This is a genomic window from Geobacillus sp. YF-1 (assembly GCF_052692335.1).
Genome location: NZ_CP199850.1, coordinates 796,919 through 911,639 on the forward strand (window position 1 = coordinate 796,919; position 114,721 = coordinate 911,639).

A 114,721-nucleotide genomic window follows, 5' to 3' on the forward strand; every position below is an offset into this window, starting at 1 on the left:
AAGAACAAAACAGTGGAGGTAAAGAAAGGATGCTAGCAATGCCTGAAATTCATCATATCAAACATTTGCGTGAAAAGAAAGGGTTATCGCTTTCCGAAATTGTCCGCAGGACGGGATTTAACTGGAGAACAGTCAAGAAATATGCGGATGGAGACATTTCGGTCAGACAAAAAATAAAGAGAAAACGGGGAATGATGGAGGAAGAAGGATACGGTCAAATCATTGATGACTGGCTGGAGGAGGACGCCAAACTGCCAAGAAAACAACGGCGGACAAGCAAGAAGATGTACGAACAATTAAAGCAGGAACATGGCTTTAAAGGGTCTTATCGAACGGTTTGCGCCTACGTTCAAAAACGAAGACCTCAGCTTAAGCTGGAGAAGGAACAACGTTACGAGAGGCTGGAACACCCTCCGGGGGAAGCGCAGGTGGATTTCGGCACCATGTCCGTTGTGACGAAGGAGGGAAAAGAGGAAGACCGATCAATTCTGATTTTGAGCTTTCCGTACAGCAACGCCGCGTATGCGTATCCATTGCCGGCGGAAAACAGCGAATGTTTTCTTCACGGGCTCACTCAGCTCTTTCGACAGGCCGGAGGCGTCCCGAGAAAACTGCGCATCGACAATTTGGCGGCGGCGGTGGTTTCGATTCGAAAAGGAGGCGAACGTCAATATACTGAAGCATTTGAGCGATTCCGGCTTCATTATGGGTTTGACGTACAGGCATGCAATCCGTATAGCGGACACGAAAAAGGGAATGTCGAACGGAAAGTTTACTATACTCGGCAACACTGCTTTGTCCCTGCTCCGTTGATCGAGGGGGATGAAGAACTGACGGAGTGGCTGCATCGCAAGATGATCGAAGATCGAGCCCGCCCCCACTATGAAAAAGGGAGAACCATTGAGGAATTATGGCAGGAAGAACAAAAGGAGTTGCTTGTCCTGCCGGAGAGAGATCTCCCGATCTTCTCCTTCCACCACGCCAATGTCAATAAATACGGGGAAGTAACGGTGGATGGGGAGGCGTTTGTGGTTCATGGGATCCCGGTCCCCAACCGTGTCCTTGTCAAAAAGGAATGGGATCGTTTCATGGTTTTGTCCCAAGAAGGGGAGGTGTACCTGGAAGCGCCAAGGCCGTACACGAAAAAGCAACGGGAGCTCCCTTGGAAGGACATTTTGGCGGAATGGGCGCAAAAGCCCCGGGTGGTGGAGTATTCGCGGTTTCGAGTTTACTTACCGGAGGCCATTAGGAAATACTTCATGGAACAACCGAAACAGACGGCATCACGCATTCGAGGGGTGCAGAAGCTGCTGGACCGGTACACCGTCTATGAGATCGCTCAGTGGCTTGACAAGTATCAACGGTGGGATTTGGCGCCCCATGAGATCGGGGTGTTGATGGAGGCGAAGCGTTCGGAGTATCCCGCGAAATGGGAAGAAGCCTATACCCCTTCCGTTTTCGTCGACTATGAAACCGATTTACATGTGTATGATCAACGTCTTTGTCCGTCAAGGGAAGGGGGAAGCCGGGCATGAAGATGGATGTAAAAGAGATTTGTAAAGCCCTGCATTTGGCGTACATCGCGGATCGATTCGAGGAGGTGGCCTACGAGACCAAGGAACAGTTTTTGCGTGATGTGTTGGCGTTGGAGCTGTCGTTCCGTCAGAAAGCAAAACAGGCTCGATTGATCAAGAAGGCGAAGTTCCGGGAGTTGAAATGGCTCAAAGATTACGAATGGTCGGATCAGATTCATTGGCCGACCACGACCTCGAAGGAAGAACTTTGCGACCTTCGCTTTTTGGAGCAAAAACAGAACGTCCTGCTTTTAGGTTCGCCGGGAACAGGAAAAACCCATCTCGCCACCGCATTAGGATTAAAAGCGTGTGAACGGGGCCATGAAGTTCGGTTTTTCCGTGTCGCCGATCTTGTCGCCCAGCTCGAAGAGGCGTTAAAAGACGGCACCCTCGGACGGCTCAAACGGCAAATCGACACATGCGAGCTGTTGATTTTGGACGAACTCGGCTATGTACCTTTCCAAAAGCAGGGGTCGGAACTGCTGTTTCACATCATTGCCGATTGTTATGAACGAAAAAGTGTCATCGTGACATCGAATTTAGAGTTTGGACAGTGGAATCGAGTGTTTGGGGACAACCGCCTGACGGCAGCGCTGGTGGATCGTTTGGTCCATCACGCCCACATTCTCGCGTTTACGGGTGAGAGCTACCGCTTGCGGCATGCGCTTTCTGCCGTTCAGTCGCTCCCTTCTCACTCGGTTGAAAGGTAAATTCATTGAGCCGGCAAGCCTATGTATTTTTTCTTGCAATTCTCTGCACTTTTTGCTTGCAAAAAACAAGCGCTGGACGATCGAATGCTTTTTCCGGCAGGCCAAAGACCAGCTGAAGCTCGATGGGTATCGTGTTCGTCACGTTCGGGCGGTGAAACGGTATTGGGCCGTGGTGCTGTTCGCCTGCGTATACAGCATCGCGGAATCTCAACAAGACATCTCTTCCGGACTGGAGCTTCTTCGGTCTCGGAAAGGACACAGCGTCGTCGAGTTCATCTACGATGCCGCGAAGCAAGAGATTCCCATTGATGTGATCAAAAAACAGCTCCATGTCGCCTAAGGGGTCCCCTGTTTGTCTCTTAGGGCATGGAAATTATTGTAATGAAAGATGCTCATCTACAGTACGGAGAAAACGGCCAGCTGTTGGCGATGAAAAAAGGTGGTGCAACGTACTTCTACCACTATAACGCCCATGGCGATGTCATCGCCCTGACGGATGCACAAGGAAACATCGTTGCCCGTTATCAATATGATGCATGGGGGAATATTCTCTCCCAATCCGGCGCCTTGGCGGAGGAAAACTCATACCGATATGCGGGGTATCAATATAACAACGAAACAGGTCTGTATTATCTGATCGCCTGGTACTATCATCCAACGCATGGCGTGTTCCTATCCCTAGATCCGGATCCGGGGGATGCGGACGATATCTTGACGCACAATGGATACACGTACGCAAATAACAATCTAGTGATGTTGATAGATCCGGATGGGCATTTCTTCTGGTTTGCCGTCAACGCGGGGGTTGCGGCGTATGGTGGATGCCAAGCCTTTAAAAAAGGTGGTTGGAAAGCCGTGGCGATGGTTGCAGGTGCATCGTTGATAGGTAGTGTAGCTTTCAACAGCAGGGGAGTGTTTGCTTCAAAAAAAGCAAAGGCCGCCCCTGAGCGCCGAGAACGGCCTTCCCTTTTATTTGCCGCACCCGCCTGTCAGTCAATGCTGCACAGCTCGGGTGGGCAGCCTTCGCAGGCGATCTCATCGCGCAAGTATTGCAAATGGTGAACAAGAATTTTTCCTTTTTGCACGGAGATGACGCCTTTTTTCCGCAACTCGCCGAGCATGCGGTTGACGACTTCACGGGCGGTGCCGCAAAAGTTGGCAAGCTCTTGGTTTGTAAGAGGCAGGTCGATCAAAATGCCGTCTTCTTTCATCACGCCGTAGCTGTTGCAAAGGCGGATGAGCGTGGAATAGAGCGCCCCTTTTTTGCCATGCAAAATCAAATCGCGGAATTTCGTTTGCGTTTTGCGGAAATGGAGGCTCATCCATTTCATGAACTCGATGGCCAGCTTCGGGTTGTTGGCGAGCTCTTGTTCGAGCGTCTCGCGCTTAATGGCGGAAACGACGCTGTCTTTCAACACTTTCGCCGTCAACATGTAGCGGGCGCCGGGGCAAAAGAGCGTCAGCTCGCCGATCAAATCGCCCTCGCTGCAAATGCGCAGCGTCAGCTCTCGTCCGTCCATGTCCATTTTGCTGATTTGGATTTTCCCCGATTGAATATAGTAAATCTCGTCTGCCTTTTCCCCTTCTTGAAACAAGTACGTTCCCTTCTCAAGGCGAAGATCGCGCCCAAGCGGTGTAAGCCACTTCTGCCATTCACGAGATTCAATCTCGTTCATCCGATCACAACCTTGCGTAGAATGTGTCGCTATATAACAGTGTACAGGAAAAAAGAGGGAAGTCAATATAAGGATAGTGGAAAGATTGAAAACTTGTTGAACATTGGGTGAATGTTTCGTGATCGTCTGTACGCTGGAGTCAATGAGGGACGGATAAAAGAACGGATTCCATCAGTGCAGTCAGAACAGGTTTGGCCGCTCCGTTGGGAGGTGAATGAGACAGAAAAAAATTCCTCAAAAATTATTAAATATACGTTTGATTTTATTTTTATACAGTATTATAATGGGTACTACATGAGGCACATACGGGTGAGGGGGAACGTCATGAAAGTGGCCATTATCGGGGCGACGGGGTACAGCGGAGCGGAGTTGTTCCGCTTGTTGCACGGCCATCCGCACGTTGACCGCTGTGACGTCTACTCGTCGTCGCAAGATGGGATTCATTTGTCGGAAAGCTTCCCGCACGTCGGTTCGGTCGATGGTGCGGTGTTGCATAAACTTGAAATCGAGGCGCTTTCCCGTTACGATGCGGTCTTTTTCGCCACGCCGCCCGGGGTGTCGGGGGAGTGGGCGCCGGCGCTTGTTGACCGTGGAGTGAAAGTGATTGACTTATCGGGCGATTTCCGTTTGCGAGACGGTGCGCTGTACGCACAATGGTACGGGCGTGAGGCGGCGCCGGCTGCGTATTTAGAGCGGGCGGTGTACGGGCTGACCGAGTGGAATCGGGAGGCGGTGCGCGAGGCCGTGCTCCTATCCAACCCGGGCTGCTATCCGACGGCGACGCTGCTTGGTCTGGCTCCGCTTGTCAGAGAAGGATGGGTCAGCGAAGACTCGATTATCGTTGATGCGAAGTCGGGCGTGTCGGGTGCGGGACGGAAAGCAGGGCTCGGGACGCATTTTTCCGAAGTCAACGAAAACGTGAAAATTTATAAAGTGAATGCCCATCAGCACATTCCGGAAATTGAACAAATGCTCGGAACGTGGAACGAGGCGATGGAGCCGATCACGTTCAGCACCCATTTGATCCCGATGACAAGAGGCATTATGGCGACGATGTACGCGAAGGCGAAACAGCCGCTTTCCCTTAGCGATTTACTAGATTTATATAAAACAAGTTACGAAGATTCGCCGTTTGTCCGCATTCGCAAGCCGGGACAGTTTCCGGCAACGAAAGAAGTGTACGGCTCGAACTATTGCGACATCGGCCTCGCCTATGATGAGCGGACGGGACGGGTGACGGTCGTGGCGGTGATCGATAACTTGATGAAAGGGGCGGCCGGGCAGGCGGTGCAAAACTTCAATTTGATGATGGGGTGGGATGAGGCTGTGGGCCTCCCATCCTTGCCGATCTATCCGTGAGGAAGGGGAACGAACGATGACAATGACGAAACAAACGGCGCAAGTGACGGCGCTTGCCGATGGAACGATCGTCACGCCGAAAGGATTTCAAGCGGCTGGAGTGCAAGCCGGGCTGCGTTATTCGAAAAACGATTTAGGAGTCATTATTTGCGACGTGCCAGCTTCGGCCGCCGCGGTGTATACCCAAAGCCATTTTCAGGCCGCGCCGCTGAAAGTGACGCAAGAAAGCCTTGCGGTCGAGCAAACATTGCAGGCGGTCATCGTCAACAGCGCCTGCGCGAACGCCTGCACCGGTGCGCAAGGGCTTCGCGATGCGTATGAAATGCGCGACCTGTGCGCGAAACAATTCGGCCTGGCGCCGCATCGTGTGGCCGTCGCTTCAACGGGCGTGATCGGGGAATATTTGCCGATGGAGAAAATTCGCGCCGGCATCGAAACGCTTGTCCCAGGAGCGACAATGGCGGATGCTGAAGCGTTTCAAACCGCCATTTTAACGACCGATACGGTGATGAAGCATGCGTGCTATCAAACGACAATCGACGGCAAGACGGTTACAGTCGGCGGGGCGGCGAAAGGGTCGGGGATGATTCACCCGAACATGGCGACGATGCTTGCGTTCATTACGACCGATGCCAATATTTCGCCGCCGGTGCTGCAGGCGGCGCTGCGAGCGGCTACGGACGTTTCGTTTAACCAAATTACGGTCGACGGCGATACGTCGACGAACGATATGGTCATCGTCATGGCAAGCGGCTTGGCTGGGAATCACGAGCTGACGCCCGATCATCCGGATTGGGGGAACTTTTACGAAGCGCTGCGAAAAACGTGCGAGGACTTGGCCAAACAAATTGCGAGAGACGGCGAGGGAGCGACAAAGCTCATTGAAGTGCGCGTGCGCGGCGCGAAAACGGATGACGAAGCGAAAAAAATCGCCAAGCAAATCGTCGGCTCCAACTTGGTGAAAACGGCCGTTTACGGCGCAGACGCCAACTGGGGGCGAATCATCGGCGCGATCGGCTATGCGGATGCCGACGTGAACCCCGACAACGTCGATGTCGCCATCGGGCCGATCGTGATGTTGAAAGGGAGCGAGCCGCAGCCGTTTTCCGAAGAGGAAGCGGCCGCCTACCTGAAAAACGACATGATCGTCATTGACGTCGATCTTCATATCGGCGATGGTGTTGGGATCGCTTGGGGCTGCGACTTGACGTACGATTACGTGAAAATTAACGCCAGCTACCGGACATAAGGGGAGAGAGAAATGGGGAACACGGTCGTGATCAAATGCGGCGGCAGCGTGCTTGATGAGCTGTCTCCCGCCTTTTTTGCCAGCGTGAAAACGATGCGCGAACAAGGGATGAATGTCGTCATCGTTCACGGCGGCGGCCCGGAAATCGGGCGAATGTTGAAAAAACTGGCGGTGCCGAGCGAGTTTGTCAACGGCTTGCGGAAAACGACCAAAGACGTGCTTGCCGTTGTAGAAATGGTGCTCTCGGGCCAAGTGAACAAACAGCTCGTCGCCATGCTCACCCAGCGCGGCTTGCCGGCGGTCGGCGTTTCGGGCGTGGACGGGGGGCTGCTCGAAGCGGAACCGATTGACTTGAATCAACTTGGCTATGTCGGCCGGGTGAAAACGGTTCGTTCCCGTCTTTTGCGTACGCTGCTTGAAGCGGGCTACATCCCAGTTATTTCCCCGCTTGGCATCGACCAAAGCGGGCAAACGTACAACATTAACGCCGACACGGCGGCCGGGGCGGTGGCAGCAGCCATCGGCGCGAGCCAGCTCGCCTTTGTGACGAACGTGCCCGGCATTTTGCAAGACGGCGCGCTCGTCGAGGAAGCGACAGCGGAGATGGTCGAGCAGTTGCTCGAAGCCGGCGTCATCACCGGAGGGATGATCCCGAAAGTGAAGGCAGCGCTCTCCGCCTTGTCCGATGCGCTGCCGGAAGTGGTGATCGTCAGCGGCAAAACGCCGTTTTATGAACAAGGAAGATGGCATGGGACAACGATTCGAAAAGAAAACGAAGTGGGGGTCTACTCATCATGAGCGCGCTGTTTCCGACATACAACCGCTGGAAGATTGCTGTGCAATCGGCGGAAGGCACGGTGGTGACCGATGTCAACGGAAAACGATATCTCGATTTCGTTTCCGGCATTGCTGTTTGCAACCTCGGCCATCGTCATCCGCACGTCCAACAGGCGATTGAACAACAGCTCAACCAATATTGGCACGTATCGAATCTGTTTACGATCCCGATTCAGGAAGAAGTCGCTTCCTTGCTTGTCGCTCATAGCGCCGGAGATTGCGTCTTTTTCTGCAACAGCGGGGCCGAGGCAAACGAAGCGGCGTTAAAGCTGGCGCGCAAACATACGGGAAGGCACAAAGTGATTACGTTCCAGCAATCGTTTCACGGCCGGACGTTTGCGACGATGGCGGCGACCGGGCAGGAGAAAGTGCATAGCGGATTCGGACCGCTCCTTCCGGAATTTATCCATTTGCCGTTCAATGATGTGGCTGCGCTGAAAGAAGCCATGAGCGATGAGATCGCGGCGGTGATGCTTGAGATCGTTCAAGGCGAAGGGGGCGTCCGCCCGATCGATCCGGCGTTTTTGCAAGCGGCGGCCGAGCTGTGCCAAACATACGGCGCGCTCCTGATCATTGACGAAGTGCAAACCGGCATCGGCCGGACCGGGAAGCCGTTTGCTTACCAGCATTTTGGCATTGAGCCGGATATCATGACGGTCGCCAAAGGACTTGGCAGCGGCATTCCGGTCGGTGCGATGATCGGCAAGGCGTTTTTAAAGGAGTCGTTCGGTCCTGGGGTGCACGGATCGACGTTTGGCGGCAACCCGATCGCGATGGCCGCCGCCAAGGCGACGCTTGAGGTCGTGTTCGATCCGGCGTTTTTGCAAGAGGTGCAAGAAAAGGGGAGCTACTTGCTCGGACGGTTAAACGAGGCGCTCTCCCCGCTTGACATCGTCACGGACGTGCGCGGGCTCGGACTGCTCGTCGGTGTGGAATGTCAAATGGACGTCGGGCCGCTTTTGCCGCTGGTCCATGAAAACGGCCTGCTTGTTTTGCCGGCCGGACCAAAGGTGATCCGCCTGCTGCCGCCGCTTGTCGTCACGAAAGCGGAAATCGATCGAGCGGTCGACATGTTGGCAGCGGTGTTGAAAAACGCGGAGGCGTCGGCCGTGTTGTCACCTGATGGTTGAAGGGGCTCATTTTTATTCCTGTTCATGCATAAAAATTCCATAACGGTTATAAAAATCAAACGATGAGGTGGCGCCAATGAAAGCGTACTTGCATCTGGCCAGCGGAAAAACGTTCAGCGGCGAGCTCGCCGTTCCGCTGGCGGAAAAGGTGAGCGGGGAGATCGTCTTTTTCACCGGCATGACCGGGTACCAAGAGGTGCTGACCGATCCGTCGTATAAAAATCAAATGATCGTCTTTACGTATCCGCTCATCGGCAATTATGGCATCAATGAAGAAGACTTTGAAAGCAAGCGCCCGCATGTGGAGGCAGTCATCGTCTACGAGGCGAGCCGTGAAGGGTTTCATTACGGGGCGAAATACGGCCTAGCAGAATATTTGCGGCATTGGAACATTCCGCTGCTCACCCATGTCGATACGCGCGCCCTTGTCAAAGAAATCCGCACCGAAGGGACGATGATGGCGGAGTTAAGCTTGTCGTCCGTTCCCTCTGTCTTCCGTGAAGAAGCAGCGTTCCCGGTGCGCGCTGTATCGACGAAACGAATGGAGACGTATGGCCGCGGGGGGCCGCATATTGTGCTCCTCGATTTCGGCTATAAAAAATCGATTTTGCGCTCGCTCGTTGCGCGCGGCTGCCAAGTGACGGTCGTGCCGCACGATACGACGCCGGAAGCGATTGAGGCGCTCAAGCCGGATGGGCTTGTCCTTTCCAACGGCCCTGGCGATCCGAAACAGCTGCGCCATCAGCTTCCCGTTATTCGCCAGCTGATCGATCGGTATCCGACGCTCGCCATCTGCCTTGGCCATCAGCTTGTCGCCCTGGCGTACGGGGCGGATACGGAAAAGCTCCGCTTCGGTCATCGCGGAGCGAATCAGCCGGTGTGGGACGCGGTGAAACAAAACGTCGTCATGACATCGCAAAACCATAGCTATGTTGTCAAAGAGGGCAGTTTGGCGGCCACACCGTTTGCCATTCGCTTCATCAACGTCAACGACGGCTCCATCGAAGGGATGATCCATCGCCATAAGCCGATTTTATCGGTGCAATACCATCCGGAGGCGCATCCGGGGCCGCACGATACCGGCTATATTTTCGATGAGTTTTTGCAAACCGTCGCAAAGGGAGAGAAAGTCTATGCCTAAAGATTCCTCGCTTCAATCGATTCTCCTGATCGGGTCGGGGCCGATCGTCATCGGCCAAGCGGCTGAGTTTGACTATTCCGGCACGCAGGCGTGCATCGCCTTAAAAGAAGAAGGATACCGCGTCATTTTAGTGAACAACAATCCGGCAACGATCATGACCGATGACGTCCACGCCGATGCCGTCTATTTCGAACCGCTCACCGTCGACGCCGTCGAAGCGATCATCGCCAAGGAACGGCCGGATGGGCTGCTGGCCACATTCGGCGGCCAGACTGGGCTCAACTTAGCGTTTCAGCTGCATGAAGCCGGCGTGCTGGAAACATACGGGGTGAGACTGCTCGGAACACCGATTGAAGCCATTCAGCGCGGAGAAGACCGCGAAGCGTTCCGCGCGCTGATGCAGGAGCTTGGCGAACCGGTGCCGGAGAGCGAAATTGTCACAAGCGTCGAAGAAGCGGTCGCGTTTGCCGAAAAAATCGGTTTTCCGATCATTATTCGTCCCGCCTATACGCTCGGTGGGACGGGCGGCGGCATTGCCGACAACATGGAGCAGTTCATTGCGCTCGTGGAAAAAGGCTTGACCGAAAGCCCGATTCGCCAATGTTTAATCGAGCGGAGCGTCGCCGGATTTAAAGAGATTGAATATGAAGTGATGCGCGACCAATCGAATACGTGCATCACGGTTTGCAATATGGAAAACGTTGATCCCGTCGGCATCCATACCGGCGATTCGATCGTCGTCGCGCCGTCGCAGACGCTGACGGATGAGGAATACCAAATGCTTCGTTCTTCAGCGGTGAAAATCATTTCGGCCTTAGGGATCATCGGCGGCTGCAACATTCAATTCGCCCTTGATCCGAACAGCAAGCAATACTACTTAATCGAAGTCAACCCGCGCGTCAGCCGTTCGTCAGCGCTCGCCTCGAAAGCGACCGGCTATCCGATCGCCCGCATCGCCGCCAAGCTGGCTGTCGGCTATACGCTGGCCGAGCTCGTCAATCCGGTGACGAAAACGACGTATGCCAGCTTCGAGCCAGCCTTGGATTATGTCGTCGTCAAGTTTCCGCGCTTGCCGTTTGACAAATTTCCGCACGCCGACCGCAAGCTCGGCACGCAGATGAAGGCGACCGGAGAAGTGATGGCGATCGACCGCAACATGGAGCGAGCGTTCCAAAAAGCGGTACAGTCGCTTGAAGGCAAAAACAACGGGCTGTTTTGGCCGGAACTTGCGGCGAAAACGAATGATGAGCTGAAACAACTGCTTGTTGACAAAGACGACCGCCGCTTTTTCGCTATCTTGGAACTGCTCCGCCGCGGGGTGACGGTCGAAGACATTCACACATGGACGAAAATCGACCGCTTTTTCCTTTGTTCGTTCGAACGGCTTGTCGCCCTTGAGAAGCAAGCCGCGGCAACGACGTTCGACACAATCGATGAAGCGACCTTCCGCTTTTTGAAAGAAAAAGGATGCAGCGACGCCTTTTTGGCCGAAACGTGGGGCGTGACCGAGCTTGACGTGCGCCGCAAGCGGAAAGAGCTTGGCATCGTGCCGTCGTACAAAATGGTTGACACGTGTGCGGCCGAGTTCCATTCGGAAACGGATTACTACTACTCAACGTATTTTGGCGAAGACGAGCGGAAGAAAGCGAGCGGCAAGGAGAAAGTGCTGATCATCGGCGCCGGACCGATTCGCATCGGCCAAGGGATTGAGTTTGATTACAGCTCTGTTCACAGCGTGTTCGCGTTGCAACAAGAAGGGTATGAGACGGTGATGATCAACAACAATCCGGAAACGGTGTCGACCGATTTTGCCGTCGCTGACCGCCTGTACTTTGAGCCATTGACCTTAGAGAGCGTCCTCGATGTCATGGAAGCCGAACAAATCAAGCATATCATTGTTCAATTCGGCGGCCAGACGGCGATCAATTTGGCCAAAGGACTCGAGGAAGCCGGTGTGCCGCTGCTTGGCGTCACCTACGAGATCATTGACCAGCTGGAAGATCGCGACCGTTTTTACCAGTTGCTTGAGGAGCTTGACATTCCGCACGTTCCCGGCTTGATGGCGAACAACGCTGAAGAGCTCGCCGCCAAAGCGGCCGAGATCGGCTATCCGGTGCTGCTCCGCCCGTCGTATGTGATCGGCGGCCGCGGCATGTTCATCGTCCGGAACGAGATCCAGCTTGCCGCGTTGATCGAACAAGGTGAGTTGACGTATCCGATTTTGATCGATGCGTATTTGGACGGGAAAGAGGCGGAGGCAGACATCGTGACAGACGGAACGGACCTGTTGCTGCCGACGATCATCGAACATGTCGAAAAAGCCGGCGTCCACTCCGGCGACAGCTACGCTTGGCTGCCGGCGCAGACGCTCACAGACGAAGAAAAAGCGAAAATCATCGACTATGCGGGCCGGATTGCCAATAAACTCGGCTTCAAAGGAATCATGAACATTCAATATGTCATTGCCGATGGCCATGTGTATGTGCTTGAAGTCAATCCGCGCGCGAGCCGGACGGTGCCGATCGTCAGCAAAACGACCGGCGTGCCGCTGGCACAAATTGCGACAAAATTATTGCTTGGGAAATCGCTTGTCGACATGGTCGATGAAAACATGCGTAAATTGGCGGTCATGCCGTACGTTGTGTTGAAATACCCGGTATTTTCCACGTACAAACTGCCGGGCGTTGACCCGACCGTTGGGCCGGAAATGAAATCGACCGGCGAAGGCATCAGCATCGCCGCGACGAAGGAAGAAGCGGCGTACAAGGCGTTTTACGCCTACTTGCAAAAGAAAGCGAACGCCAATGAAATGTACGTCATCGGCGGCATCGATGAAGCGCTGGCGGCGGAAATCGAAGCGAAACAGCTGGTGATGGTGTCCGAGCTCCCGTTTGCTGAGTGGGTGAAACGCGATGCGGCGCTGGCGGTGATCGACTTGGGCAAAGAGGAAGGCGAGGCGCCGAAACGAATGGCTGCGTTGTCCCGACAATTGCTCGTCTTCACAGAGCCCGAGACGTTGAAGCTCTTCTTGCAGGCGCTCGCTGTCGATCAGCTCGATGTGCAGCCGATCCAAAGCTGGCTGGAAAAGAAAAAACAGGCAGAACAGGCGGTGATTTTATGAATGCAGTCATGTCACTGAAAGGAAGAGATGTGTTAACGCTTCTTGATTTTTCCACAGATGAAATTTTCGATTTGTTGGCGCTCGCCGCCGACTTAAAGGCGAAACAAAAAGCAGGGATTCCGTATACGCCGCTTGTCGGCAAAACGATGGCGATGATTTTTGAAAAGCCGTCAACGCGCACGCGCGTGTCGTTTGAAGTCGGCATGATCCAGCTCGGCGGCCAAGCGCTCTACTTGAACGGCAACGACCTGCAGCTCGGCCGCGGCGAAACGATCGCCGATACGGCGCGAGTCTTATCGCAATACGTCGATGTCATGATGATCCGGACGTTTGCCCACGAAAAGGTCGAAGAATTGGCGGAATACGCGTCGGTTCCGGTCATCAACGGCTTGACCGATGACGACCATCCGTGCCAAGCGCTGGCGGATTTGCTGACGATTTATGAAGTGAAGAAAACGTTCCAAGGCGTCAAGCTCGCCTATGTCGGCGACGGCAACAACGTCGCCAACGCGCTCCTAGCAGCCGCGGCGAAAGTGGGCATGGATGTGGCCATCGCCTGTCCGCCCGGCTATGAACCAAAAGCCGCCTATGTGGAGGCGGCGCGCCAAATAGGGGAAAAAACGGGCGCCGCCGTCACGGTGACCCACGACCCGCTTGAGGCGGTGGCGGGGGCTGATGCGATTTATACCGATGTCTGGACGAGCATGGGCCAAGAGAGCGAAAGCGCCGAGCGGCTTCGCGTGTTTCAGCCGTACCAAGTGAATGAAGAGCTCGTCAAAGCGGCCAAACCCGATTACCTCTTTTTGCACTGCCTGCCGGCCCACCGCGGCGAGGAAGTGACCGCCGGCGTTATAGACGGACCGAACTCGTTCGTCTTTGAGCAGGCCGGCAACCGGCTTCATGCTCAAAAAGCGATTTTAGTGTCGATCCTATAGAAAAAGGAATTCCCGCTTCGGGAGTTCCTTTTTCGCTCTTCCTAAGGAAAAAGGATTTCCGGAGGGGAACCCTTTTTCCTTGTCAAAGGCTTGGCGTTCCGTGTGCGGCGGCCCCATCATTTCCCTTCTTATGAACAGCGGCGAAACCGGGAATGCTAACAAATGCAATCGAAGCAAGGGGGATGAAACCAATGGGTCAACCGCGCCATTTTAAGCCGGGAGACAAAGCGCCGAACAACGGCATTTACATTGAGATTGGCGAAACGGGAGACAATGTAAAACATCCAAAAAAGCTGAAACTGAAAGCCGGTGACACGTTTCCGGAAACGTCGAACCATAACCGGCATTGGACGTATTTGCGCAAGCCGTAAGGCCGATGAAACGAAAAGCCATTCCCAGCGCGGGGTGGCTTTTCGTTTGCTTACCGGGCGGTGGATCCGCTATAATCATTTATAGTCAAAAAAGGTCAAATGGAGGGAACGGCATGGATGCAAGCCGTTTGACGGAAAAACTGCAAGAGGCGTTCGTGGCGGCGCAATCGCTCGCCAAGGAACGGCATCATCAACAGCTCGATGTCGAGCACTTGCTGTTGGCGCTCTTTGACCAAGAAGGCGGCTTGGTGTCGCGGTTGTTGGCGCTTTCGGGCGCTGACAAAGAAAAGGCCGCTGACTGGCTGCGCCACCAGCTTCGGCAAAAACCGGAAGTGCATGGGGCGGCAGAAGGACAGCTGTACATCGCGCCGGCGTTGGCGCGGCTGCTTGAGGAAGCCGAAGCGGAAGCAAAACGGATGCAAGACGAGTACATATCGGTTGAACATGTGCTGCTCGCGTTGCCTCGCGGCGCCGAGCCGGTCGCCCGGCAGCTGGCGCCGTTTGGGGTGACGCGTGAAGCGCTGTTGGCCGCACTGACAAAAGTAAGGGGGAATCAACGCGTGACAAGTCCGAATCCAGAGGCGACGTACGAGGCATTGACCAAATACGGACGCGATTTAGTAGCGGAAGCCAGAGCAGGGAAAATCGACCCGGTCATCGGCCGCGACAGTGAAATTCGCCGTGTCATCCGCATTTTGTCGCGCAAAACGAAAAACAATCCGGTGTTGATCGGCGAGCCGGGCGTCGGGAAAACGGCCATTGTGGAAGGGCTCGCCCAGCGCATCGTGCGCAAAGATGTCCCGGAAGGCTTGAAAGACAAAACGATTTTCGCGCTTGATATGAGCGCGCTCGTTGCTGGAGCGAAGTTTCGCGGTGAATTTGAAGAGCGGCTGAAAGCGGTGCTCAATGAAATCAAAAAAAGCGACGGCCGCATCATTTTGTTCATTGACGAGCTGCATACGATCGTCGGCGCCGGCCGGGCCGAGGGGGCGATGGACGCCGGCAATATGTTAAAGCCGATGCTCGCCCGCGGCGAGCTGCGCTGCATCGGAGCGACGACGCTTGATGAGTACCGGCAATACATCGAAAAAGACCCGGCGCTCGAGCGCCGCTTCCAACAAGTATTGGTCCAAGAGCCAAGCGTCGAAGACACGATTTCGATTTTGCGCGGGTTGAAAGAGCGGTACGAAGTGCACCATGGCGTGAAAATTCACGATCGCGCGCTCGTTGCGGCTGCGGTGTTGTCCGACCGTTACATCTCTGACCGCTTTTTGCCTGACAAAGCGATTGATTTGGTCGATGAAGCGTGCGCGACGATCCGCACGGAAATGGATTCGATGCCGTCCGAACTCGATGAAGTGATGCGCCGCGTCATGCAGCTCGAGATTGAAGAGGCGGCCTTAAGCAAAGAAACGGATGAAGCGAGCCGCGCACGGCTTGCGGCATTGCAAAAAGAACTCGCTGATTTGCGCGAAAAAGCGAACGCCATGAAAGCGCAATGGCAGCAGGAAAAAGAAGCGCTTGACCGCGTCCGCCGCCTGCGCGAGGCGCTCGAGCGGGCCAAACGCGAACTGGAAGAGGCGGAAAACGACTATGATTTAAACAAGGCGGCCGAGCTTCGCCATGGCCGCATTCCGCAGCTGGAAAAGCAACTCAAACAGCTTGAGCAAGAAATCAGTGAGCAAAGTGAAGGGAAATTGCTGCGTGAGGAAGTGACGGAAGAAGAGATTGCCGAAATCGTGTCGCGTTGGACGGGCATTCCGCTCACTCGCCTTGTTGAAGGGGAGCGGGAAAAGCTGCTTCGCCTTCATGAATGGCTGCACAGGCGGGTCATCGGTCAAGAGGAGGCGGTCGGGCTCGTCGCCGATGCCATCTTGCGGGCGCGCGCCGGCTTGAAAGATCCACACCGTCCGATCGGTTCGTTTTTGTTTCTTGGACCGACCGGCGTCGGCAAAACGGAACTGGCCAAAGCGCTCGCCGAAGCGCTGTTTGACAGTGAGGAGCAACTGATTCGTCTGGACATGTCCGAGTATATGGAAAAACACGCTGTCTCCCGCTTGATCGGAGCGCCGCCCGGCTATGTCGGCTATGAGGAAGGCGGCCAGCTGACCGAGGCGGTGCGGCGCAAGCCATATTCCGTTCTGTTGTTTGATGAAATCGAAAAAGCGCATCCGGACGTGTTCAACATCCTGCTGCAGTTGCTCGATGACGGGCGGCTCACCGATTCGCACGGGCGGACGGTCGATTTTAAAAACACGGTCGTCATCATGACATCGAACATCGGCTCGCCGCTGTTGTTGGAAAACAAAGAGGGCGGCATCGATGAGGGCACGCGCAACGAAGTGCTTGGCCAATTGCGCGCCCATTTCCGCCCCGAGTTTTTAAACCGCATCGACGATATCGTCTTGTTCAAGCCGTTGTCGATGAACGAAGTAAAAGGCATCGTCGACAAATTCGCCCGCGAATTGTCGGGCCGTTTGGCCGATCGGCATATCGAGCTCGCGCTGACCGAAGCGGCGAAGCAATACATCGCCGAAGCGGGCTTCGACCCGGTATACGGCGCCCGACCGCTCAAACGGTTTATGCAAAAACAAATCGAAACGCCTCTCGCCAAAGCGTTGATCGCTGGGCAGGTGAAAGAACATAGCGCCGTGACGGTCGATGTCGAAGACGGCACGATCATCATCCGGCCGTCTTCGTGAGCGCGGCTGCGGCTCTGCAAGTAAAAGAGGAACATGTGCCTGCCGGAGAAAAAGAAGCCCCAACGGTGGTGGGGGCTTCTTTTCTTCGTCGGGCGGTGGGCGTATAATGGGGAGCGAAAGGAGGGCTTCCGGGTGGCACGGGAACGGAAGATTTCGCTGACAGAACTGTTTGCCCAAACGAAACAACTTCTTCTCGAACACGGATACGAAGGATTTACGTTCGGCCTGCTCGCTGATCGGCTCGGAGTCGCGCGCAGCGCCATTTACAAATATTTCGAGAACAAAGAGGAATTGATCACCGCCTATATGGTCGACGAAATGGAACAAGTGTTTGAAAAGCTCACCCGCATTCACGATTTTCCAGCGTTTGAAGAGCAATTTCGCTTTTTGCTCGATTTGATTTTATACCACGATGACCTACATGAGATGATTGCCATCGGAAAGAAAATTCCCGAGACTCACCCGAAAGTGAAGGAAAACAAACGCCGTCTCGCGCAATTTCACGAGCGGATGTATGACGAAGTGCAGCCGGTGATTCAGCGAGGAAAACGGGAAGGGAAAATGAAACCGCATCTTCCTGATCGGGTGGTTCTAGGGTATATTTTCCAGTCCGCAGCGGTCCCTCATTTTCCCGGTATTTCGTTGGCGGAATGGGCGGAAAGCATTCGCGAAATCATTATGCACGGTGTGTTGAACGGAAATTGACAACAGTGTCACTTTCCCCTTATCATGAAATTGTGCTGAAAGTGACGAATGTGTCACTTTGCGCAAACTAGGAAAAACGGGGGAATGGATATGAGCAGATGGCTGCGCGCTGTCACGGATTGGGTGGCGACAACAAAAGGCATGTGGTGGACGTTGGCGTTGTGGCTGGCGGCGATCGGGGCATTAGCCGCATTGGCGCCCAACGTGAAGCAATACGAAGCATCCAGCATCGAAACGGTGCCGAAAGAGGCGCAGTCGATGGTGGCGCAGGCGAAAGTCGATCGGTATTTTCAGGCCGATGACGGCATTCCTGCTATTTTCGTGTTTCGCTCAGAAAAGGAACCGGTCTCCAAAGACGCGCTGCAGCGTTTGCTGATGCAAATTCAACAGCAGCATCAAGAGGCGATTGAAAAGCTTGTTCCGGTCGCTTCTCTTCCGCCGCAAGCGGCTGCTAGCTTTTTCGCCAAAGACGGGAAAACCGTTGTCGTTCCTGTGACGTATAAAGGATCGTTGGAATCGAAAGAGATCGAGGCGTTGAACAAAGACATTCGGCAACTGGTCAACAACAAGAGCGCTATGAAACTGTATATTACCGGACCGGCCGGCATTGCGGCCGATACGCTCGCCTTGTTTTCGCGCGCGGATGTCGTCCTCCTCTTGTCAACGGTCGGATTGATTTTAGTGCTGCTGATCGTCATTTACCGCTCGCCGCTCTTGGCGCTGATTCCGCTTGTCGTCGCCGGGATGGTGTACGGGGTGGTCGGGCAGCTGCTCGGGCTGTTAGGGCGAGGGGGGCTCGTCATCTCGAAACAAACGGTGTCGATCATGTCCATTTTACTGTTCGCAGCAATTACCGATTACTCATTGTTTATTTTTTCCCGCTACCGCGAGGAGCTGAAACGGCATGAGAACAAGTGGGAAGCGATGAGGCAGGCGATGCGCGAAACCGGGCTGCCCGTGTTGTTTTCCGGCGGCACCGTGTTGGCGGCGATGCTCGTGTTGTTTTTCGCGAAATTGGGCGATTACCGCAATTTCGCCCCCACGTTCGCCCTGGCGATGGCCGTCATTATGATCGCGTCGGTGACGTTGATTTCAGCCTTGTTCACGTTGTTTGGGCGCAAAGCGTTTTGGCCGAACATCCCGCGCGTCGGTGAGAACAAAGCGAGGGGAAGACGGACGTTTTGGGAAACAGTCGCTCGCTTTGTCGCCGCCAAGCCGCGTCTGACTGTAGCGGTCATTGGAGCGCTGTTAGTGGTGCTCGCTAGCCATTCGCCTTTTTTGCGTTATGAGTATGATTTGATCAAATCGTTCCCGCAAGATATGCCGTCACGCCAAGGATATGAGTTGCTCGAGAAGCATTTTGCCAAAGGGGAGTTGGCGCCGACAACGGTGTTGTATGAAGGAAAAGAGGCGCTGTCCCCGCAACAGCTTGCCCGGCTGCAGGACGAACTCGGAAAGCAGCCGCTTGTCAGTGAGGTGCGCCCGGCCGGCACGGCGGATGACGGGCGGGTCGTCTCGTTTACGCTGACGTTTCGGGAAAACCCGTACGAGGCGAAAACGCTCGATGCGCTAGAACGGATCATCGAGCGGAAAGAAACGATTCTCAACGAAAGCGGGCTTGACGGACGTCTCTATTTCGCCGGAGAGACGGCGGCGAAGGTGGATGAGCGGGCGCTGAACCATCGCGATACCGTTGTCATCGTTTCGCTGGAGACGGTTCTCATTTTCCTTTTGCTGTTCGCGCTGACAAAATCGGTTAAGCGGTCGCTGTATATGATCGGCACGATTCTTGTCTCATTCGCGTCCGCGCTTGGTCTTGGCATTTGGCTCACCGACGGCCTGTTTGACATCAACGCTGTCAGCGACCGCGTGCCCATTTATGCGTTTGTCTTTTTGGTGGCGCTTGGCATTGACTATAACATCATACTCGTGTCGCGCTTTCAAGAAGAGTGGCGAACCCATTCCGTCAAGGGGGCGGTTGAGCGAGCGGTCGCCCACACTGGCGGTGTCATTTCGTCGGCCGGCCTCATTTTGGCGGCGACGTTTGCCGTGCTGATGACGCAGCCGGTTCAGCTATTGTTCGTGTTTGGCTTTCTTGTGGCCATCGGCATTTTGCTGGATACGTTTTTGATTCGCGGCATGTTGCTGCCGGGGCTGATCGTTTGGTTGGAAAAGGAGCGCACGGAACGTCCGCAGCCCGGAAATAGCTGATCATCCGGCGCGTTTCGCTATAGCCATCCGGATGATTCTGGCCATGTTCAATCGAGCGGCTCGCTTCATCGCCAACTCGAGAAAGGAAGGGAGCGGCCGGAGACGGAAACCGGGGCGTTCGAATATGTGGCTATGAAGAAAGCAGGGAAAAACCGGGTTCCTGTTAGATTTTTCGGCTTCGGATGTAAGAAGGCGGATGGGCTGTTAGGGGCCCATTCGCCAACAAGGGGTCGAACGAAAAGGTGGTCTGCCTTCAAGATCGATACGATCGATCGTGCAGCAGAAACAGTCAGCACGTATATAGAGCAACGAAAGAGGGTATCCCGATCCTTTTGGGATACCCTCTCCTTTGCTCTTGTGCGTTTACAAGCCATAAGGTTAATGATGGTGATTTCCGGCTGGTTCATCCGGAATCAGGGCTGCCACCACGATGATCAGAACTGTCACGATCACGCCGAGCAGCGCGCCGGTCGCGAAATCGTAGCTGATGCCTTGCATCGAGCTCATGACGTAGGTGGCCATTTGCACGAGCAAAAACGTCCAAAAAAACGTCCAGAATAGGCGCATTTTTTGCTCCTCCCATCTTTGTCTCATTCCTTGTTCTATCTTATCATAAATGACGCCTATAGGCATATACCCGGACGTTTTTTTTTCGCCGGACATATCGTATACTGTACCATTATGCATTGCCAAAACAAGGGTGAATGGAAACGATGGCAGGACAACAGCGGTTTTTTCAACTTGATGAGCAATGGTGCATCGTTCATATACCGGAGCGCCCAAATGGATTTGCCCTTTTTGTCATCGGCGATGGCGACCATTTTGTGAACGAACGGACGAGTTTTTGGCTGGAACATCCGACGCGGCGGCAATGGCTCGAGGAGTGGCTCGAACGCGGGTACACGGTCTTTTCGTCCCATTTGTACGGAAGGCATTGGGGAAGTCCAAAGGCGGTTCGGCTGGCGCGCCAGCTCGTTTACTCCGTGCTGAAAAGTGAAATTGTCAATTCGCGCATTTATCTCGTCGCGGAAGGAATGGGCGCGCTCATCGCTTCGCAGCTGCTTAGTGTCATGCCAAGGCAAATGCGGGCGGTCGCCATGATCAATCCTTGCCTTGATGTTCGCGCCCAGCTTGATCATGAACGGGACCATCCGCTCATGTACCGGCGGATGGTGAAAGAGATCGCCTTCGCGTATGACATGAAAGAAGAAGAAGTGCCGGAGGCCGTTCCCGCCCTGTTCTTGAGTCCGCACGATGTTCCTGTGATCATTTGGCAACTCTCCGGTGTGAGCCCGTATCCATTTGCCTTGCACGGCCGAAGATATGAGCAATGGATGAAAGCGACCAACCGCCATGTGCGCATCATCGATGAACTGCCGGAAAAGCGGCCCCAACTTGCGGCGCAAATCGCTCGCTTTTTTCATCAGCACAATGAGCTTCCGTGATCAAAGAGCGCACTGGATGGGAAAACACAGACCGGTGCGGAGAACAGCCGGCCAACGTTGGGCCGCTTTTTGAACAGCGACCAATCGGGCTGAAAGGCTGTCCATTTTATAAAGAAGAGAAAGGCCCCGAAAACGGGAGAGGAACGGGAAGGGAAAAAGGGTGACCCGCTGCCAAATAGTGGGCACCTTTTGAATTATTTTTTGAATAGCTCAACAAGCGATGTCATTTTTCTCATCAGCGGTTTCAGTTGCTGCAACGAATCGGTCAGCGCGCCAACTTGATCAAACAGCTTCACCCAGTCAATGTCAGGCAGCGGGAGCGCTTCATTTTCCCCCGTCTCTTCCTGCCGCTCTGCTCGCCGCGGCGGAAAAGGTTGAAACATCAGGCGGGAAAAACGATCGGTCGCCTTGTTGGATGGTTTTGACGCTGGGCTGTCGGCCATGCGTATCTCCTCCTTTTTCGATGATCGTCTTACCGTTATCGTATGGGAAAGCGGGAAAAACGGTTTGGACCATCGTCCTAGGGGGATGGTGATGAAAGCGTGCACACCGCTTCCTAGCATCGTTTCTCAAATAGAAAAGCCTTGCAACACCGCACACTTTTATTCATCGACCAAAGGAAACCACTGTTTTTCACCAGCCTTCTAGGAAGCCGGTGATTTAAGGGGGCAAGCCGCTTATCAAGCCCGTTTCTCAAATAGAAAAGTCCTAGCGCATCAGAATCGTCTTTCAAACATTCCCCCATTGCTCAAGAGAAACAACCGTTTTTCACCAGCCTTCTAGGAGTCTGGTGATTTCATCATGGATAGGGCTTTACCATGTCATTTCTCAATTGGAAAAACCTTGTTGCATCGATCCTGCTTTTCGCCCATTCCCCCATTGAGTAAGGGAGACGGCCGTTTTTCACCGCGCTCCTAGCTGTTGTGTCCAACCGCGCTGTTTTTTGGTTCGTGGTGGCGGGCTGTTTCCGCATGGAGAACGTGCGTCAGAAGGGGACGAACGGGTTCCATCCCTTGGCGGACGGTGTTTTTCCTATTGCATTGCCGCCCTCTTTCCGCTAAAATTAGTACCAAGTAATAATAATTGGTGATGTGGATTGATCGTACATGCTCATTCGTTCGGCAATGGGGGATATTTTGGAAAGAAAAAGGAGATGGATGGTATGGGAGCAGGAATTATCGGTGTCGGCCGTTACGTGCCGGAGCGGGTGTTGACCAACTTTGATCTTGAACAAATGATGGATACATCCGATGAATGGATTCGGACGCGTACAGGGATTGAGGAGCGCCGCATTGCCCCGGATCACATCGATACGTCCGATATGGCGTATTTTGCCGCGGAGCGGGCGCTTCGTAACGCCGGCATTGAGGCGAAGGACATCGATTTGATTATAGTGGCGACCGTTACGCCGGATCGGCCGTTTCCATCTGTTTCTTGCATGATCCAAGAGCGGCTGGGAGCGGTGAAGGCGGCAGCGATGGATTTGAGCGCCGCCTGCGCCGGATTTATGTACGGGATGGTAACGGCCGCTCAATTTATTGACACGGGAGTGTATCGGTATATATTAATAGTGGGAGCAGACAAATTGTCGAAAATTACCGACTGGAGCGACCGCAACACCGCTGTGTTGTTTGGCGACGGGGCTGGAGCAGTTGTCATGGGACCGGTGTCGTCGGGGCGCGGCATGCTGTCGTTTGAATTGGGGGCCGATGGGACAGGAGGAAAATATTTATACAAGGACGAATATATTGTCATGAACGGCCGAGAAGTGTTTAAATTTGCGGTCAGGCAAATGGGGGAATCGAGCGTCCGCGTTCTAGAGAAAGCGGGACTGGCGAAAGAGGATGTCGATTTTCTCATTCCGCATCAAGCGAATATTCGCATTGTTGAAGCGGCTCGACAGCGCTTGGAGCTGCCGGAAGAAAAAATATCGACGACGATACGCCGCTATGGAAACACATCGGCGGCTTCGATTCCGATTTCGCTTGTCGAGGAGCTCGAGGCAGGCCGCATTCATGATGATGACGTCATCGTCATGGTCGGTTTCGGCGGCGGGCTAACGTGGGGCGCGATCGCCTTGCGTTGGGGGCGGTGAGCTCGCAGACATTTTGCGTAGGGACAGTGGAACGGTCGGACGGTTTCCCTTCCTCGAACGTTGAGCTCGCAGACATTTTGCACAAAGGAGAGACGGAGCGATGGAAAAAAAACGAGTCGTCGTGACCGGGCTCGGGGCGGTTACCCCGCTTGGAAACGATGTGGAAACAACGTGGAAAAACATTGTTGCCGGCCAGTCGGGCATTGATATCGTCACTCGCGTGAATCCGGATGACTTTCCGGCCAAAGTGGCAGCGGAAGTGAAAGATTTTGACCCCTCGTTGTTCATCGATCGCCGGGAAGCGCGGAAGATGGACCGCTTTACCCAATTCGCCGTCGCGGCGGCGCTTATGGCGGTGAAAGACGCCCGACTGGAAATCAACGAACAAAACGCCGAGCGAATCGGCGTCTGGATCGGTTCAGGCATCGGCGGCATGGAGACGTTTGAACAGCAGTTTGAAATTTTCCAGCAGCGCGGCTATCGGCGAGTGAGCCCGTTTTTCGTGCCGATGATGATTCCGGACATGGCGGCCGGACAAGTGTCGATCCTCTTGGGCGCAAAAGGGATCAACTCCTGCACGGTCACCGCTTGTGCGACCGGAGCCAACTCGATTGGCGATGCGTTTAAAGTCATTCAGCGCGGTGACGCCGATGTCATGATCGCCGGCGGGACGGAAGCGCCGATTACGAAAATGTCATTCGCCGGCTTTTGCGCGAATACGGCTCTCTCCACCAATCCAGACCCGAAAACAGCGAGCCGTCCGTTTGACAAACATCGCGATGGGTTCGTCATGGGAGAGGGGGCCGGCATCGTCGTTCTTGAGGAATTGGAGCACGCGCTGCGCCGCGGTGCGAAGATTTACGCGGAAATTGTCGGCTACGGCGCGACGGCCGATGCGTACCATATCACCGCGCCGGCGCCGGGCGGCGAGGGCGGCGTGCGGGCGATGCGCCAGGCGCTGCAAGATGCCGGCTTGAAGCCCGAGGACATCGATTACATCAATGCCCACGGCACGAGCACGGAGTACAATGACAAATATGAGACGGCGGCGATCAAGGAAGTGTTCGGCGATCATGCGTATCGGCTGGCGGTCAGCTCGACCAAATCGATGACCGGTCATTTGCTCGGGGCGACGGGCGCCGTGGAGGCGATTTTCTCCGTATTGGCGATCCGCGACGGCGTCATTCCGCCGACAATCAACTATGAAACGCCCGATCCGGAATGCGACCTCGACTATGTGCCGAATGAAGCGCGGAAACAAGAGGTGCGGGCGGTGTTAAGCAATTCGTTTGGATTTGGCGGCCATAACGCGACATTGATTTTTAAAAACTATCGGTAATTGAGAAACGGAGAGCCTGAACGGAGCGGAACTGCCAAGCCTGATGAACGGCGGTCCGCTTCACCGTTAGCGAACGCGAAATCGAACCGTTTTGGCGCCGCTACATCGCCCCCAACCCGGACGTTTCCGCCTCGCATCCGCTTAGCGCCCGGCTTTTGTACGGGCTTGGCTCGTATCCGAACATGGGCGGCTATGCGGTGGGGTACGCCATCGTTCGCCGCTGTCTTGAGCGAGGGCATTTGTTGACGGAGTTAATGGGGATAGAAGCAAGGCAAATCGCTGCCTTAGCTGGCTTTGCCGACGCTGAATAAGCAGGTTGTCCATCGGAGCGGCAAACGAACAGTCATGTTGTCCACAAAGCCGACATATATGTAAAACGAGGAAAGTGGACAAGAAGGAAGGGAAGCCCGATGGTCCGCCTGTTTTTTTATTTGGTCGGCTTCGGTTTTTCCGTCGTCGGCGGCATGATGGCGATCGCCTATTTAAACCTCCTCACTCCTGAGCGCGGCTTTTGCGACTATTGGGTTTACATTGCTAGGCGGCCCGAATGTTATTTGCTGCCGATCGGCCTGCTTTTCATCTGGGGAAGTTTATCGTTTCCAAGCCGCGGCTCGTAGTGGGGAAAAGAGGACGAAATGGAATAAAATTCTGCCCCTCTGCCTATACTGATGGACAAACACGTCTGGAAGTGAGGGGTATCACATGCTTTGCTTGCATGACATCTGGGTGAACTGGTTTGAAGGCGAAGAGAACGGATACAACGTCTGCCATTTTCACGAATGGCGCAAGGACGATCAAATCGAGCTGCTCGACCAAGTGCCGCTGCTAAAAGTGACCCCGGCTCTGTTCCATTATATCGAAAACAGTCTGTCTGATCTTCCCAAACCATTGCTAGATGATGTGTATCAAAAAGCGTATGTGCGCAAAAACCATGAGCGCATTCCGTTAGATTATTGTTTCATTGTGACCGATGGGGCCGGCATTTTGGCGGTGGATACGATCGGCTACCATATTCCGATTCGCAAAAGCCGCCTGATCCCCCGGCAGGAACAACTTGTCTATGAGATGGTGGCCGAGGCCGAAGAACGGGACTATCCGCTGCCCGAATACAACAAAGAATACCATATTTTATCTCCCGCGCCGGAACTGATGTGGGGGTTAACGCGCAAGGAGCGACAGCTGAAGCAGCTGCTGTTTATGGCGCTTGATCAGCTGTATTCGACAAAAAACGGCGCCGAAGTGCGGTATTGGTATACGGAATGGGCGCCGGAAAAATACGCCGATATTCAAAAAATGTCGTTTGAAGAAGCGTGGACGCGGCTGTATGAAGAAACGAAGCACGGTTGGTCCAAGCGCCACGAGCAGCTATGCGAACACTTGATCAAGGGACAGCCGTTTTTCGAAAAGTTGTGGGAAATGGAGCAAGAACCAAAGGTGAATTAAAAACGGGCGAAGGCGCTTAGCGCCCGCCCGTTTTTTGTCCGGCGTTACCGCCGACGCCCAAGCCCCATGGCTTGCTCCATTTTGCGCACCATTTCCGCTGCCACCCGATTGGCTTTTTCCGCCCCTTCGTCCAACACGCGGTCAAGCTTCTCGCTTTCCATCCATTGGTGATATCGCTCTTGAATCGGCCGGAGCGTCTCGATGACCACTTGAGCGAGGTCGGCTTTAAAGACGCCGTACCCTTTTCCTTCGTATTGCCGCTCCAACTCCTCGATCGGCTGGCCCGATAACGTTGAATAAATATGGAGCAAGTTCGAAATGCCCGGCTTTGCCTCTTTATCGTAGCGGATCGTCCCTTCCGAGTCGGTGACGGCGCTTTTGATTTTCTTCTCGATCGTTTTCGCGTCGTCAAGCAGTGTAATGTACGCTTTCGGGTTCGGGTCGGATTTGCTCATTTTTTTCGTCGGCTCGACGAGCGACATAATGCGGGCGCCGACTTTCGGAATGCGCGCCTCGGGAATCGTGAACAGCTCGCCGTACCGTTTGTTGAAGCGCTCGGCTAGATCGCGCGTCAATTCAATATGCTGTTTTTGGTCATCGCCGACCGGGACGATGTCGGTGTTATAAAGCAAAATGTCGGCGGCCATCAGCGGCGGGTACGTGAGCAGCCCGGCGCTGACCGCCTCTTTGCCGGCCGATTTTTCTTTAAATTGCGTCATCCGTTCCAGTTCGCCGACATAAACGAGGCACTGCAGCATCCAAGCCGCTTGAGCGTGCGCCGGCACTTCGGACTGGATGAACAGCGTCGCCTGCGCAGGGTCGATGCCGACTGCCAAATAGAGGGCGGCGAGGCGGCGAATGTTTTGCTGCAATTGGTCGGGGTCTTGCGGAACGGTAATGGCGTGTTGATCAACGATGCAAAAATAGCAGTTGTATTCATGCTGCAGCTCGACAAACTGCCGCAGCGCTCCGATATAATTGCCAAGGGTGATGACGCCGCTTGGCTGAATGCCAGAAAAAATCGTTTTCATCGCTTTTCACTCCCTTAAGACAAAAATAAAAACGGTCCTTTCCCTCCCATGGATAGGGACGGTAGGACCGCGGTGCCACCCTACTTATTGCGCCCATAGCGCAATCGCTTAGCCCATGCCTCACGCATGGCCTCCTGTAACGTGGAGGAACGTCCTCGCCTACTGCGTCGCCGGTTCGGCGGGAAGCTCGAAAGCCCATTCCATATGGCTAGCCGCTTGTTCGCACCGTCCACAAGCTCTCTGAAGGCATCGCCATATGTACTTTTCTTTCTCATCGCTCGATTGGTTTTCGATTTGCTTTATATTATACGGAAACCATTCAGCTGTTGCAACCTTTATTGCACGGCGTATCCGGCGGCGATCATCGCGAGAAACAGAAGGAGTCCGGACAAAAGAAGCGGATAAGTGACCGCAAAACGCCGCGGGCCGGGCGGTTGTGCGAATTCCTGCTCCGCGGCCGCTTCTTCAAGATACCGCTCCGCCTTTGTCCCGGCGCTTTTGCGCCATTTTTGGAATCCATACGCAAATCCGCTGAAAAACCCGCGTTCATAAACAAACAAAAGCCCCCCCAATGACAGCGGCACCAAAGAGAGCAAAAAGGTGGCGTTAATGAAGGCGACAGCCGTCCATGCCCCTTGCCAAGCGACGATGAGCGCACCGGCTGCCATCATGGCGGCGATGAGCCATCCGGTTCGAACCGCGGTCTGTTTCATCATCCTTCCCCTCGCCTTGTCAGTCGTTGCCCTTATTTTATCATATCCGGCGTTCGTTTGGTTCGCGTTCGAAACAAGGTGGTCAGCTTGATTGACAAAATTATATCAAAAAACAGAAAGAAAAATAAAAATGGTCGAATCGGTCTAAATCAAGCGCTCGCGGCAGCCGGAGGAAAGTTATATTGTAAGCGTTTTCCTAATCATTGACAGAAATTTTTTATTTACAAAGGGGACAAAACTAGGTACAATCCATCTTGATAAGGATGCGGCGCTTTGTTTTGGATCATAAGTAATTCGAAAATTTTTATTTAAGAAAATAAAAAAATTCTTTTCAAGTATACTAACACGAGGTATAATAAAGCATGTAAGTACAATCTTCTGAAATCAAATGGTTCAGAAGATTTGTAATACAATACATAACCTTTAAAGGGGGGTTTTTAGTGAAGAAGCGATTTTCATTCTTCCTCGTCCTGCTTCTAGCGCTGTCGACGTTTTTAGCGGCGTGTGGCGGCAAGGACAACAACAATGCCCAAAGTGGTAAGGGCGATGAAAAACCGGCGACAAAGAAGGAGCAAGTGCTGAATTTGCTTGAAAGTCAGGAGATCCCGTCGCTTGATTCGGCGCTCGCTACCGACCAAGTATCGTTTATCGTTTTGAACAACGTCATGGAAGGTTTGTACCGCTTAGGCAAAGACAACAAACCGGTGCCGGGAGTAGCGGAAAGCTATGAAGTGAGCAACGACGGCAAAACGTACACGTTCAAGCTTCGCAAAGACGCGAAGTGGTCGAACGGCGATCCGGTGACGGCGCACGACTTCGAATTCGCTTGGAAGCGCGCGCTCGATCCGAAAACGAAATCGGAATACGCGTACATTATGTACGACATTAAAAACGCGGAAGAAGCCAACACAGGCAGAGTGCCGCTTGACCAAGTCGGCGTCAAAGCTCTTGATAACTACACGCTCAAAGTCGAGCTGAAAAACGCCGTTCCGTATTTCGTCGGCTTGACAGCGTTCGGCACGTTCATGCCGCAAAACGAAAAGTTTGTAAAAGCGCAGGGTAACAAATACGGTCTTGAAGCCAACACGACGCTGTACAACGGCCCGTTCGTGTTGAGCGAGTGGAAGCACGAACAAGGCTGGGTTTACACGAAAAACCCGAACTATTGGGACAAAGACACAGTGAAGCTCGAAAAAGTCAATGTCAAAGTCGTCAAAGACACAGCGACAGCCGTCAACTTGTATGAAACGAAACAAGCGGACCGCGTCGGCCTGACCGCGGAGTTCGTGGACAAGTACAAAAACGACAAAAACTTCCACACGAAATTGGATCCGTCGCTCTACTGGCTGCGCATGAACACGAAAAAAGAACCGTTGAACAACGTCAACGCCCGCAAAGCGATCGCGATGGCCATCGACACGCAAGCGATGGTTGACACGCTGCTGAACAACGGTTCGATCCCGGCGAAGTTCGCCGTCCCGAAAGACTTCGTCACCGGTCCGGATGGCAAAGATTTCCGCGATGTAAACGGCGATTTGGTCAATTACAATCCGGATGAAGCGAAAAAACTGTGGGAGCAAGCGAAAAAAGAGCTGGGCAAAGACAAATTCACGGTCGAGCTGCTGAACTATGACACCGACAGCGCGAAGAAAATCGGCGAGTATGTAAAAGAACAGCTCGAGAAAAACTTGCCGGGCTTGACGATTAACATCAAACAGCAACCGTTTGCGCAAAAGCTGAAGCTCGAAAGCAATATGCAATATGATTTGTCGTTCTCCGGCTGGGGTCCGGACTATCAAGACCCGATGACGTTCCTGCAGCTCTGGACATCGACAAGCCCGCACAATGAAACCGGCTGGTCGAATGCCGAGTATGACAAGTTAATCAAAGACGCGCAAACAACGCTTGCCAACGATCTACAAGCTCGTTGGGATGCTATGCTGAAAGCCGAGAAAATCGTCTTTGAAGGAATGCCGATCGCTCCGCTGTATCAACGCGGCGCTGCGTATGTGCAACGTGAATACGTCAAAGATTTCGTCACGCACACGTTCGGCGCCGACTACAGCTTGAAATGGGCGTATGTCGAGTAATCCATTGTTCTCTTGAAAATGCGGAGGAGAGTATATGCACAAAGCATATACTCTCCTTTTGCCTGCCAAGGCGAAAAATGTCGAAAAACAGCGAAGATTAAAAAAGCGCACAGGTCATGAAAATGATGACAAACGGCGTGGGGCGGTCAAAGAAACGTCTCATGGGCAACGTCCTGCCCTGCCCCAACATCGAAACGATTGATGAAGGTATGGGCGGTTTTCACTGAACGTTCCATGGGCAGTGTGATTTGCCCTCCACTCGGGGATGAAAATCAACGCTTGCCGAGGGGATTTTCACAGAAAAGGCCCATGGGCAACATTTTGCCCTCCACCCGGGGGATGAAAATCCCGCGCCCGTGCGGCATTTTCACAGAAAGATCCATGGGCAGCGAGCTGCCCTAAACCAGGGGTTGAACATCCTTATTACCGTTGTGTGTGGGATTTTCCAAGAAAAGCAGAGGAGGTGCGTCCATGGCGCGATATACGCTTCAACGGTTCGTTTATATGGTCGTTACATTGTTCATTATCGCCACGCTGACGTTCTTTTTGATGAAGCTGCTGCCCGGCTCGCCGCTGCAAAACCAAGAAAAGCTGACGCCGGAGCAAAAGGCGTTGATTTTAAAAGAATACGGATTGGATAAGCCTGTTCCTGTTCAGTACATGCTCTATTTAGGGAATTTGCTCAAAGGCGATCTCGGCGTATCGTTCCAATATGACAACCGTCCGGTGACGGAACTGATCAGCGACCGAATCGGCCCGTCGGCCCAGCTCGGGTTTCAGGCGATCGTTTTTGGGACGATCGTCGGGTTGATTCTCGGAATTGTCGCGGCGATTCGCCACAATCGCTGGGAAGATTATACGGCGACAGTCATTGCCGTATTGGGCGCCTCCATCCCATCGTTTGTGCTTGGGGGATTTTTGCAATACTTTATCGCTGTGAAATGGCAGTTGCTCCCGGTAGCGTTTTGGGAAGGCTTCAAATATACCATTCTTCCGACCTTGGCGCTGTCTGTTGGGGTCATCGCCAGCATCGCCCGCTTTATGCGCACCGAGATGCTTGAGGTGTTGAGCTCTGATTATATTTTGACCGCTCGAGCGAAAGGGATTAGCCAAGCGGGGGTTATTCTCAAACATGCCATTCGCAACTCGCTCATTCCTGTCATTACGATTTTAGGCCCGATGACGGTCAATTTAATGACTGGAACGTTGGTGATTGAGAAATTGTTTGCTGTCCCTGGCCTTGGGGAGCAGTTTGTTCGCTCGATCGAACTGAACGATTATCCTGTCATTATGGGCACGACGTTGTTTTATTCGGCTTTGTTGATTTTGGCTGTCTTTATCGTTGACGTGTTGTATGGGATTGTCGATCCACGCATCCGGTTAGCGGGAGGGAAAAAATAATGGCGAAACAAAACTATGAACAACTTTCATCGGATTGGTTTCAGCCCGCCCCGCCGAACGTCGGTGAGCAGGAGAAGATCAATCGTCCGAGTTTGACGTTTTGGCAGGATGCTTGGCTTCGCCTTCGCGAAAATAAAGCAGCGATCGTCGGGCTTGTGATGATTATCATTCTGACGCTCATGGCGATCATCGCCCCGATGGTGAGCGACCGGACGTACAAGGAGCAAAACTTGCGGCATGCGAAACTTCCGCCGAAAATCCCGGTGCTTGAACATGTTCATTGGCTTCCGTTTGACGGCCGGGATGCAAACGGCGTTGATGTGTATAAACAGCGCGGTGTCAAAGAGTATTATTGGTTTGGCACGGATGACTTAGGGCGCGACTTGTGGGTGAGAACGTGGTACGGCACGCGCATCTCCCTTTATATCGGCTTGCTGGCCGCATTGATCGACTTATTGATCGGGATTGCGTACGGCGGCATTTCCGGCTACTATGGCGGCCGCGTCGACAATGTGATGCAGCGAATTATCGAAATTTTAAACGGTATTCCGTATTTGATCGTGGTCATTTTGTTCATTTTGATTTTTGAACCCGGAATCATTTCCATCACTTTGGCGATGGTTATTACCGGTTGGACGACGATGGCGCGGATCGTGCGCGGGCAAGTGTTGAAATTAAAGAACATGGAATATGTGTTGGCGGCACGGACGCTCGGGGCGCCGACATCGCGGCTTATTTTCAAACATTTGATTCCGAACGTCATCGGCCCGATTATCATCACGACGATGTTCACGATTCCATCAGCCATCTTCACCGAGGCGTTTTTGAGCTTTATCGGCCTTGGCATCCGCCCGCCGGAAGCGTCGCTCGGTTCGCTTGTCAACGATGGGTATAAGTCGATTCAAACGTATCCGCACTTGATGATCATTCCAGCGGTCGTCATCAGCTTGCTCATTTTGAGCTTCAACTTGGTGGCTGACGGAATCCGCGATGCGTTGGACCCGAAAATGCGCAAATAAGGAACGGAAGGGGTGAAACCGATGGAGAAAATTTTGCAGGTAAACGATTTGCATGTTTCTTTCGACATCCACGCCGGCGAAGTGCAAGCCGTCCGCGGGGTCACCTTCGACTTGTATAAAGGGGAAACGTTGGCGATTGTCGGCGAGTCAGGGTCTGGGAAATCAGTGACGTCCAAAGCGCTCATGCGCCTGTTGCCAACGCCGCCGAGCCGAATCAAGCAAGGGGAAATTTTATTTGAAGGGAAAGACTTGACGAAGCTGTCTGAGAAAGACATGCAATCGATTCGCGGTGCGAAAATTTCAATGATTTTCCAAGACCCGATGACATCGCTCAATCCGACGATGACGATCGGAAAGCAAATTATGGAAGCGATTTTAAAACATCAAAAGCTGTCAAAAGACGAAGCGCGCAAACGGGCGATCGAACTGTTGCAGCTGGTCGGCATTAAAAACGCCGAGCTGCGCATGAAGCAATACCCGCACCAATTTTCCGGCGGGATGCGCCAGCGCGTGGTGATCGCCATCGCCTTAGCGTGCAATCCGAAAATTTTGATCGCCGATGAACCGACGACCGCGCTGGATGTGACGATTCAGGCACAAATTTTGGAGCTGATGAAAGACATTCAGAAAAAACTTGGCATGTCGATTATTTTCATCACCCACGATTTAGGGGTCGTCGCCAACATGGCCGATCGCGTTGCGGTCATGTACGCGGGCAAAATCGTGGAAATCGGCACGGTCGACGAAATTTTTTATAATCCGAAACACCCGTACACATGGGGACTGCTCGCCTCGATGCCGAGCCTTGACCATAAAGATACAGAGCTGTATTCGATCCCGGGTTCGCCGCCCGATTTGTTAAATCCGCCCAAAGGCGATGCGTTCGCGCCGCGCAATCCGTACGCGCTCAAAATTGACTATGAGCTCGAGCCGCCGATGTTTCAGGTGTCGGACACTCACTATGCGGCGACATGGCTATTGCATGAGATGGCGCCGAACGTCGAGCCGCCGGCGATCGTGCGCGAGCGGATGAAACGGTTCGCCGAGATCGTCGCTCGGAAAGGAGGAACCCCGCGTGGCTAGACAAAAGCTGTTGGAAGTGAAAAATTTAAAGCAATATTTCCCGGCTGGCCGCGGTGAAGTCGTCAAAGCGGTCGACGGCGTGACATTCGATATTTACAAAGGCGAAACGTTCGGATTGGTCGGCGAGTCAGGCTGCGGCAAGTCGACGACCGGGCGGACGATCATCCGGCTGTATGAGGCGACGGAAGGGGAAGTGCTGTTTAACGGCGTCAATGTGCACGGCAAGAAATCCAAAAAAGAGCTCAAAGAGTTAAACCGGAAAATGCAAATGATTTTCCAAGACCCGTACGCCTCGCTCAATCCGCGGATGACGGTCGCCGATATTATCGCCGAAGGCATTGACATTCATGGGCTGGCGAAAACGAAAGAAGAGCGGATGCGGCGCGTCTATGAGCTGCTGGAGACGGTCGGTTTAAACCGTGAGCACGCGAGCCGCTACCCGCACGAGTTTTCCGGCGGTCAACGCCAGCGGATCGGCATCGCTCGGGCGCTGGCCGTCGAGCCGGAGTTCATCATCGCCGATGAGCCGATTTCCGCGCTTGACGTCTCGATCCAGGCGCAAGTCGTGAACTTATTGAAGCGGCTGCAGCGCGAAAAAGGGTTGACGTATTTGTTTATCGCCCATGACTTGTCGATGGTCAAATACATCAGCGACCGGATCGGGGTCATGTATTTCGGCAAAATGGTCGAACTGGCCGAATCAGAAGAGCTGTACCGCAACCCGATCCATCCGTACACCAAGGCGCTGCTTTCCGCCATTCCGCTTCCGGATCCGGAAACGGAGCGAACGCGCCGGCGGATCGTTTATGATCCGTCTCAGCATGGCTACAAAGACGGTGAAGAGCTCGAATTTCGCGAAATTACACCGGGGCATTTTGTGCTTTGCTCCGAAGAAGAATACAAACGATACCGGGCGATGTACGCCTAAACGGTCGCCCGGCAGGCGAGCGCCAAAAAAAGCGCCGTCTCTGCGCCGCAAGGAAAGCGGTGGGAGACGGCGCATGTGCGCGCGCTACCTCGAGAACGGTTATTTTTTCCCGCCGACAGCGTTCCAGCCTTGCTGAATGTGACGGGAGGCCTCAATGTGTGCTCTTCTTTTGTTTCGACCAAACAAACGCTCTCCCATCGTACGGCTGATGTTTCCCATCAACGCCGTGCCCCCGACGATCAGCGCCGCCACGATGACAAAATCGAGGAAATAGCCGGTCATTCGTTTTTCCTCCCTTTTCCTCTTCTTCTTTCATTGTAGACGATTTTTAGAGCGCTGGAAAGTAGAACGAAAGAAAATTCCATGGTTGATGGAAAAACTATATCTTTCTTTGCGGATTTATTGTATAATATATCATGTTAAAGTCATTTCAATTTGCAAACGATTGGCAACCCTGCTGACGGCCGCATCGGCGGGTGTAGGCCGTACCGCTATGCCATCGAATGCTTCGCATGATGCCTGTCCTCGCGTAAAGGGGACAGATGGAGCAAGGGATTCCTTGTGAAAAGGAGTGATCAAAGTGGTCAAGCTATACACATCACCGAGCTGCACATCGTGCCGGAAGGCGAAGGCGTGGCTCGAGAAGCATGATATTCCATATGTCGAACGCAATATTTTCTCCGAGCCGCTAACGGTTGAGGAGATTAAGGAAATTTTGCGGATGACGGAAACGGGGACGGATGAAATCATTTCGACTCGTTCAAAAGTGTTCCAAAAGTTGAACATTAATTTGGAAACTTTGCCGCTTCAAGATTTATATGAGCTCATTCAAAAAAATCCGGGCATTTTGCGCCGACCGATCATCATTGACGAAAAGCGGCTGCAAGTCGGTTACAATGAAGATGAAATCCGCCGCTTTCTGCCGCGCAAAGTGCGCGCGTATCAGCTGCGCGAAGCACAGCGGCTCGTCAACGGCTGATAAAAAACTTCTACATGGTTCGCCATGTAGAAGTTTTTTATCATAATCTGTTCCGTGAACATGTCGCACTGGCGCCTGCTTCTTCCCCCCCTTGGGGGAAGGGCAGATTGTGGCCCATGCAACTTTCGTGAACATACGCATCGGTGAGCGACGTTTTCGTCCCCCGGGTGAAGGGCGGACCGCTGCCATTGGAACTTTCGTGAACATACGCATCGGCGAGCGATCGTTTTCGTCCTCCTAGGTGAAATCGCTGCCCATGGAACTTTCGTGCCTGTACGCCTTGGCGAACGATGATTTTCATCCTCGGGTGAAGGGCAAGGCATTGCCCGTGGATCGTTTTGTGAAAATCACGCGCCGACAAGCGGCCAGTTTCCTTCCTAGCTGGAGGGCAAGGGATTGCCTAGGGAGCGTTTCGGGTTATGCGGCGCGCGATCGATGGTTGGCCGCAAAGCCAAGCAAAACGGCAAGAACGGCCGCTGAAAGCGGGAATAGGAGTTCCCAGCGCGGGTCATAAAACGGGCGCAGCCGTTCTTCGGCGGCGATCATTTTTCCGGCTGTATACGCGAGCAAAGCGCCGCCGACATAAATAAGAAACGGGAACCTCTCCAAGGCATAAAGGATGAGTTTGCTGCCTACAATGATGATAGGAACCGAGCAGAGAAAGCCGAAGATGACAAGCCCGATATGACCTTGGGCAGCCCCGGCGATGGCGATGACGTTGTCAAGGCCCATGGCCACGTCAGCGGCAACGATGGTTCGAACGGCCTTCCAGAGAGAGGGTTCGGCTTTGATGACAGCCGATGTTTCTTCTTTTTTCCCAATCAGCTTGAGCGCGATCCAAAAGAGAACGATGCCGCCCGCCAGCTGCAGGAACGGCACGGTCAACAGCCAAACAACGGCTGCGGTCAAGACAATGCGAACAGCGATGGCGAGAGCGGTGCCGAGAATAATGGCGGCGTTGCGTTTTCGTTCCGGCAAGTTGCGGCTCGCCAAGGCGATCACAACAGCGTTATCCCCACCGAGAATGACATCAATGCCGATAATGAGCAAAATCGAAACGATATATTCGTCCATCATCGCGTCCCTCATTCCGTCCGTGTTCATCATCATTATAGTAGGACATGGCCGGTTTCATAACCAATTTTTAAAAACGCGTTTTTTTATTTCCCTTCCTCTGTTTTTTATCATAAAATAAAAGTACAAGATATGCAGTTTGGCATAGTCTTTGGGGGTTTGGATCCCTTCCCTTTTTATTTCTCTTGTGTAGAAGGGAGAGTTGAGAAAGATGGAAATGGAACGTATTAACGAGCATACCGTGAAATTTTATATTTCTTACGTTGATATAGAAGAGCGCGGCTTTGACCGTGAGGAAATTTGGTACAATCGCGAACGGAGCGAAGAATTGTTTTGGGAAATGATGGATGAAGTCCATGGGGAAAGCGACTTTTCGCTCGAGGGCCCGCTTTGGATTCAAGTGCAGGCATTGGAAAAAGGGCTGGAAGTGGTGGTGACGAAAGCGCAGCTGTCCAAGGATGGAAGCAAGCTGGAACTGCCGCTTCCGGAAGAAAAATGGCGCGAGTTTACGCTGTCCGCTGATGAGAAAATGGAATCGCTGTTCGGCCATCATTTCCATTTCGGGACCAAGGCGGCTCTGGAAGATGGCGGTGAACAAGATGTCCTGCAATTTATCCTTTCCTTCAACGATTTTGAGGATATCCTTTCGCTGGCGTACCGCGCTGACTTTTCTGGATTGTCGAACCGTTTGTTCCAATTTGAGGGGCGGTACTACTTGTTTGTCGAATTTGGCGACCATTACTCTGAACACGAAGTCGACAATGTGCTCAGCCTTCTGCTGGAATACGGAAGCGACTCGCAGCTGACGATTTACCGCCTTGAAGAGTATGGAACAGAAATCATGGGCGATAATGCGCTCGAAACGTTGAAAACGTATTTTCCTGCTCGATAAGGTTCTTTCGCCGATTTCGCGCCAGAAATCGGCGTTTTCTGCGTCAATGGCCAAAGTCAGCCCGCGGGGCGGGGAAACAAAGAGAAATTAGGCGGCTGCTTATGAAAAGCAGGTGGGGGGGTCTTTTTGAGAAATTCATCTAGAGTCGCCATTCTTGTTGTCGTTGTCGGTGCGCTGCTGACCTTGACACATGGATTTTGGGAAGGAAAGCTGCTCGGTATTTTCAGCGTGCTCATCTCTTGTTCGGTTGTCTTTATTGCGTTTGTCATTTCATTGGAAAATCGCCAGCCGGCGCAAACGATCGCTTGGCTTGCCGTGCTGGGCAGCTTCCCGCTCGTCGGCTTTTTGTTTTACCTTTTGTTTGGGCGTAACTATTGGCAGCAGCGCCGTTTCAAGAGAAAAGCAGACTTTGATGAAGCGGTGCTGCTTCGGTTTCAAGAGCCGTCGCCGTTTGCTGTCGAGCGGCTGCCGATGGCGCCCCATCAGCAGCCGTTGTTGCGCTTGGCCTATCGCATCGGTCAGCACCCGGTTTCGCTCGCATCGCAAACCGCGGTGCTGACCAATGGGGACGAGACGTTTGCCGCCATTTTTGCGGAGCTGGAAAAAGCGGCTCATCATATCCATTTGGAGTATTATATCGTCCGGCATGATGAGATCGGTCAACAATTGCAGCGATTGTTGATTAAAAAGGCTCGCCAAGGGGTGCGAATCCGCTTTTTATACGATGCGGTCGGAAGCTGGAAATTATCTAGCGACTATATCGAGGAGCTGCGCGCCGCCGGTGTCGAGATGATCCCGTTTTCCCCCGTGCGCCTGCCGTTTTTGAGCAATCAAATCAACTTTCGCAACCATCGCAAGATTATCGTCATCGACGGAAGCGTCGGATTTGTCGGCGGGCTGAACATCGGGGATGAATATTTGGGGAAGAACGAATATTTCGGGTTTTGGCGCGATACGCATTTAGTCATCCGCGGGGAGGCTGTCCGAACGCTGCAGTTGATCTTTTGGCAAGATTGGTATTATATGACGGGTGAGCGGCTGTTGACGCCAGACTACTTGTCACCGCCGTTGATCGACGAAGAAGGACAAGGCGGGGTGCAGCTGATTGCCGGCGGTCCCGATCAGAAGTGGGAGGTCATCAAGCAGCTGTATTTTGCCATGATCACTTCCGCCAAGCAGTCGATTTGGGTGGCTTCGCCGTATTTTGTGCCGGATGAAGACATTTTAACGGCGCTGAAAGTGGCGGCGTTGAGCGGCATCGATGTTCGTCTCTTGGCGCCGAAGCGGCCGGATAAAAAGATCGTTTTTTACGCCTCGCGCTCCTATTTTCCTGAGCTGTTGGAAGCGGGGGTGAAAATTTATGAGTATGAAAAAGGATTTTTGCACAGCAAAGTCATTGTCGTTGACGGTGAGCTCGCGTCGATCGGCACCGCGAACATGGATATGCGCAGCTTTCATTTAAATTTTGAAGTGAACGCGTTTTTGTATTATACTGACAGCATTCAAAAGCTCGTCCAAGATTTTCTGGAAGACTTCCGCCATGCGACCGTGCTCGATTATGAACAGTTTCAGCGGCGCCCGTTTCGCGTTCGCCTTGCTGAATCGGTGTCCCGGCTGTTGTCTCCGCTCTTGTAACGCGCTGTAAGGAACACCTGCTCATTCGGGCAGGTTTTTTTGCTGCGCCATGGGCAGGAAAAAGGACGGGGGTTGGCGAATACAAAACGCGTAAACCAGCAACCGCGGAAGGCGTGATGACGCTTTTGGCATATCCGTTCGTTGCGTGGCACGGGAAGCTTGTCATTTTTCGTTCGCAATCGAAGGGAACGAACCGTTGTCTTGACGGGAACGAGTGCTGTCCGTCGTGGTGTGTCGGATTGGCGTTCGCCCCCTGTCTAGAAGGCTGGTGAAAAACGGTTGTTTCTTTTGAGCAATGGGGGATCGTTTGAAAGGTGATCGTGATGCGACGAGGCTTTTCTATTTGAAAAACGGGTTTGATAAACGGCTTGTCCGCTTAAATCACCGGTCTCCTAGATGGCTTGGTGAAAAACGGCTGATTCCCTTCATCAATGGGAGAATGAGCGAAAAGCAGGATCGATGCAACGAGGCTTTTCTAGTTAAAAAATGACAGTGTAAAGCTGTATCCATGATGAAATCACCAGCCACCTAGTTTTGATGGACAAAGGAGTGATGCGGTTGTTCGTTGCTCTTTTAGCGGACGGAACAGTGTTGTCGCTTGTCGGGGCGGAACGGTGGAGCGAGGAGCGGCTGGCTGGTTGGAAGCGCCGCGCGCCGTTTTTTTGCCCTGCCTGCCGCCAGGAAGTCGTGCTGCGGTCCGGCCCCCGTCGCTTGCCGCATTTTGCTCATCGGAAAGGAACGGCTTGTCCGGCTGAGCATGAACCGGAATCGGAGCGGCACTTGATCGGAAAACGCGACTGGTTTGTATGGCTTACCGCCCAAGGCATCGAAGCGAAGCTAGAACCGTATTTGCCTGCGATTCGCCAACGCCCCGATGTGCTGTTCCGCCATCAGTGGCATCTCTATGCCCTCGAGTATCAGTGCTCCACGATCGAGGAATCCGTGTTTTACGAGCGCAATGACGGTTATCGCCGCCTCGGCATTCGCCCGCTCTGGGTGTTGGGCGCTCATCATTTGCGGCGCTTGTCAACGCCGGCGGGAGATGTTGCGCTTTCCCGCTTTCAATGGCTGTTTGCTCATCGCTTTTCCTCTTCCTCTCTTCCTCATATATGGTACTACAGCACCGAAACGAAGCGATTCATCCGTCTCGTCCGTCCCTTGCCGTTGTCTGTTCGCCGCGCGTTGGCCACGATTGACTCTGTTCCGCTTTCCTCGCTCGATTTCACCGCTTTGACCGCCGCTTGCCATCCGCCGCTTCCCCCGCTGTTTTGGGAACAATGGCTCGAAAAGAAAAAACAGTGGCGCCGGACGTTTCCGCTTTACCCGAACCGGGCGACTCGCTTGATTTGTTCCGACTTTTACCAATTGGGGATCGTGCCGGCGCTGTTTCCGGTTGAAGCGGGCTGGCCGCTGCCGCGCGGCTATTTATGGGAGACGGCTCCGTTCATTTGGCAGACGTACGTGCTGCTTCCGTTTCTTCGCGCGCCGGGACAGACGATGACGATGGCCCAGCTCTTGCGCTGGATGGATGAAAAAATCCGCACCGGACGGCTTGTCCCCCGCCGCTTGCCGCTTGTCGGCCGCGACAACTACCGGCAGGCCGTCGCTGAGTATGTGCATTGGCTGCGGCTGCTCGGCTATCTTCAGCGCGAAGCTGGGGAACAGCTTCGCCTCGTCAAGCCGCTCACGTTTCCGGCCACCGTGGAAGACATGCTGCGGCAAGAGGGGAGACTTCTCGAAACGATCCGCGACACGCCGGCACTGGCGGCGTATTGGCGGGCGCTCGAGTTGGCGCCAAGCGGAAAACATGAGCAAAAAACAGGAAAAGAAAAAAGAAATGGAGAATAATAATTCGTGTATCGATCATATTGTGGAGGAGGATGACACGGTGGAGGAAAAGAAGGCCAAAAAGTCGCTGCCATCGCGCAGCGAGATTCCGATTGAAGAGACATGGAGGCTAGAAGACATTTTTCCGACCGATGAGGCGTGGGAGCAGGAGTTCCGTCAAGTGAAAGCCATGATCCCGAAGCTCGGGGAGTACAAAGGGCGGCTTGGCGAATCGCCGGAACTGCTGTATGAGGCGCTGCAATATCAAGACGAGGTGTCGATGCGGCTTGGCAAGCTGTATACATACGCCCATATGCGCTATGATCAAGACACAACCAACTCCTTTTACCAAGGGCTTGACGCTCGGGCGAAAAGTTTATACAGCGAAGCGTCCAGCGCGATGGCGTTCATCGTTCCGGAAATTTTGGCCATCGATGAGGCGACGGTGCGCGCCTTTTTGGAACAGTACGAGCCGCTTCGATTGTATGCTCATGCCTTAGATGAGATTACGCGCCAACGCCCGCACGTTCTCTCGGCTGAGGAGGAGGCGCTGTTGGCGCAGGCGGCCGAGGTGATGCAGTCAGCGTCCAACACGTTCAGCGCGTTGAATAACGCCGATTTGACCTTTCCGGCCATCGTCGATGAAAACGGTGAAGAAGTGGAAGTCACGCACGGGCGTTTCATCCGCTTTTTGGAAAGCGCGGATCGCCGTGTTCGCCGCGATGCGTTTTACGCGGTGTACCAGACGTACGATCAATTCCAACACACCTTTGCCAATACGTTAGCTGGCGCGGTGAAAAAGGATAACTTTTTTGCTCGCGTCCGCCGCTATGAATCCGCCCGGCAGGCCGCGTTGGATGCGAACAACATTCCTGAGAGGGTATATGACAACTTGATCGCTACCATCCACGAGCATTTGCCGCTGCTGCATCGCTACGTGCGGCTGCGCAAACGAGCGCTCGGGCTCGATGAGCTGCACATGTACGACTTATATACGCCGCTAGTCAAAGAGGTAAAAATGGAAGTGACGTATGACGAAGCGAAGCAGTATATGCTGGAAGGGTTGGCGCCGCTCGGGGAGGAATACATCGCCATTGTCAAAGAAGGACTTGAGAATCGCTGGGTTGATGTCCGCGAAAACCGAGGAAAGCGGAGCGGGGCCTATTCCTCGGGAGCGTACGGCACACACCCGTACATTTTGCTCAACTGGCAGGACAACGTCAACAATTTGTTTACGCTCGTTCATGAGTTCGGCCATTCGGTTCACAGCTACTACACACGCCGAACGCAGCCGTATCCGTACGCCCATTATTCGATTTTTGTCGCCGAAGTGGCGTCGACGTGCAACGAAGCGCTGTTGAATGATTATTTATTGAAAACGATCGATGATAACAAAAAGCGGCTGTATTTGCTCAACCATTACCTTGAAGGATTCCGGGGCACCGTCTTTCGGCAGACGATGTTTGCCGAGTTTGAGCATTTGATCCATTTGAAGGAGCAGCAAGGGGAGGCGCTGACGGCAGAGACGCTGACATCGCTGTACTATGACTTGAATCAAAAGTACTTCGGCAGCGACATGGTGGTCGACAAAGAAATCGGTTTGGAATGGGCGCGCATTCCGCATTTTTATTACAACTACTACGTGTATCAATATGCGACTGGTTTCAGCGCGGCGACGGCGCTTAGCCGGCAAATTCTTGAAGAGGGCGAACCGGCGGTGAAGCGGTACATCGACTTTTTAAAAGCGGGCAGCTCCGATTATCCGATTGAAGTGCTGAAAAAAGCCGGGGTGGATATGACGAGCGCCGAGCCGATCCGCCAGGCGTGCCAAGTATTCGCCGAAAAACTGGAAGAGTTCGAGCGACTGCTTGGGAGCTGAAACGAATGCGGCTACAGCCGCATTCGTTTCGATGGCAATCCCTTAAACTGATGACGGCGGTTCCAAGTCGATACGAGGCCAAGGAGACAGAAAAACAGCAGCGGCATTGTCGCCCAGAGCGGAATGAGCCGCATGAATCCGAGCAAATTCAAGATGAATGCGACGATGACGGCCGCCGTCCAAAAGAAAAAAGCGATTCGCTCTTTCATGAAGACGACCTCCCTTGTTAGGCTGTCTTCCTTCATTATATGCTGTCCATCTACGTTGCAGGCCGGCGGATGAAAAAAGAGCGGCTTCGCTGATTTGAGTGGGGAAACGGGGCAGGCTGGTGAAAAACAACCGATTCGCTCGATTGGTGAGAAATCACAAGGAATGAAATGATGACATTGCAAGGTTTTCCGTTTGCGAAACATTGTTGGAGAGCAGTATTTCCCCTTCAATCACTGGCCGCGAAGGAAGCGGCCAAAATTATGACAATCATGTGAACAAACGAGCAAAGGGGTTGTCAATCGATTCGTCCATTTGGTAAGATAAAACTGTGAACGGAAGACAAAAACCTGATACCCCTTTGTTTGACCGTGAACAATTTCTCCCATCCCCTTTGTTGTCTTGACAACACAAAAGAGCCCGGCATTCGCCGGGCTCTTTTGTGTCATGGTTTGAGTTAAGGTTCGGACTCTTCGATATAACGCCAAAACGTTCCGTGCTTCACAGGCACCCGCTCGACTTTTTGCTTCAACTGCAGTTTTTTCATTTCCGTTTCCGCTTCCTGGATCGTCCAATTGTACACAACGGCAACTTCTTTTGTGGCGACGAATTTAAAATGACCTAAAAATGATTCCAGCGGAGGGGGAGGGGACGGCTCGGGATGGAAGCCGAGCATTTCGGCGATCAACTCGGCGTAAATCTCGTACGGGTAGCATCCGGAAATTTTAATGCCTTCATCCTCGATATTTTCATTAAACAAAACGAGCGTCGGGGTTTCTTCCACATCCATTTCCGACGTGATTTTTAAATCGCATTGGAACGCTTTTGCCGCTCCGGGCGAGTGCATATCGCGCAAAAATTCATCGACGTCAAGCCCGGCTTCTGCCGCGCATTCGGCCAACACTTCCAAATCGGCGACGTTTTGCTTTTCAAGAAAGAGCTGCTCTTGCAGTTTGCGCAAAAAGCGGAGACCGGCCCGTTTTCCTTGCATTTCCGCCGCTTTAATGGCGAGCGACGGGGCAAACGGGCTGGAAATCCGGTTTTCGAGCCACACGCTTCCATCACATGACATGCCAGATCGGTTCGCTATCCATTCCCACGCTTTTGCTAGCGCTTCGGCCTTCGTCCCTTTCGCGCGCCATGTCGCCCATTTTCCGCTCAATATGTGCCGCAGTGTAAAAAAACGGCCGTATTCGATCGTCAGCTTTTTTACAATGGGCTCAAGCCCCCAGCATTCCGGGCATAAAGGATCGATAAAGAGATACAGCTCAAGCGGTTTCTTCGTGCTGCCTAGCGGCTGGGAATCGGCACAGGCCGGCGCCGTTTTCCCAGCGAACTTCTCACTCAAGGGAATGCTCCTTTCTGTCCTGAGAATCTGGAGTGTTGACCATATGATGGGCCGTGAGCACAAGCCGATGGTAGAACTGTTCGCGCGCTGGACCGGACAGGCCGATTTCATCCATCGCTGCCCGCATGCAAGCAAGCCACGCTTGTGCCCGCGTTGGCGTGATTTCAAAGCGGAGATGGCGCGCCCGCAACATCGGGTGGCCATGCTCCTCCGTATAAAGCGGTGGCCCGCCTAAGTATTGCGTTAAAAATTGTTTTTGCTTCCGGGCGGTTTCTGTCAAATCGTCAGGAAAGATCGGCTTTAAGTCCGGGTGCACAGCTACGCGCCGATAAAACGCTTCGACAAGCCTAGCGACCGTCTTCTCTCCACCAATCGCCTCATAAAGAGTTTGCCATTGCTCTCCCATCGCGGATGCTCCTTTTGCTTGAAGATCATACGTTGTCGCTTGATTGCTATTTTATCAGCAACGGCCGCCTAGCTCAAACAAAGCGACTTGACCGCCGTTTAGATGCGCCAGCGGTCGAGCACGCGTCTGACATACGCTTGTGTTTCGGCAAACGGCGGCACTCCGCCGTAACGATCGACGTTTCCGGGGCCGGCGTTGTACGCGGCTAAGGCGAGCGTGACATCGCCGTTATACCGGTCGAGAAGCTGGCGCAAGTATTTCACTCCGCCGTCGATATTTTGCGCCGGATCAAGCGGATTCTCCACGCCCAGCATTTTGGCGGTGCTCGGCATCAGCTGCATCAATCCAAGCGCTCCCGCTCGACTTTTCGCGTCAGGACGAAAGCCGGACTCCTGGTGAATCACAGCGCGGATCAGATGTGGATCGACATCGTACTTTTCCGCGGCCGCCGCAATAAGACGATCAATGGAAGACGCCCCGGAGAACGGGACCGTTTCCTTGTTCGACGCGCTGGCATTGGCACGCCCTGCATCCGAAGTCGAAAGCGTTTCCGCCGCCTCGGCTTGGTTTTTCATATATTCGGCCAAGAGGGTCGAAAACAGCGAAGGGACGGGCGACGAGAGGCTGGAACGATTAGGCGAAAACGAGGCGAGCGCCTGCCATTCCACAAGCAATTGCAACGGTGAAATCGTCATTCCTTTTCCCCCATTTCATCCTTTTGAGCATAAAAGCGGGCGATTTTGTTCGGCGCCGGACGGCGGGGAATGCCAAGCGCAGCGAGCAGGCGCAAAAACCGTTCCTCACCCGCCACGGCGTCATCGGTTTCATATTCGAGTTCATAATCTTCGCAATGCAAGTAACGGTTATGGTCAAGGCATAACGTACCGCCTTCGTATGGCCATTCGGCGCGATCGGTGACGAGGGAGCCGAAACAGCGCAAACGATGCGGATCGATGCCCAAATTTACTAGCAGCGATGCGATTCCGCCGCGCGGGGTGGCCCCGTTGAGAAGCGCGCTCGCTTCAGACGGCGTCAGCGGCTCGTGCGTTTCCAGCAGCGTCCCGTCCGTTTGCGTTTGTTTCAGCGTCAACATCAGGCGACCGTCTTTGGCGCGAATGCGCAGAGCCGCTCCTTGTTGTTTCAAAGCAAACGAAGGGGTGTCGAAGTAATAGTTTTCTTGGCGGCGGAAAGCGTCGTCATCCAAGCCGAAAGCGGCCCGGATGGCAGCGAACTCTTCCCGCGTCAGCAAGTTTTTCCATTCCCTCTCTACTTCTTGGTACATCGTTGTTCTCCTTCTTCGGACATCGTCTCTTTCTATTATCGTTTGTTTTTCGCTGAATATCAATTATTTCGTTTGCAGAGGGTGAATATGGTAAAATAAAGGGCGGAGGTTTGGTTGAGGTGGAAGGAGAGAAAGCATGAACGAGAAAGTGACCGTTCATCACGCGGAGCGGAAAGCGGGGCGGCTCTGGCTGCGCGCTGATCTTCCCGTTTCGCTCGCCGATGTGGCCCCAAAGCGCCATATGCTCGTGGATTCCGACGGGCTGGCGTTTGTTTACCTTTTGGAAACGAATGACCGCTTTCTTTACGTCGCCATTCCCCGACAATGGTGGCGGGAATTGAAAGCGACGCTAGCCGCCAAGGAGCCCGTTTGTCTGCAAAGCGGAGAGGAAGCCGTCGAACTCGAACAGTTTGACGAGGAACTCGCTTATTTGCTCGATAACATTCGCGGCAATGCCAATTATGGGGAAGAGCTGGAACAGGCCGTGCAAGAGGTGTTTTTTACAGAAAAGATCCATGGACAGTGATCTGCCCTCGACCCGGGGATGAAAATCCGCGCCAGTTCGGCATTTTCATGGTAAGCGATGTAACATCGACCCGGGGATGAAAGTGACCGCTTGCTGACGGGATTTTTCGTAGAGAAGTTCCATGGGCAGTGATCCGCCCTCCACCCGGGGATGAACATCGCGCGTCAGTTCGGGACTTTCACGGAAACGTTCCATGGGCGGCGTTTTATCCCTATCCGGGGATGAAAATTCGCGTCAGTTCGGGATGTTTACCGAACAAGAAGTGCGGCTCTTCGTCTGGCTGGAAAAAGAGGACGGCAGCGGCGTTCCTTGTGGGTTGGCACCGAGCCGGGGGAAATGCAAACGTATAGAGGCAGGTGGTACGATGGTGAATCATTGGGATTTGTTTTTAGCCCCGTATAAGCAGGCTGTCGAGGAGCTGAAAGTGAAGCTGCGGGGCATTCGCGCCCAGTTTGAGATGATCGAGGCGCACTCGCCGATTGAATTTGTCACCGGGCGAGTGAAACCGATTGCTAGCATTTTGGATAAGGCGCAAAAGAAAAACATCCCGCTTGACCGTCTTGAAGAGGAGATGCAAGACATCGCAGGTCTGCGCATCATGTGCCAGTTTGTCGACGACATCAAGACGGTCGTTGAACTTTTGCGCCAACGAAACGATTTTACTATCGTTGAGGAGCGCGACTACATTACGCAGAAAAAGGAGAGCGGCTACCGTTCGTACCATATTGTCATCCGCTATCCGGTGCAGACGATCCGCGGTGAGAAACAGATTTTGGCGGAAATCCAAATTCGCACGCTGGCGATGAACTTTTGGGCGACGATTGAGCATTCGCTAAACTATAAATACAGCGGCCGTTTTCCGGAAGATATTAAAGCCCGGCTGCAGCGGGCCGCCGAGGCCGCTTACCGTCTGGATGAGGAAATGTCCAAAATCCGTTTTGAGATTCAAGAGGCGCAGGCGGCATTTTCCAGAAAACAAGAGGCAAAAGGAGAAGGACAATGACAAGAACGGACGCCCCGCTCGCGTTTGCCATTACGTCCAAAGGCGATGACGTCTCGAACGCCTTGGCGCAAAAGATGAAAACGTATTTGCTCGATTTTGATCTGCGCTGCGACGAAGAGGAGCCTGATTTGGTCATTTCCGTCGGCGGGGATGGAACGCTGCTGTATGCGTTCCACCGCTACTGCCATCGGTTGGATCAGACGGCGTTCGTCGGCGTTCATACGGGCCATCTCGGTTTTTACGCCGATTGGGTGCCCGAGGAGATCGAAAAGCTGGTCATCGCCATCGCTAAAACGCCGTATCAAGTCGTCGAGTATCCGCTCCTTGAAGTGACCGTGCGCCATATTAGTGGCGAGAAGGAAACGAAATACCTTGCTCTTAACGAATGCACGGTGAAATGCGTCAGCGGGACGCTCGTCATGGACGTTGAGATCCGCGGCGATTGGTTCGAACGGTTTCGCGGTGACGGGCTATGCATCTCCACGCCGACCGGCAGCACGGCTTACAACAAGGCGCTCGGCGGTGCCATTTTGCATCCGTCGCTTGAAGCGATTCAAGTGACGGAAATGGCGTCGATCAACAATCGCGTCTTTCGCACGATCGGCTCGCCGCTCGTGCTGCCGGCGCACCATACGTGCTTGCTCAAGCCGGTCAATCATGTCGATTTTCAAATTACCATCGACCATTTGTCGCTGTTGCACAAAGAAGTGAAATCGATTCAATGCCGGGTGGCGGATGAAAAAGTGCGTTTCGCCCGCTTTCGCCCGTTTCCGTTTTGGCGCCGGGTGCGCGACTCATTTATCACGGAGTAGAAATGTTTCTGTTCCTAGGAGGCTGGTGATTTCGTGCAAAATACTACTGCTTCCACCCATTTCTCAATTAGAGAAACCTCGTAGAAACAGCCTTCTTTTCTGAATGAAAGTGCGATCATTGGTGTGTGACAGCGGTTTTTCACCAGCCTTCTAGGCGGAGGGCGCGACTCCTTCACAACGGAGTCGAAGCCTTCAGCGTAAGGCTTAGGAAAGGGGCCAACCGCTGGCGTCGATTTGTAGCTTCAGCGTAACGTTGGTTGGGGAAAGCCCAGCATTGATAACGGAGTTGAAAGCAAGCCATCTTCTGATTTTGGAAGCAGAAAGGTGACAAACTGTGCCGCCGTTGACGATGACGTTTTTGATCGATGAACAGCATGACGGAAAGCTGCTGCGTCAGTTTTTGCAAGAGAACCACATTTCGCGCACCGCGCTTACCGATATCAAATTTCACGGCGGGGCGCTGCTTGTGAACGGACAACCGGTGACCGTCCGCCATGTGCTCCGCGCCGGCGAGAGGCTGTCTGTCGTTTTTCCGCCGGAGCGGACAAGCGATTGGATGGAGCCCGAGGCGATGCCGCTTGACATCGTGTATGAAGATGACTACGTCCTTGTCGTCAACAAACCGCCCGGATTGGCGACGATTCCGTCGCGCCATCACCCAGGCGGGACGCTGGCGAACGGGATTCTTCACCACTATCGGCAGCAGCAGCTCGAGTCGACCGTTCATGTGGTGACGAGGCTTGATCGCGACACGTCGGGGCTTGTGCTGGTGGCCAAACACCGCCATGTGCACCATTTGCTGTCGGCGCTGCAGCAAAAAGGGCAAGTGACACGCACGTATGAGGCCATCTGCCATGGCGTCATTATCGAGGAAGAAGGGACGATTGACGCGCCGATCGGGCGGCGGAGCGACAGCATCATCGCCCGCGAAGTGCGGGAGGATGGGAAACGGGCCGTTACTCACTTTCGTGTGCTGCGGCGGCTCTTTGGCTATACACATGTTGCCCTTCGGCTTGAGACCGGGCGCACCCACCAAATCCGGGTTCATATGGCCTATCTTGGCCATCCGCTGGCCGGTGATGAGCTGTACGGCGGAAGTCGGGAAATGATCGGCCGCCAAGCGCTTCATAGCCGAGCGTTGTCGTTTGTTCATCCGCTCGAGGGAAAGCTGTATACGTTCGCCGCTCCGCTTCCCGATGATCTCGTTCGTCTGATCAAAGGCGCGGGCGGATGAACAAACGGGGGCTGTTACGAGAACACCCGGAATTTCTCCGGCACGTACGGCATGGATGACGGCACAGAGACGGTATTCATTTCCGGATAGCGAAGCGCGGTCAACGCGCCGCCGAATACGCAGCCGGTATCGATGTTGACCGTTCGACCGACAAAGCGCGGGACCGGAACGGGCGTGTGTCCATAAACGACCCAGGCATCGCCGCGGTATCGCTTGGCCCAGTCGCGGCGCACCGGTGTTCTGTCATCGTTCGTCTCGCCGGTGATGTCCCCGTAAAGGACAAACGTTTTCACTTTTTTGTCCAACCGGCCGATATGATCATGGCGAATGCCGGCATGGGCGATGACAAGCCGCCCTTCGTCAAGCACGGCATAAAGCGGCGCCCCTTCATATAAGCGGATGAACGTGCGGCGAATTCTCTCTTGTTCGCTTGGCGGCAAGGCGCGGTATTCGGCGACCGTTGTTTCTAAACCGTGGGTGATTTGCACGTTTCGGCCCAGAAAAAAGCGGTACAGCTTGTTGCAATGATTGCCCGGCACATAATACGCAAGGTTTCGTTCCACAAGCGCTGAAACGACCTCGATCATTTTCAGCGACTCCGGCCCGCGGTCGGTTATATCGCCGACAAACCCTAGTTTTCGTCCGCCGGGATGAACCGGCACTCCCTCCTCCCATCGGTAGCCGAGTTGTTCGATGAGCGCGGCGAATTCACGAAAACAGCCATGAATGTCACCGATGATGTCCAGCATCATATGGGAAGGCCCCCTTTCGATGGATGATCGAGATAAAACTAGTATATCCGTTGCCGCCGGAAATCCTCGGACGGGGGATTGAAGGGTGCAAGCCGCTTATTCAGCTCGTTTTTCAAATAGAAAAGCCCTGTCGCATCATCACCGGTCACCTAGGAGCTGGATTGGCCGAAACCGCGGCTAAGTTCAGAGGGGCGGTGATTTCGGACAAAATCCTGCGATTCGATCGATTGCTCAGTTAGAAAAGACCGACGAAATCAGCCTTCTTTTTTGGCGAAATGTCACGGATTTGCTCGTGGCAGTCGTTTTTCACCGGCCTTTCAGACGGACTTTGGATAAAACAAAACCGCCTGCCGAGCGGCGGCAAGCGGTTATTCCTCGCTTGCGAACATAAATTTTTTGGTTCGCGAATGGACGTTTAAGACGAGGCCGATCGCCAGCATATAAGTCGCCAGCGAGCTTCCCCCATAGCTGATAAACGGGAGCGGCAGCCCGGTGATCGGCAAAAGCCCGATCGTCATTCCGATGTTTTGAAATACTTGAAACGTAATCATGCCCGCTACACCGGCGCATAAATAGCTGCCGTACAAATCGTTGCTTTCAAGCGCAATATGAACAAATCGATAGATAAGCAGGAAAAAGAGCGAGATGACAATGCTTGAGCCGACAAACCCGAATTGTTCAGCGATGACGCCGAAAATAAAATCGGTATGCGCTTCCGGCAAATATACTTGCAAGTTGCCAAGCCCTTTTCCATACAGTTCTCCTGATCCGATCGCCATCAGCGAGCGAATGAGCTGAAATCCTTGGTCGGTCGAGTACTCATAAGGCGCAAGCCAACCGTAAAAGCGGTTGAGCTGATAGTCTTCCTCAATAATATAGCGATGGAAAAAATCAGGGAAATAGAAGTAAATGAATACGACAGACGCTACCACCGCCACACCGGAGAAGACGATGCCGAAAATGATGCGCCAGCGGATGCCGGAGACGAGCACCAACGTGCTAGTAATGGCGAGAAACACCATCGACATCCCCATGTCCGGCTGTTTGGCAAGCAAAAAGAGCGGCGGCAAAACCGCGGCGGCGATTTTGCCAAGCAACTTGAAGTCATCCTTGATCGTCGGTTCGGGATATTTTTCCCGATGGTTGACAATGATGCGGCCAAGGACGATGATCATAAAAATTTTCATCAGCTCGGATGGCTGAAAGTTTCCCCCTGGTAATCTGTACCAACTTGTTGCCCCCTTGATGGTCACCGATCCGGGAACGTTCAACTCCAAGCCAAGCAGCAGCAACATCCCGAAGCCATATAAATACCAAGCGATTTGAAACAATCGGTCGTAATCGATAATCATCGTCAAAGCGATCACCACGGCGCCAATGGCGTACCACTGCAGCTGTTTCGAAGCGAAATTGACGTTTTGCAGCTTTTCGGGCAGCATCGGTTCAGCGCTATGAATGGCGATGGCGCTGACAATGGCCAGTAAGAACAAAAGAAACAACAAATGGTAATCAAGTTTCGAACGGGATAAACGGTCATGATCCATGGAACGATCCTCTCCATATGAGCAAAATTTGCTAGAAAACTCTCCCCTCTCAAAAAACGGGCATGGTGATCGTCTAGCGAGAGACGGAAGAGGGAAGCGTAAAAGGGTTTGAAGATGCCCGCTTCCCGTTGCCGATCTGCGGGGCCGGTGATTTCATCCTAGATACGGCTTTGCTATGTCATCTTCACGAGAAAAACCTTGTTGCATCGGTCTTGCTTTTCATGCGTTCTCCCATTGATGAAGGGAATCAGGTTTTGTCACCTGTCGCCCGATCTACCCTCACATGTCGGTTCCGCTTGGATGAAGGGAATCAGTGTTTTTTCACGAGCCTCCCACGCTTCGCCTCAACAGGAAGCAGGGGCGTAGGAAGGCAGGTACCATATACCATATTAGCGAATCCGCTCGGTTTTGCAAAGTGGGAAAAACCGCCGTCATTCAGAAAGAACGGAAAACGCAACACTCATTTACATTACCGCCGGCATCCCCTATAATAGAATTAACACCTGGTGCTAAGAATAAATGATAATTGGGAGGATGGACGAATGGTTTTATCATTGGAAGGGCGCACGTACGTCGTCATGGGGGTGGCGAACAAACGGAGCATTGCTTGGGGAATCGCCCGTTCCCTTCATGCGGCCGGAGCTCGGCTTGTGTTCACCTACGCCGGGGAGCGGTTTGAAAAAGAAGTGCGGGCGCTCGTGGACACATTGGAAGATGAACGCTCGCTTTTATTGCCTTGCGACGTGACAAGCGATGACGACATTGTCCGCTGCTTTGCGCAAATCAAAGAGCAAGTCGGCGTCATCCATGGTCTCGCTCATTGCATCGCCTATGCCAATAAAGACGATTTGAACGGCGAATATATGAACGTCAGCCGCGATGGCTTTTTGCTCGCCCATAACATCAGCGCCTATTCGCTCACCGCGGTGGCGCGCGAGGCGAAAGAGCTGATGACGGAAGGCGGCAGCATCGTCACCCTCACGTATTTAGGCGGCGAACGCGTCGTGCAAAACTACAACATCATGGGCGTGGCGAAAGCGGCGCTCGATGCGAGCGTCAAATATTTGGCGAACGATTTAGGCAAATACGGCATCCGCGTCAACGCCATCTCTGCCGGTCCGATTCGCACGCTGTCGGCCAAAGGGGTGAGCGATTTCAACTCGATTTTAAAACAGATCGAGGAGCGCGCCCCGCTCCGCCGGACGACGACCCAAGAGGAAGTCGGCGATGCGGCGCTGTTTTTGTTCAGCGACTTGTCGCGCGGCATCACCGGGGAAATTATCCACGTTGATTCAGGGTATCACATTTTAGGATATTAATTACGGCAGCCGTCCCGAAGCGAGGGGCGGCTTTTCTGTTGGGATTAAGCAATTTTGCCCAGCCCGTGCATACATATATAAGGCAAGCAGAGAGAAAGGGGGAGAGCCATTGAGCCGAAAGAAAAAACTGATGGAGACCGAGCCTTTGCTTTACATCGTGCAGCCGAAGCTTCGTCCTCCAATCGCTTCGATGCAGCAATCCTTTGTTCGACGTGGAAGGGAGTCCGTTCTTGTGGAGAAAGAAGAGGAACAACAGCCATTCGAACCGGAATGGAAACCATCGTTTTCGCAAATGACCGTTCCGGAGCAATTGGCGTTTTTGGCTTCCTTGCCTAGCCACTTGCCGCCGGTGAAATGTCTTTTGGAAACGAAATCGACCCAACCGCTCGAAGGAATTGTCACCGAATGGGAGGAAGGACGGGTAAAAATCGCCACGAATGAAGGGGAGCGTCAACTGAACGCCGATGACGTGCGGCAAGTCATTTTGATTGGGTGGACACGGAAAGGGGAGCCGTAACGAGTGCCTTTGATGGATATGTTTCTCCTCGTGTTCGCCGCTTTCCGTCTCACCCGCCTTCTCGTTTATGATCAGATCACCGCTCCGTTGCGGCGTCCTTTTTACGAAGCGGCAGAGGAAGTGGGGCCCGATGGGGCGAAAGAGATCGTGTGGTATGTGAGAAAGGAGCCGGTCCGGCGATTTGTCGGGGAGCTGTTGTCCTGCTATTGGTGCACAGGCATTTGGAGCGCCGGCTTTTTATGGCTAGGGTATGTATGGTGGCCAGCGTTGTTTCAGCCCGTATGTTCCATCTTGGCCGTTGCGGCATTGGCGGGACTGGTGCAATGGGGAATGGATCAGTGGGAACAAAGGAGGCAAAGCTAAAAAAGTTACGGAAGGTGTCAAACAGGCGTCCCATTGCGTTGCCGGGACGCCCGTTTTCTTTTATAAAATGTCGACGAAGACAAGCAACGCCAACAGCAGCTGCAGCATAATTTGGATATTGATCGCGGCCTGGGTGTCTGTCGTTTCAACAGTGACATTGCGGGAATTTTCAATGACCGTTTTTTGGCGCGACACTTGTTTGACTTTCACAGCTTGCAGCAGTTCAGCGGCGACTTCTTCCGCTACTTCGCTGTCAGCAATCGAGATTTGCAGCAACACGATGATGGCCAGCTGCAGCGCTACTTGCAAGTTGACAGCGGCTTTCGTATCGGTAGTGGATACTTTCACTTCGCAAGAATCTTTAATGTAAATCCATTCTTCTGACAATTGGTATTCCGCTGCCTTTTGTTCGGCGTCTGCTCCAGTCGTCGCGTCCTCACAATTGAAAACCGGGTGGGTCATCGTGGGATCGGTGGCGCACCAGCGCCGCGGTTCGTGAGCGGCTGTCTCCATCAATGGATAGGCGCGGTTATACATCACTTGGCTCATATCCAGTCCCTCCTTTAGTCGTTGTAGTATATCATACGGTTTGTGGCATTCGGTGTGTAGGCCAATAGACAAGGGGAATGGCCCGTTTTTGATTCCATGATGCCGTCGTTACTTTTTCGTCTTTTTCCCTTGCTTCTTTGTTGGAGTATGGGTGTTCGGATCGACATCATGTTCTGTGACGCGCTGTTCTAAGCTTTCCAAGTACTGTTGCACTTGGGCCTGCAATTGCTGGACCATTTGCCGAATTTGTTCTTTTTCTTCTGCTGTCAGCTGCACTTGTTTCGCTGTGACGCCATGTTTTTTCAATGTCTTTTCGACCAACAGTTGCAGCAGCTGCCGTTGGGGAAGATCGGGTGAGAAGGACGGTTCCGTCATTTCCAGCTCCCTCCTTTCTTGGCGAAGATGCTTTCTTGGCCACCGGTGAAAATCAGCCGCGTTCGCGCGATGATCGCACGCCGAATCCGCCGTACAGGGGATTGAACGGAGAAGCGGCTTGGGTCGCAGATGTTCCATCACCGGAGCTGAGAAGGCTGGTGAAACACGGCTGTTTCCCTTGACCGCCAGGGAACGTGTGTACCCGTGCTACAGGTTTTTTCTATTTGCGAAACGAGGCGAGAAAGCGGCCTGTTCCCTTCCATCACCAGCCTTTTAGAGATCTTGGCATTACTACTGTATGAACAGCGAGGCGGAAAGGAAAGGGACAAATATGGAGTTTTGCCTCTTGGCCAGAGCTTGTCGGCCTAGAAGGCTGGCCAAACACGGTTATTTCTTTTGAGCAATGGGGGAGCGTGCGAAAGGCGATCTTCATGCCACAGGGCTTTTCGATTTGAGAAACGAGGCTGGTAAGCAGCCTGTTTCCTTCCATCACCGTCCCTTTAGGAGAGCGGCTGAATGATCAGCGGATTGACGGCTTCGATCCCTTGTTCCGATTGCGCGCAATACACGGTGGCTGCTACACGGAGCGGTGCAGACAGCGGATGGTTCACGCGAATTTGAAACGAAGGAAATATAAGCGATTCCCGTGGCGCGAGGGAACGATGGGCGGCAGGGCGAATCCAATATTCTCCCTTTTCACGAACGAGACGTTGCCAATCGGAATGAACGAAAACCCATCCCGGCTGCTGGTCTGGATCACTCAGCGAAGAAGAAGCGATTTTTCCGCTTAAGGAGCCAGCTTGCTTAGGAGTGACGGTAAGGCAAATCGAGGCGATATCTGCAGCTGCCGTCCCGATGTTGTCCATGATGAGATCGCCGATGATCCAAATCGGCTCTTCCAGATGCGAAGGGAGCATGACGGAAAAGCGAAAAAAGGCATGGAGACGCAGTTCATCGGTCGTGAAAGAAGCAGGCTGGTGCGCTTGTTCCTCGAGTGCGACTTGACAGCGCAACAGCTCTTGTTGGAGAACAGCGATAGTTTGTTCATACTCGTTCAAGACGGAAGTTTTCCATTCTTTTGCTTTTTGTCGCCAATACTCGGTGCGAAGCCGTTCTTTTTCTAGCTGTTGTTGCAGCTCGGTCCAGCGTTGTTCCCACTGAATCAATTCGGAACGATAATGAATGAGTTTTTGCTGCAGCTGAAGTTCTCGATCCGAACGGTGATGAGCCATTTGTTTGCCCTCCTTATCGTTCGCTTTGCTAGAAGGCCGGTGAAAAAATCGCTGCCGCACATCAATTGGAGGCATTTTTATTTCAAAAAGAAAGCTGATTGTGCAAAGTTTCTCTAATTGAGAAACGGGACCGATCAGCAGCAGTTTACACGAAATCACCGGACTCCTAGAGACGCAGGTTGTTACCATGCATATGTAAAAAGGCAGCGAAACATGTATGGCATCCGTGAGGCAGAAAAAGCTTTTTTGCCGGAGAGTTTATCGAAAGCGATCCGTTCAAGCTTCCGAATCCATGAGGCAGAAAAAAAGCTTTTCTGCCAGCCAAGCGAGAAAGGCTCGCTGGGGCAGAAAAGCCGTTCATTAACGAGCGGGGAAGACTTCCGGGCATTGCGGCGGGAACTTGGCTGTCGGGCAAAGGGTCGCTTCCGCCAGCTCTTCGCGCGGTTGGCACAGCCGGGCTTCGACTTCGATTTTGACGTCTGCTTCCATTTGCACTTCTAAGCAAAGCGTGATGGAGACGTCAAGCTGCGAGAAGTTGTCGGTGCAGACGAGGCTGGAGTCGCATTCGAAGAAGGAAATGTGTCCGACCAGCTCTGTGCCTTCAGGAGCGCAAAGGATGAACGTTTGCGCTGTCGCAAACGGGATCGGGTTCGACTCGCAAACGACAACGCCGTTTCCGCTCACAATTTGGACGACGACATGGCCTTTGATGAGAGCTTTGACCTTTTGCAATGTGACGGTGTCGCCGGATGGCAGTGTGATGTTGACCGGCTGGCGCCCTTGGGGCTGAACAATTTCTTGGAAAATGAGCGCATCTTGGTCAACGACCGGGTCAATCCGATTTCCTTGAGCGTCAGAAAGGAAGCAACGAATCGTTAATTCGGACGGATCAAGCCCCCGCTCGGCGATGCAGTCGCATAGCAGCCCTTGACGCGGGCATTTGCTCGTTGGAAAGATGTCCTCCAGTTCCGGGCCGTTGAAGCTCCGCAACGGAACGTCAATTTGTCGAGTGACCCAGTCATAGACTTTGCGAGTTCGAATACACAGCCGTTCTTTGTCGTGACGATGATGGTAATGACCCATTTGGCATCCTCCTATCCTTCGATCGTTTTTCCCCGTTCCTTTGATTGGGTGGGGCTACTGTATACTATGAACCCTCTAGGTAAGTGTGTTGGGACAAAAGCGGATTTTGCCAACATCTATGGCTCTTCACCAAAAGTTGTACTTGATTTTTCCATCACACATCTTACTTATGCATCCATGAAAGAACAGGAAACCAATCATGTTTTGCTTATACCTGTTCAGAGAAGTGCACCGTCTGTCAAGTACACGTTATGGTGATGAGCCACATCCATGTCAAACAAGGAAAAAGAAGGGAAAGGGAGGAAAACCGGGCATGGAGAAAGGTGAGAAAAAATGGATGGAGTTGTGGCGCCGGTTGAAAGAAGTGGAAGCGGAAAATATCGTTTTGCGCGAGTTGGCTCATCAAAGCGAACAACGTTATGAACAAGTGAAACAATTGACAAAGGAAAATGAAGAGCTGCGCCGCCGGTTGGAGCAGCTGCTCGAGCCGGAAAAGGACGGCAGCCCGGAAGAGGAGCGGCCGGACAGCTGGTTTTTCCGCACGTTAAGGCAAGAAAAAGCGATGTCATCCCGCCGCGGGCAAGACAAAGAAAAATAAACGGCACCCTTGGCCTATACGGCCATACACTAAAAATAGCCTTACATTTTTGCCAGATGGGGGGATGAAAGCCATGATGAAGCCTGTTCGAACGAACCTCGTTTCGCCCAAACCGACGACATGGGCGCTTTCCTCGACCACTCAGCCGGTACGGCGCCCGCGGGGCTGCGGCTGCGGCCGGCCGCCGATGGTAAAGAAATGAGGCCGATCCGTGAGAGATGCCCATACTCCAGAGCCTTTCCGTGCATAGTCTAACAATGCCACTAGGCGAAAGGAAGGGGGGATGGGGATGTCGGATCGGAAAAAAGGGAAGGTCATTCATGTGGATAAGCTGATCATTCACGCCGATGACGTCATCATTGTGCCGCGTGGGCGCATCCGTGACCCATGGTTGTTCCCGCATCGGGCAGACGCGGTCGAAGCCATGGAGGACGTGCGGGAAGAGGAAAGGCACGATGAAGGCGAACACGGCCGGGACGAAGGGGAACGGAGACCGTTCTCGTGGATTTAAGCGATAAGGAAAATGGGGGACAGAAGCGGTGGAACGTTTTAAAAATTACGGACTCTGGCTAGGAATCGGGTCGTTTGTCGTCTTGGCGCTCGAAACGTTCGGTGTGGATATCGATCTCGGCAAATATGAGCAGCTGTACCACGCCTTGTTGAGCATTTTCGTGATGGCCGGCATTTTAAACAACCCATCGCTTGGCCGCGGCTATTCCGACAAAGTCGACCCCAAGTCATAAACAGCAAGAGGGGGCTGTCCGATCAGTCCCTAACAAGGAAGCAAGTGGAGAAAAACCTTTCGTTTCTCTCCACTTGCTTTTATCTTTTTCCGGTTGTTATGTGAAAAGACCAATGGTTTTACAACAACTGACAATTATAATTTGGCGGCGAAACCTCATTCTAATCACTGTCAGCGTCAATTTTCACCGCTAAAGGAGGGCATTCATCATGACGGTTGCGACACAAGTGAAACAAACATTGGCTGGATTAAAAGCGGCTCAAGCGAGCTTTGAAACGTTTGCCCTGCAAACGGAAAACCAAACCGCGAAACAGCTTTATCAACAAGCCGCTCAACAAACACAAGCGGTCATTGATTTAGTGAACTCGCGCGTGCAAGAAATTCAAAACGAAGAGCCACAATATAAACAGCAATAACTTTCGCCAAAGGAGCTGTTTTTCGGTGGAACGGTTGAAGCTATGGCAACCGTTCCGCCCCTCTAGATGAACGTACATAAAACGAATGGGTGAGTAGCGATGAAACGATGGTGGTTGGCAGCGGTGGCTGTTTGGCTCGCCGCTAGCGGTTGCGCAAAAGAGGAGACAGAGCAAAAACAGTCGCTGCAAGGGGCGGATTGGATGCGCGCCCAAACGTCCGGGACGGCAAAAGGGGCTGTGTTGGATCAAGGGCCGGCGGAGCGGGCGGTCGCTTCGTTGCGCCGGCGCGATGACGTCCGTGAGGTGGTGGCGGTCAACAGCGGAGAGCGGCTGCTCGTCGCTTATCAAATTCCTCATCTGAAACGATGGAAGCGGAAGGAAATTGAAAAAGAGATTGCCGAACGATTGCGCGCCATGTTTCCCGGGTATGAGGTCGTCTCTTCGAGTGATTTGAAAATTTTTTGGAAAACGAAAGACCTCAAAACGAAGATGGAGAAAAAGCGTTGGAATGAACGCGATCTCCAGCGCGAAATCGGGCGCATCGAAAAGCTAAGCAAAGAGCAGACATAAGAGAAGAGGTGTCGGTATGGCGAATGAAAAGCGGAAAAAATTAACTCCGGTTCAGCAAGAGTACCACTTATTCGAAAAAGAACGGGAAACAAAGCGCCCGATCGTTCGCAACTGCGCCTGCGCCTTTCTCGTCGGTGGGACCATTTGTGCGATCGGACAGGCGATCTCTTATTTTTATATGTATTTCTTTGACTTCACCGAGCAGACGGCAGGGAACCCGACGGTGGCGACCATGGTTTTTTTGTCCATGATTTTAACCGGGCTTGGCGTTTATGACCGCATCGCCCAGTTTGCCGGAGCGGGGAGCGCGGTACCGGTGACGGGGTTTGGCAACGCCGTCATTTCTGCGGCGATTGAACACCGGACGGAAGGATTCGTGCTCGGCGTGGGCTCCAACATGTTCAAGCTCGCCGGCTCAGTCATTTTGTTCGGCACGTTTGCAGCATTTGTCATCGCCCTCATCAAAACGATTGCTATACAGTGGGGGGGATTGTAATGCTGAAAGGGCATCGCACGTGGGTGTTTACCAACAAACCGGCCATCATTGCTACGGCAGTCGTCGGGGGGCCGTTTGAGGCGAACGGTCGCCTCGCCGCCGATTTCGATCTTCTTCACGAAGATTTATGGCTTGGCGAAGAGTCGTATGAGAAAGCGCACCGCGTTTTGCTTGAGGAAGCGGCGTTTCAAGCGCTGGAAAAGGCCGGTTTGCAGAAGGAACAGGTGCAGTTTTTCATTGCCGGCGACTTAATTAATCAAATGACGCCGACCAGCTTCGCTGCCCGGACGCTCGGCGCACCGTATCTCGGCGTTTTTGGCGCCTGCTCTACGTCAATGGAAGGGCTGGCGCTCAGCGCTTTTATTACAAACTACGGCGGGGCAGACTATATATTGACCGGGGCATCGAGCCATAACACCGCCGTCGAAAAACAGTTCCGCTATCCGACAGAGTACGGCGGGCAAAAGCCGCCGACGGCGCAGTGGACCGTCACTGGCGCTGGGGTCGCCATCGTCAGCCCAAAAGGGGACGGGCCGCGTGTGACAGCAGCGACGATCGGCCGGGTCGTCGATATGGGAATAGCCGATCCGTTTAATATGGGCGGTGCGATGGCGCCGGCGGCGGTCGATACGATTGAAGCGCATTTTCGCGATATGCAAATCGATGCCTCTCACTATGACTTGATTGTCACTGGCGACTTAGGGAGAATCGGGCGTCAAGTTTCCTTAGATTTGTTGCGTCAGCACGGCATCGAGATCGACGAGGAACGTTACCAAGATTGCGGGCTCCTTATTTACCGCGATGGACAGCCGGTGCTGTCCGGGGCGAGCGGGGCGGCTTGCTCGGCTGTGGTCGTTTACGGCCATTTGCTCAACCGCATGCGGCGCGGCGAGTTGAAGCGCATTTTGGCCGTAGCGACCGGCGCGTTATTGTCGCCGCTATCGTTCCAGCAAAACGAAACGATTCCGTGCATCGCCCATGCGGTGGCGATCGAGTATGGAGGTGAGGCGTAGCGTGCTGGCGATGTTTTTTTGGGCGTTTGTCGTCGGCGGGTTGATTTGCGTCATTGGTCAACTTTTAATGGATGTGTTTAAGCTCACCCCTGCCCATACGCTGACGATTCTCGTTGTCACTGGAGCGATTTTGGATGGATTTGGTTTGTACGAGCCGCTTATCGATTTTGCCGGCGCCGGGGCGACGATTCCGATTACAAGCTTTGGAAACGCGCTCGTCCACGGGGCGATGCAAGAGGCGGAAAAACACGGCATTGTCGGCGTGTTGACCGGCATGTTTGAAGTGACGAGCGCCGGCATTTCCGCCGCGATCGTCTTTGGATTCATCGGAGCGCTCTTGTTCCGCCCGAAAGGATAGGAGGGACGTTCATGACCGTTGCTTCGCAAGTGAAACAAACGTTGGCGAGCTTAAAAGCCATTCATGCCGGCCTGCAACAGCTGGCGCTCACCTCCCAAGATGAAACGGCACAGCGAACGTTTCATGAAGCGATGCTCACGGCCGAACAGATCATCGCCGAACTGAAAGGCCGGGTCGGCCGGCTCGAATTCGAAGAGCCGCAATACCATGGAAAGTAAGGAGCATGATCGATGCCTATCTGGTTGGAAGTGGCTATTCGTTCCGTCTGCATTTTAATCGGATTGTTTGTGATCACCCGCATTCTCGGCAAAAAACAATTGTCCAAACTGTCTTTTTTTGAGTACATTGTCGGCATTACGGTTGGAGATATCGCTGGAACGATGTCTTCCGATTTGGACATTTCCCTCCAAGAAGGAATCACAAGCATTTTAATTTGGTCATTGTTTCCGGTTCTGATCGCCCGCATCTCTTTGCGCAATAAAAAATTCCGCGATTTCGTCGAAGGAAATTCGACGGTTTTCATCAAAAACGGCAAAATTTTAGAAGAAAACTTAAAGCGGGAAAAGTACACGGTGGATGAGCTGCTCGAGCAGCTGCGCAAGAAGGATGTGTTCCGTGTCGCCGATGTTGAGTTTGCGGTGCTGGAGCCGAACGGGGATTTAAACGTGCTGCTGAAACGGGAAAAGCAACCGCTCACCGTCGGCGATGTGTTTCCAAACCCGCCGCGGGAAAAAGAGCCGCAAACCGTCATTATGGACGGCATGATTTTGGATGAGCCGCTCGCGACGATGGGACTCGGCCGCGGCTGGCTGAAAGAACAGCTTGATAAGCAAGGAGTAGCGGTCGAAAACGTCTTTCTCGCCCAAGTCGATTCGTACGGGCAGCTGACGATTGATTTGTACGATGACAAAATTCAAGTGGCCGAGCCGCAGGAGAAAAAGCTGCTTCTGGCTGCAATGAAAAAAGTGCAGGCCGACTTCGAGCTATACGCGCTGCAGACGAATTCGGAAGAAGCAAAGGCGCTGTATGAAGCCCATGCGGCGAAAATGACCGAGCTCATCGAAAAAGTCGGACCACTATTGCGAAACTAATGTCAAGGAGGATCCGAGTATGGAAAAGAAACGGACAAAAACTACAGACGAGGAAATCCGGATTCAGCTGAAAACGGACGGCCGCTCTGAACGGACGCGGACGACCGACGAAGAGATTTCGATTTCGTTTATGTTTGACAATCCGCAGCTAACACGGCAGCCAAAAGACTACGATGAAATCGAATACTAACGGCTAATAAATGACATTGTTAGGGGTGGCGACGGGTAAAGAGGGTGTCCCAAACGGAGCGGGACACCCTCGTTTCTGGCTAAACGCCAGCGCCGTTTTACGCCGGCAACGACTGCAAAAAGGCGCGCACGTCTTCCGGTGTTTTGGCATTCGCGCTGTGCAAATGGGCGATTTTTTCCCCGTTTCGGAAGACAAGCAGGCTTGGAATGCCGAGCACTTGATATTTTTCGCCAAGCTCGGGGAATTGATCGCGGTCGATCTCCAGCCAATCGTATTGCCCGTACTCGCGAATGATCTCATCGATGAACATGTTCAAGCGCACACAGTCCGGACACCACGTCGTATAAAATTTGATCACCGTTGGTTGGCTGCCGGAAATGGCCGCCTCGAATTGTTCCAGCGTTTCAATGCGTTTCATCGGTTTTCCTCCTCTTTCTGCCACTGTTTTGAACTACTCCACCTTACTTGACAAAATTTGAGGAGATTCCTGCGAACGCCAAGAAGGCGGGTGAAAAACGGTTGTTTCTCTTGGACAATAGGGGAGCGTTTGCAAGCCGATTTTCGCTGCGACAGGGCTTTTCGATTTGAGAAACGAGGCTGGTAAGCGGCTTGTTTTCTTCAATCACCGCGCTTCAAGGCATCCCTCAATGATTGAGCAGCCTATCCCCGTCGCCCCGACGGCTGGCAGTACCAATGGCGTAAGCCTCCTGCACGTATGGCAAACTTTTACATCGGACTTGCCACGCCCCTATTTTCGCTTGGTTTTCGCAACTTCGGTGGGCGTGGTAGACGAATGGATGCTTGGATATTTTCCATGACAGAGCCTTTCCTGTCACAGCCCCATATATCGAGTTTTCAAAGAACATCGACAGGAATAGGATACCATACAAACAGGCGTTTTGGCCATCGCCAACCGACATTCATTTCCCACTGCCCTGCACAAAAATGAAGTAGGAGAAACATATGATAGGTGTTACAAAATCCAGACTCCCTTCTGCCCTGCACAAAATTGAAATGGGGGCTGCTGTCGGAAAACGATAAAAAACGGCCAAAAAAGAACCGCAACGCCTTCACCACTTCCCCCCTATTTGGCATACAACAGAAAGAAAAGGGGGGAGACATCGTGAGCAAAGAACTGGAAAAAGCGTTGGAAGGCTGGGTCGCCTCGCGCAAAGAAGGACATGAAACGTTCATCCGCCTGTTTGAACAATGGGGGAGCGATTTTACCAAACAGCTGCAAGAAATCGAAAAGCTGAACAACGGGTTTCTCCAAAAGGTGCAAGGCAACTTGGGCTACATTGAGCGATGGTTTACTAAGAAGGAGCGGGAATTTGCCGAGCTGTTCCGCCGATTTGGCTGACAAAATGGCGGTTGCGCCCATACGCTGGCGCGCGCTCATGAATACGATACAGTAAACGGAGAAGGAGGTGCATCCGAATGGGCTTCTGCGGTTACGGCTTTCCGTATTACGGCTACGGCTATGGCGGTTTTGGCTATGGCGGTGGCTTTGTGTTGATTGTTGTGTTGTTCATCTTGCTGATCATTGTCGGCGCTGCATTTGTCGCTTAACAGACGCGCGCAGTCGATACGGGCCGTTTCGGCGCCACGGAGCGGCTCGTATTTTCTTTCGGTCACGTGCACGCCGAAGGAGCGTTGTCATACGATATAGCAGGAAGAAGGGGGAGGAACTATGGATCAGCAGTTTTTCAAAAACATCGAAAAGAAAACAGGCGTCAACATGAAAGAGATTTTTGAGCTCGCCAACTCGCTGCAAAACGCCAACTTCAGCGATGAAAAAACGGTTCGTCAAGTCGTGAAACGGGTGGCGCAAATCGCCAATCGGAAAGTGCCAAAGGAACTTGAAGATCAAATTGTGAAAACGATCGTCCATAACGGCAAGCAAATCGATTTGAATACGATTGCCAATATGTTGAATAACAAAAAATAAGCGAAAGGGAGCTCTGCGCGTGCAAGCTCCCTTTCGTTCGCTATTCGAGCGGCTTGACCATGGCGACGTGCGGAATGCCGGCATCTAGAAATACATCGGACACGGTTGTATAGCCGAGCTTTTGGTAAAACGGTTCCGCGTGCGTCTGGGCGTTTAGCTTCACTTTTTTCGCCCCTTTTGATGTCGCCAGCTGCTCGATGGCTTCCATGACCATGCGGCCAGCTCCCCGCCCTCGGTAGGAAGGCAAGACGCAAATGCGTTCGATTTTGCCGACCCCTTCGTCGATGAAACGAAGACGTCCGGCACCGACCGGGATGTCACCATCATATAAAACGAGATGAAAGGCGTCATCTTCAAACTGATCGATTTCTTCTTCCTCCGGCACGTGCTGTTCCTCGATGAAGACAAGGCGGCGGACGCGCAACGCGTCTTCATAAAGGGGCCGGTCTTTGCTCGTTCCAATGGCGATGTTCATCGGCTACACCGTTTCCTTTCCTCCGACGATAAACGTCTCGTAGACGGTCCACGACCCGTTGTCCAGCTGATAAAGGAGATGGAAGCGATCGACCGTTTCCTCAAAATGGACGTCTTGCAGCTTCAGCTGGCTGTATACATCCGCATATTCGCCACTCGGCAAGTCCCGGCCGATCGTAATGTGCGGCACGAACACAAACTCCGGCTGCCCGGAAAACAAGCCGCTGTGCAGCTGCTCATGAAGGCGTTCAAGCACGTCGTTTGGCTCCACTTTCAAATAAATGACGTTGCTGGTCGGGTAAAACGAGCTGAATTTCGTCACTTTGATCGGAATTGGAGGCGTTTTCGCTGCGATGCGATGCAGCTCCTTTGCCATCGCCTTCAACTTCTCCTCGTCCGCCTCAAACGGATATTTCAATGTAATGTGCGGCGGGATGAGGGCGTAATGGCTGTCATACCGCTTCCGGTAGGAGTTGGCGAAATCTTGGATTCGTTTGGACGGAAAGATGACAATGCCGTATTTCATTTCAATTCCCCTCCTTGAGATGGTTATCGTTGGACGGCTACAGCGTCAAAATCGTCGATAGCGCCCGAGGCACATCGGGCTGCCAATGCGTCCACGCATGGCCGCCGGCAAACTCATGGTACGTATAGGCAAACCCTTTTTCGACCAACAAATCTCGCGCCTTTCGATTCGGGGTCACAAAGTCGCGCACTTGTCCGTCTGTCGTTTTTACAGCCGTTTCTTCCGAGCCGACGGAATGGTAAATGGCGAGCAGCGACGGATCGCGGAATGAGCGAATGAGCGCCAAGAGCGAATCATCGATGTAGGGGGACTGCATGGCGATTTTTCCGAATGTATGCGGATACAACAGTCCGGCGGTCAACGATACGGTCCCGCCGAGCGAATCACCGATGAGCGCCCGGCCTTTGCCCATTTGATACGTCGGCAGTTCGCGGTCCAAAAACGGCACGAGTTCATGGGCTAGAAAGCGGAGATACGCTCCGTGCTTCGTTCCCGATGGATGATACTTTTCATAGCGGTCGTTTACATTCCGATACGGAATACCGACGACGATCGTGCGGTCAATCGTGCCGTTGGCCATTAACGTTTCGACAGCCGTTTTCATTTTTCCGTACATAAAGTAATCTTTGCCATCTTGAGCGATTAATAAAGAATATTTGTAAAGCGGGGAAAAATTGCTTGGCAAATAGACGAGCAGTTCGATTTTCTCCTGAAGCTCCCCGCTATATAGCGCGTAATCGCGCATCGTTCCTGCTGTCATGACCATCCTCCAGTGAAAGCGCAAGTTCATCTGTTATTGTAACATATTTGTACAAAAAATGTTAATCAAGGGCTCGAATTTTTTGTGAATTTGCCGAGTGATGCGCAGCGAAAAAAAGACTTGCAAAAACCGCTGGAATGCGTTACATTTCTTAATAAATAAAATTGCAACAAAATTGAATACCCATCCTGTTCTTATCGAGAGAAGCGGAGGGAACTGGCCCAATGAAGCTTCAGCAACCAGCCGCCCGGCGGCCAGGTGCTAAATCCAGCGAATTGAGCATTCAATTCGGCAGATAAGAAGAAGCATGACCATGTGTATGGAAAAGTCTTCTTCTTGGAAGACTTTTTTTATTTTCCTTTGTTTCGGCGGCCGTTTTGCCGACCTGTGAGTCGGGGCGGCAGCGAAGCGCTCGGCTGTCGAGACAAGCAGCGAAGTGTTTGGGCGCTGCGGCCGCCGGTCGTTGGGCAAGAGGAATTTTTTTACAGAAGGAGAGAGATGAGATGGAGAAACTGGAGACGTTGTTAGCGCAAATCGGAAACCGGAGCGAAACCGTGACAGGAACGGTCAACCCGCCCGTCTATTTTTCGACCGCCTACCGCCATGCCGGCATCGGGGAATCGACCGGGTTTGACTACATCCGCACCGGCAATCCAACGCGCAAAATTGTTGAGGAGGCGATCGCGAAGCTGGAAGGCGGCGATCAAGGCTATGCGTTCAGCTCCGGCATGGCCGCCATTCAGACGGTGCTCGCCTTGTTTGAGAGCGGAGATGAGTTTCTCGTATCGGCCGACCTTTACGGCGGCACGTACCGTTTGTTTGAGCGCGGCTGGCGCAAGTACGGTCTTCGGTTCCATTATGTCGATTTTACCGATCTCAATGCGGTGGAAGCGTGTATCAGCGAAAAAACGAAGGCGATTTTCTTGGAAACGCCGACAAACCCACTGATGCACGAGACCGATATTTCCGCGGTCGCCCAGCTTGCCCAACGGCACGGGCTATTGTTGATCGTGGATAACACGTTTTACACTCCGGTGCTCCAGCGCCCGATTGAACAAGGAGCCGATATCGTCCTCCACAGCGCCACGAAATATTTAGGCGGCCATAACGATGTGTTGGCCGGCTTGGTCGTCGCCAAGGGAGAAGCGCTTTGTCAACGCTTGGCCGAGTACCATAACGCCATCGGCGCCGTCTTGTCCCCGTTTGACTCTTGGCTGCTGATCCGCGGGATGAAAACGTTGGCGCTAAGGATGCGCCAGCATGAAGAAAACGCCAAGCGCATCAGCGCCTTTTTGCGCGAACATGAAGATGTGACCGACGTCTTATATCCAGGAAGAGGTGGGATGCTGTCGTTCCGGATTGCCGATGAAAAGTGGGTGAACGGATTTTTAAAAAGCTTGCGCCTTATTACGTTCGCGGAAAGCCTAGGCGGGGTTGAAAGCTTTATCACGTATCCGGCGACACAGACGCACGCGGACATTCCGGAAGACATCCGCATCCGAAACGGCGTCTGCAACCGGCTGCTCCGCTTCTCGGTCGGCATTGAGCACGCCGATGATTTAATCACCGACTTGGCGCAAGCGTTCAAAAACATGAAAGAGGTGTGAGCGATGGAACGGGAATGGTCGTTTTCGACAAAACTGCTCCATAACGAATGGAAAGTCGACCGCGCAACCGGGGCGGTGAGCGTGCCGATCCAGCACGCCTCCACGTTCCATCAGTTCGATTTCGACTCATTCGGAAAATACGACTACAGCCGCTCCGGCAACCCGACGCGCGAGGCGCTTGAGGAGACGATCGCCGCCTTAGAAGGCGGTGTGCGCGGGTTCGCGTTCGCCTCGGGCATGGCCGCCATCTCCACGGCGTTGTTGCTCCTGTCCAAAGGCGACCATGTGCTCGTAACCGAAGACGTCTACGGCGGCACGTACCGGATCGTCACCGAAGTGCTGAGCCGGTTTGGCATTGACTATACGTTCGTCGATATGACCGATCTCAAGGCGGTGGCGGAAAACATCCGGCCGAACACGAAAGTCATTTATATGGAAACGCCGTCCAACCCGCTGTTAAAAGTGACCGACATTCGCGCTGTCGTCGAGCTGGCGAAAGCGCACGGCTGTTTGACGTTTTTGGATAATACGTTCATGACCCCGGCGCTGCAGCGGCCGTTGGATCTCGGTGTCGACGTTGTCCTCCACAGCGCGACGAAGTTTTTAGCCGGCCATAGCGACGTCGTCGCCGGACTGGCGGTCGTGAAAGACGAGGAGCTTGGCAAACAGCTGTACAAATGGCAAAACGCCTTTGGCGCCGTCCTCGGCGTCCAAGACGCGTGGCTTGTGCTTCGGGGGCTAAAAACGCTTCACGTTCGCCTGAAACAGTCGTCCGCATCGGCCATGGCCATCGCCGAGTATTTGCTCCGCCATCCGAAAGTAGAAGAGGTATATTATCCGGGATTGGCGAACCATCCGGGCCATGACATTCAACGCAGCCAAGCGGCGGGGTTTGGCGCTGTGCTGTCGTTCCGCTTGGCCGATGAAGAAGCGGCCCGGACGTTCGTCCGCCACGTCCGCCTGCCGGTGTTCGCCGTCAGCCTTGGGGCGGTCGAATCGATTTTGTCGCACCCGGCGAAAATGTCGCACGCCGCCATGCCGAAGGAAGAGCGGCTGCGGCGCGGCATTACCGACGGCTTGCTGCGGCTGAGCGTCGGACTTGAGGATGTCAACGATCTGATCGCCGATGTTGAGCAGGCGCTGTCGTTTGTGAAAGAACGGCCGTCGATTTCGGCGCGCTAAAAGGCGGCGAACGAAAGCTCCGTTGTCGTGGGGGAAGTGATGAAATGGTCATCACGCAAATCTATCCCTGCGCCAGTGCCAACGCCGGCCGCGCCCGGAAGTGGTGAACATGGTCATCACACAAAGCGTGAAAAGACGGTGAACCAAAGCCCCGTCTGTCGCCGTGCCGCCGTTTTTCCGCCGGCCGATGCCGAGGGCGCTCCAATCGTTCAACGTTGTCATCGCAAAACGGAGGGGGAACCACTGCGTACAGCGCAGCGGTTGACGCCCATTCCCCCTCAGCACGAAACCGCCATGGAGCGCCTTCGCTCGGCCGTAAACAGCACACCATCCCCGCGCCTCCCGTCAAAACGGCAGCCTTCGCCGAAGAATAGCGCCGCCGCGCCACTGGGCAATACGAAACCATCCAGCGCCGTTGCCCCCGCTCTTGCTTGAACCGTTCCACCACCGATTGTTTGTTTAGGAGGCCGGAGATTTACTCGCGCAACCGCTTCTTCGGATCGTTTCTCAAGTAGAAAAAACTTGCTGCATCAGCCTCTATGTTCACGCGTTCCATCGCCGATTAAGGCAAACAGCGGGTTTTCACCAACCTTTTAGAAGGGCGGTGAAAAACCGCTGATTCCTTTCATCAATGGGAGAATGAGCGAAAAGCAGGACCGATGTAACAAGGTTTTTCTAATTGAGAAATAACATGGTAAAGCCGTATCCATGATTAAATCACCAGCCTCTTAGGGGAAGGCCGCTTTCCCTTTCTCAAACTGAACAGCGATTTTTTAAAAAAAGTTATTGACAACGTGTATGCTCGTCTATATAATTAAAAATGTGTTCGATAGCGGACAACAATATACGATTCCGTAGCTCAGCTGGGAGAGCGCCACCTTGACAGGGTGGAGGTCGCTGGTTCGAGCCCAGTCGGAATCATCAAGTGAAATCCCTTGAGCCATAAGGCTTCAAGGGATTTTTTATTTGCTGCATCGCTTCGTTATTTTTGGTGTCTTTGGTAACTTGGTGTGATTTTTGGATAAAACTTTATTGGCTCTTCACCACGAGTTGTACTTGAGATTTTAAGATCAGTATGCATATGGAAAATAGAGGGTACAAAAAATGCGAATTTTCCGGTATGGTAAAGGTGACGAAATCAAACCATGGAGGAAAATTCGCATGTACTCTCAGTTTATCGAAGAACTCATCGATTGACCAGGTGTTTTGATTCAAAAGGTGTGAAAAGAAGAACGTTGGATTTTCAAACGTTCTCTACCCGAACAATGCCCGTTATGTCCTGTCTGCTTAAAGCGCACGATCAAAATGACAGAAAAAGAGAAGCCATGGATGCATGGCTATATAAGAGTTGCAATTTTGTTTTACAGGGCATTGTTCGCTCTTCTTGTCACTGTGCCAGCTTGTCAGGTGATAAAGATGGGGCATGGAGATCGGAAATTCTTTGTCATTACGATGCTCAAGACGAACCGGACTCTCTATCCGAAAGGCATCTCCGTCCAAGCGAAGGAGTTTGCCCGCTATATCGAGCCCAACGACACCCGCCTCGTCACGGTGGGGAAGGAACGTTACCGCGTGTATCGCTACGAGGGAGCGATCCATGGCCTCGAGGATGCGGTGGTGCGGCTGGCTTGGAAGGCGGATCAACCGATGACGCCAGATCACTTGAGCACCGACCGGGAGCTAGGCGATGAAGAGATCTTGCGTTACGATGCCCTGCGCTGGACGATCGAATGCGGTTTCCGGCAGGCCAAAGACCAGCTGAAGCTTGATGGGTACTGTGTTCGCCACGTTCGGTGAAACGGTATTGGGCCGTGGTGCTGTTCGCCTGCGTATATAACAGCATCGCCGAATCTCAGCAAGATCTCTCTTCCGGCCTGGAGCTTCTTCGGTCTCGGAAAGGGCACAGCGTCGTCGAGTTCATCGATGACGCCGCAAAGCAAGAGATTCCTATTGATGTGATCAAAAAACAGCTCCATGTTGCCTAAGGGGTACCCTGTTTGTCTCTTAGGGCATGGAAATTACTGTAATGAAAAATGCTCATCTACAGTTATTCAATTTAGGAAACTCTTTTCCATTAACAAACAAATAATATTTTCGTACTGCATTTTGATAGGCATTATGATATTCCTTATCATTGAGCTTCTCTTGAATTTGAAGCAACAAATTGTACATAGCTTTATCATCTTTTACAATGTTGTCTAAATCGACGTTAAGCTCTCTTTCAACCCTCAGCGCTCTTGCCACTCTTGAGTTAACGGCTTTCACTTTGCTTTTAATATTACTGTCGTTAATCAAGTAATTTCTAAATTCTTTCTCTCTCATTCTTATTCCCTCCATCTAATTTTTAGGATCATCACCATAACGTGTACTTGACAAGTGAGACTTCTTTTCGTGTTACCATGTATAAAATCGTTGATTTACTGTCTTTTACTTCCATAAGGAAGTATGGCATGTTTTGAAACAGTCAAGTACAACTTGTGGTGAAGAGCCACTTTTTAATAAAGATACATGAAAAATGGATAAAATGGTAGCCTTATTTAGCAAATGAATGTTTACAGATTTTATTGTAATCGCTCTCGATGGTATTCGATTGCATTCGTTGTCTTTTTCAAGGTATCGATTTGTTTTTCCTGTCCTTTTTGTCATACAGGTGACGTGTGAATAAAAACGCTCAGGGAAAGATTGTATGCCATCAGTCAAATGCGAATGCTTACAGATTGATTAATGATCTTTGTGCGTTATTTATTAAATTTGATTGAAGCTTTGCTTATCTACAGTGATGTAGGTAAAAAAGTTTAGTAAAAAAATTGGATATCTGTTATAATGAATAATGGGCAAAAACTGAATGGAATGGGGTAATGCATATGGCAACGATTCGCGACATTGCTAAACAGGCGGGCTATTCAATTTCAACTGTCTCGAGGGTGTTGAACAATGATCCGGATCTTTCAGTATCCGAGGAGACGCGTGAGAAAATTTATGAAGTAGCAGAAAGGTTGAACTACCGCAAGAAAACTATCAGAAAAGTGATTCGTAATATAGCTTTTTTATATTGGTTTACGGATAAAGAGGAATTAGAAGATGTGTATTACAAAACAATGAGAATGGAGATAGAAAAGTTAGCGCAAGAGTTTAATCTAGAGCTACAGACTTATAAAATTTCAGATGGCATTGATCAAATTCCAAAGAACATTGAGGGGTTTATCGCTGTTGGAATTTTTTCCGATCAGGAACTTGAACGCCTGCGATCGATTACGACGAAAGGAGTGTTTATTGATTTATCACCCGACCCGAGCTGTTTTGATTCGGTGCGTCCAGATTTAACGCAGATCACTGAGCGGGCGATCGACTTCTTTCTTGAGAAAGGGCATCTAGACATCGGTTTTATTGGTGGGACGTATCCGAATCCGAATACAGGAAAGGATGAGATGGATTCGCGCGAGCGGGCGTTTCGAAATTATATGAAAGCAAAGGGCTTGCTCAAGGAAGAGTATATTTTTTGCCACCGAGGATTTTCTTTTGACAATGGCTATGAACTCATGACTAGGGCGATCAAAACCCTAGGAGATCGACTGCCTACTGCGTTTTTTGTGGCGTCTGATCCGATTGCCGTTGGTTGCCTACAGTCGTTAAATGAGCATCGTATTAGTATCCCTGACAGGGTGAGTGTTATCAGTGTCAATAACATCAGCATTACCAAATATGTTTCGCCTCCATTGACAACATTTCATATTGACATTCATGAAATTTGTAAAAGTGCGATCGAGTTGTTACTGGAGCGAATACAAAAAAAGAGAAGAATTGTTAAGACGTTGTTGTTAGGGGCTGAACTTATCGTACGAAAAAGTACGAACTAGCCCTTTTTTGTTTCATAAATTTTTTATTAATTTTAGTAAAAAGTTGTTTACTTTTTTTATTATCAGTGCTATATTCAAGGTAGTTAAGCGTTTCCAAAAAGAGAAGGGGGAATGAGAAGGTGATGAGGATTGTTAGTAAACATCTTGCGCTTTTGTGATGATTTTTAGTTTATCTTTAACTGCATGCGGACCTAAAGATAACGATAACCAAGGATCTCGTGCGGGAGAAAACAACAGTGGAAAAGTAGAGCTCGTTGTTTGGGAAGACATTCAAAAAAGTGCTGGAATTAAAGATGCTATTGCCCAATTTGAAAAGGAAAACAATGTGAAAGTAAAAGTCATTGAGAAGCCGTATGCGAAACAAATTGAGGATTTGCGCTTGGACGGGCCTGCGGGTACGGGACCGGATGTATTGACGATGCCGAGCGATCAGATTGGGACAGCCGTAACCGAAGGGCTCATCAAAGAATTAAATGTTGGTGAAGATATTCAATCGATTTACACGGAAGCAGCCATGCAGTCGCAAAAAGTAAACAACAAAGTGTATGGTTTGCCAAAAGCGGTTGAGACAACGACGCTCTACTACAACAAAGATCTCATCTCTGAGAAAGAAGTACCGAAAACGCTTGAGGGATGGTATGAGTATTCCAAGAAAGTGACAGATGGTAAAAAATTTGGTTTTTTGGCGCTATTTGATCAAATTTACTATGCACAAAGCGTGATGAGTGGATACGGTGGTTATATTTTTGGAAAGGACGAAAATGGGAATTATAATCCGAAAGATATTGGGTTAAACAATGCAGGTGCTGTTGAAGGAGCGAAAATTATTCAAAAGTTTTATAAAGAGGGACTGTTCCCCTCAGGGATGATTGGCGAGCAGGGAATTAATGTGCTCGAATCGCTGTTTACGGAAGGTAAAGCAGTAGCGATTATTTCTGGCCCGTGGAATATTGAACCTTTTACCAAAGCGGGAGTCAACTTTGGGGTGACGAAACTCCCAGCTTTAGAGAACGGAAAAAATATGAGTGCGTTTATTGGGGTAAAAAGCTACAACGTAAGTGCCTATTCGAAACACCCAGACCTTGCCGAGAAATTGGTCATCTTCTTAGCTAACGAAGAAAATTCGAAAAAGCGATATGAAGTGACGAAAGAGGTTCCTGCTGTCAAAGCTTTAGTGAATGATCCGATTGTGAAAAGTAGCGAGGCCGCGCGTGCGGTTGCTGAGCAGTCCCAGTTTTCTGAAATGATTCCGAATATTCCAGAAATGAATGAAGTCTGGAAACCAGCTGATTCGGCATTGCAAACGATTGCGACTGGAAAGGCGGAGCCAAAAGTAGCACTGGACCAAGCAGTAAAAACGATCAAAGGGCAAATTGAGGCCAAACATAGCAGTAAATAAGATTGGGAACAAATGTTCCTGCCTCTAGTTATATGAGAGAACCGAAGGGTAAAGGCTTAAACCTAATGAATCGATGGGGATGGTGTTAAACAGCCATTTTGTTTGACACCTTTTGTTTTCGTGAAAAAATGTGCTCGGGTTTACCAAGGAAGGAAAGCGGGGGAAAAAGATGGCACATCGAAAAATTGCATTGCTTTTATCCATCATTCCCGGTCTCGGCCAGCTTTACAATCGTCAATGGATAAAAGGCGTTTTATTTCTCGTTTTCTCTATATCTTTTTTGACCGTCTTTGCTGATCTTTTCAACATGGGATTTTGGGGAATTGTGACGCTTGGAACGGAAGTGCTGCGTGATCATTCCATTTTTCTTCTGGCCGAAGGGATTATTGCCATCATTGTCGCTGTTTTTGGGCTTGCTTTTTATTATTTTAATTTGCGAGATGCCTATAAAAATGGCGAACGGAGAGATCAGGGAATTCGATTGCGTACTTTGAAGGAGGAGTATCATCAGCTGATTGAACAAGGGTATCCATATGTTGTCAGTAGCCCGGCGTTTTTTCTGTTAATTTTCTCTGTTATTTTCCCAGTACTGTTCAGCTTTGCACTAGCTTTTACTAACTATGATTTATATCACACGCCACCTGCTCGTTTAGTCGACTGGGTTGGTTTTGATACATTTAAAAAAATTTTTACAGTGGACATTTGGCGGTCAACATTTTTCGATGTGTTAATGTGGACAATTGTTTGGACGCTTGTTGCTTCCACTTTTCAGGTGGCTCTTGGAATTTTGTTAGCTGTTATCATTAATCAGAAAGGACTTCGACTAAAAAAAATTTATCGTACAATTTTCGTTTTACCATGGGCTGTACCAGGGTTTGTTACAATTTTAGTGTTTGCCGGTCTATTCAACGATAGTTTTGGAGCGATCAACCATACGATTTTAGCAGTGCTTGGCATCGATCCGATTCCATGGATGACCGATGAGCATTGGACGAGGGTAGCGCTCATCCTCATGCAAGGATGGTTAGGTTTCCCATATGTGTTTGTCGTTACGACGGGCGTTTTACAGTCGATTCCTGAAGAGTTGTATGAAGCAGCGACCATTGACGGAGCTTCCGTGTTTGCCAAATTTCGATATATTACATTACCGATGGTGTTATTGGCGATGGCACCGATTATTATCACACAGTTTACATTTAACTTTAATAACTTCAATATTATTTATCTATTTAATGGAGGCGGACCGGCTGTTCCGGGATCAACGGCAGGGGGAACGGATATCCTTGTGTCTTGGATTTATAAATTGACGATGCAATCCAGTCAATATGCGTTGGCTGCCTCTTTAACAATCTTGTTGTCTTTGTTTGTCATGGGGATTGCGTTATGGCAATTTCGACGGACCAATTCTTTCAAAGAAGGAGTATAGAACATGAGAGTAAGTGTGAGGTCAAAAAAATTCCTTCTTCTCTTTGTATCCTATGCCATTTTAACGTTTGTTGCCATCGTGATTATTTATCCACTAATCTGGACAATTGGTGCTAGTCTGAATCCTGGGAACAGCTTAATTAGCACATCTATCATTCCGAATCATCCAACTTTTGACCACTATCGCGAGTTGTTTGCCGGCAAGGAAAGCTTACCGTATGCACGATGGTATTGGAATTCGATAAAAATTAGTCTGTTTACAATGATCGGTTCTGTCATCAGTGTTTCATTTACGGCCTATGCTTTTTCACGATTTCGGTTTAAAGGGAGGAAAAACGCGTTAACGCTATTTTTGTTGCTGCAAATGGTTCCACAATTTTCCGCATTGATTGCCTTATTTGTGCTGGCGCAAATGCTTGGAATGATCAATAGTCACTGGCTATTAATTTTGCTTTATATCGGTGGGCAAATTCCGATGAACACCTTTTTGATGAAGGGATATATGGATTCGATCCCAAGAGACTTGGACGAAAGTGCCAAAATCGATGGGGCGAGTAGTACTAGGATTTTTTTCCAAATTCTTTTACCGTTATCTAAACCAATGATTGCCGTCGTAGCGATGAACGGATTTACTGGACCGCTTGGCGATTTTGTTTTATCATCGGCCATTCTCCGAACTCCTGATGCTTATACGCTTCCGATAGGGCTGTATAATCTTGTTAACCAAGTAATGGGAGCGAGCTATACAACGTTTGCCGCCGGAGCGCTTTTGATTAGTATTCCCGTAGCGATTGTTTTTTTGATGTTGCAACGGAATTTTGTTTCCGGGTTGACATTAGGTGGAATCAAAGGATGATGTAGTGAAAGGGGAAAACATGATGCCCAGATATGAACGAACCTACACAACACAAGCGAACTTTATTCTTCACGGCGGAGACTACAACCCTGATCAGTGGCTCGATCGGCCGGATATTTTGCAGGCGGATCTTGAGTTGATGAAACTCTCCCATATAAACACATTAACGGTTGGGGTGTTTGCTTGGTCTGCTCTCGAACCGGAAGAAGGAGTTTATCGTTTTGAGTGGCTCGATAAAGTGTTTGACGACATTTACAGTATTGGTGGACGGGTAATTTTGGCTACCCCAAGCGGCGCCCGACCGGCATGGTTGTCGAAAAAGTATCCTGAAGTGTTGCGGGTGAATGCCGAACGTGTTCGACAGTTGCATGGTGGTCGGCATAATCACTGTTTTACCTCGAGCGTATACCGCGAAAAAACTCAACATATCAATCGATTGTTGGCGGAACGGTACGGCGATCATCCTGCTTTGCTCATGTGGCACGTTTCCAACGAATATGGGGGGGAATGCCATTGTAATTTGTGCCAAGAAGCGTTTCGTGAATGGTTGAAAAAGAAATACAATCATGACCTTGACGCACTGAATGCCGCTTGGTGGACATCTTTTTGGAGTCATACGTACACCGACTGGGCGCAAATCGAGTCTCCGTCTCCGATTGGTGAACATACGATTCATGGGTTGAATCTTGATTGGAAACGGTTTGTGACGGATCAGACGATTTCCTTTTTTGAAAATGAGATCGTTCCGCTTCGGGAGCTGACTCCGCATATTCCGATTACAACGAATTTCATGGCTGATACACATGACCTTATCCCTTTTCAAGGGCTTGACTACAGCAAGTTTGCGAAACATCTTGATGTCATTAGCTGGGATGCCTATCCAGCTTGGCACAATGATTGGGAGAGCACCGCCGATTTGGCCATGAAAGTCGGTTTTATCAATGATTTATACCGTAGTCTGAAGCAGCAGCCGTTCTTATTGATGGAATGCACGCCGAGTTTAGTAAACTGGCATAAAGTGAACAAAGCGAAGCGACCGGGCATGCACTTTTTGTCTTCCATGCAAATGATCGCCCATGGCTCTGACAGCATCCTCTATTTTCAATGGCGCAAGTCTCGGGGATCGTTTGAGAAGTTTCATGGTGCAGTTGTTGACCACGACAATCGAACGGATAACCGTGTATTTCAAGAAGTTACTAAAGTGGGAAAGATGCTTAAGAAGATGTCTGGCATTGTTGGAACGAGCCGGCCGGCGGAAGTGGCGATTTTGTATGACTGGGAAAACAATTGGGCGTTAAATGATGTGCAAGGGTTTGCGGCTGAAACGAAACGTTATCCGCAAACGTTAGTACAACATTATCGTGCATTTTGGGAGCATGATATTCCCGTAGATGTGATCACAAAAGAGCATGATTTTTCCCGATACCGGTTGCTTATTGCACCGATGCTTTACTTAGTGAGCGAAGAGTTGATTGCTCGTTTGAAAGAGTTTGTGGCGAATGGAGGGACACTTGTCATGACCTATATAAGCGGGATCGTTGATGAACATGATTTAGCTTATTTAACAGGTTGGCATCAAGACTTGAGGGAAATGTTTGGCATGGAGCCAATAGAAACTGATACACTTTATCCAAACGATCGAAATTCGGTTCACTATCGTGGAAGATCTTACGAGCTGAAAGACTATGCAACAGTGATTAAGGTTCAGACAGCAACCATTGAGGGAGTTTATGAAGAGGATTTTTATGCAAATACGCCTGCTGTGACTAGTAACCAATACGGAAAAGGCCAAGCCTATTATATTGGTGGTCGTCTAGAGGATCAGTTCCATCGAGACTTTTATCAAGTGTTGATGGAAAAACTGAATTTAAGGCCTATTTTGTTTGTAAAACATGGGAAAGGAGTATCCGTGCAAGCGCGGCAAGCACCGGAATGTGACTATGTGTTTATTATGAATTTTACGGAGGAGAAACAGACCGTCGTTCTTGAGGAAAAGGTGAAGAATCTTTTCACTGATAAGGAAATTGGCGGAGAGATTATACTAGATAAATACGAGGTGCTAGTCGTGGAGAAGAAAAGAGAGATTCATTCAAACAACAAATCGATCAAATAGCAAACACGACGGATCACGTTCCATAAGATAGTCAATCAAGTTTTTTGGGTGCGTTAATTGCGAAAATATTTATGGAGGCGGGGGAGAGGATGGGAAAACAAATTCTTTGCATACTAGTCGCGATGATGGTGATGATCATGCCGTTTTCGTCCAGTCATATTCATAAAACAGCGGCTGCTTCCTCCCGAGTTCGACAGTTTTGAGGTCATTTTAGGCAAATGGAAATGACCAAAATGCTGTTATATCAAGGGTTTCGTAATGCGGATCCTAGGAAAAAACGCCGAATTTAATAGGCACACGATTTATTAATTTTTCCTTTTAAAAATAAAGTTTATACGTTATAATATAGGCATGTACATACGACGAGTCACACGCAAAAATAAGGATGGAACAACCGTTGCTTATCTCCAGCTTGCTCACAATGAATGGGATCCAAAGGCCAAATATGCGAAAGCGAAGGTGATTTATTCATTCGGGCGCGAAGATGAAGTGGATCGCGCCGTCTTGGAACGTCTGGCCAAAAGCATTTCGCGATTCCTTTCTCCTGAGCAGGCTTGGGAAGTCGAAACGTTGACAGGAGAAGCTTCCGATGACTTTCAATTCCAGTCATGCAAACACCTCGGCGGCGTCTGGCTCTTGGATCAGCTCTGGAGACAACTGGGGTTGGGAGAGATTCTCCACTCCTTGTTTACCTCCCGACATCACCAGATTTCGCTGGAACGGCTGATTTTTGCCATGGTGGCGAATCGCGCCCTTCATCCGTCAAGCAAGTTGGCGATGGAGGAGTGGGTGGAGAAAGACGTGTATATCCCTCACCTTCCTCAAGCCGCCAGCCACCAGTTGTACCGGGCGATGGATGAACTGCTGGCCGTGCAGCCGGAATTGGAACGTCAAGTGTTCCATGCTGTGGCCGATTTATTGAATTTGGAAGTCGACTTGATTTACTTCGATACGACTTCGTCGTACTTCGAAGTGGATCCCTCTGAAACACCGGAAGGAGAATCGCTTCGAAAACAAGGATTCTCGAAAGACAAACGCCCAGACTTGGTTCAAATCGTCATTGGGCTGGCTGTCACCCGGGAAGGAATCCCGATTCGCGCTTGGGTATGGCCTGGCAATACGATGGACATGACGGTCATCAAACAGGTGAAACAAGACTTGATTGGCTGGAAGCTTGGACGTGTGATCAGCGTCATGGACCGCGGCTTTTCCTCTGAAGAGAATTTGCGAATCTTGCAACAGGCCGGCGGACACTACATTGTCGGCGAAAAAATGCGATCCGGCAAAGCCGCCGTCGAAGAGGCCTTAAGCCGTCGCGGACGTTATCATGAAGTGGACGAGAATTTGCACATCAAAGAAATCATCGTCGGCGACGGAGAAGCGCGTCAGCGCTATGTTCTCGTGTACAATCCCAGCGAAGCCGAACGCCAACGCAAGGAGCGAGAAACGCTGCTCGAATCGCTGAAAGAGGAGTTAGAAGGGCTTCGCCAACTCCCAAACGAAGCCCATCATAAGGCGACCTGCCGGTTGCGTTCCCATCCGTCCTACGGAAAATACTTGCGCCAGTTGAAGGACGGAACCCTTCGCATCGACAAGCAAGCGGTTCGTGACGCGGAAAAGTACGACGGCAAATATCTCATCCGGACATCCGATGACACCTTGTCTGCCGAAGATGTCGCCATCGGGTATAAGCAGCTGGTGGATATTGAGCAGGCCTTCCGAACATTGAAGTCTACATTGGAATTGCGGCCTATGTATCATCGCTTGGAAGACCGCATTCGGGCGCATGTGCTGCTCAGTTGGCTTGCTCTCTTGTTAGTTCGGATCGTCGAGATCCGAACCCATGAATCGTGGCCGAACGTAAGGGACGAATGCGAACGTCTCATGCTTGGACATTTTTCTTCAAAAAACGGTGACCTTTATCAACGAACCGAACTGACGGCCAAACAGGCTCAATTCTTTGCGGCTCTAGGGCTGGAGCCTCCTCCGAAGATTCTAGGCATTCATCCTCGCACCTAGATACACGCCCAACGTATGCCCCAATGCCTCTCGTCCCTTTGGTATCAAGGGATGAGAGGCATTTTGTTTGCCTAGTGATTGTCGAACTCGGGTTCCTACAATTATTTCATTAACGGGGGGTTTGAATCGGATTTTTGGGCTGATGGATCATGGACAGTTACTACACGTGATTGGAGTTCTGTTGATCTACAGCGTTTTTCTTATTCAAATGATGCATGGATTGTTCCCAGTGAGGGGGATAGTGCCTTTAAATACTGGATTCGTGATATAGCGAACGGAAATCAAACATTTATGTTGAAACAGACGATCCGACAGTTGCCACCAGGAAGCTATGAACTGTCCGTTCAATCAATGGGAGGAGCAGGAGAAGAAGCGGGTTATATTCAATTGTTCGCTGGTGATAAAGTGGGGGATGCTGTTGTTACAAAAGGTTATAATTCTTGGGAGACTGTTAAATTGGAATTTACTGTAAAAGAAGAAGCGTCTAACTTTGAAGTTGGTGCAATAGTTACTGGGGCACCAAACGCTTGGGGTTATATTGATCATTTTCAGTTGGTGGCGTCAAACAGCGTTGAGGACGGAGAAATCACAAAACCGGTTCCAGCTGATATTTTTGTAAAAAGGGTGGATGGCCTAAGCAAAGAGTTCATCAAAGGAGTGGATGTTTCGAGCATTATTTCACTTGAGGATAGCGGGGTGAAATTTTACAGAGCCGATGGTAAGAAACAAGATATTTTTAAAACACTAAAGGAAGCAGGGATCAATTATGTGCGCGTGCGCGTATGGAACAATCCTTATGATGCCAAAGGCCATGGTTATGGAGGCGGAAATAGTGATTTGGAAAAGGCCATTGAGATTGGAAAACGGGCTACAGCCAGTGGGATGAAGTTATTAGTGGACTTCCATTATTCTGACTTTTGGGCTGACCCTGCCAAACAACGTTCTCCAAAAGCATGGGCAAAACTGGATTTTGAAGCGAAAAAGAAAGCTTTATATCGATTCACCAAAGAAAGCTTAAAAGTAATGTTGAAAGAGAAAATCCAAGTCGGTATGGTTCAGATTGGAAATGAGACAAATAATGCTTTTGTCGGTGAAACGGATTGGGAGAAAATATGTGAATTGTTGAATGCCGGAAGTCGAGCGGTAAGGGAGACGAGTTCGAATATATTGGTCGTGCTACATTTCACCAACCCCGAAACCCCAGGTAGATATGCATCTATAGCTAAAACGCTTGCTGAACATAAAGTGGATTATGATGTGTTTGCCAGTTCTTATTACCCGTTTTGGCATGGTACTTTAGCTAATTTAACGTCTGTATTGAAATACGTAGCCAATACGTATCATAAAAAGGTAATGGTAGCAGAAACATCTTATCCGTATACAACAAAAGATGGGGACGGCCATGAAAATACAGCGCCAAAGAGTTCTGGACAAACATTGAACTATCCCATTACCGTCCAAGGACAAGCAAATGCGATTCGAGATGTCATTCAGGCAGTGGTAGCAGTAGGTAAATGGGGGATCGGCGTATTTTATTGGGAACCAGCATGGATTCCGGTCGGTCCGCCTGAGCATCTGAAGAAGAACGAAAAAAAGTGGGAAAAATATGGATCTGGTTGGGCGTCTCGTTTTGCGGCTGAATATGATCCTGACGCAGCGATATGGCACGGGGGCAGCGCTGTAGATAATCAAGCCCTGTTCGATTTTAATGGTAGACCTTTGCCATCATTATATGTGTTTAAGTATGTGAATACAGGAGCAGTAGCCCCTTTAAAAATCGATGAGATCAAAGACATATATATTCGTGCTATGTTCGGTGAACAGGTTGTATTGCCTAGTAAGGTAACGGCCACCTATAATGATGGAAGCCAACGACTAGTTTCTGTAAAATGGAATCAGGAAGAGTTGGATCAAGCGCTGAGAACTGGCGTCGGAACGCACGTAATTCATGGTGTAGTTGAAAGCGGACATACAGTAACAGCTTACCTTGAAATCAATCCGAAGAACTATGTAATCAATCCAAGTTTCGAGGACCAAGACAGAACGATGTGGAACATCATTTATCGAAATGGCACTTCTCCACATACGGACTATTTAGAGAAGGCTGCAGATGCAAAATCAGGAAACTATTCTCTTCACTTCTATTCGAGCGAAGCTGTTGATTTCCAAGTAGAACAAACAATTACTGGATTAGAGCCGGGATATTACAATTTATCAATGTTTTTGCAAGGAGGAGATGCCTCGGATACAGAAATGTATTTGTATGCGAAAACAGGGGGAAAAGAGTATCGAGCGACTGCCACGGTGAATGGTTGGCTGAATTGGAGTCATCCTGAGATTCATGACATTTATATTGGTGATGGAACTGTGACAATTGGAGCGAGTATTAAGGCAAATGGAGGGGCTTGGGGAACGGTGGACGATTTTCAATTATATCGAACCGAGTAACGGATTCAAAGAAAAGGGAAAATGGCCTGTTTCTTTCTGTGTGAGCATAAAATTGAAGCATGTTCCAACTTACTTACGTTTTGTCGCCTCACACTGACCCCATTATGACAGGAACTAGGCGGCAACCCATATGCCTCTCATCTGTTGGTACAAAAAGGGTGGGAGGCATTTATTTAGGCACAAGAGGAGGTGTCCTTGATGATTTCAGGGCTAGAGCAAAGTTATAAAAAAAATACAGAAAACGCATTAGCTGTTGTGAAGTTATTACTTGAAGGAAAGACGGTTGAGGAGATATCTGAGAAATTACATTTACCGCCAAAAAAGGTTATAGAAATAAAAGAGATGTTTGAGTCTATGAACAGCAAATTGAATTAACACGTTCTGCGGCAAAGGCAGGACGTTTTTTATTTAAAAAACGAATCATTTTTCAAGAAATTTAAGTGCCAAGAATCCGAGTTCGACAGTTTTTATGCCATTTTAGGCAAATGAAATTGGACATTTTTCTTCAAAAAACAGCGGCCTTGATCAGCGAACCAAACTGACGGCCAAACGAGCGCAACTCTTTGCGGCCCTAGGGCTGGAGCCTTCTCCGAAGATCCTAGGCATCCATCCTCACGCATAGAAGGCTGGTGAAAAACCGCTGATTCCCTTCATCAATGGGAGAACGCGTGAAAAGCAGGACCGATGCAACAAGGTTTTTCTAGTTGAGAAATGACATTGCAAAGCCGTATCCAAGATTAAATCACCAGTTTCTTAGATACACGCCCAACGTATGTCCCAATGCCTCTCGTTCCTTTAGTATCAAGGGATGAGAGGCATTTTGTTTGCCTAGTCACTGTCGAACTCGGGGAATCCTTGTTGAACAGGAAAAGCCGTTGTTTGTTATTTTGTCTAAATTTATTCCTAATGAAACTGAATGTATGATGAAATGTGAAATGCTGTAAAGTTTTATGGTAAAATGGAACTGCATAGTCTTCTGAATATTTGTCAGCGATTAGAGTGATTCGGGAAACGACCAACGCGTATGGAGGAAAAATGAAGATGGCGCACAATTTCCGTTTTCTAGAAGAAAAATGGGAAGTTCTCGCTCGCGTGGGGGAAACAGCGGAACGAAACGTATATCAAAATCCAAACGTGGCGATGAGTGAGCTGAGGAAATTTGCGGAAACGATTACAAAATATATTTTAGCTTTAGAAGAAATTCGGGAAGAGCGGGGAACGGATCAGCAAGAACGCCTAAGAGTTCTGTTTTACGAGCAAATTATCCCGAAAGAAATCTATGACTTATTGACGGTCATTCGGCTGAAAGGAAATGAAGCGGTACATAATCCGAGTTATGGAGAAGTAAACGAAGCAAAGGCTTTATTGCATATGGCGTTCCGCATTGCTGTTTGGTTTATGGAAGTGTATGGCGATTGGTCATTCCAAGCTCCAGAGTATATCGAACCGACACCGCAAACCTCTATCACAACAGATGAGTTCGATCAGATCGTTCAATCATACGAAGAAAAGCTCGCTCGATTGGAAACGGAGCTTGAAAAGATACGGAAAGAACAGCTATATATTAGCAGTGAAGAGAAGCAAAAACGACGTGAATTCTCTCAACGTGCCATCGCGAACTTCGAATTGACGGAGGCGGAAACCCGTCTTCTTATTGACCAACAATTACGAGATGCCGGGTGGGAGGCGGACTCTGAAAAGTTGCGGTTCTCCAAAGGCGTTCGCCCGGAAAAAGGGCGAAACATGGCCATCGCCGAATGGCCTTTAAAACGCGGTTACGCCGATTATGCGCTATTTATTGGTCTTGAGCTGGTGGGCATCATCGAGGCGAAACGCGCCAGCAAAGATATTCCAGCGGACATTGAACAAGCAAAAGAATATGCCCAATTAGTCGTTCGACATGGCAACGAAGTGATCCATGAGCCGTGGGGAGACTATTTTGTTCCGTTTCTCTTTGCCACGAATGGGCGGCCGTATTTAAAACAACTCGAGCAAAAATCAGGCATTTGGTTTTTAGATGCTCGTAAATCGACCAATCACCCGCGTCCGCTTCAAGGATGGTATACCCCTAGTGGGCTGAAAAAGCTATTGGAACAGGACATTGAGCGTTCAGAACAATTTTTGCGTGATGAAAAGTTTGATTATTTGAAATTAAGACCTTACCAAGTGAAAGCCATTCAAGCGGTTGAAAAAGCACTCGAAGAGAAAAAACGCAGCATTTTAATCGCCATGGCAACCGGAACAGGGAAGACGAGAATGGCGATTGGCCTCATTTACCGATTGCTTAAAGCGAAACGCTTTAACCGTATCTTATTCCTTGTCGACCGAAAAGCGCTAGCGGAACAAGCAGAAAGCGCGTTTAAAGAAAGCAAGATGGAAAGTTTCCATACGTTCACCGAAATTTATAGTTTACAATCGTTATACGATCAAAAACCAGACAACGAAACGAAAGTGCATATCGCAACCGTACAAGGGATGTTAAAACGAATTTTTTATAACGACCGCTCGGAAGACATCCCGCCGGTGGATCAGTATGATTGCATCATTGTGGACGAAGCCCACCGCGGTTATACGCTAGATAAAGAAATGGATGAGGTCGAACTGCAATTTCGCGATCATCAAGACTACGTCAGCAAATACCGCAAAGTGCTCGATTATTTTGATGCCGTCCGCATCGGATTGACGGCGACGCCGGCGCTTCATACGACAGAAATTTTTGGGCCGCCGGTCTTCACGTATTCTTACCGAGAAGCGGTAGTGGATGGCTATTTAGTCGACCATGAACCCCCGTATCAATTTGAAACGGTGTTGAAAAAAGAAGGGATCACGTGGGCGAAAGGGGAAACGGTCGATGTGTATGACACGGTGACAGGAACGATTTCGCAAGAGTATTTAGAAGACGAAGTCAACATTGACGTGTCGCAGTTTAACACCAAAGTCATTACCGAAAGCTTTAATCGTGTCATCATTCGCGAATTGACGAACTATATTTCTCCGGATGATGAAGGAAAAACATTAATTTTTGCCGCTACGGATGATCACGCTGACTTAGTCGTTCGTCTTTTAAAAGAAGAGTTCGAAACTCTATACGGCGAAGTCGAAGACAACGCGGTGATGAAAATTACCGGTTCGATTAAAGATCCTTCCGGGGCGATCCGCCGCTTTAAAAATGAAAAATATCCAACTATTGTCGTTACCGTTGATTTGCTGACGACGGGGGTGGACGTGCCGGCGATTACGAATCTCGTCTTCTTGCGGCGTGTCCGCTCGCGCATTCTGTATGAACAAATGTTAGGACGCGCGACGAGAAGATGTGAAGAAATCCGAAAAGACCATTTTAAAATTTTTGACGCGGTTGGGATTTATGAATCTTTAAAGCCGTATACGAGCATGAAACCGGTCGTAACGCGCCCGAATGTTTCGCTGACCCAGTTAGTCGAAGAACTAGAGGGACTAGAAAAAACAGAACATCTTCACTATCAAAAAGAACAACTTATCGCCAAGATCCAGCGGAAAAAGTGGAAATGGTCCGATCGGCAACACCAAGACTTTCAAGTGCTGTCCGGCGGCAAAACGGTCGATGAGTTTATCGATTGGGTAAAAGCCTTGCCGCCGGAGGAATTACCTGTACAATTAAAAGAGTACAAGTCGATGTTCCGCTATATGGATGAAAATCACTACCGGGAAAATAAGCAATATATTTCCAGACATGAGGATCAACTGATCGCGGTCAAACGCGGCTACGGAAACGCGGAAAAGCCAGACGACTACTTGCAGTCGTTCGGCGAATTTATTCGCAACAATATGAACAAAATTCCGGCTTTAATGATCGTTTGCCAGCGGCCGACCGAGCTAACGAGGGAAGAACTGAAAAAGCTGCTGCTTGAACTGGACCAAAAAGGCTTTTCCGAGAAAAAACTGCAAGCGGCGTGGCGGGAGGCGAAAAACGAAGACATCGCGGCGGACATCATCGCCTTCATTCGCCAACAAGCACTAGGCGATCCGCTCATTAGCCATGAAGAACGGATTAAAAACGCCATGAAAAAGATTTACCAAATGAAAGCATGGCCGCCGGTGCAAAAGAAATGGCTCGAACGCATTGAAAAGCAATTGCTGCAAGAATCCGTTCTTCATCCCGATCCGGAAAAAGCGTTTGACTATGAGCCGTTTAAAAGCCACGGAGGCTTCCAACAATTAAATAAAATTTTCGACGGACAATTGGCTCACATTGTTCGCGAAATTAATCACAACTTATACAACTATTCGAAGAAGGAGCAAGCGTAGATGAACAACAGAGAGATCGTACAAAAGCTTTGGAACTTATGTAATGTTCTACGTGATGATGGAATTACTTATCATCAATACGTTACAGAGCTAACTTATCTGTTATTTTTAAAAATGATGAAAGAAACCGGCCAAGAATATATCATTCCCGAAAACTATCGCTGGGATTCGTTAGTGGCAAGAGACGGGATTGAACTAAAAGAGCATTACCAACAGTTGTTGCTTGATTTAGGAAAAGAGGAAAATGAATTATTAAAACAAATTTATACGGACGCGACATCGAACATTAGAGAACCAAAGAATCTAGAAAAAATTGTTCAATCCATCAATAACTTAGATTGGTATAACGCGAAGCAAGAAGGTTTAGGCGATTTGTACGAAGGACTGTTAGAAAAGAACGCGAGTGAAGTCAAATCAGGAGCGGGGCAATATTTTACGCCTCGCGTCCTTATTGATGTCATTGTCGAGCTCGTAAATCCACAGCCCGGCGAGCGCTGCCATGACCCTGCCGCGGGAACCTTCGGCTTTATGATCGCGGCGGATCGTCATGTGCGTGAGCAGACGGATGATTATTTTGACTTATCCCAAGAAGAAATTGAATTTCAAAAATACAAGGCCTTCTCCGGAGTAGAGCTGGTCAGAGATACGCATCGCTTAGCGGTCATGAACGCGCTGCTTCATGATGTCCATGGTGAAATCTTGTTAGGCGATACCCTCTCATCACTTGGTGAGCGTTTGAAAAATTATGATGTGATTTTAACGAATCCGCCGTTTGGGACGAAAAAAGGCGGCGAACGGGCAACACGAACAGACTTTACCTTTACAACATCAAACAAGCAGCTGAACTTCTTGCAACACATTTACCGAGCTTTGAAACCGAATGGAAAAGCACGAGCCGCTGTCGTTGTCCCTGACAACGTCTTGTTCGAAGGCGGAGTTGGCGCCGACATTCGTCGCGACTTAATGGACAAATGCAACTTGCATACGATTTTACGCTTGCCGACCGGGATTTTCTACGCCCAAGGGGTGAAAACGAACGTTTTATTCTTCACCCGCGGAAAAACCGACGTCGGCAACACGAAAGAAGTATGGGTGTACGATTTACGGACGAACATGCCGTCTTTCGGCAAGCGGAATCCGTTGACGAAAGAACATTTTGCAGGATTTATCAAGGCCTACACAGCAGAAGACCGCCGTCAAGTCAAAGACGAGCGCTGGAATGTGTTTACAAGGGAAGACATTGCGAAAAAAGACGACAGCTTAGATATTGGCTTAATTGCTGATGAATCCCTATCCGTCTACGAAAACTTGCCAGACCCGATCGACTCCGCCGAAGAAGCGGTGGAAAAATTAGAATTGGCGATTTCGCTGCTAAACGAAGTCATCGCCGAGCTAAAAGCGGTCGAACAACCTAATAGCTACCAAGCAACGAACGAAGTGCTGAAAGTAGCAGAAACATCTGAGGTGCTTAAACAATGAGCAAAACGAAACAAAAATCGCTGGAAGAACTTCTAGAAGAAGCGTTAGTCCCGGAAGACGAACAGCCGTATGAAGTGCCGGGGAATTGGGTGTGGGTGAGGTTAGGAAATTATCTAGAAAATCACAATGGAGCACGAGTACCTGTATCAGCAAAAGATAGAGAAAAAATGAAGGGAAATATCCCTTATTATGGTGCTTCTGGTGTTATAGATTATGTTAATGACTGGACTCATAATGGCAAATTTGTCTTAATTGCTGAGGATGGAGCAAATTTAATTAGCCGGTCCAAACCAGTATCATTTGTTGCCGAAGGGGAAATTTGGGTTAACAATCATGCACATATTTTAAAAGGAAAGTGTGGAACTCCAGAAGAGTATGTATGCTATTATATTAACTCTATTTCGCTACACAATTATGTTACTGGTACTGCACAGCCAAAGTTAACTCAAAAGAATTTGAATAAAATCCCAATTCCAGTTGCCCCTTTAGACGAACAAAAACGAATTGTTGAGAGGATTGAGCGTCTTTTTGCGAAAATTGATGAAGCGAAGCGGTTGATTGAAGAAGTGAAGGAGTCGTTTGAACTTCGACGGGCGGCGATTTTAGATAGGGCAATTAAGGGAAAACTAGTTAGCCAAAGTTCCCTTGATGAGTCGGCAGATAAATTATTGCAGTATATCAAAGAACAAAAACGGTATTGGGGCAAACAAAAGAAAAAAGAAGAACCTTTACCTATCCCAGAACAAAGTGAACTTCTTTATGATATTCCTGAAAGCTGGTGTTGGGTCAGACTTGGAGAGGTAATCGAGCTGATTTCGGGGCGTGATGTTAATGCAAAAGAGTGTAACAATGAGGGGATTGGCGTCCCATATATTATGGGAGCAAGTAATATTGAAGATGATAGATTAATAATTGAAAGGTGGATCAAAAAACCCTCAGTTGTTGGAAAAAAAGGCGATGTACTTTTATCAGTAAAGGGGACTGTTGGCAAAACAATAATTCAAGAAGTAGAAGAATCTCATTTAAGTAGGCAAATAATGGCGTTAAGACCTATATATGGTTTGTATAACGGTTACTTGAAGATTTTTATCCAAACATATGTGCAAGTGCTAAAGGAAAAGTCCAAAGGGGTAATCCCTGGAATTTCTCGTGAAGATGTTCTCACAGCTCCATTTCCATTACCACCATATAATGAACAAAAACGCATTGCTGAGAAGGTAGACAATTTATTAAGTAAATTAGAGACTGAAAAAGAAATAGTTTTAGAAGTCGAACAAAAACTTGATTTATTAAAGCAAGCTATTCTCAACAAAGCCTTCCGTGGCGAGCTTGGTACAAACGATCCAACCGATCAACATGCCATTGAGTTGTTAAAAGAAGTACTAAAATCAAAAGCTAAATAAACTATTTATGTAAGAAGCTCACTCAACAAGTATGGAGTGAGCTCTTTTTCCTCTTCACTACCATTTTCCTCCCTTCCGACGAAAATCGGGAGGATTTTTTGTGTCCATTGTCGAATGAATCCTTGACAAACAAGGAAAGAGAAGGAGTTTTTCGCTCGTAGATGTTGAAGTCAGCGCCACCACTGGATCATCGAGACAATATGGCTCTTTATAGCGATGCAGACGGTAACGGATCTTGCCCTACCGTAACGGGATGGGGGCGCGTCGTATCAGTCACATCCTTGAAATGGCGTTGTGCAGCTTGCGACGAGGGCTGCGTTTTTTGGCAAATAAATTTATGTTAGAGATTTGTTTCACCCATAATAATATTAGTTTTGGAGGTAAATGGTTGATCATATCTATGCACATTGGGGGATGACAATGAAAATTTATGCTGAGCCGCTGGCCATATCCACTGATCAATGGTTGGACATGTTAAACGATCGAAGTGTATTCCATGAAGAAGATGTGGAGCTGATCCGAACATTGTATTATTTTCCGGATTGTCGCGCATCGGGGAAAGAGCTGGCGCGTTTTTTAAACAAAGTGAGCCATTCCCCTTTCAATGCTCAAGTAGGAAGATTGGGAAAACGCATTATTCGAAAATACCCTGATGTTCAGTTTCCCATTCGTGAGGACGGGAAAATATGGTACTGGCATATTCCTTTTTTAGGAGAAGAGCGCCGCGATAAGTATATTTGGCAATTGCGCCCTGAATTACGCGAGGCGGTGCGTCGATACGAACAAACGGACATGGATCATCAAAGCGATACGTTATTGCCGAGCGAGTTGGAGGATGTCTCGCTACGCGAAGGCGGGAAAAAGCTGGTTGCTGTGAATCGGTATGAACGAAATGTAAGGGCGCGGAGGCTTTGTTTGCAAAAACACGGCTACCGTTGTTCCGTCTGTCAATTTGACTTTGAGCAAGTTTATGGAGAAATCGGGAAAGGATTTATCGAAGTTCATCATCTCATTCCGCTGAGCGAGATTGGTGAGCAATATACGGTGAACCCGTTTGACGATTTGCGTCCGGTCTGCCCGAATTGCCATGCTATGTTGCATAGAGGGAATTTATCGATTGAAGAATTGCGGGAGATTGTTGAAGCACGTAGAAGGATTTAGTTTGTAGTTGAGCGTCTGGCCAGCTGCATGTCGGGGTGGCTTGGCCAGACACCGGCAAATGGCGGCGGTGGAAGAGGAGTGTTCCCATCGTTTGGGACACCCTCTTTCAAGCCTAAAACATCCAAGAGCTTCTTTTTCCGCTACGAGTGATCAACATCTTTGGTCAATGCGTTTATGAACACGAAGCGTGACCGGGATGGACTTCCCGCCCTTTAAGACACTGCTGTGGCGGTCGATGGCATCGTTTCTTCCATCCACTGCAAAAAGGCTTCCACCATTTCTTCATCCCACTGTGTTCCTTTTCCTTGACGCAAAATAGCGGCTGCTTGGTGAATTTCCATGCCTTTGCGATACGGGCGATCCGATGTCATGGCATCAAATGCGTCAGCGACGGCGATGATGCGTCCGAACAGAGGGATGTCCTCGCCGCGCAGTCCATCTGGGTATCCTTTTCCATCGATCCGCTCATGATGGGAACGGATCCCCGGCAACAGCGGCTCAACCGGTTCTAGCGGTTGGATCTCGCGCAAAATCGATTCGCCAATGACAGGATGTTTTTTAATCCAGGCAAACTCTTCCTCGCTCAGTTTCCCTTCTTTCAGCAAAACAGCGTCGGGGATGCCGATTTTGCCAATATCATGGAGAAGGGCTGAGCGGTATAGCACCTCAAGCTGTTCCGGCGGCAAAGCGAGTTTCTCCCCGATGGCGCGGGCATAATGCGCCACGCGCAACGAATGTCCCGCGGTGTAAGGGTCGCGGGCGTCCAACGCCGCGGTCAAAACCGTGATGAAACTGTCCAATAGCTGTTTATTCAGCTGATCACGACTGTGTACAGCGCCGATCATATGGTTGAATCCGCGAAGCAATTCGGCGAACTCATCGGTATAAACGTTGTGGGCGATCGGTTCATACGCTTCCGTTTCCGCCCGTTTCATGTGAGTAAGCAAAACGTTGACCGGTTCATGGATTTCTTCGACCAATAAGCGCGCCAAAAATATAGAAAAGCCGATGCAAAAGAGCAAAATCGTCGCAGCCCAAGGCCAGTAGGACCAATGGGCCCCGTTTGGATCGGTCATCGACCATTTGATTTCAGTGGCAAGGCTAAACAGCAGAACAGGAAACGCACTGCTGAATAATACGGTGAGCTGCAGTTTCGTTTTTAAGGAAATGGAAAGCGGCACTTGTTCTGCCATTGAACCGATTTGCGCCGATAAAGATGCCAACAAGGGTCGGCATGCTTTCGTTGTCAAAAAAAACTCAATGAGCGCATGGAGCGAGGCGATCAGCACAGCCCCGGCCAACGCGTACAGAATATACCGATATGGAAGGGACAAAATATGGTAGTGAATGCACAAGGCGGTCAGCCCGGCGCCCGGGATCGACAACCCGAATAAGTGCGGCCCTAAAATCCGCCGAACGGCCAACAGCGGAAAGCGCTGCACTTGTTTGAAGGCTGCGAGCGCCAGTGACGGGTCTGGAGATTGGGATGCAAAAAAGCGGCGAATAGGGGCTACATCCCGGGCGAAGACGATCGCTTCCGCGGCCGCCATCACCATTGCCGATGTGAATAAAATGGCGATCAGCCATTTTCCTTCCTGCGCTGATACACGCAACGTTGTCAACATGAACGTTGTGCCTACTCCTCCGACGGCCATTGCGGATCCCATGACGTAGTAGCGCCATAATTGCCGCAAAAAGGAACGATACATTGGTTTCCTACCTTTCTTTGTCTAATTCGGCAAGTGATGATGTCTGGATGCTGTTGGAACAGAAGCCCCGTCCGCTAAGGCGAGCGAGGGTGGAAATTTGCATTCGGCGCACCATGTCTTTCGTTTTGCATGTTGCTAAAGGCCGGTGACAACGAGGCACCGGAGGGATGAAAAACGGAAAAGCCAATGGTAGTCCTAAGCGTCCGGTGATTGATTCGTGGATACGGCTTTGCCATCTCATTTCTCAACGAGAAAAACCTTGTTGCATCGGTCCTGCTTTTCACGCGCTCCCCCATCGATGAAGGGAATTAGCGGTTTTTCACCGGGCTTCTAAGTCTACTATACTAGTTCTTTGGCATGGTGACAATGTGTGTAAGCGATTTTTTGAAATGACATCGATCGACTGGTCGTGTCCACTCGTTTGTCGGCGGAAGGGGACGGGCAAGCTTGCCGATGGCCGCCAAAAGGTGGCGAGTGAGCGAGAAAAACTGGCTGTGCTTATGTATGGGCCAATAGAGCGTCTCGCTGCGCTGAGACACTCCATTGGCTGAGAAAGGTGAATTATTGTTGATTGTTTTGCAAAGGAAGCGGCAAGCCGCCGAGCACGTTGAGCAGTTGCTGCAAGACGGAGAGGACTTGTTGCAAGGTGGAGGAAATCGTTGGCAGCGCCGTGTTGATCGTATTGATCGCGCTAGGCAATTGTTGCAGTATCGTTTGGATGTTCGGGAGTTCAGCGGTTAAGACGGTCAACAATTGGCCGGCTTGAGCTAAAACCGGCGCCAGCGTGTTGGATAAGAAATCGAGAATGGCTTGCACGGTCGTTTGCAAGTTGGTCAGCAGATTGGTCAACGCATCGACAATCGTTTGCACGAGCGGCTGCAACGCTGTCGGCAGATTGACGACCGCATCGAGAATCGATTGCAAAATCGGCTGCAAGTTGGCAACGGCATTGGTAATGGCATTGAGCACATCTTGTAAAATCGGCTGCAAGCTAGCCAGCACGTTGTTGAGGGCGTCAACGATCGTTTGTACGAGCGGCTGGAGCTGCTCTGGCAAATTGGTCAGAGCGTCCAGAATGTTTTGCAAAATCGGCTGCAACGCAGCGGGCAAACCTGTGACGGCATCGAGCAAATCTTGCAAAATCGGTTCTAGATCGGACAATAACCCGCTGATGGCATCGGTGATGGCGGTGACCAATGGCTGCAGCTGTTCGGGCAAATTGGTCAACGCATCGAGAATGTTTTGCAAGATCGGTTGCAATTGTCCTGGCAAGTTCGTGATGGCATCGGCGATGCTCTGCAAAATGGGCTGCAAGGTCGCTACCGCATTGTTGAGCGCGTCGACAATGTCAGCGACGATCGGTTCGAGGGCTTCCGGCAAATTCGCAATGGCATCCAATAAGGAATCAATCAATGGTTGCAGTTGTCCCGGCAGGTTGGTGATCGCCTGCAAAATTTGCTGCAGCAACGGAACGATTTGTTGCGGCAAGGCGTTGATCGCTTGAATGAGCTGCTGTAACAGCGAGCCAATCTCGTCGTCAGAGCCGTTTGTCACCGTATCCAAAATCGTTTCCAGCAGTGCGGCTAGGCTGTCTAAGATGGCTGGAAGGCTGGTTGACAAGAGATTCAGCAAGTCGGTCAGCAGTTGTTGCACATCATCAATCGTTGTCGAAGCTGCGTTTTCGATCAGCGTCAATACTTGCTGCAGGACGTTGACAATCGCGTCGACGATTCCATCAAGCTGCTGCGCCGCTACTTCATTCGCGGTCGGCGACGCGGAGGGGAACGAACGGCGCAGCTTGGTTAATGAGCGTTCGATTTGCGAAGCCCATGAAGCTAAAGCCTGCTCTTGATTCGGATTGACACCGGGAACCGAAATTTGTTGAATGGCACGAAGGGCGGCTAACGCCTTGAGACGTTTGCGCAACATGTTCGACTGATCCATCAAGTACGCCTCCTTTATTGAGCAGAAATTCATTTTGTCGATTCACCATATTCGTGTGGAAAAGAAATGGTATAGACAAGTTCCCCGAAAAACAGAAAAAAGGCGAATGCCGTCGAGCCGGTGGATCGATTCTTCCATAAACTGCGTATACCGCACTTGACCGCATTCACCAAGTGGTGGAGATGTTCACGAAAAAAAAACCGGGCGGAACACGGCCCGGTTTTTTCCATCTTGAATTCTGGTGACCGATCATCATTACCTAGCTTGATGCAGCTTGCGGATGATAAAACTAGCCAGCAAAATGAGAATGACCGAACCGATCAGAGCCGGAATAATATCAAATCCGCCGATGGTCGGCCCCCAATTGCCGAATAACTTTGCTCCAAGCCATGCACCGATAAACCCGGCGATGATATTGCCGATGATTCCTCCGGGAATATCGCGACCTGTCAAAAGCCCGCCTAGCCAACCGATGATACCGCCAACGATCAAACTCCATAAAAATGACATGGATGGTTCCTCCTTACCGTTTGGTGAAAACTGTTCTTTGGTAATAGTTTATGTTAAACGACATGCACGTATACGTGAAACGGTTTGACATGCGTCGTTTGTTGCCAGTTTCGTTGCTTGACAGGATAGAGTACGTTTGTTTTCTGTATCGTTGTTCGTTTGTCTTCAGCTTTTGGGCCCGCTTGGACGCGCGAGCGGAGAAACAGAGACGCCGCGTCTGACGATGAATCCAACGCGGCTCTTGGAGTGAAGGGAAGTTAACGAACGGATTCGAGTTGCTTGGCCAGATGGTGGAGCTTTTTCTCGTGCTGGATGGTTTTCGACGCGAGGAAATGGACGGTTTCTTGCGTTTCTGTCAACTCCACGCGCAAGCCGGCGAATTTTTGTTCGAGTCGATCAAACCGCTCGTTCACCTCGGCGCGAAATTGTTGCATTTCCGCTCTCAACTGGTTGGCTGTGTCTTGCATTTCCGCTCTCAACTGGTTGGCTGTGTCTTGCATTTCTGCTCTCAGTTGGTTGGCCGTGTCTTGCATTTCTGCTCTCAGTTGGTTCGCCATATCTTGCATTTCTTTCCGCAGCTGGTTAGCGGTGTCTTGGATTTCGGCTCGCAATTGGCTTCCCATTTCGTCAATTTGGGTGCGGATATCGCGGGAAAACATTTTCAGCGCTTCGACTACTTCTTTCACGATGGTATCGCGTTCCAAGCTTGTTCACCTCCCTCTAGTTTGATTATACAATGTGCAGATGGGAAAGAAAATAGCGTTTTGAACAGCTTTTTCTTTGTTCGGATCCCTTGAGCCGCAGGGCTAGGGGGAAGAGAACGTTCGGGCCAATAGCCATAGCCGCGAGTGGCAGGAATGCGGGGGTCGCTTTTCAACTTCTGTTGTGTTTTATACCCATTACCGGTATAATGTAATTGAAAGAGGTGATGTTGGATGAACCATTATGAAGATCACAAAATGGTTCCACGGACGGAACAGGAAATCGAACGCATCATCAAGCGTTTGAAGCGCATCGAAGGGCAAGTGCGCGGGGTGCAAAAAATGGTGGAGGACAATCGGTATTGCATCGATATTTTAGTGCAAATTTCCGCGATTAGAGCAGCGTTGAACCAAGTCGGGCTACAGTTGCTTGAACGCCATGTGAGCCATTGCGTAGCCAAAGCGATCCGTGAAGGGAGCGGAGATGAATCGATTCGCGAATTGATGGATGTGATGAAACAATTTTCAAAGTAAGGGGGGATGGAAATGGGGGAGCTGAAAACCGTGACGCTCAGGGTGACGGGCATGACATGCGCCGCGTGCGCCAGTCGGATTGAAAAAGTATTAAATAAGATGGACGGCGTCAACGCCCATGTCAATTTGGCCATGGAAAACGCAACGATTCACTACGATCCAGCGAAGCAAACGATCGCCGATATCGAAACGAAAATTGAGCATTTAGGGTATGGCGTGGCGACAGAAAAAGTGACGCTCGATATTGAAGGCATGACATGTGCGGCCTGTGCGACACGGATTGAAAAAGGGTTGAATCGGATGGAAGGGGTGACAAGCGCTGCGGTCAACTTGGCGACCAACAGCGCGGTCGTTGAATACAAAGAGGGGGTTGCATCTGTCGAAGACATTTTAGAGAAAATCAAAACGCTTGGGTACAGGGGGCAAATTCGAAACGAAGAACAAGACGGTGCTGGCCGGAAAGAAGAGCAGTTGAAACAGAAGCAGCGGCGACTCGCCATTTCCATCCTCTTATCGTTGCCGCTGCTCTATACGATGCTGGCGCATATGCCGTTTGCTGTCGGCTTGCCGATGCCGCATTGGCTGATGAATCCGTGGTTCCAGCTTCTTTTCGCTACACCCGTTCAGTTTTACATCGGCGGTCCCTTCTACGTCGGGGCGTACCGGGCGTTGCGAAACAAAAGTGCGAACATGGACGTCCTTGTGGCGCTCGGAACATCCGCCGCGTACGTGTACAGCTTGTCTGAAGCTTTTCGGACGCTCGGGAATCCTGACTATATGCCGAGGCTGTATTTTGAAACGAGTGCCGTTTTGATCACGCTTGTGCTTGTCGGCAAATATGTTGAAGCTTTGGCAAAAGGGAGGACAACCGAAGCCATTTCGAAGTTGGTCAGCCTGCAGGCGAAGGAAGCGACCGTCATTCGGAATGGGGACGAAATAAAAGTTCCACTCGAGGAAGTGGTGATCGGCGATACGATCGTTGTTAAGCCGGGAGAAAAAATTCCGGTAGACGGTACGGTCATCGCCGGAGCATCTTCCGTAGACGAATCGATGATTACGGGCGAATCGATTCCGGTTGATAAGAAGGAAGGTGACTATGTGATCGGGGCAACCATTAATACAAATGGGGTGCTGACCATTCGCGCCGAAAAAGTCGGAAAAGATACCGCGCTTTCTCACATCATTAAAATCGTCGAAGAGGCGCAAGGGTCGAAAGCGCCGATTCAGCGGATGGCCGATGTCATTTCCGGCATTTTCGTACCGATTGTTGTCGGAATTGCGGTTGTTTCCTTTCTCATCTGGTACTTCTTCGTTGCGCCCGGTGATTTGGCCAAAGCGCTTGAGGTGGCCATCGCTGTTCTTGTCATCGCGTGCCCTTGTGCGCTCGGTTTGGCCACACCGACATCGATTATGGTCGGCACTGGCAAAGGGGCGGAACAAGGCATTCTCTTTAAAGGAGGTGAGTACCTAGAGGGAACGCAGCAAATCAATGCCGTATTGCTCGATAAAACAGGAACAGTGACAAAAGGAAAACCGGAAGTCACCGATGTGCTAGCCTTCCGCGAGGACATGCTTGATTATGCGGTTTCCGCCGAGATCGCTTCCGAGCATCCGCTCGCTCAGGCGATTGTCGAATACGGGAAGAAACAAGCGATTTCGATGAAGCCATTGGAGCACTTCTCCGCCATTGCCGGCCACGGCATTGAAGCGGTCATTGACGGCAAAACCGTTTTGATTGGGACGCGGAAATGGATGAAGGACCGCGCTGTCGAGATTTCTCAGTGCGAAAATCGCTTGATAGAGCTTGAAAAACAAGGAAAAACCGCGATGCTTGTGGCCATCGATGGAGAGCTGGCCGGCATCATGGCGGTCGCGGATACGGTGAAAGAAAGCGCGAAAGAAGCGATTCAAACGTTAAAACAAATGGGCATCGATGTCTATATGGCAACAGGGGACAATCAGCGGACAGCGGAAGCGATCGCCCATGAAGTCGGCATTGAGCATGTGTATGCCGAGGTGCTCCCGGAAGAAAAAGCGAACATCGTCGAGAAATTGCAAAAACAAGGAAAACGTGTGGCGATGGTCGGCGATGGGATGAATGATGCGCCGGCTTTGGCCAAAGCGGATATTGGGATGGCGATTGGCACAGGAGCGGATGTGGCGATCGAAACGGCCGATGTGACCTTGGTCGGCGGCGATTTGCGCCATATCCCGAAAGCCATTGAGTTGAGCCGGCAAACGATGAGAAACATTCGGCAAAATCTGTTCTGGGCGTTGTTTTATAATACGATCGGCATTCCGGTCGCCGCTTTCGGATTGTTGGAGCCGTGGATCGCGGGAGCGGCGATGGCGTTTAGCTCTGTGTCGGTTGTGACCAACGCGCTTCGGTTGAAGCGTGTGAAACTATAAACATTTAAGGAGGAATCGATGATGACGATTACATTGCAAGTGCAAGGAATGACATGCGGACATTGCCAAGCGGCGGTGACGAACGCCCTTCAAGCATTGGATGGCGTCAGCCGCGTCGAAGTGCATTTGCAAGAAGGGACGGTCGATGTGGAGTATGATGAAACAAAGATCAGCGTAGAAAAACTGAAAGAAGCGATTGAAGAGCAAGGATATGATGTGAAATAACGAGAAGGGGCCCCGAGGGAAGACGGGGCCTTTTTGATCGAGAGCGTAACGGGACATGACGAGTTCTCGGCTGGGAAAAGTTTTTTCTCTTCTTGAAGAATATCGGGAAAGCGGGATGTTATAATGAAAATAACAGGCGCGGAAAAAGGGGGGATTGATTTGCGATCGCAACAAGACATCCTTAATGAAATGGCGAAATGTTTAGATTTATGGAAGAAAAAGTATGGTGTGAAGCGAATCGGGTTATTTGGCTCGTACAGTCGGGGGGAACAAAGGGAGTCGAGTGACATTGATGTGTTGGTAGAATTTATGGATCATGCGGTGACGTTTGATCATTATATGGAGTTGAAACTGAGTTTGGAAGATCTTTTTCAAAAATCAGTGGATTTAGTGATTGTAGATGATATCAAACCAGGATTAAAGCCGACTATTTTAAGGAGTGTTAAGTATGCAGAGGGATCCTAGCGTCTTTTTGCAAGATATTTTGGTTGCTGCAGAGAAAATTGAGAAGTACACCCAAGGGCTTTCTTATGATGACTTTTTAGATAATGATTTATATCAGATGCAGTCATTAAAAACATATTAGTGATTGGAGAAGCAGCGAAAAACATTCCAGACGAAATCAGGCAAGCATCCCCATATATCGAATGGAGAAAGATGGCTGGCATGAGGGATATGCTGATCCACAGTTATTTCTCCATTAATTATCGAATTGTGTGGGATGTCGTTCGAAATAAGATTCCTGTATTAAAACAGCACGTTGAACGATTGCTAAATGAAAGTTAGACTTCCATTCAAACCGTATGCGCCGTTTGGGGATAGCTCATTATTCAAAAAAGGGGTGGCCTAGGAGGCCGGTGATTTAAGGGAGCAAGCCGCTGATCAAGCCTGTTTCTCAAATAGAAAAGCCTTGTCGCATCAGGATCGTCTTTCAAACGCTCCCCCATTGCTCAAAAGAAACAACCGTTTTTCACCAGCCATTTAGAAGACCAGTGAAAAAGGTTTCCGCGCGTCAATCAGCCGTATTTCACAGGAAAAGAAAGCTGATTTCACAATGCTTCTCAACAGGATAAAAAATAGATGTGCAAAATGTATGGAGAAAATCGTTCAACGAAAATGAAAAAAAAAGACAAGCGATTCGGATCCGCCGAGCTTAGCGGCGATACGTAATCGCTTGCCGTCCCATTTGAACCCAAGCCGCGATAAACTCTTGTTTCGGTGCTTTTTGATTTTTGATGGCGGTCAATGGGTCGTTGAAATAAATGTACTGCTCATCGTATCCCGTAATGAGCACCGCGTGTTCCCGATACGTGATTTTGACCGGTCCTTGCGGTGTTTGCCATTCGCGAAAGGCGGAGGGGGGAAGCGGACGGAAGGTGGTGTTTGTAATGACCCACACCGGGGAGCCTTTCGCTACGTAGTCATAAATGTGCTCAAAGGATTGTCCGGTTAAGTCGACGATTTGCGTTGGCAAGTATCGTTCGGCCAGCTCCTTAATGGGTTTGTGATATACGCCGTATCCAGGCTTCGACAATGTATACATGTCGCCGACAAATCCTTCATTCGGATGGCCGTAAAAGACGAGGCCGTTTTTTACTTGATATGGCGTCGGATTTTTCCGCACTTGTCTCGCTAATGTCATTTTGTCAACATCAATTCCCGCATGGTTCAGCAGCATGGCTAAGCTGGTGACTTCACATCCCCTTGGCAGCTCGGGGAGCTGCGAGATTAACGGCGCGTCAATCAACACCGTTGATTTCAACGTCGATTTGCCGGCGTTCGCCGCTTGGTCATGATTGACAAGCGGGACGATGGTTTCCTGTACAAAATGTTGAAATCGATCCTTTGTTTGCGCCCAGCTTTTATGATTGGACAAAACGGCTAGAAGCAAGGCGAGACAGCCCGCGTATACAGCCAGCAGCAGCTGGTCCCTTTTGCGGCTGAGAGGGCTTCGCAAAAGGGCGAGGCAGAGGAGCACGATGAGAGCGGTCAACAGCGAGATCATGGTGAGCAAAGCGATTCTCCCCCTTTATCAGCAGTGCTTCAATGGCGGCTTCCGGGCTGTTTTGATTGTTTTCCCGTTTCCAAAGAAGGGTATTGGAACAAGAAAGCGTTAAAAGTATAGTCAGCTGCCCATTGTGCCTCCGATGGTTGTGATGGAACGTTGGGTTTTGTCAAAAATGGCGAAAGATTGGTTTTGAAACTTTGCTTTTTGTAAGATAGAATGGAACTGGTTTTGTTTTCTTCTTTGCCTATTATTTTATTGCAACCGAAGGCGTAAGGCAAAGAATAAAAACGGGTTGCCTTGATGTCAATTCATTGGAGGGACAGTCATCGTTATGTGTGGATTTATTGGATGGATTGTCGATCGTCCAGAATGTCAAGATCCGGGATGGAGCGAGGAATTAAGGCGGATGAACCGCCTGATTACCCATCGCGGGCCGGATGATGAGGGGTATTATATGGATGAGCACGTCGGGTTTGGATTTCGGCGGCTCAGCATCATCGATTTGGAAGCGGGGCACCAGCCGCTCTCGTATGAAAACGATCGGTACTGGATCATTTTTAACGGGGAGATTTACAATTACGTCGAATTGCGGGAAGAGCTGACGGCGAAAGGATTGTCGTTTGCGACAAACTCCGATACGGAAGTCATCGTTGCGCTTTATAGCATGGAACAAGAAAAAGCGGTCGAAAAGCTGCGCGGGATGTTTGCGTTTGTCATTTGGGATAAGCAGGAAAAAACGGTGTTTGCAGCCCGTGATCCGTTCGGCATTAAACCGTTTTTCTATGCGGAACAAGGCGGCCGCACGTTTTTCGCTTCGGAGAAGAAAAGCCTTTTGCTTGCGCTTGGGGAGGAAACGGTAGATCATGAATCGCTCCAGCATTATTTAACCTTCCAATACGTCCCCGAACCATCGACGATGTCGGCCGGTATTTCGAAGTTGGAGCCGGGGCATTATATCAAGAAACGAGTCGGTGAACCGCTCACGATTCATCGCTATTGGAAGCCGTTTTTCCGCCCTGTTCGCCAGTCGGAGGAGGAATTGGTTGAGAACATCCGCACGGCGTTGGTTGATTCGGTCCGTGTCCATATGCGCAGCGATGTGCCGGTCGGGGCGTTTTTGTCGGGCGGCATTGATTCCTCGTTTATCGTGGCGATCGCCAAACAGTTTCATCCGGATTTAAAGACGTTTTCGGTCGGGTTTGAGCGGCAAGGGTTCAGCGAAATCGATGTGGCCAAGGAGACGGCTGAGAAGCTGGGCGTAGACAATATCAGCTATGTCATTTCGCCGCAGGAGTATATGGACGAGCTGCCGAAAATTATGTGGCATATGGATGATCCGTTGGCGGATCCGGCTGCGGTGCCGCTGTATTTTGTCGCCCGTGAAGCGAGAAAGCATGTTACTGTGGTGCTTTCCGGCGAGGGGGCGGACGAGCTGTTTGGCGGCTATAACATTTATCGTGAACCAGAGTCGTTGCGGTGGTTGGAGCGGATGCCGGGAGCGGTGAAGAGCGTGCTGCGCTTCATCGCCAAGTGGCTTCCCGACGGGGTGAAAGGGAAGAGCTTTTTAGAGCGCGGCACGACCCCGCTTGAAAAACGGTATATCGGGAACGCCAAAATATACAGTGAAGCGGAAAAGGCGGCCTTGCTCAAAACGTATGAAAAAGGCCGTGAGTATACAACGGTGACCGCGCCGCTCTATCAAGAAACCGTTCATTATCCGCCGGTCAACCGGATGCAGTACATTGATCTCCATACATGGCTGAGAGGCGATATTTTAGTTAAGGCCGATAAAATGACGATGGCGCATTCGCTTGAGTTGCGGGTGCCGTTTTTGGACAAAGCGGTGTTTGCAGCAGCTGCTACGATCGCTCCGGAGATGAAAACCGCCAACGGCACGACGAAATATATTTTGCGCAAAGCGGCCGAAGGCATCGTGCCGGATCATGTATTAAACCGAAAAAAATTAGGATTTCCTGTGCCGATTCGTCATTGGTTGAGAAACGAAATGTATGATTGGGCGAAACAGCTTATTCACGACAGCGAAACGGACCACTTGTTCCATAAAGACGTGCTGTATCGCTTGCTCGATGAGCATGCGCAGCAGAAAGCGGACCATAGCCGCAAGCTGTGGACGGTGTTGGCGTTTATGATTTGGCATCAAGTGTATGTAGAGCGAGCCTATGATTTTGTTTCATCTGGACAAAAGGAAAAGCCGCTGGCGCCTGCTTTTGAGGCGTAAGGGGGAACAGGACGAGGCGTCCCGGAATTCGGCCGGGGCGTCTGTCTGTTTTGGCCCGAAAACTATAAGGGGCGGTGATTGACTCGCGCAACTGCTTCTCGGAATCGTTTCTCCAATAGAAAAGTCTTGCAACACTGCACACTTTTATTCATTGACCAAAGGAAACCAATGTTTTTCAACGGCCTTCTAAGGATTGATTGAGAAAATCTCGCTTGTCCCTTGCAATTCTTGTTGTTTTAGTATATGCTTGTTCCATCAGGATGATCATCCACTATATATTGATTTATTTGCTTTTTCAAACAACTATATATCGTTGTGCCAAGCAATGGTGTCCATCAGGACTTAATAGGGAATCCGGTGTGAATCCGGAACTGCCCCCGCAACTGTATGTGCGGACGAAATGGGATGGCCACTGGCGGCAAGAGCCATTTAGCGCCGCTGGGAAGGACCCAAAGTAGGACGATGCACGAGTCAGGAGACCTGCCTTGCTTGGAACGTTTCATGTTCTTCGGGGTGTGAGAAGATGAAACGATAGGGGAAAAGAAAAAGGGAGTTCGTCTGCCTTTTTCCGTCTGTCGTTTCATCCGCTCGCCTGCCCGAGCGGATTTTTTTATGGAGGAGAGGGGAAACGAATGACAGTGTCGACGAAATCAATTGTTGTCGATGATCAAGGAAAAGAGAAATCATTTTCGCGCGAGGAGTTTGCTAGGTTGGTGGAGCAGGCGGCGGCCGACTTTGTCCGTCTGTCGCTCGAGGAATATGAAGAACGTGTATGGCAGCTTCTCAGCCGAAAAGAGATGGTCACCTTCCGGCAGCTATATCAAACCGCCATTTTGGAAGGGCTGTCGTATATTAGTGAGGAGGAGCCGGAATGGACGTTTGTGTGCGCCCGCCTGTATTTGCAACAACTGTACCGCGAGGCAGCACGGCAGCGCGGGTACGAGGAGCGCAAGCGGTATGGCGATTTCTACTCGCTCCTTGTTGCGCTGACGGAACAAGGAGTATATCATCCGCTGCTGCTTGAACGTTATACGAAAGAAGAAATTGAGTCCATCGGTGCGTTTCTTGATCCGGAGAAGGACAAGTTGTTTACGTACATAGGGTTGCGCACGCTTGCGGATCGGTATTTGGCCCGCGATTATGAGCGGCGGTTGTATGAGTTGCCGCAGGAGCGATTTTTGATTATCGCCATGACGCTTATGGCCAATGAACCACAGCAGCGGCGGCTTGAGTTGGTGAAGGAAGCGTATTGGGCGTTAAGCAACCTATACATGACCGTGGCGACGCCGACGCTTGCCAACGCCGGGAAGTCATACGGCCAGCTGTCGAGCTGCTTTGTCGACACGGTCGATGACAGTTTGCAAGGGATTTACGACAGCAACACCGACATCGCCAATTTATCGAAATCGGGCGGCGGCATTGGGGTCTATTTAGGGAAAATCCGGTCGCGCGGCAGCGACATTAAAGGATTCAAAGGGGTCTCCTCCGGCGTCATCCCGTGGATGAAGCAGCTGAACAACACAGCGGTGAGCGTCGATCAGCTTGGGCAGCGAAAGGGAGCTATTTCCGTCTATTTGGATGTGTGGCATAAAGATATTTTTGCGTTTCTCGATGCGCGGCTCAACAACGGCGACGAACGGCTGCGGACGCATGACTTGTTCACCGGCGTTTGCATCCCTGATTTGTTCATGGAAATGGTCGAACAGCGCGGCGACTGGTATTTGTTTGATCCGCATGAAGTGCGGACGGTGATGGGATTTAGTTTGGAAGACTTTTATGATGAGGAAAAAGGGAAGGGCAGCTTTCGGGAGAAATATTGGCAATGCGTCAACGAACCGAGGCTGTCGAAAGAAAAAGTGCCGGCGATCGAAGTGATGAAAAGCATTATGCGCAGCCAGCTCGAGTCGGGGACGCCGTTTATGTTTTACCGCGATGAAGTGAACCGACAAAATCCGAATCGCCATCTCGGGATGATTTACTGCAGCAACCTTTGCACGGAAATCGCGCAAAACCAAAGCCCGACGGTGATGAAGCGGCAATATGTGAAAGACGGAGTGATTGTGATCGAAAAAATCCCGGGCGATTTTGTCGTCTGCAATTTATCGTCGATCAACTTGGCGCGTGCGGTGACCGATGGGGTGTTGGGGCGGCTCATCCCGATTCAAATGCGGATGCTTGATAATGTCATTGATTTAAATCACATTCCGGTGCTGCAGGCCGGTTTGACGAACGAAAAATACCGCGCTGTCGGGCTTGGCACTTTTGGCTGGCATCATTTGCTGGCGTTAAAAGGCATTCGCTGGGAGTCAGAGGAAGCGGTCCGCTACGCCGATGAACTGTATGAAACGATCGCGTATTTGGCGATTCAAGCGAGCATGGAGCTCGCCAAAGAAAAAGGGAGCTACCCGGCGTTTGCCGGATCGGATTGGCAGACGGGCGCTTATTTCGAACGGCGCGGCTACCAAAGCCACGGCGAGCTCGATTGGGACCGACTCAAGAGCAATGTGGCCCGCTACGGGGTGCGCAACGGCTATATCATGGCCATTGCGCCCAACGCCTCGACGTCGATCATCGCCGGCAGCACGGCGAGCATCGATCCGATTTTCTTAAAAGTGTATGCCGAGGAAAAGAAAGATTATAAAATTCCTGTGACCGTGCCGGATCTAAACGAACAGACGACATGGTATTACAAATCGGCGTACCATATCGACCAACGTTGGAGCATCAAGCAAAACGCCGCGCGCCAGCGCCATGTCGACCAAGCCATCTCGTTTAACTTCTACGTCATGAATACGATCAAGGCAAAGGAGCTGCTCGATTTGCATTTGACAGCGTGGAAGTCGGGGTTGAAAACGACGTATTACGTGCGTTCGACATCGGGGACGATCGAAGAGTGCGATTCGTGCGCGAGCTGACCGGGGCCAAAAGAGGCTCACTTCCTTGTGCCAGAGAGGCGTAGGCGGTTGGCCGCGCGCACGATACTTATATAAACTGCAACTTGGTTTTCCATGGCATTGTTGCTCTTCTTGTCACCGTGCCAGCTTGTCAGGTGATCAAGATGGGACATGGAGATCAGAAATTCTTTTATAGAAAACGAAAGGGAGGAATGGACGATGACGATCGGCTTAGTCAAACGGCCCATTATGGATCCGGAGGCGCCGAACCGTTCGACGGGCATCATCAACGGCCGCTGCTCGAATGTGTTGAATTGGGATGATCTCGCCTATCCGTGGGCGTATGCCAAATATAAGCGAATGCTCGCCAATTTTTGGACGCCGTTTGAAATCAATATGGCGCAAGATGTGAAGCAGTTTCCGCAATTAACGGCCCGCGAGCAGGAGGCCTTTTTGAAAATCATCGGTCTTCTGGCGCTGCTTGACAGCATCCAAACCGATTACGCCGGACGTGTCGCTGATTACATTACGGACCCGAGCATCAACGCGCTCATGATTATGCTCGCCCAGCAGGAAGTCATTCACAACCATTCGTATTCATACGTGCTTTCGAGCCTTGTGCCGAAAGCGAAGCAAGATGAAGTATTCGACTTTTGGCGGAACGAACCGACGCTGCGCAAGCGGAACGATTTTGTGACGAATGGCTACAAGGCGTTTGCGGAAGAGCCGAATGTGGAAAACTTGTTGCGCTCGATCGTTTTTGACGTCATTTTAGAAGGACTGTTTTTCTACTCAGGGTTTGCGTTCTTCTACAACCTCGCACGCCAGCAAAAAATGGTGGCGACGAGCACGATGATCAATTACATCAACCGTGACGAGCACATTCATGTCGATTTGTTTGCGAAAATTTTCAAAGAAGTGTTGAACGAATATCCGGAATATCGGACGTCGGAGTTGGCGGATTTTGTCCGGGAAACGTTTACGAAAGCGGCTGAGCTGGAGATCGAATGGGCGCGGGAAATCATCGGCCATGAGATCGATGGCATCGACTTGGCTGATTTGGAGGCGTACATTAAGTTTTACGCCAACGTCCGCGCCCACCAGCTTGGGTTTGACCGCCCGTTCGACGGCTATCGGACGAACCCGCTTCGCTGGATTAAAGCGTATGAAGAAGTCGACCTTGGCAAATCCGACTTTTTCGAACAAAAGCCGCGCCAATATACGAAAGTGCAAGTGGACAACGGATTTGATGAGTTGTAATGATAGAGAAGCCACGTTTGACAACAGTCAGCGTGGCTTTTTTGTCAGGCAAGGCGCCTTTGGCTTGATTTGCCGTTTTTTGAACGAATAGGAGCGAGCGTTTTGGCAGGACAGATGGCCAAGCAGTCTGCAAACATGGGCGAGAAACTACGTGAAGCTGTCGTTGCGGTTGAACAACAGATGGCCAAGCAGTCTGCAAACGTGAGGGGACGATGAGGATATAAGCGGGCGTTCGATGGGGGCTGTGCTGTTGGCGCGCAAAGCAGCTCACCTGATTCAAGGGTGAGCTGTTTTCGTTCAGAGGAGAAGAGTCAGGCAATGAAAGAGGAAGAAAAGAGACGATAGCGTGGCCCATCCCACGTCACCTTTTGGCCCCGTCCGGAATAAAACAGAATCAGGAACATTGCCCACTTGATATAGGACGCGATTCCGGCGATAATGGAAGCGGTATGGAATGAATGCCGCTGGGCGGCACGGAAGACGTAAAGAAGGTGGCAGAACGATGGAACGTGCAGAACATCTTTATCAAAGACTCGTACAGATTTGTGGTGAACGAAATGTCCTTCGCGATGAGCCGATGAAAAACCATACATTGGTGCGGATCGGCGGCAAGGCCGATTTTCTCGTCTGGCCGGAGACGTATGAGCAAGTCATTGAGGTGTTGCGGCTGAAAGAAGAGTACGGCCTGCCGTTTACGCTTCTTGGCAACGGTTCGAACGTCATTATCCGCGACGGTGGGCTGCGCGGCATCGTCATGCAGCTGAAGCATTTGAACCGCATTTGGCGTGAAGGAAACAACGTGATCGCCCAAAGCGGAGCCGATATTAAAGCGGTGTCGCGGTTCGCGCTCGAACAACACCTTACCGGGTTGGAGTTTGCCTGCGGCATTCCGGGGTCGGTCGGCGGGGCGATTATGATGAACGCTGGAGCGTACGGCGGTGAAGTGAAAGATGTGCTTGACCATGTCAAAGTGGCAACGCTTGCCGGTGAGTTGAAAACGTTGAAAAAGGAAGAGCTGGAGCTTGGCTATCGAACAAGCTTGATCAGCCGGACGCATGATATTGTGCTCGAAGTGGTCTTTGCGCTCCAGCCGGGCGACTATAAGCAGATCAAGGCAAAAATGGATGATTTAACCTTTCAGCGCGAATCGAAACAGCCGCTGGAGTATCCGTCGGTCGGAAGCGTGTTTAAGCGTCCGCCGGGCTATTTTGCCGGCAAGCTCATCCAAGACAGCGGCCTTCAGGGAAAAGGATTCGGCGGCGCCGAAGTGTCGACGAAACATGCGGGATTCATTATTAACAAAAACAATGCGACCGCTGCCGATTACATTGCGACGATCGAAATGGTGCGCAAAACAGTGAAAGAAAAATTCGGGGTCGATCTGGAGTTGGAAGTCAAAATTATTGGCGAGGAATGAAGGAAGATCCGAATCCGGTTTGCGGGTTCGGATTTTTTCATTTTGACGAGAGGAAAAATGAAACCGACCGCCAATAGGTAAGAAAAGGGGTTATGAATGGAGGAAGAGGATGAAGCTTTGTTTTATTATCAACCCAGCCGCCCAAAACGGCCGGTCCGTGTCCGTTTGGAAGCAGCTGCAACCGCAGCTGGATCGGGAAGGAATCGCCTATCAGGCGTATTGGACGAGCCGAAAGGGAGAGGGAAAGGACATCGCCCGCCGCATCGGCGCGGAACGTGTTGAACCGACGGTGATCGCGGCTGTCGGGGGCGATGGGACGGTGCATGAAGTGGTGAACGGCGCGGGCATGTTTCCGCACGTGGCGATAGGCTGCATTCCCGCCGGAACGGGAAATGATTTTGTTCGCGGTTTCCGTCTGGCCCGAAAACCGAAACAGGCGCTCCAACGGCTGATCAATGGCGCTCGGTCCGGCAAGGCTTGGACTTTCGATCTCGGCCGTTTTGCCAGCCGCATCGTGCCGGACGGCGTGTTTGCCAGCAGCATCGGCTGCGGGTTTGACGCCCACATCGCCCGCGCGGTCAACCGCTCGAAATGGAAGGGAAGGCTGAATCGCTTCGGGCTTGGCGCGCTTACTTATGCCGTTTATTTAGTGAAAGAGCTGTTTTGCTATCAACCAACGAACCTCGAACTTTTCATTGACGGACGGGCTTATTCGTTTCCTAAAGCTTGGATGGCGACGGTGTCGAACCATTCGTACTACGGCGGTGGAATGCGCATCGCTCCGTCGGCGCGGGCGGACGATGGCCTGCTTCATGTGACAGTTGTCGGCGCAATTTCCCGCTGGAAAATTCTTGCCCTGTTTTTGTCCGTATTTTGGGGCGGACATGTGCGGATGAAAGAAGTGTCCGTGTTCGCTGGACGAAACGTGTGCATCCGTCCCGCAACCCCTGTTCCCGTTCACGCGGATGGGGAGGAGGCGGGAGAAGGGGAAGTGTCGGTTTGGATAGAGGCTAGAGGACTGAGAGTGATCGGAGCGGAAACGCAATGAAAGGTTGAGGCGTATATGAATAAAGAACAGTGGCGAGGGGAGGGGGACGATGGGGAAACGGGTAGTCATGCTCGATGTTGTCTTCTATGTTGTGTTTCCAATTGTTCTTTGGCATGCGTTGCGCGGCCCGGTCGGGGAGTACGGGGCGATGCTGATTTGTACGGTGCCGGGAGCGGTTTATACGGTTTACCGCTTTTGGGTCAGTCACCGAGTGCAATGGTTTGGCGCATTTTTGCTTGCCAATCTCGCCGTTAGTACGCTATTGAACGTATTCGCTGGTTCCGCGTTGCAGATGTTATGGAACGATGTATCGTATTCGATCGTTTTGTCCGTCTTGTTTTTGGGAACGGTCATTGTCAAGCGCCCATTGATGCTTTATTTTTCGCTTGATTTTGTGGAAATGCAAGGGGCGCCCCGTGCGGCAATGAAAAAGCGGTTTTTTGAAGGCGATGTGTTTCCGCTTTTTCAGTGGATCACTGTTGGCTTTGCCGTGCGCGACGGGCTGTTGGCGGCGATCAAGGCTTATTTGATCGTCCGTTATGGCGTCGAGGCGTTTGACCGGGCGATCGTGGTTCGGGAAATCGTTAGTTGGGGGATCACGATTCTCTGTATTTTCGGGTTTGCCCGTATCTCGAAAATCATCTCGGAGCGGGAGAACCGTCATCACCTGGTGTGAGTGTGAAGGAGAAATCCGACGAAGAAGGGAACTAGGCATGAAGAACGGCTGTTTCCAACGGGCGTTGAAAACAGCCGTTTTTCTCTGAAAACGGGGAGAATCTCCATTTTTCGCGTGTACGCAAGTGGCGGGGATCAGGCTTATTTCTTTTCTTGCTTGTTCGCTGTTTGGCAATGGCTAGCGGGTTTGGTATAATGGAGGAGAGTTGGGTGAGAACCGTGTGTGAGCAAAACTCCTGCCATCGATTGGCGGGAGTTTGTTTTTGCCGGCGGATGTGCAAAGGAAAGGAGACGGATGGATGATGGGCGAGCGAATTGAGGACGTTGTCGATGTTTGTTTGCTGGCGGGAAAGTTGATGCTTGAAAGCGGCGGGGAGACGTATCGGGTGGAAGATACGATGATGCGGATTGCGGCTTCGTTTGGCCTGGCGCGCTCCCATAGCTATGTCACGCCGACAGCCATCATTTTTTCGATTGAGGGAACGAACTCGACGCGGTTGATCCGCATTTCTGAGCGCTCGACCGATTTGGCGAAAGTCGCGGTCGTGAACGATATTTCCCGGCGCATCAGCCGCGGTGAACTGACGCTTTCGGAGGCGCGCGAGGAGTTAGCGCGTGTCGCGTATGCGCAACCAAGCTACCCTCTTTGGCAGCAAACCGCCGCGGCTGCGTTGGCCAGCGCTTGTTTTGCTTCGCTGATCGGGGGCATCGCTCATTTTCTCCCGTCGCTCGTTTCCGGAGGAGCTGCCTTTTGGTGCTTTGAAATGGTGCACCGATTGGTGAAAATACGGTTTTTTGCCGAATTTTTCGCCGCCTTTGTCGCCGGTTGGCTTGTCTTATGGTTGGCAAAGGCTGGATTCGGTCGGGATGTCGCAAATATGATGATCGGATCGGTGATGCCGCTCGTGCCGGGGCTGGCGATTACCAATGCGGTGCGTGATTTAATGGCCGGTCATCTGATCGCCGGGCTGTCCCGCGGAGCGGAAGCGTTTTTGACTGCGTTTGCGATCGGCACGGGCATTGCTTTTGTTTTGTCTATTCGATGACAGGGGAGCAGGGAACGATGATCATGATGCAGTTGTTGCTTAGTTTTATGGCATCGGCGCTGTTTGGCATCATTTTTAACATCCCTCCGCGCTTGTTGCCGCATAGCGGGTTTGTCGGGATGAGTGGGTGGGCGGCTTATATGTTCGCTTTCCGATCGGGAGCGGATGGGGTGATTGCGACGTTTATGGCTTCGTTTTTTGTCGCCTTTTTGAGCAATGCGTTCGCCCGCCGTTATCGGGCGCCGGCGACCATTTTTATTGTTCCCGGCGTTCTTCCGCTCGTGCCGGGCGGGACGGCGTTTGAAGCGATGCGCCATGTCGTTATGAACGATTACAATACGGCGATGGCTCTGGCAGCAAAGGCATTGATGATTTCCGGCGCCATTGCCATGGGCTTGATTTTTTCGGAGGTCGTCAACCAACTGGCGAGACGCCGCCGTCATTCATCGCGATAGGTTGTTTTTTCCTTTCTGCCTATTTGTCGTTGCATTTGTTTATTTGAATATTATAATAAATATAATCATCATTTCATCTTTTAAACAGCCGGGGGAGAGCAATGAAGGAAATCATCAGACAGCTGAAAACAGAGCTATGGGAGATTTTTGACCATCTTCATCGTCATCCAGAAATCAGTTGGGAGGAGTGGCAGACGACGGAATTTGTTCGTCAGGAGCTGGAGCGCGAAGGGTATCGGGTGCGGACGTTTGCCGATTGTCCGGGCGTGGTGGCGGAAATCGGCGCCGGCCCGTTTACGGTCGGGGTGCGCAGCGACATGGACGCTCTTTGGCAAGAAGTCGACGGCGTTTGGCAGCCGAACCATGCGTGCGGGCACGACGCTCACATGACGGTCGTGCTTGGGGTGGCGAAATTGCTTCGCCGCATCGGCTATGAGCCGCCGGGGACGCTCCGGTTTTTGTTCCAGCCGGCCGAAGAAAAAGGCACAGGGGCGTTGAAGATGATAGAAAAGGGAGCGGCCGATGGCTTGGCGTTTTTGTATGGCGTTCATTTACGGCCGGTTCAGGAAGTCAAAAGCGGGTACGCGGCGCCGGCGATCCTTCACGGGGCAGCGCAATGCATCGAAGGACGAATTCGCGGTGTAGCGGCCCATGCCGCGCGGCCGCACTTAGGCGTCAACGTCATTGAGGTCGGCAGCGCTATCGTGCAGGAGCTGGGGAAAATTCATATCGACCCCCAAGTGCCGGCATCGATCAAGATGACGAAGTTTCACGCCGGTGAAAAAGATGCGAACACGATCCCGGACTACGCGGAATTTGCCCTTGATTTGCGGGCGCAAACGAACGAAGCGATGGAGCTGCTCATCGAAGGGCTGCGCCATGTGATCAACGGGGTCGCTGCGATTTACGGAGCTGATATTGAGCTTATGGAGCGGACGCGCATCGTCGCCGCTCATCCCGATCCAGATGCCGTGCGGCTGATGGAGGAGGCGATTATCACGACTTTGGGGGCGGAAAAGTGCGTTCTGCCGGTCGTGACGTCGGGAGGGGAGGATTTCCATTTTTATTCCTTTAAGAAACCGGAACTGAAAACAACGATGCTCGGATTAGGCTGCGACTTGCACCCTGGACTCCATCATCCGAAGATGACATTCCGGCGCGAGGATTTGCTTTCCGGCGTGGAAATTTTGGCGCGGGTTGTGATGAATACGTTTGTGACGTTTGCGCCGCGGGGGGAGAGCGAGCGTGCCTCTGTCGCTGCAAATCATTGAGACGATCGAACAGTTGAATGAGATGGCCAGGCTTGAGGAGGAGATTTGGGGAACAGCGCCAATTCCGCTTCATCAAACGCTGACGGTGGCGAAAAACGGCGGCTTGATCATCGGGGCGTATGCCGACGGGAAGCTCGTCGGCTTTGTCTACAGCTTTCCTGGGTTTCGGAACGGGGAAGTGTATCTTTGCTCCCATATGATGGGGATTGCCGAATCGTTTCGCGATCAAGGGATCGGCTATCGCTTAAAAATGAAACAGGCGGAAGAAGCGCGACGGCGTGGTTATCGGGTCATCCGCTGGACGTACGATCCGCTGCAAAGCCGCAACGGCTACCTGAACGTAGCGAAGTTGGGGGCGGCAGCCGTCGGCTATGTGGAAAATTGCTACGGCGAAATGAATGATGCGCTGAACGGTCAGCTGCCGTCCGATCGCTTCATTGTCGAATGGAGGCTTGATGAGCGTCCGACCGGGGAGCGGAGCTTGGCTACAGCCGATGTTCTCAAGGCGAGACGTCTGGTGGTGCTCGATGCAGACCAAAGGGCTGACGGCCTGTTGCGGCCGGTGCTGAAGGACGTCGATGAAAAAGCGGCGCCGTTGTTGTTGGCTGCGATTCCGCTTGACTTTCCGCAGTTGAAAGAGCGGGATCTCGCGTTGGCGCTTGAGTGGCGGTTGACGACGCGCGCTTTGTTTCAGCGGCTGCTCATGGAAGGCTGGATTGCCGCCAGCGCTTGGCGCCGTTCCGGGGAGCCGGCGATGTATTACATATGGGTGCGGAGAAACGAATGGCTGCCGTAGAAAGGGGAAGAGGAATGAC

111 protein-coding genes, 1 tRNA gene, 4 pseudogenes, 2 riboswitches and 1 other annotated feature (1 of these 119 only partly in view) are annotated in these 114,721 nt (G+C 51.1%); of the genes and pseudogenes, 86 read left to right on the forward strand and 30 right to left on the reverse strand.

What is annotated here, in order from left to right; all coding sequences use genetic code 11:
* Positions 1-29: 29 nt before the first annotated feature.
* The 4 genes and pseudogenes from istA to ACTVIM_RS04050 all read left to right on the forward strand — a co-directional run.
* The gene (gene istA / locus ACTVIM_RS04035; RefSeq protein WP_445612379.1) at positions 30-1,535 is read left to right on the forward strand and encodes an IS21 family transposase; all 1,506 of its coding nucleotides are present in this window, start codon (positions 30-32) and stop codon (positions 1,533-1,535) included.
* A complete protein-coding gene (gene istB, locus ACTVIM_RS04040; protein WP_445612972.1) occupies positions 1,532-2,284 on the forward strand; it encodes an IS21-like element helper ATPase IstB in 753 nt (250 codons plus the stop codon). Before istA ends, istB begins: the two co-directional genes overlap by 4 nt.
* 67 nt (positions 2,285-2,351) lie before the next feature.
* Positions 2,352-2,624 (forward strand): annotated as a pseudogene (locus ACTVIM_RS04045) (IS701 family transposase); the annotation flags it as partial.
* A gap of 62 nt (positions 2,625-2,686) precedes the next feature.
* Positions 2,687-3,346: pseudogene (locus tag ACTVIM_RS04050) on the forward strand (RHS repeat domain-containing protein); the annotation flags it as partial.
* Here the strand turns inward: ACTVIM_RS04050 and ACTVIM_RS04055 are convergent.
* Entirely contained in the window at positions 3,274-3,960 is a 687-nt protein-coding gene (locus ACTVIM_RS04055) for a Crp/Fnr family transcriptional regulator (RefSeq protein WP_445613725.1), read from the reverse strand. The pseudogene ACTVIM_RS04050 and the gene ACTVIM_RS04055 overlap by 73 nt on opposite strands.
* Before the next feature lie 324 nt (positions 3,961-4,284).
* Between ACTVIM_RS04055 and argC the strand changes: the two genes are divergently transcribed.
* The 11 genes from argC (at position 4,285) to ACTVIM_RS04110 (ending at position 19,721) form a co-directional block, all read left to right on the forward strand.
* Entirely contained in the window at positions 4,285-5,319 is a 1,035-nt protein-coding gene (gene argC / locus ACTVIM_RS04060; protein WP_445613727.1) for an N-acetyl-gamma-glutamyl-phosphate reductase, read from the forward strand.
* A gap of 16 nt (positions 5,320-5,335) precedes the next feature.
* A complete protein-coding gene (gene argJ, locus ACTVIM_RS04065) occupies positions 5,336-6,568 on the forward strand; it encodes a bifunctional ornithine acetyltransferase/N-acetylglutamate synthase (RefSeq protein WP_445613728.1) in 1,233 nt (410 codons plus the stop codon).
* A 12-nt stretch (positions 6,569-6,580) separates the two neighbouring features.
* Positions 6,581-7,366: an acetylglutamate kinase gene (argB, locus tag ACTVIM_RS04070; RefSeq protein WP_031405127.1), complete on the forward strand. Its 786-nt coding sequence runs from the start codon at positions 6,581-6,583 to the stop codon at positions 7,364-7,366.
* Positions 7,363-8,535, forward strand: a complete 1,173-nt coding sequence (locus ACTVIM_RS04075; RefSeq protein ID WP_445613729.1) for an acetylornithine transaminase — start codon at positions 7,363-7,365, stop codon at positions 8,533-8,535. Before argB ends, ACTVIM_RS04075 begins: the two co-directional genes overlap by 4 nt.
* 76 nt (positions 8,536-8,611) lie before the next feature.
* Positions 8,612-9,676 (forward strand): carbamoyl phosphate synthase small subunit, encoded by a 1,065-nt coding sequence (locus ACTVIM_RS04080; RefSeq protein ID WP_445613730.1) that lies wholly within the window; start codon positions 8,612-8,614, stop codon positions 9,674-9,676.
* Entirely contained in the window at positions 9,669-12,797 is a 3,129-nt protein-coding gene (locus tag ACTVIM_RS04085; RefSeq protein WP_445613731.1) for a carbamoyl phosphate synthase large subunit, read from the forward strand. Before ACTVIM_RS04080 ends, ACTVIM_RS04085 begins: the two co-directional genes overlap by 8 nt.
* Positions 12,794-13,732 (forward strand): ornithine carbamoyltransferase, encoded by a 939-nt coding sequence (gene argF / locus ACTVIM_RS04090; RefSeq protein WP_031405118.1) that lies wholly within the window; start codon positions 12,794-12,796, stop codon positions 13,730-13,732. The genes ACTVIM_RS04085 and argF overlap by 4 nt, the downstream gene beginning before the upstream one ends.
* A gap of 191 nt (positions 13,733-13,923) precedes the next feature.
* Positions 13,924-14,103, forward strand: coding sequence for a YjzC family protein (locus tag ACTVIM_RS04095; RefSeq protein WP_031405116.1), 180 nt, complete (start codon positions 13,924-13,926; stop codon positions 14,101-14,103).
* A 113-nt stretch (positions 14,104-14,216) separates the two neighbouring features.
* Positions 14,217-16,805, forward strand: a complete 2,589-nt coding sequence (clpB, locus tag ACTVIM_RS04100) for an ATP-dependent chaperone ClpB (protein WP_445613732.1) — start codon at positions 14,217-14,219, stop codon at positions 16,803-16,805.
* Positions 16,806-16,937: 132 nt separating this feature from the next.
* Positions 16,938-17,510: a TetR/AcrR family transcriptional regulator gene (locus tag ACTVIM_RS04105; protein ID WP_445613733.1), complete on the forward strand. Its 573-nt coding sequence runs from the start codon at positions 16,938-16,940 to the stop codon at positions 17,508-17,510.
* Between the two features lie 90 nt (positions 17,511-17,600).
* Complete coding sequence (locus ACTVIM_RS04110) at positions 17,601-19,721, forward strand: MMPL family transporter (protein WP_445613734.1); 2,121 nt, start codon at positions 17,601-17,603, stop codon at positions 19,719-19,721.
* Positions 19,722-20,099: 378 nt separating this feature from the next.
* Here the strand turns inward: ACTVIM_RS04110 and ACTVIM_RS04115 are convergent, their stop codons facing one another.
* Entirely contained in the window at positions 20,100-20,288 is a 189-nt protein-coding gene (locus ACTVIM_RS04115; RefSeq protein WP_445613735.1) for a YjzD family protein, read from the reverse strand.
* A gap of 137 nt (positions 20,289-20,425) precedes the next feature.
* On the opposite strand from ACTVIM_RS04115, the gene ACTVIM_RS04120 reads away from it, so the two are divergent.
* Positions 20,426-21,166 (forward strand): hypothetical protein, encoded by a 741-nt coding sequence (locus tag ACTVIM_RS04120; protein WP_445613737.1) that lies wholly within the window; start codon positions 20,426-20,428, stop codon positions 21,164-21,166.
* Between the two features lie 194 nt (positions 21,167-21,360).
* Here ACTVIM_RS04120 and ACTVIM_RS04125 read toward each other — a convergent pair whose 3' ends face one another.
* Positions 21,361-21,609 (reverse strand): hypothetical protein, encoded by a 249-nt coding sequence (locus ACTVIM_RS04125; protein ID WP_033018512.1) that lies wholly within the window; start codon positions 21,607-21,609, stop codon positions 21,361-21,363.
* Between the two features lie 719 nt (positions 21,610-22,328).
* Between ACTVIM_RS04125 and ACTVIM_RS04130 the strand changes: the two genes are divergently transcribed.
* The 5 genes from ACTVIM_RS04130 to ACTVIM_RS04150 all read left to right on the forward strand — a co-directional run bounded on the left by ACTVIM_RS04130 (position 22,329) and on the right by ACTVIM_RS04150 (position 26,043).
* Positions 22,329-23,261: a beta-ketoacyl-ACP synthase III gene (locus ACTVIM_RS04130; protein WP_033018513.1), complete on the forward strand. Its 933-nt coding sequence runs from the start codon at positions 22,329-22,331 to the stop codon at positions 23,259-23,261.
* A 100-nt stretch (positions 23,262-23,361) separates the two neighbouring features.
* Complete coding sequence (gene fabF / locus ACTVIM_RS04135; RefSeq protein WP_445613739.1) at positions 23,362-24,600, forward strand: beta-ketoacyl-ACP synthase II; 1,239 nt, start codon at positions 23,362-23,364, stop codon at positions 24,598-24,600.
* Positions 24,601-24,704: 104 nt separating this feature from the next.
* Positions 24,705-24,911, forward strand: a complete 207-nt coding sequence (locus ACTVIM_RS04140; protein WP_235207584.1) for a DUF2268 domain-containing putative Zn-dependent protease — start codon at positions 24,705-24,707, stop codon at positions 24,909-24,911.
* A gap of 99 nt (positions 24,912-25,010) precedes the next feature.
* On the forward strand, positions 25,011-25,217 hold the full coding sequence (locus tag ACTVIM_RS04145) for a hypothetical protein (RefSeq protein ID WP_033018516.1): 207 nt from the start codon (positions 25,011-25,013) through the stop codon (positions 25,215-25,217).
* Positions 25,218-25,302: 85 nt separating this feature from the next.
* Positions 25,303-26,043 carry a YjbA family protein gene (locus ACTVIM_RS04150; protein WP_033018518.1) on the forward strand — a complete coding sequence of 247 codons (741 nt, stop codon included), beginning with the start codon at positions 25,303-25,305 and terminating at the stop codon, positions 26,041-26,043.
* Positions 26,044-26,087: 44 nt separating this feature from the next.
* Here ACTVIM_RS04150 and trpS read toward each other — a convergent pair whose 3' ends face one another.
* A complete protein-coding gene (gene trpS / locus ACTVIM_RS04155) occupies positions 26,088-27,074 on the reverse strand; it encodes a tryptophan--tRNA ligase (RefSeq protein WP_445613740.1) in 987 nt (328 codons plus the stop codon).
* Between the two features lie 51 nt (positions 27,075-27,125).
* Positions 27,126-27,358, reverse strand: a binding site (T-box leader).
* 51 nt (positions 27,359-27,409) lie between these two features.
* Positions 27,410-27,787, reverse strand: coding sequence for a DUF3899 domain-containing protein (locus ACTVIM_RS04160; protein WP_033023703.1), 378 nt, complete (start codon positions 27,785-27,787; stop codon positions 27,410-27,412).
* A gap of 440 nt (positions 27,788-28,227) precedes the next feature.
* Here ACTVIM_RS04160 and ACTVIM_RS04165 point away from each other — a divergent pair, with 440 nt between their 5' ends.
* The 5 genes from ACTVIM_RS04165 to ACTVIM_RS04185 all read left to right on the forward strand — a co-directional run bounded on the left by ACTVIM_RS04165 (position 28,228) and on the right by ACTVIM_RS04185 (position 34,308).
* Positions 28,228-29,877, forward strand: a complete 1,650-nt coding sequence (locus ACTVIM_RS04165; protein ID WP_445613741.1) for an ABC transporter substrate-binding protein — start codon at positions 28,228-28,230, stop codon at positions 29,875-29,877.
* A gap of 471 nt (positions 29,878-30,348) precedes the next feature.
* The gene (gene opp3b, locus ACTVIM_RS04170) at positions 30,349-31,278 is read left to right on the forward strand and encodes an oligopeptide ABC transporter permease (protein ID WP_033018856.1); all 930 of its coding nucleotides are present in this window, start codon (positions 30,349-30,351) and stop codon (positions 31,276-31,278) included.
* On the forward strand, positions 31,278-32,297 hold the full coding sequence (gene opp3C / locus ACTVIM_RS04175) for an oligopeptide ABC transporter permease (RefSeq protein ID WP_033018855.1): 1,020 nt from the start codon (positions 31,278-31,280) through the stop codon (positions 32,295-32,297). The genes opp3b and opp3C overlap by 1 nt, the downstream gene beginning before the upstream one ends.
* A gap of 21 nt (positions 32,298-32,318) precedes the next feature.
* Positions 32,319-33,380: an ABC transporter ATP-binding protein gene (locus ACTVIM_RS04180; RefSeq protein WP_445613742.1), complete on the forward strand. Its 1,062-nt coding sequence runs from the start codon at positions 32,319-32,321 to the stop codon at positions 33,378-33,380.
* Complete coding sequence (locus ACTVIM_RS04185; protein ID WP_033018853.1) at positions 33,373-34,308, forward strand: ABC transporter ATP-binding protein; 936 nt, start codon at positions 33,373-33,375, stop codon at positions 34,306-34,308. The genes ACTVIM_RS04180 and ACTVIM_RS04185 overlap by 8 nt, the downstream gene beginning before the upstream one ends.
* A 99-nt stretch (positions 34,309-34,407) precedes the next feature.
* Here the strand turns inward: ACTVIM_RS04185 and ACTVIM_RS04190 are convergent, their stop codons facing one another.
* Complete coding sequence (locus ACTVIM_RS04190; protein ID WP_445613743.1) at positions 34,408-34,590, reverse strand: hypothetical protein; 183 nt, start codon at positions 34,588-34,590, stop codon at positions 34,408-34,410.
* 298 nt (positions 34,591-34,888) lie between these two features.
* On the opposite strand from ACTVIM_RS04190, the gene spxA reads away from it, so the two are divergent.
* Entirely contained in the window at positions 34,889-35,287 is a 399-nt protein-coding gene (gene spxA / locus ACTVIM_RS04195) for a transcriptional regulator SpxA (RefSeq protein ID WP_033018851.1), read from the forward strand.
* Positions 35,288-35,704: 417 nt separating this feature from the next.
* On the opposite strand, the gene ACTVIM_RS04200 is transcribed toward spxA, so the two are convergent.
* Positions 35,705-36,364 (reverse strand): YjbE family putative metal transport protein, encoded by a 660-nt coding sequence (locus ACTVIM_RS04200; protein WP_033843309.1) that lies wholly within the window; start codon positions 36,362-36,364, stop codon positions 35,705-35,707.
* Positions 36,365-36,572: 208 nt separating this feature from the next.
* Between ACTVIM_RS04200 and mecA the strand changes: the two genes are divergently transcribed.
* From mecA to pepF, 4 genes are all read left to right on the forward strand, one after another.
* Positions 36,573-37,253 (forward strand): adaptor protein MecA, encoded by a 681-nt coding sequence (mecA, locus tag ACTVIM_RS04205; RefSeq protein WP_445613744.1) that lies wholly within the window; start codon positions 36,573-36,575, stop codon positions 37,251-37,253.
* Between the two features lie 126 nt (positions 37,254-37,379).
* Entirely contained in the window at positions 37,380-38,888 is a 1,509-nt protein-coding gene (cls, locus tag ACTVIM_RS04210; RefSeq protein WP_033018848.1) for a cardiolipin synthase, read from the forward strand.
* A gap of 552 nt (positions 38,889-39,440) precedes the next feature.
* Positions 39,441-40,736 carry a competence protein CoiA gene (locus ACTVIM_RS04215; protein WP_445613745.1) on the forward strand — a complete coding sequence of 432 codons (1,296 nt, stop codon included), beginning with the start codon at positions 39,441-39,443 and terminating at the stop codon, positions 40,734-40,736.
* A complete protein-coding gene (gene pepF / locus ACTVIM_RS04220; RefSeq protein ID WP_445614302.1) occupies positions 40,726-42,594 on the forward strand; it encodes an oligoendopeptidase F in 1,869 nt (622 codons plus the stop codon). The genes ACTVIM_RS04215 and pepF overlap by 11 nt, the downstream gene beginning before the upstream one ends.
* A gap of 11 nt (positions 42,595-42,605) precedes the next feature.
* Here pepF and ACTVIM_RS04225 read toward each other — a convergent pair whose 3' ends face one another.
* The 5 genes from ACTVIM_RS04225 to ACTVIM_RS04245 all read right to left on the reverse strand — a co-directional run bounded on the left by ACTVIM_RS04225 (position 42,606) and on the right by ACTVIM_RS04245 (position 45,837).
* Positions 42,606-42,803, reverse strand: a complete 198-nt coding sequence (locus tag ACTVIM_RS04225; protein ID WP_445613746.1) for a hypothetical protein — start codon at positions 42,801-42,803, stop codon at positions 42,606-42,608.
* 455 nt (positions 42,804-43,258) lie between these two features.
* Positions 43,259-44,149, reverse strand: a complete 891-nt coding sequence (gene spxH, locus ACTVIM_RS04230) for a ClpXP adapter protein SpxH (RefSeq protein ID WP_033018843.1) — start codon at positions 44,147-44,149, stop codon at positions 43,259-43,261.
* Positions 44,142-44,555 carry a globin domain-containing protein gene (locus tag ACTVIM_RS04235; RefSeq protein ID WP_033018842.1) on the reverse strand — a complete coding sequence of 138 codons (414 nt, stop codon included), beginning with the start codon at positions 44,553-44,555 and terminating at the stop codon, positions 44,142-44,144. Before ACTVIM_RS04235 ends, spxH begins: the two co-directional genes overlap by 8 nt.
* Before the next feature lie 98 nt (positions 44,556-44,653).
* Positions 44,654-45,250: a lytic transglycosylase domain-containing protein gene (locus ACTVIM_RS04240; RefSeq protein ID WP_445613747.1), complete on the reverse strand. Its 597-nt coding sequence runs from the start codon at positions 45,248-45,250 to the stop codon at positions 44,654-44,656.
* Entirely contained in the window at positions 45,247-45,837 is a 591-nt protein-coding gene (locus ACTVIM_RS04245; RefSeq protein ID WP_445613748.1) for a CYTH domain-containing protein, read from the reverse strand. Before ACTVIM_RS04245 ends, ACTVIM_RS04240 begins: the two co-directional genes overlap by 4 nt.
* 136 nt (positions 45,838-45,973) lie before the next feature.
* Between ACTVIM_RS04245 and ACTVIM_RS04250 the strand changes: the two genes are divergently transcribed.
* The 4 genes from ACTVIM_RS04250 to ACTVIM_RS04265 all read left to right on the forward strand — a co-directional run bounded on the left by ACTVIM_RS04250 (position 45,974) and on the right by ACTVIM_RS04265 (position 49,412).
* Positions 45,974-46,363, forward strand: a complete 390-nt coding sequence (locus ACTVIM_RS04250) for a UPF0738 family protein (protein WP_445613749.1) — start codon at positions 45,974-45,976, stop codon at positions 46,361-46,363.
* 364 nt (positions 46,364-46,727) lie between these two features.
* Positions 46,728-47,366: a GTP pyrophosphokinase gene (locus ACTVIM_RS04255; protein ID WP_033018860.1), complete on the forward strand. Its 639-nt coding sequence runs from the start codon at positions 46,728-46,730 to the stop codon at positions 47,364-47,366.
* A complete protein-coding gene (locus ACTVIM_RS04260) occupies positions 47,363-48,178 on the forward strand; it encodes an NAD kinase (RefSeq protein WP_033018836.1) in 816 nt (271 codons plus the stop codon). Before ACTVIM_RS04255 ends, ACTVIM_RS04260 begins: the two co-directional genes overlap by 4 nt.
* 334 nt (positions 48,179-48,512) lie before the next feature.
* On the forward strand, positions 48,513-49,412 hold the full coding sequence (locus ACTVIM_RS04265) for an RluA family pseudouridine synthase (RefSeq protein WP_144973287.1): 900 nt from the start codon (positions 48,513-48,515) through the stop codon (positions 49,410-49,412).
* Positions 49,413-49,426: 14 nt separating this feature from the next.
* Here ACTVIM_RS04265 and prpE read toward each other — a convergent pair whose 3' ends face one another.
* On the reverse strand, positions 49,427-50,164 hold the full coding sequence (gene prpE / locus ACTVIM_RS04270; RefSeq protein ID WP_445613751.1) for a bis(5'-nucleosyl)-tetraphosphatase PrpE: 738 nt from the start codon (positions 50,162-50,164) through the stop codon (positions 49,427-49,429).
* A gap of 368 nt (positions 50,165-50,532) precedes the next feature.
* Complete coding sequence (locus tag ACTVIM_RS04275; RefSeq protein WP_445613752.1) at positions 50,533-51,708, reverse strand: FtsW/RodA/SpoVE family cell cycle protein; 1,176 nt, start codon at positions 51,706-51,708, stop codon at positions 50,533-50,535.
* A 542-nt stretch (positions 51,709-52,250) separates the two neighbouring features.
* Here ACTVIM_RS04275 and fabI point away from each other — a divergent pair.
* From fabI to ACTVIM_RS04290, 3 genes are all read left to right on the forward strand, one after another.
* Positions 52,251-53,027 carry an enoyl-ACP reductase FabI gene (fabI, locus tag ACTVIM_RS04280; protein ID WP_445613753.1) on the forward strand — a complete coding sequence of 259 codons (777 nt, stop codon included), beginning with the start codon at positions 52,251-52,253 and terminating at the stop codon, positions 53,025-53,027.
* A 109-nt stretch (positions 53,028-53,136) separates the two neighbouring features.
* Entirely contained in the window at positions 53,137-53,544 is a 408-nt protein-coding gene (locus ACTVIM_RS04285; RefSeq protein WP_445613755.1) for a CotO family spore coat protein, read from the forward strand.
* Positions 53,545-53,556: 12 nt separating this feature from the next.
* Entirely contained in the window at positions 53,557-53,907 is a 351-nt protein-coding gene (locus tag ACTVIM_RS04290; RefSeq protein ID WP_235207587.1) for a DUF1360 domain-containing protein, read from the forward strand.
* Positions 53,908-53,967: 60 nt separating this feature from the next.
* On the opposite strand, the gene ACTVIM_RS04295 is transcribed toward ACTVIM_RS04290, so the two are convergent.
* The 4 genes from ACTVIM_RS04295 to ACTVIM_RS04310 all read right to left on the reverse strand — a co-directional run bounded on the left by ACTVIM_RS04295 (position 53,968) and on the right by ACTVIM_RS04310 (position 57,146).
* The gene (locus ACTVIM_RS04295) at positions 53,968-54,420 is read right to left on the reverse strand and encodes a spore coat protein (protein ID WP_445614303.1); all 453 of its coding nucleotides are present in this window, start codon (positions 54,418-54,420) and stop codon (positions 53,968-53,970) included.
* A 144-nt stretch (positions 54,421-54,564) separates the two neighbouring features.
* The gene (locus tag ACTVIM_RS04300; protein WP_144973299.1) at positions 54,565-54,831 is read right to left on the reverse strand and encodes a hypothetical protein; all 267 of its coding nucleotides are present in this window, start codon (positions 54,829-54,831) and stop codon (positions 54,565-54,567) included.
* Between the two features lie 500 nt (positions 54,832-55,331).
* Entirely contained in the window at positions 55,332-56,063 is a 732-nt protein-coding gene (locus tag ACTVIM_RS04305; RefSeq protein ID WP_445613756.1) for a hypothetical protein, read from the reverse strand.
* A gap of 360 nt (positions 56,064-56,423) precedes the next feature.
* Positions 56,424-57,146: a hypothetical protein gene (locus tag ACTVIM_RS04310; protein WP_445613758.1), complete on the reverse strand. Its 723-nt coding sequence runs from the start codon at positions 57,144-57,146 to the stop codon at positions 56,424-56,426.
* A gap of 313 nt (positions 57,147-57,459) precedes the next feature.
* On the opposite strand from ACTVIM_RS04310, the gene ACTVIM_RS04315 reads away from it, so the two are divergent.
* The 12 genes from ACTVIM_RS04315 (at position 57,460) to ACTVIM_RS04370 (ending at position 62,620) form a co-directional block, all read left to right on the forward strand.
* Entirely contained in the window at positions 57,460-57,744 is a 285-nt protein-coding gene (locus tag ACTVIM_RS04315) for a spore coat protein regulator protein YlbO (protein WP_445613759.1), read from the forward strand.
* A gap of 73 nt (positions 57,745-57,817) precedes the next feature.
* The gene (locus ACTVIM_RS04320) at positions 57,818-57,946 is read left to right on the forward strand and encodes a hypothetical protein (protein ID WP_445613760.1); all 129 of its coding nucleotides are present in this window, start codon (positions 57,818-57,820) and stop codon (positions 57,944-57,946) included.
* 87 nt (positions 57,947-58,033) lie between these two features.
* Complete coding sequence (locus ACTVIM_RS04325) at positions 58,034-58,255, forward strand: hypothetical protein (protein ID WP_445613761.1); 222 nt, start codon at positions 58,034-58,036, stop codon at positions 58,253-58,255.
* 28 nt (positions 58,256-58,283) lie between these two features.
* A complete protein-coding gene (locus tag ACTVIM_RS04330; RefSeq protein WP_033018815.1) occupies positions 58,284-58,487 on the forward strand; it encodes a hypothetical protein in 204 nt (67 codons plus the stop codon).
* Between the two features lie 208 nt (positions 58,488-58,695).
* Positions 58,696-58,902, forward strand: coding sequence for a DUF1657 domain-containing protein (locus ACTVIM_RS04335; protein ID WP_144973307.1), 207 nt, complete (start codon positions 58,696-58,698; stop codon positions 58,900-58,902).
* Positions 58,903-59,001: 99 nt separating this feature from the next.
* On the forward strand, positions 59,002-59,472 hold the full coding sequence (locus ACTVIM_RS04340) for a YhcN/YlaJ family sporulation lipoprotein (protein WP_445613762.1): 471 nt from the start codon (positions 59,002-59,004) through the stop codon (positions 59,470-59,472).
* Positions 59,473-59,488: 16 nt separating this feature from the next.
* Positions 59,489-59,968, forward strand: a complete 480-nt coding sequence (gene spoVAC, locus ACTVIM_RS04345; protein WP_184321877.1) for a stage V sporulation protein AC — start codon at positions 59,489-59,491, stop codon at positions 59,966-59,968.
* On the forward strand, positions 59,968-60,981 hold the full coding sequence (spoVAD, locus tag ACTVIM_RS04350) for a stage V sporulation protein AD (protein WP_445613763.1): 1,014 nt from the start codon (positions 59,968-59,970) through the stop codon (positions 60,979-60,981). The genes spoVAC and spoVAD overlap by 1 nt, the downstream gene beginning before the upstream one ends.
* Position 60,982: 1 nt before the next feature.
* Positions 60,983-61,339, forward strand: coding sequence for a stage V sporulation protein AE (gene spoVAE, locus ACTVIM_RS04355; protein WP_445613764.1), 357 nt, complete (start codon positions 60,983-60,985; stop codon positions 61,337-61,339).
* Between the two features lie 11 nt (positions 61,340-61,350).
* On the forward strand, positions 61,351-61,557 hold the full coding sequence (locus ACTVIM_RS04360) for a DUF1657 domain-containing protein (protein ID WP_445613765.1): 207 nt from the start codon (positions 61,351-61,353) through the stop codon (positions 61,555-61,557).
* A gap of 12 nt (positions 61,558-61,569) precedes the next feature.
* Positions 61,570-62,430 carry a DUF421 domain-containing protein gene (locus ACTVIM_RS04365; RefSeq protein WP_033018804.1) on the forward strand — a complete coding sequence of 287 codons (861 nt, stop codon included), beginning with the start codon at positions 61,570-61,572 and terminating at the stop codon, positions 62,428-62,430.
* Positions 62,431-62,449: 19 nt separating this feature from the next.
* Positions 62,450-62,620: a hypothetical protein gene (locus tag ACTVIM_RS04370; protein ID WP_165570915.1), complete on the forward strand. Its 171-nt coding sequence runs from the start codon at positions 62,450-62,452 to the stop codon at positions 62,618-62,620.
* A gap of 97 nt (positions 62,621-62,717) precedes the next feature.
* Here ACTVIM_RS04370 and ACTVIM_RS04375 read toward each other — a convergent pair whose 3' ends face one another.
* A complete protein-coding gene (locus tag ACTVIM_RS04375) occupies positions 62,718-63,038 on the reverse strand; it encodes a thioredoxin family protein (protein ID WP_033018803.1) in 321 nt (106 codons plus the stop codon).
* A gap of 437 nt (positions 63,039-63,475) precedes the next feature.
* Positions 63,476-63,694, reverse strand: a complete 219-nt coding sequence (locus ACTVIM_RS04380; protein WP_445613768.1) for a hypothetical protein — start codon at positions 63,692-63,694, stop codon at positions 63,476-63,478.
* 49 nt (positions 63,695-63,743) lie between these two features.
* Here ACTVIM_RS04380 and ACTVIM_RS04385 point away from each other — a divergent pair, with 49 nt between their 5' ends.
* From ACTVIM_RS04385 to ACTVIM_RS04395, 3 genes are all read left to right on the forward strand, one after another.
* Complete coding sequence (locus ACTVIM_RS04385; protein ID WP_445613769.1) at positions 63,744-63,980, forward strand: hypothetical protein; 237 nt, start codon at positions 63,744-63,746, stop codon at positions 63,978-63,980.
* A gap of 77 nt (positions 63,981-64,057) precedes the next feature.
* Complete coding sequence (locus tag ACTVIM_RS04390; RefSeq protein WP_081897181.1) at positions 64,058-64,189, forward strand: YjcZ family sporulation protein; 132 nt, start codon at positions 64,058-64,060, stop codon at positions 64,187-64,189.
* Between the two features lie 121 nt (positions 64,190-64,310).
* Positions 64,311-64,568, forward strand: coding sequence for a stage VI sporulation protein F (locus tag ACTVIM_RS04395; RefSeq protein ID WP_033018799.1), 258 nt, complete (start codon positions 64,311-64,313; stop codon positions 64,566-64,568).
* A 40-nt stretch (positions 64,569-64,608) separates the two neighbouring features.
* On the opposite strand, the gene ACTVIM_RS04400 is transcribed toward ACTVIM_RS04395, so the two are convergent.
* The 3 genes from ACTVIM_RS04400 to ACTVIM_RS04410 are packed head-to-tail and all read right to left on the reverse strand — an operon-like array spanning position 64,609 to position 66,334.
* Entirely contained in the window at positions 64,609-65,043 is a 435-nt protein-coding gene (locus ACTVIM_RS04400; RefSeq protein WP_445613771.1) for a GNAT family N-acetyltransferase, read from the reverse strand.
* A 3-nt stretch (positions 65,044-65,046) separates the two neighbouring features.
* Positions 65,047-65,568 carry a YjcG family protein gene (locus tag ACTVIM_RS04405; protein WP_033018796.1) on the reverse strand — a complete coding sequence of 174 codons (522 nt, stop codon included), beginning with the start codon at positions 65,566-65,568 and terminating at the stop codon, positions 65,047-65,049.
* A 37-nt stretch (positions 65,569-65,605) separates the two neighbouring features.
* Complete coding sequence (locus ACTVIM_RS04410) at positions 65,606-66,334, reverse strand: alpha/beta hydrolase (protein WP_033018794.1); 729 nt, start codon at positions 66,332-66,334, stop codon at positions 65,606-65,608.
* 185 nt (positions 66,335-66,519) lie between these two features.
* Positions 66,520-66,630: riboswitch (SAM riboswitch) on the forward strand.
* A 201-nt stretch (positions 66,631-66,831) separates the two neighbouring features.
* On the opposite strand from ACTVIM_RS04410, the gene ACTVIM_RS04415 reads away from it, so the two are divergent.
* Positions 66,832-67,935, forward strand: a complete 1,104-nt coding sequence (locus ACTVIM_RS04415) for a methionine biosynthesis PLP-dependent protein (RefSeq protein WP_445613772.1) — start codon at positions 66,832-66,834, stop codon at positions 67,933-67,935.
* Positions 67,936-67,938: 3 nt separating this feature from the next.
* Positions 67,939-69,117, forward strand: coding sequence for a cystathionine beta-lyase (metC, locus tag ACTVIM_RS04420; RefSeq protein ID WP_445613773.1), 1,179 nt, complete (start codon positions 67,939-67,941; stop codon positions 69,115-69,117).
* Between the two features lie 61 nt (positions 69,118-69,178).
* Here the strand turns inward: metC and ACTVIM_RS04425 are convergent, their stop codons facing one another.
* Entirely contained in the window at positions 69,179-69,448 is a 270-nt protein-coding gene (locus ACTVIM_RS04425; RefSeq protein WP_445613775.1) for a hypothetical protein, read from the reverse strand.
* 517 nt (positions 69,449-69,965) lie between these two features.
* Here ACTVIM_RS04425 and ACTVIM_RS04430 point away from each other — a divergent pair.
* From ACTVIM_RS04430 to ACTVIM_RS04440, 3 genes and pseudogenes are all read left to right on the forward strand, one after another.
* Positions 69,966-70,038, forward strand: a tRNA-Val gene (locus ACTVIM_RS04430).
* 285 nt (positions 70,039-70,323) lie between these two features.
* Positions 70,324-70,482: pseudogene (locus tag ACTVIM_RS04435) on the forward strand (ISL3 family transposase); the annotation flags it as partial.
* 72 nt (positions 70,483-70,554) lie between these two features.
* A pseudogene (locus ACTVIM_RS04440) lies at positions 70,555-71,102 on the forward strand (IS701 family transposase); the annotation flags it as partial.
* Between the two features lie 52 nt (positions 71,103-71,154).
* On the opposite strand, the gene ACTVIM_RS04445 reads toward ACTVIM_RS04440, so the two are convergent.
* Entirely contained in the window at positions 71,155-71,439 is a 285-nt protein-coding gene (locus ACTVIM_RS04445) for a hypothetical protein (protein ID WP_445613776.1), read from the reverse strand.
* 542 nt (positions 71,440-71,981) lie between these two features.
* Here ACTVIM_RS04445 and ACTVIM_RS04450 point away from each other — a divergent pair.
* The 12 genes from ACTVIM_RS04450 to ACTVIM_RS04505 all read left to right on the forward strand — a co-directional run bounded on the left by ACTVIM_RS04450 (position 71,982) and on the right by ACTVIM_RS04505 (position 91,561).
* The gene (locus ACTVIM_RS04450) at positions 71,982-72,974 is read left to right on the forward strand and encodes a LacI family DNA-binding transcriptional regulator (protein WP_445613777.1); all 993 of its coding nucleotides are present in this window, start codon (positions 71,982-71,984) and stop codon (positions 72,972-72,974) included.
* Positions 72,975-73,131: 157 nt separating this feature from the next.
* A complete protein-coding gene (locus ACTVIM_RS04455; protein ID WP_445613778.1) occupies positions 73,132-74,373 on the forward strand; it encodes a sugar ABC transporter substrate-binding protein in 1,242 nt (413 codons plus the stop codon).
* A 169-nt stretch (positions 74,374-74,542) separates the two neighbouring features.
* On the forward strand, positions 74,543-75,799 hold the full coding sequence (locus ACTVIM_RS04460) for an ABC transporter permease subunit (RefSeq protein ID WP_445613779.1): 1,257 nt from the start codon (positions 74,543-74,545) through the stop codon (positions 75,797-75,799).
* A gap of 3 nt (positions 75,800-75,802) precedes the next feature.
* Positions 75,803-76,654, forward strand: a complete 852-nt coding sequence (locus ACTVIM_RS04465) for a sugar ABC transporter permease (protein ID WP_445613780.1) — start codon at positions 75,803-75,805, stop codon at positions 76,652-76,654.
* Between the two features lie 22 nt (positions 76,655-76,676).
* Positions 76,677-78,767: a beta-galactosidase gene (locus ACTVIM_RS04470; protein WP_445613782.1), complete on the forward strand. Its 2,091-nt coding sequence runs from the start codon at positions 76,677-76,679 to the stop codon at positions 78,765-78,767.
* A gap of 351 nt (positions 78,768-79,118) precedes the next feature.
* The gene (locus tag ACTVIM_RS04475; RefSeq protein WP_172418601.1) at positions 79,119-80,786 is read left to right on the forward strand and encodes an IS1634 family transposase; all 1,668 of its coding nucleotides are present in this window, start codon (positions 79,119-79,121) and stop codon (positions 80,784-80,786) included.
* 291 nt (positions 80,787-81,077) lie between these two features.
* On the forward strand, positions 81,078-83,234 hold the full coding sequence (locus ACTVIM_RS04480; RefSeq protein ID WP_445613783.1) for a glycosyl hydrolase 53 family protein: 2,157 nt from the start codon (positions 81,078-81,080) through the stop codon (positions 83,232-83,234).
* Positions 83,235-83,432: 198 nt separating this feature from the next.
* Positions 83,433-83,609, forward strand: a complete 177-nt coding sequence (locus ACTVIM_RS04485) for a hypothetical protein (RefSeq protein WP_445613784.1) — start codon at positions 83,433-83,435, stop codon at positions 83,607-83,609.
* A gap of 666 nt (positions 83,610-84,275) precedes the next feature.
* Positions 84,276-87,518, forward strand: a complete 3,243-nt coding sequence (hsdR, locus tag ACTVIM_RS04490; protein WP_445613785.1) for a type I restriction-modification system endonuclease — start codon at positions 84,276-84,278, stop codon at positions 87,516-87,518.
* The gene (locus ACTVIM_RS04495; protein ID WP_445613786.1) at positions 87,519-88,997 is read left to right on the forward strand and encodes an N-6 DNA methylase; all 1,479 of its coding nucleotides are present in this window, start codon (positions 87,519-87,521) and stop codon (positions 88,995-88,997) included.
* The gene (locus tag ACTVIM_RS04500) at positions 88,994-90,400 is read left to right on the forward strand and encodes a restriction endonuclease subunit S (protein WP_445613788.1); all 1,407 of its coding nucleotides are present in this window, start codon (positions 88,994-88,996) and stop codon (positions 90,398-90,400) included. Before ACTVIM_RS04495 ends, ACTVIM_RS04500 begins: the two co-directional genes overlap by 4 nt.
* Positions 90,401-90,820: 420 nt before the next feature.
* The gene (locus tag ACTVIM_RS04505) at positions 90,821-91,561 is read left to right on the forward strand and encodes an HNH endonuclease (RefSeq protein ID WP_445613790.1); all 741 of its coding nucleotides are present in this window, start codon (positions 90,821-90,823) and stop codon (positions 91,559-91,561) included.
* Between the two features lie 212 nt (positions 91,562-91,773).
* Here the strand turns inward: ACTVIM_RS04505 and ACTVIM_RS04510 are convergent, their stop codons facing one another.
* From ACTVIM_RS04510 to ACTVIM_RS04525, 4 genes are all read right to left on the reverse strand, one after another.
* A complete protein-coding gene (locus ACTVIM_RS04510) occupies positions 91,774-93,270 on the reverse strand; it encodes an HD domain-containing phosphohydrolase (protein WP_445613791.1) in 1,497 nt (498 codons plus the stop codon).
* A 561-nt stretch (positions 93,271-93,831) separates the two neighbouring features.
* Positions 93,832-95,214: a phage tail protein gene (locus tag ACTVIM_RS04515; RefSeq protein WP_445613792.1), complete on the reverse strand. Its 1,383-nt coding sequence runs from the start codon at positions 95,212-95,214 to the stop codon at positions 93,832-93,834.
* A 255-nt stretch (positions 95,215-95,469) separates the two neighbouring features.
* Complete coding sequence (locus ACTVIM_RS04520; RefSeq protein WP_445613793.1) at positions 95,470-95,724, reverse strand: GlsB/YeaQ/YmgE family stress response membrane protein; 255 nt, start codon at positions 95,722-95,724, stop codon at positions 95,470-95,472.
* 257 nt (positions 95,725-95,981) lie between these two features.
* Positions 95,982-96,428, reverse strand: a complete 447-nt coding sequence (locus ACTVIM_RS04525; protein ID WP_445613794.1) for a gp58-like family protein — start codon at positions 96,426-96,428, stop codon at positions 95,982-95,984.
* 231 nt (positions 96,429-96,659) lie between these two features.
* Here ACTVIM_RS04525 and ACTVIM_RS04530 point away from each other — a divergent pair, with 231 nt between their 5' ends.
* The 5 genes from ACTVIM_RS04530 (at position 96,660) to ACTVIM_RS04550 (ending at position 100,379) form a co-directional block, all read left to right on the forward strand.
* Positions 96,660-96,959: a metal-sensing transcriptional repressor gene (locus ACTVIM_RS04530; RefSeq protein WP_033843359.1), complete on the forward strand. Its 300-nt coding sequence runs from the start codon at positions 96,660-96,662 to the stop codon at positions 96,957-96,959.
* 12 nt (positions 96,960-96,971) lie between these two features.
* Positions 96,972-99,368 carry a heavy metal translocating P-type ATPase gene (locus tag ACTVIM_RS04535; protein ID WP_445613795.1) on the forward strand — a complete coding sequence of 799 codons (2,397 nt, stop codon included), beginning with the start codon at positions 96,972-96,974 and terminating at the stop codon, positions 99,366-99,368.
* A 21-nt stretch (positions 99,369-99,389) separates the two neighbouring features.
* Positions 99,390-99,593, forward strand: a complete 204-nt coding sequence (copZ, locus tag ACTVIM_RS04540; RefSeq protein WP_033019837.1) for a copper chaperone CopZ — start codon at positions 99,390-99,392, stop codon at positions 99,591-99,593.
* A gap of 123 nt (positions 99,594-99,716) precedes the next feature.
* The gene (locus tag ACTVIM_RS04545) at positions 99,717-100,058 is read left to right on the forward strand and encodes a nucleotidyltransferase family protein (protein ID WP_051962651.1); all 342 of its coding nucleotides are present in this window, start codon (positions 99,717-99,719) and stop codon (positions 100,056-100,058) included.
* 120 nt (positions 100,059-100,178) lie between these two features.
* Positions 100,179-100,379: a HepT-like ribonuclease domain-containing protein gene (locus tag ACTVIM_RS04550; RefSeq protein ID WP_445613796.1), complete on the forward strand. Its 201-nt coding sequence runs from the start codon at positions 100,179-100,181 to the stop codon at positions 100,377-100,379.
* 367 nt (positions 100,380-100,746) lie between these two features.
* Here the strand turns inward: ACTVIM_RS04550 and ACTVIM_RS04555 are convergent, their stop codons facing one another.
* Entirely contained in the window at positions 100,747-101,607 is an 861-nt protein-coding gene (locus tag ACTVIM_RS04555; protein WP_445613797.1) for a C39 family peptidase, read from the reverse strand.
* A 325-nt stretch (positions 101,608-101,932) separates the two neighbouring features.
* On the opposite strand from ACTVIM_RS04555, the gene asnB reads away from it, so the two are divergent.
* From asnB to menC, 11 genes are all read left to right on the forward strand, one after another.
* The gene (asnB, locus tag ACTVIM_RS04560; RefSeq protein ID WP_445613798.1) at positions 101,933-103,840 is read left to right on the forward strand and encodes an asparagine synthase (glutamine-hydrolyzing); all 1,908 of its coding nucleotides are present in this window, start codon (positions 101,933-101,935) and stop codon (positions 103,838-103,840) included.
* 308 nt (positions 103,841-104,148) lie between these two features.
* Positions 104,149-104,342, forward strand: a riboswitch (cobalamin riboswitch).
* A 130-nt stretch (positions 104,343-104,472) separates the two neighbouring features.
* Complete coding sequence (locus ACTVIM_RS04565) at positions 104,473-106,755, forward strand: ribonucleoside-diphosphate reductase subunit alpha (protein WP_445613799.1); 2,283 nt, start codon at positions 104,473-104,475, stop codon at positions 106,753-106,755.
* 198 nt (positions 106,756-106,953) lie between these two features.
* Complete coding sequence (locus ACTVIM_RS04570; RefSeq protein WP_339232240.1) at positions 106,954-107,994, forward strand: ribonucleotide-diphosphate reductase subunit beta; 1,041 nt, start codon at positions 106,954-106,956, stop codon at positions 107,992-107,994.
* A gap of 502 nt (positions 107,995-108,496) precedes the next feature.
* Positions 108,497-109,411: a UDP-N-acetylmuramate dehydrogenase gene (gene murB, locus ACTVIM_RS04575; RefSeq protein ID WP_445613800.1), complete on the forward strand. Its 915-nt coding sequence runs from the start codon at positions 108,497-108,499 to the stop codon at positions 109,409-109,411.
* A gap of 109 nt (positions 109,412-109,520) precedes the next feature.
* A complete protein-coding gene (locus ACTVIM_RS04580) occupies positions 109,521-110,459 on the forward strand; it encodes a diacylglycerol/lipid kinase family protein (protein ID WP_445613801.1) in 939 nt (312 codons plus the stop codon).
* 49 nt (positions 110,460-110,508) lie between these two features.
* The gene (locus ACTVIM_RS04585) at positions 110,509-111,135 is read left to right on the forward strand and encodes a VC0807 family protein (RefSeq protein WP_445613802.1); all 627 of its coding nucleotides are present in this window, start codon (positions 110,509-110,511) and stop codon (positions 111,133-111,135) included.
* A 301-nt stretch (positions 111,136-111,436) separates the two neighbouring features.
* Complete coding sequence (locus tag ACTVIM_RS04590) at positions 111,437-112,180, forward strand: threonine/serine exporter family protein (RefSeq protein WP_445613803.1); 744 nt, start codon at positions 111,437-111,439, stop codon at positions 112,178-112,180.
* Between the two features lie 17 nt (positions 112,181-112,197).
* On the forward strand, positions 112,198-112,635 hold the full coding sequence (locus ACTVIM_RS04595; RefSeq protein ID WP_033843369.1) for a threonine/serine exporter family protein: 438 nt from the start codon (positions 112,198-112,200) through the stop codon (positions 112,633-112,635).
* 101 nt (positions 112,636-112,736) lie between these two features.
* A complete protein-coding gene (locus ACTVIM_RS04600; protein ID WP_445613804.1) occupies positions 112,737-113,906 on the forward strand; it encodes a M20 peptidase aminoacylase family protein in 1,170 nt (389 codons plus the stop codon).
* Complete coding sequence (locus ACTVIM_RS04605) at positions 113,881-114,702, forward strand: GNAT family N-acetyltransferase (protein ID WP_445613805.1); 822 nt, start codon at positions 113,881-113,883, stop codon at positions 114,700-114,702. Before ACTVIM_RS04600 ends, ACTVIM_RS04605 begins: the two co-directional genes overlap by 26 nt.
* A 14-nt stretch (positions 114,703-114,716) precedes the next feature.
* Positions 114,717-114,721 carry the start of an o-succinylbenzoate synthase gene (menC, locus tag ACTVIM_RS04610; RefSeq protein ID WP_445613806.1) on the forward strand. It continues 1,120 nt past the right edge of the window, so only the first 5 of its 1,125 coding nucleotides appear in the window; its start codon is at positions 114,717-114,719; its stop codon lies beyond the right edge, outside the window.

Bases quoted from the DNA above. Each gene is read 5' to 3' on its own strand.
- istA (WP_445612379.1), top strand. From the start codon at position 30: ATGCTAGCAATGCCTGAAATTCATCATATCAAACATTTGCGTGAAAAG.
- istB (WP_445612972.1), top strand. From the start codon at position 1,532: ATGAAGATGGATGTAAAAGAGATTTGTAAAGCCCTGCATTTGGCGTAC.
- ACTVIM_RS04055 (WP_445613725.1), bottom strand. From the start codon at position 3,960: ATGAACGAGATTGAATCTCGTGAATGGCAGAAGTGGCTTACACCGCTT.
- argC (WP_445613727.1), top strand. From the start codon at position 4,285: ATGAAAGTGGCCATTATCGGGGCGACGGGGTACAGCGGAGCGGAGTTG.
- argJ (WP_445613728.1), top strand. From the start codon at position 5,336: ATGACAATGACGAAACAAACGGCGCAAGTGACGGCGCTTGCCGATGGA.
- argB (WP_031405127.1), top strand. From the start codon at position 6,581: ATGGGGAACACGGTCGTGATCAAATGCGGCGGCAGCGTGCTTGATGAG.
- ACTVIM_RS04075 (WP_445613729.1), top strand. From the start codon at position 7,363: ATGAGCGCGCTGTTTCCGACATACAACCGCTGGAAGATTGCTGTGCAA.
- ACTVIM_RS04080 (WP_445613730.1), top strand. From the start codon at position 8,612: ATGAAAGCGTACTTGCATCTGGCCAGCGGAAAAACGTTCAGCGGCGAG.
- ACTVIM_RS04085 (WP_445613731.1), top strand. From the start codon at position 9,669: ATGCCTAAAGATTCCTCGCTTCAATCGATTCTCCTGATCGGGTCGGGG.
- argF (WP_031405118.1), top strand. From the start codon at position 12,794: ATGAATGCAGTCATGTCACTGAAAGGAAGAGATGTGTTAACGCTTCTT.
- ACTVIM_RS04095 (WP_031405116.1), top strand. From the start codon at position 13,924: ATGGGTCAACCGCGCCATTTTAAGCCGGGAGACAAAGCGCCGAACAAC.
- clpB (WP_445613732.1), top strand. From the start codon at position 14,217: ATGGATGCAAGCCGTTTGACGGAAAAACTGCAAGAGGCGTTCGTGGCG.
- ACTVIM_RS04110 (WP_445613734.1), top strand. From the start codon at position 17,601: ATGAGCAGATGGCTGCGCGCTGTCACGGATTGGGTGGCGACAACAAAA.
- ACTVIM_RS04115 (WP_445613735.1), bottom strand. From the start codon at position 20,288: ATGCGCCTATTCTGGACGTTTTTTTGGACGTTTTTGCTCGTGCAAATG.
- ACTVIM_RS04120 (WP_445613737.1), top strand. From the start codon at position 20,426: ATGGAAACGATGGCAGGACAACAGCGGTTTTTTCAACTTGATGAGCAA.
- ACTVIM_RS04125 (WP_033018512.1), bottom strand. From the start codon at position 21,609: ATGGCCGACAGCCCAGCGTCAAAACCATCCAACAAGGCGACCGATCGT.
- ACTVIM_RS04130 (WP_033018513.1), top strand. From the start codon at position 22,329: ATGGGAGCAGGAATTATCGGTGTCGGCCGTTACGTGCCGGAGCGGGTG.
- fabF (WP_445613739.1), top strand. From the start codon at position 23,362: ATGGAAAAAAAACGAGTCGTCGTGACCGGGCTCGGGGCGGTTACCCCG.
- ACTVIM_RS04145 (WP_033018516.1), top strand. From the start codon at position 25,011: ATGGTCCGCCTGTTTTTTTATTTGGTCGGCTTCGGTTTTTCCGTCGTC.
- ACTVIM_RS04150 (WP_033018518.1), top strand. From the start codon at position 25,303: ATGCTTTGCTTGCATGACATCTGGGTGAACTGGTTTGAAGGCGAAGAG.
- trpS (WP_445613740.1), bottom strand. From the start codon at position 27,074: ATGAAAACGATTTTTTCTGGCATTCAGCCAAGCGGCGTCATCACCCTT.
- ACTVIM_RS04160 (WP_033023703.1), bottom strand. From the start codon at position 27,787: ATGAAACAGACCGCGGTTCGAACCGGATGGCTCATCGCCGCCATGATG.
- opp3b (WP_033018856.1), top strand. From the start codon at position 30,349: ATGGCGCGATATACGCTTCAACGGTTCGTTTATATGGTCGTTACATTG.
- opp3C (WP_033018855.1), top strand. From the start codon at position 31,278: ATGGCGAAACAAAACTATGAACAACTTTCATCGGATTGGTTTCAGCCC.
- ACTVIM_RS04180 (WP_445613742.1), top strand. From the start codon at position 32,319: ATGGAGAAAATTTTGCAGGTAAACGATTTGCATGTTTCTTTCGACATC.
- ACTVIM_RS04190 (WP_445613743.1), bottom strand. From the start codon at position 34,590: ATGACCGGCTATTTCCTCGATTTTGTCATCGTGGCGGCGCTGATCGTC.
- ACTVIM_RS04200 (WP_033843309.1), bottom strand. From the start codon at position 36,364: ATGATGGACGAATATATCGTTTCGATTTTGCTCATTATCGGCATTGAT.
- mecA (WP_445613744.1), top strand. From the start codon at position 36,573: ATGGAAATGGAACGTATTAACGAGCATACCGTGAAATTTTATATTTCT.
- ACTVIM_RS04215 (WP_445613745.1), top strand. From the start codon at position 39,441: ATGCGGTTGTTCGTTGCTCTTTTAGCGGACGGAACAGTGTTGTCGCTT.
- pepF (WP_445614302.1), top strand. From the start codon at position 40,726: ATGGAGAATAATAATTCGTGTATCGATCATATTGTGGAGGAGGATGAC.
- ACTVIM_RS04225 (WP_445613746.1), bottom strand. From the start codon at position 42,803: ATGAAAGAGCGAATCGCTTTTTTCTTTTGGACGGCGGCCGTCATCGTC.
- ACTVIM_RS04235 (WP_033018842.1), bottom strand. From the start codon at position 44,555: ATGGGAGAGCAATGGCAAACTCTTTATGAGGCGATTGGTGGAGAGAAG.
- ACTVIM_RS04240 (WP_445613747.1), bottom strand. From the start codon at position 45,250: ATGACGATTTCACCGTTGCAATTGCTTGTGGAATGGCAGGCGCTCGCC.
- ACTVIM_RS04245 (WP_445613748.1), bottom strand. From the start codon at position 45,837: ATGTACCAAGAAGTAGAGAGGGAATGGAAAAACTTGCTGACGCGGGAA.
- ACTVIM_RS04250 (WP_445613749.1), top strand. From the start codon at position 45,974: ATGAACGAGAAAGTGACCGTTCATCACGCGGAGCGGAAAGCGGGGCGG.
- ACTVIM_RS04255 (WP_033018860.1), top strand. From the start codon at position 46,728: ATGGTGAATCATTGGGATTTGTTTTTAGCCCCGTATAAGCAGGCTGTC.
- ACTVIM_RS04260 (WP_033018836.1), top strand. From the start codon at position 47,363: ATGACAAGAACGGACGCCCCGCTCGCGTTTGCCATTACGTCCAAAGGC.
- prpE (WP_445613751.1), bottom strand. From the start codon at position 50,164: ATGATGCTGGACATCATCGGTGACATTCATGGCTGTTTTCGTGAATTC.
- ACTVIM_RS04275 (WP_445613752.1), bottom strand. From the start codon at position 51,708: ATGGATCATGACCGTTTATCCCGTTCGAAACTTGATTACCATTTGTTG.
- fabI (WP_445613753.1), top strand. From the start codon at position 52,251: ATGGTTTTATCATTGGAAGGGCGCACGTACGTCGTCATGGGGGTGGCG.
- ACTVIM_RS04290 (WP_235207587.1), top strand. From the start codon at position 53,557: ATGGATATGTTTCTCCTCGTGTTCGCCGCTTTCCGTCTCACCCGCCTT.
- ACTVIM_RS04295 (WP_445614303.1), bottom strand. From the start codon at position 54,420: ATGGAGACAGCCGCTCACGAACCGCGGCGCTGGTGCGCCACCGATCCC.
- ACTVIM_RS04300 (WP_144973299.1), bottom strand. From the start codon at position 54,831: ATGACGGAACCGTCCTTCTCACCCGATCTTCCCCAACGGCAGCTGCTG.
- ACTVIM_RS04305 (WP_445613756.1), bottom strand. From the start codon at position 56,063: ATGGCTCATCACCGTTCGGATCGAGAACTTCAGCTGCAGCAAAAACTC.
- ACTVIM_RS04310 (WP_445613758.1), bottom strand. From the start codon at position 57,146: ATGGGTCATTACCATCATCGTCACGACAAAGAACGGCTGTGTATTCGA.
- ACTVIM_RS04315 (WP_445613759.1), top strand. From the start codon at position 57,460: ATGGAGAAAGGTGAGAAAAAATGGATGGAGTTGTGGCGCCGGTTGAAA.
- ACTVIM_RS04320 (WP_445613760.1), top strand. From the start codon at position 57,818: ATGATGAAGCCTGTTCGAACGAACCTCGTTTCGCCCAAACCGACGACA.
- ACTVIM_RS04325 (WP_445613761.1), top strand. From the start codon at position 58,034: ATGTCGGATCGGAAAAAAGGGAAGGTCATTCATGTGGATAAGCTGATC.
- ACTVIM_RS04335 (WP_144973307.1), top strand. From the start codon at position 58,696: ATGACGGTTGCGACACAAGTGAAACAAACATTGGCTGGATTAAAAGCG.
- ACTVIM_RS04340 (WP_445613762.1), top strand. From the start codon at position 59,002: ATGAAACGATGGTGGTTGGCAGCGGTGGCTGTTTGGCTCGCCGCTAGC.
- spoVAC (WP_184321877.1), top strand. From the start codon at position 59,489: ATGGCGAATGAAAAGCGGAAAAAATTAACTCCGGTTCAGCAAGAGTAC.
- spoVAD (WP_445613763.1), top strand. From the start codon at position 59,968: ATGCTGAAAGGGCATCGCACGTGGGTGTTTACCAACAAACCGGCCATC.
- ACTVIM_RS04360 (WP_445613765.1), top strand. From the start codon at position 61,351: ATGACCGTTGCTTCGCAAGTGAAACAAACGTTGGCGAGCTTAAAAGCC.
- ACTVIM_RS04365 (WP_033018804.1), top strand. From the start codon at position 61,570: ATGCCTATCTGGTTGGAAGTGGCTATTCGTTCCGTCTGCATTTTAATC.
- ACTVIM_RS04370 (WP_165570915.1), top strand. From the start codon at position 62,450: ATGGAAAAGAAACGGACAAAAACTACAGACGAGGAAATCCGGATTCAG.
- ACTVIM_RS04375 (WP_033018803.1), bottom strand. From the start codon at position 63,038: ATGAAACGCATTGAAACGCTGGAACAATTCGAGGCGGCCATTTCCGGC.
- ACTVIM_RS04390 (WP_081897181.1), top strand. From the start codon at position 64,058: ATGGGCTTCTGCGGTTACGGCTTTCCGTATTACGGCTACGGCTATGGC.
- ACTVIM_RS04395 (WP_033018799.1), top strand. From the start codon at position 64,311: ATGGATCAGCAGTTTTTCAAAAACATCGAAAAGAAAACAGGCGTCAAC.
- ACTVIM_RS04400 (WP_445613771.1), bottom strand. From the start codon at position 65,043: ATGAACATCGCCATTGGAACGAGCAAAGACCGGCCCCTTTATGAAGAC.
- ACTVIM_RS04405 (WP_033018796.1), bottom strand. From the start codon at position 65,568: ATGAAATACGGCATTGTCATCTTTCCGTCCAAACGAATCCAAGATTTC.
- ACTVIM_RS04410 (WP_033018794.1), bottom strand. From the start codon at position 66,334: ATGGTCATGACAGCAGGAACGATGCGCGATTACGCGCTATATAGCGGG.
- ACTVIM_RS04415 (WP_445613772.1), top strand. From the start codon at position 66,832: ATGGAGAAACTGGAGACGTTGTTAGCGCAAATCGGAAACCGGAGCGAA.
- metC (WP_445613773.1), top strand. From the start codon at position 67,939: ATGGAACGGGAATGGTCGTTTTCGACAAAACTGCTCCATAACGAATGG.
- ACTVIM_RS04425 (WP_445613775.1), bottom strand. From the start codon at position 69,448: ATGGTGTGCTGTTTACGGCCGAGCGAAGGCGCTCCATGGCGGTTTCGT.
- ACTVIM_RS04445 (WP_445613776.1), bottom strand. From the start codon at position 71,439: ATGAGAGAGAAAGAATTTAGAAATTACTTGATTAACGACAGTAATATT.
- ACTVIM_RS04450 (WP_445613777.1), top strand. From the start codon at position 71,982: ATGGCAACGATTCGCGACATTGCTAAACAGGCGGGCTATTCAATTTCA.
- ACTVIM_RS04455 (WP_445613778.1), top strand. From the start codon at position 73,132: ATGATTTTTAGTTTATCTTTAACTGCATGCGGACCTAAAGATAACGAT.
- ACTVIM_RS04460 (WP_445613779.1), top strand. From the start codon at position 74,543: ATGGCACATCGAAAAATTGCATTGCTTTTATCCATCATTCCCGGTCTC.
- ACTVIM_RS04465 (WP_445613780.1), top strand. From the start codon at position 75,803: ATGAGAGTAAGTGTGAGGTCAAAAAAATTCCTTCTTCTCTTTGTATCC.
- ACTVIM_RS04470 (WP_445613782.1), top strand. From the start codon at position 76,677: ATGCCCAGATATGAACGAACCTACACAACACAAGCGAACTTTATTCTT.
- ACTVIM_RS04475 (WP_172418601.1), top strand. From the start codon at position 79,119: ATGTACATACGACGAGTCACACGCAAAAATAAGGATGGAACAACCGTT.
- ACTVIM_RS04480 (WP_445613783.1), top strand. From the start codon at position 81,078: ATGTTGAAACAGACGATCCGACAGTTGCCACCAGGAAGCTATGAACTG.
- ACTVIM_RS04485 (WP_445613784.1), top strand. From the start codon at position 83,433: ATGATTTCAGGGCTAGAGCAAAGTTATAAAAAAAATACAGAAAACGCA.
- hsdR (WP_445613785.1), top strand. From the start codon at position 84,276: ATGGCGCACAATTTCCGTTTTCTAGAAGAAAAATGGGAAGTTCTCGCT.
- ACTVIM_RS04495 (WP_445613786.1), top strand. From the start codon at position 87,519: ATGAACAACAGAGAGATCGTACAAAAGCTTTGGAACTTATGTAATGTT.
- ACTVIM_RS04500 (WP_445613788.1), top strand. From the start codon at position 88,994: ATGAGCAAAACGAAACAAAAATCGCTGGAAGAACTTCTAGAAGAAGCG.
- ACTVIM_RS04505 (WP_445613790.1), top strand. From the start codon at position 90,821: ATGAAAATTTATGCTGAGCCGCTGGCCATATCCACTGATCAATGGTTG.
- ACTVIM_RS04510 (WP_445613791.1), bottom strand. From the start codon at position 93,270: ATGTATCGTTCCTTTTTGCGGCAATTATGGCGCTACTACGTCATGGGA.
- ACTVIM_RS04515 (WP_445613792.1), bottom strand. From the start codon at position 95,214: ATGGATCAGTCGAACATGTTGCGCAAACGTCTCAAGGCGTTAGCCGCC.
- ACTVIM_RS04520 (WP_445613793.1), bottom strand. From the start codon at position 95,724: ATGTCATTTTTATGGAGTTTGATCGTTGGCGGTATCATCGGTTGGCTA.
- ACTVIM_RS04530 (WP_033843359.1), top strand. From the start codon at position 96,660: ATGAACCATTATGAAGATCACAAAATGGTTCCACGGACGGAACAGGAA.
- ACTVIM_RS04535 (WP_445613795.1), top strand. From the start codon at position 96,972: ATGGGGGAGCTGAAAACCGTGACGCTCAGGGTGACGGGCATGACATGC.
- copZ (WP_033019837.1), top strand. From the start codon at position 99,390: ATGACGATTACATTGCAAGTGCAAGGAATGACATGCGGACATTGCCAA.
- ACTVIM_RS04545 (WP_051962651.1), top strand. From the start codon at position 99,717: ATGAAAATAACAGGCGCGGAAAAAGGGGGGATTGATTTGCGATCGCAA.
- asnB (WP_445613798.1), top strand. From the start codon at position 101,933: ATGTGTGGATTTATTGGATGGATTGTCGATCGTCCAGAATGTCAAGAT.
- ACTVIM_RS04565 (WP_445613799.1), top strand. From the start codon at position 104,473: ATGACAGTGTCGACGAAATCAATTGTTGTCGATGATCAAGGAAAAGAG.
- ACTVIM_RS04570 (WP_339232240.1), top strand. From the start codon at position 106,954: ATGACGATCGGCTTAGTCAAACGGCCCATTATGGATCCGGAGGCGCCG.
- murB (WP_445613800.1), top strand. From the start codon at position 108,497: ATGGAACGTGCAGAACATCTTTATCAAAGACTCGTACAGATTTGTGGT.
- ACTVIM_RS04580 (WP_445613801.1), top strand. From the start codon at position 109,521: ATGAAGCTTTGTTTTATTATCAACCCAGCCGCCCAAAACGGCCGGTCC.
- ACTVIM_RS04585 (WP_445613802.1), top strand. From the start codon at position 110,509: ATGGGGAAACGGGTAGTCATGCTCGATGTTGTCTTCTATGTTGTGTTT.
- ACTVIM_RS04590 (WP_445613803.1), top strand. From the start codon at position 111,437: ATGGGCGAGCGAATTGAGGACGTTGTCGATGTTTGTTTGCTGGCGGGA.
- ACTVIM_RS04595 (WP_033843369.1), top strand. From the start codon at position 112,198: ATGATCATGATGCAGTTGTTGCTTAGTTTTATGGCATCGGCGCTGTTT.
- ACTVIM_RS04600 (WP_445613804.1), top strand. From the start codon at position 112,737: ATGAAGGAAATCATCAGACAGCTGAAAACAGAGCTATGGGAGATTTTT.